We start from the raw sequence: 115,343 nt of genomic DNA, 5'->3' as shown, positions 1-115,343 counted from the left end.
CAGCCGTTTGATGCGCTGATATTGGGTATGGGAGAAGACGGTCACACGGCTTCGTTGTTCCCTTGCTCTGAGCAAATTAAAGATGGGCTGAATCTGTCTAGCGGTATGGTTTGTATTGCCGTCCAGCCGCAAACTGCACCGCATCAGCGGATATCGTTGACACTGCCAGCGCTATTGAATAGTCGCAATATCTTCCTACATTTGACCGGCGAGAAGAAAAAAGCCGTTCTTGAAGATGCCATTGCCAACGCGACCGAAATCGAAAAACCCATTACTGCCGTTATTAATCACGCAGATGTAACGCTAATGTGGGCACCTTAGGAGAAGTGTATGAATTCTCAAATTGCTGAAATTACGCAACGAATTATTGAACGCAGTACAAAAACCCGTAAAGCGTATTTAGATAAAATTGATAAAGCACGCCGTGCAGGGCCACATCGTGGTGTGTTGTCTTGTGGTAATTTGGCTCACGGCTTTGCGGCTTGTGGTACGGAAGATAAGTCTGATCTGCGTTCCATGACGAAAGCAAATATTGCCATTATCTCTTCCTATAACGACATGTTATCGGCCCATCAACCTTATGAAGCTTATCCTGCAATTCTTAAAGAAGCTATTCGTGAAGTAGGCAGTGTTGCCCAGTTTGCCGGTGGCGTACCAGCTATGTGTGACGGTGTTACACAGGGTAATCCTGGTATGGATCTTAGCCTGATGAGCCGTGATGTCATTGCCCAAGCTACCGCTGTAGGCTTGTCACACAATATGTTTGACGGCGCATTGATGCTGGGTATTTGCGATAAAATCGTACCGGGTTTATTGATGGGATCATTGGCGTTTGGTCATTTACCCACGGTATTTATACCCGCTGGCCCTATGCCTTCAGGCTTGCCGAATAAAGAAAAGGCACGGGTTCGACAAGAATTCGCGCAAGGAAAACTTGGCCGAGATGCACTGTTAGAAGCTGAATCCCAGTCCTATCATTCTGCCGGTACTTGTACATTCTACGGTACTGCAAACTCCAACCAGTTGGTTGTTGAAACCATGGGGTTACACTTGCCCGGTTCTTCGTTTGTGAATCCAGGCACGCCGTTACGAGATGCTTTAACCCGTGCCGCAGCGGTACAGGCCACCCGATTAACGGATTTAAGCGACAATTACTCGCCAATAGGTCACATTGTTGATGAAAAAGCCATTGTCAATGGCATTGTCGCGTTGCTTGCAACCGGTGGGTCAACGAACCATACCATGCACTTAGTTGCCGTTGCTCGCGCTGCAGGCATCATTATCAACTGGGATGATTTCTCTGACATTTCTAACGCAGTGCCGTTGCTGACCCGTATTTACCCTAATGGCTCAGCCGATATCAATCACTTTGTGGCTGCTGGCGGTATGGCGCTGCTGTTTAAGCAACTTTTAGATGCTGGTTTGATCCACAACGACGTGAAGACGATTTGTGGCGATGGCTTGGACCGTTATACCAAAGAGCCTATCTTAAACGATGGCGAGCTTGAATGGCGAGATGGGCCTGTCAAATCCCATGACAAAGAAGTCATCGCAACGGTAGACGAACCGTTCAAACCTGATGGCGGCGTGTGTGTATTAAAAGGTAATTTAGGCCGTGGCGTAATGAAAACCTCAGCGTTACGCTCTCCAGTTTGTCACATTAAAGCGCCGGCTGTGGTATTTGAAGACCAATTCGAATTAGATGCCTCCTTTAAATCAGGTGAACTGGATAAAGACTGTATCATCGTAGTGCGATTCCAAGGGCCTTCAGCCATTGGTATGCCAGAACTTCATCGTCTCACTCCGCCATTAGGGGTACTTCAGGACCGCGGCTTTAATGTGGCGCTAGTGACTGACGGTAGAATGTCTGGCGCCTCTGGTAAGGTGCCGGCCGCTATCCATGTCACACCAGAAGCCTATAAAGGCGGTTTGTTAGCGAAAGTACAATCTGGCGACATGATCGAGTTAAACACGGTTTCCGGCGAACTCACACTGTTGGTTGACGAAGAAACCCTATCGGCACGCTCGCCTGCTGAGGCTAACCTTACTCATCATCAAATCGGTATGGGACGGGAAATGTTCTCAGGCTTTAGAGCCATCCTTTCTGGCGCGGAAGAAGGGGCATGTTCGTTGTTTGCTGATCAGGAGCAAGCGCTATGACCCAAAGGTTTGTCGCCGATGTCGGCGGCACCAACATTCGGTTGGCGAGAGTAACGGAAAAGGGCGTTGATAATATTATCAAATATCAATGTCGGGATTTCGCCAGTCTTGATGTGGCCATAAAGCAATATTTCACCGATTTACCTCAATATACCTTCAGCCAAGGTTGTATTGCCATTGCCTGTCCGGTTTTAGGTGATGAGGTTGTGATGACAAATCATAGCTGGGCATTTTCCCAACGTGCCCTAAAAAAGCAGCTTAATTTGTCCCATTTATTTGTTATCAACGATTTTACCGCTGTTGCCCATTCTTTACCGGTACTTGATAGCACACAGGTGATACAAATTGGTGAAGGCACCCCGGTGGAAAATGGCAATATTGCTGTTTTTGGCCCAGGTACGGGCTTAGGGGTAGAGCATATCACCATGACCTCCTCGGGTTGGCAAACACTAGATGGCGAAGGTGGTCATGTAGATTTTGCTCCGGTTGATGAGGTGGATGTGGTGATTTGGCGCTACTTGCAATCTCAGTTCGCCAGAGCGTCGGCGGAAGAAGTGATGTCTGGTCGGGGAATACTAAATATATACCGCGCACTCGCGACGGATGCTAACGCAACGGTGCGTTTTAGCGATCCGGCGGACATTACCGAAAACGCCATGCAAGGACAGTGTGATATTTGCGTGCGCACTGTGTCTCAGTTTTGTCGGATTATGGGCAGTTTTGCCGGTAATCTAGCACTGAATATGGCAACCACCGGCGGCGTTTTCATCGGCGGCGGCATTGCGCTGCGCTTTGCCGATTATCTTAAATCCAGCGACTTTCGCCAGCGATTCGAAGATAAAGGACAAATGAGCCATTACGTTAAGCCTATTCCTACGTACCTTATTGCTGAACCTGATCATGGATTATTAGGTGCGTCTGCATATTTGAAACAACATACTGCGAGTTAATTATGACAACGAATTGGAAATATTCACCGGCGGACATTTTTGCAGCTGGCCCTGTGGTCCCGGTTTTAGTAATCAAAGATGTGGAAAAAGCGGTACCACTAGCAAAAGCATTGATGGCGGGCGGGATCAAAGTATTGGAAGTGACCCTTCGTACTGCGGTTGCCTTGGAAGTCATTAAAAAAATCGCAGATGAAGTCCCTGATGCTATTGTCGGCGCAGGCACAGTAACTAACGCCCAGCAACTTAAACAAGTGGTTGAAGCGGGAGCGAAATTTGCGATTAGTCCTGGTTTAACAGCTCCTCTGTTGAAAGCAGGTGCAGAAGGAAACATACCATTAATTCCTGGTATATCTTCGATTTCTGATCTAATGACAGCGAAAGATGCGGGTTATGATCATCTTAAGTTTTTTCCAGCTGAAGCCTCAGGTGGTGTGAAGGCAATTAAATCTATCGGCGGTCCGTTCCCTGATGTGGCTTTTTGCCCAACAGGGGGAATTGGCCCAGGTAATTATAACGATTATTTGAGCTTACCGAATGTACGTTGCGTGGGTGGTTCATGGTTAGCGCCAGACGACGCCATTGCCAACGATGACTGGGATGCCATTACCCAACTGGCTAAAGATGCATGCGCAGGTGCAAAGTTAGCATAAATTACATGGGTAAAGCGCCAAGCTAGATTGTAAAACCGCGTTCACTTAACGCGGTTTTTTTTGCATAAAATATCGGTAGGCTATTCGATTATTTTCTTTTTGTGCGAAATTTAACCCCAGTTGAATTAACCTAGGATCCTGGACATATTGTAACCCCTGCTTTAACACCGAAAGCGCATCGTCAGTACGCTGAATATTATCCAGTGCTAATGCGTAGAGATACCAGTTTTGCGCATTATTAGGCGCAAGCTTGGCTGCCTTTTCAAACGCCGTCACAGCTTTTGTCTTTTGTTGTTGTCGAATTAAAAACAGACCATAACTGTAATGGAGTAAAGGGTTGTCAGGCAACAGTGTTAACCCCTGTTGTAATACGGCTTGCTCTTTTTCTAACTGGTGTTGTGCTCGGTAAATTTCCGCCAAATTGATATAACTGGCTGCAAAATAGGGGTCAATACGTAGACTTTGCTGAAGCAAGGCTACTGCCTGCTTATTGTTTCCTTGCTGGAAATGTAGCAAGCTTTGGTTGAGGTTGCCCTCGCCACGCCACTGATTGACTGCATTTGCTTGGTAGAGTTCCTTTAACGCAGAAAGGTAGGCCTCATCTTTTAATCTAAGTCCCACAAGGTGAGTAGCCGCGGCCACCCGTATCGCCCGGTATTTGTCTTTCAACAGCAAATGATAGCTTTTTAGTCGCTCTGTGGGGGGAAGTAATTGCCCTATTTGTGCTACCGCGAGTCGAATAAGTGGCTCGGGATGGGTAATTAGAGCGGCAACCTCTTGATCATCTAAGGCTTGTACCACCTGAGGCAAGTAGGTGATCACTGTGGCCCGTTTTATGACAGGTAAATCTTGTGCGCTGATAAGCGTAAATACCTGTTTTTTTGTTAACTTAACGCCGTCCATTAATGCCATGTAGCCCTTTTCATTTACGCTGGCAGGGCGTTGACGGACTGGATGCCATTGGTTAATGGCGTTATCGGCCCACCCATTGGTTTTCTCGGCGTGGCAATTTAAACAGGCGTTGGGACTACCGGTTTGTTGACTGCTTTGAGGGTGGGGGACGCTAAAACTATGATCTCGACGTGCATCTACGCCCATGAAGGTAGTCTGTGGCATATGACAATTCACGCATTGGCCTGCCGCGCTATCTAGCGGATGATGGGTGTGCGCAGTGGTTTGATAGGCGGCAGGTGCATGGCACTGCAGACATAACCCATTACCTTCAACTTTTACCTTCATAGTGTGGGGGTTGTGGCAATCGAGACAATTCACGCCAGCTGCAAACATTTTACTTTGCAAAAATGAGCCGTAGACATACACCTCTTCTTTAATCTGACCATCCGCATGATAAAGAGGAGGGGTAAGAAATGTAGGGCTAAACTGGTCTAAAAAGGCGCTGTTAGGGTCAATACCGTCACCTAGCGGAGAGCGAAGTGAGTGACAACCAAAACAGGTCTCCATAAAAGCATTGTCTCGTGGTGGACCCTGCCAATGGGCAATGTTTTCCCCGTTCGACCTAAGCCATTGTCCAAGGGCTTTTTGATCATGCTTGCTTATTAGCGAAGGGGATGTTGATTTTGTTTGTGACCCATGGGCGGACATATCACCATGGCAAGATTGACAAGACACATTGATTTGAGAAAAGTGAGTATCAAATTGATTGGTACTGCTACTGAAGTTTCTTTTTAGCCCTGAAGAATGACAATCGGCACACATGCCATTCCAATTTTGTAGTGGTTGCTGCCAATGTAGACGATCGGCCTTTTGAATATCTTCATCAGGGTGTAAGGGATACCATTTTTGTCCGCCTTCTGTGTCAGGACGGGCGTCCCATGCGAAGGGAAATACCTGTAGTTTGCCATTATTTCCCGGCACCAAATACTCTTGTAATGGATAGTGGCCAAAGACGTACTTTACGGTATAACGCGTGGTTGTGGTGCCTTCAGTAAAATCAATAGTGAAGGTATCGTTTTGTTTTTGAAAGTGGGCGGTCTGACTAAAATGGCTAACGGTAACATCGTCGAAATTTGCCAACACCGTAGCCGGGCTCGCTTGGGCCATGGCCTTGCCGTGATCGGATGCTTGCCATTGTTGAACGATGTCATTATGACAGGACTGGCAGGTTTTAAATTCTTCACCCTTTGCAGAAAGTGATGACGTTAAAAGTAGCAGCAACAGAGCAAAATGACGTGTACACAGAAAGGTGAATAGGCGATATATCAAAAGGATACTTCCATGTGGCTGGTAATTTATAAAAATTGGCGCGCCACACTTGTAAATATTATGTTACTTCATGATACCGAGTATTCGCCCCGTTGTTAAGTGCCGCTTATCCCATCATGAAGTGATTGAAGGGGAAGGACGAAACGACTGTGTAAGATGTCGTTAAAGCCCAGCCACAATTTGTGTCATTAAATGATCTTGCCCTGGCGCTAAAGTAATGCCGTTGGTAATGGCTGTTTCTACGCACAACATATGCTTAAAGCCAAAGGCATCCATGTCAGCTATAGATGCGGCGCCTTGCCACGGATTCCAGACCACCATGGAATCATTCCCCATAGAGGTTACCCGTGTTAGGGGGATATTATTGTCTGCAATGGTTACATCCGGTGATGGATGCTGATGAATACGATCGGTTTCGCCTTCAATGATATAGTGAGTAGGAGAGGGCTTTACTGCCCAGCTTTCTAGCTTGTCTTTGTAGTCGCCTTCTATACCCATTATGGAGGTTTGAGTGATATCAGGTACAGCAAAGTAGGTGTGAAGCGCGCCATTAAACGTGAAGGGAACCACGCCGCTATTTTGCGTGCGTAGTGTAACGGACAACTGTTTACCTACCAAAATATCGTAACTGACTGTGCAGTCGTATTCGAAGCCTTCGCCACGGCTATACGAGGGGCTAAGTACAATACGGGTGCCTGCCTCGGTCTCTTCGGTAAGTTGTATTTGCCATACTTGGGTGCGCAGAAAACCGTGGGAAGGCAACGTGCCTTTCTCTTCACCGTGATCGTCGGAAAACCACGGCCAACAGATGGGGATACCACCGCGAATCGGGCGTTCACCATTTAAATAGGCATGGGGGCTAAGCCATAACCGATTTTGATTGTCGGTTTTAGGAGTAAACGATAGTACATGGGCGCCATACAAACTGATACGGCTTGAGGCAAAGGCATTTTCCACATTAAGAAATGTAATTCCCGCCGATTCTTCCACGGTGATAGTGGCTGGCAAACTCATGATATGTCTCCTTGACAAAAAATCTCTTCGCTTTTCATTGTGCATGGAAAAGAAAAAAGGTGCGATAACTAATCGCACCTTTTCGTTGTTTAAGCGACCATGGCGGACTACTTAGAAATGTGCTCGACGAGATCCAATACCTTATTGGAATAACCCCATTCGTTATCATACCAAGAAACCACTTTAACGAAGGTATCGGTAAGTGCTATCCCTGCGCCTGCATCGAATATGGAGGTGCGCGCGTCGCCAAGAAAATCGTTAGAAACCACCGCTTCTTCGGTGTAACCCAAGATACCTTTAAGATCACCTTCAGAAGCGCTTTTCATTGCTTCGCAAATGGCTTCATAGCTAGCAGGTTTGGCTAGGTTAACGGTTAGATCCACAACAGAAACGTTAGGTGTAGGCACGCGGAACGCCATACCGGTTAATTTTCCGTTAAGTTCAGGAATCACTTTGCCCACAGCTTTTGCTGCCCCGGTGGAAGAAGGAATGATGTTTTGGCCTGCACCACGACCGCCACGCCAGTCTTTATGGGACGGCCCATCTACTGTACGTTGCGTGGCCGTTGTGGCGTGTACGGTAGTCATTAACCCGTCGACAATGCCGAATGTATCATTCAATACTTTAGCAACGGGGGCTAAACAGTTGGTGGTACAAGATGCATTAGAAACAATGCTTTCATCGTTATAGTCTGTGTGGTTAACGCCCATCACGAACATTGGCGTGTCATCTTTCGATGGCGCAGACATTACCACTTTCTTAGCGCCAGCTTCGATGTGCGCCGATGCTGTTTCTTTAGTTAAGAATAAACCGGTGCTTTCAACTACCACGTCGACATTGACATCACCCCAAGCCAAATCGGCAGGATTTTTTTCTGATGTAATACGGATAGCTTGTCCATTAACCACTAACTGGTTGTTGTCAATGGCAATGTCACCGTCAAATTTACCGTGCGTAGAATCATACTTCAGCATATAGGCGATGTAGTCAGTGTCGAGTAAGTCATTAATTGCAACAACTTCTAAATCATCACGCTGCTGTGCTGCGCGCATTACTAAACGACCGATGCGTCCAAAACCATTGATACCGATGCGTATTGTCATGTCATACCTCTAAAATTTGGTACTGGTGAAAAAAAATTACGTAAAGTATGGATCAAATTGGCATAATTGGCAAAGTAAAAAGCCAATAATGTTGCAAAATTACAATATTAAGCTATGTCATGCTTATCGGTTTCTACTACTACCTTTTTGGCCGAAAATGGTCAAAAATACCCTGTTGACTTGAATGACTGGAACAATTCCACCATAGTCATCCCTAGCAAACAGGAAAAGAAACTATGACAACTTCCGCCCTACAACAACTACTTGAAATGCGAGGGATCGAAACCCACTACCTTGACGCCTGGGGTAAACCCGAGACGATTTCTGAATCAAGCCAGGTTAAATTGCTTAATGCGCTTGGTTACGACACTAGCAGCGATTCTGCCATTGAAAACCAACTTCATGAAGAAGCCAGAAAAATCTGGCAGACGCCACTAAACCCTGTACAGGTTTTACGCCAAGCTGATGCTTTGCCATTTTTGATACGGTTACCCATTGAATTGGTAACTGATACTTATACTGTAGTCCTGTCCACGGAAGATGGACAGGCGTTTAACTACACTTTTACGCCAGTGGACGAAAGTTTGATCAATGTGGGGCATTTTCAGGATGGTGAGTTCCATGAATATGGGGTAACGATGCCTCAATCCGTTCCCCTTGGTTATCACCAACTCACTTTATATGTAGAGGATGATGACGAAGCGCTCGCTACCATGCGACTCATTGTGGCGCCCCAAGCTTGTTATACGCCTGAAGATATCGCGGCTGGCAAAAAGGTGTGGGGGTTAAGTGTTCAATTGTATTGCTTACGCTCCCATAACAACTGGGGCATGGGGGATTTCTCTGATCTTATCGAACTGGTGAAAAAAGCTGGGGAAACCGGCGCAGACTTTATCGGTTTAAACCCGATCCACGCCCTGTATCCGGCTAACCCTGAAGCCTGTAGTCCTTACGGGCCGTCCTCACGCCGCTGGTTGAATTTTCTGTATCTTGATGTCACTGCCATGCCTTGTTTTGACGATTTAGCAGTGCAAAAATTGGTTAATACATCAGAGTTTCAACAACGTATACAGGCTGCCCGTGATGCAGATTTTGTAAATTACACAGAAGTTGCGGCGATAAAAATCGCGGCCTTAAGTGCGTTGTTTGATGTGTACTACGAAAAATACCTGACCACAGACACAAGCCAGAATGAAAGGTTCACGGCCTTTGTGGAAGCGGGAGGAGAAAGCCTTAATATGTTAGCGGTATATGACACCATGCAGGAGTTTTTATCGCAAAACGATGAACCATCATGGGGCTGGCCGGTTTTTCCTACTGCATTTAACGAATATCATAAGGATGATGTTGCCTCATTCGAGAAAAAACATAAAAAGCGGGTGACTTTTTACCTGTTTTTACAATGGCAAGCGGCTTTGCAATTAGAGGCGGCCAGTGTCGCGGCTAAAGAAGCCGGAATGGCGATTGGGCTATATCGCGATCTCGCAGTAGGAGTAAGTGAAGGAAGTGCGGAGATATGGGGAAACAAAGACTTATACTGTATTGATGCGTCAGTAGGAGCGCCACCTGATGTTTTAGGCCCCCTTGGTCAAAACTGGGGACTACCTCCCATGGATCCGGTTAAACTGTACGAACAGGGTTATCAACCCATTATTGATTTGTTTTCCTCAAACATGGCCGGTGGTGGCGCGCTGCGCATCGATCATGTCATGGCACTATTACGTTTGTGGTGGGTACCCAAAGACACGGACGCTAAAGAAGGCGGCTATGTATACTATCCGGTAGACGATTTGCTAGGGATCCTCGCGTTAGAAAGTCATCGCCATCAAAGTTTAGTTATTGGCGAAGATTTAGGTACAGTGCCGGAAGAAATTCGCGCAAAATTGGCCGAAAATGGCATTTATTCCTATCGCGTGTTTTTCTTTGAGCAGGCACCGGATGGTGGCTTTTATTCTCCCGCTGATTACCCAGTGCAGTCCATGTCTACGCTTACCACCCACGACATGCCAACCTTAACGGGTTTTTGGCATTGTTTAGATCTGGAATTGGGCAAGCAATTAGGCTTGTATCCCACCGATGCTATACTTCAACGGCTATATGGTGAAAGACACCATGATAAACAGGCAATTTTGGACTCTTTACATGGTCATCATTCTATTAGCGATAATATCAGTAGGGATGTTAATTATACGGGCATGAGTACCGAATTAAATCATGGGATGCAGTTACATATGGCCCAGGGAGCGAGCGCGTTACTTAGCCTGCAATTGGAAGACTGGTTGCAAATGGATAAGCCTGTTAATGTACCTGGGACGTTTAATGAATATCCTAACTGGCGTAGAAAATTATCCCAACCGCTAGAAGCGCTATTTGAAAATCGGGACATCACTGCATTGGCGACTAACTTAACAGCGTCGAGAAAACGGGCCAGTACCGATTAGCGGCCGCGCCACCGCAGCGAGAAACCCAAACCCGTTTGCTGTGCATCGGGTTTTTAGGAGTACCACATGGTAGTAGAACAACAGCTAGCACATGCACGCTGTGCACAACCGTTTTCCATCCTTGGCCCTAAACAGACGGCAAAAGGACTCAAGATCGCTGTTTATATCCCTGATGCTGTGTCTGTTACAGTGCAAGGGCTAGGAAAAACAAAAAATCTTGGTCGATTAACATTAAGCCAAGAGCCTCATCTATTTAGCGGCGTTATTAAGGGATTGTCTTCTACGCAACGTTATCAGCTCACGGTAGCCACAAGCAGTGACGAGTATACGGTGATTGACCCGTACCAGTTTCAGCAGGAGGCCTATCACAGTGTCCATTTCATCGACCGCGAACCGGATAATTTATATCGTCAGGCTGGGGCACAACTCGTCGAGATAGACGGTGTGTCGTGCACCCATTTTACTGTCTATGCGCCTAATGCATCTGCCGTGTCGGTAATCGGCGATTTCAATCGATGGGACGGACGGTGTCATCCCATGCAACAAACCGATTTGGGCTTTTGGGTGTTAATTATCCCCGCTATAGGCGAGGGCGAACGGTATAAATATCAAATTAAGGATGCATGGGGAAATGACTTACCCCATAAGGCCGATCCTCTCGGCTTTGCTGCAGAGCAATACCCATCTCATGCTTCGAAAGTGTTCAATCATGGTAACTATCAGTGGCAAGATAGCCGCTGGATGGTGCAACGCCAGAGCGATAAATACAGCCAACCCATGAGTATTTATGAAGTGCATCTTGGATCCTGGCGCCGTCCGAATGACACGTCGCAACAACGTTATCTTAGTTATCGTGAATTAACCGAAACCTTAATTCCTTATGTCAAAGAAATGGGTTATACCCACTTAGAATTGCTGCCGGTTTCTGAATTTCCCTTTGATGGTTCTTGGGGCTATCAGCCCGTAGGACTGTTCGCGCCAACGAGCCGTTTTGGCTCTCCCGATGAATTTAAGTACTTTGTCGACTGCTGTCATCAGGCGGATATTGGCGTAATCATCGATTGGGTACCAGCGCATTTTCCTGAAGATGCCCATGGTTTGGCCCGTTTCGACGGAAGCCACGTATACGAATATGATGATCCGCGCCGGGGTTGGCACCCAGATTGGAACTCGTGTATCTATGATTTCGGTAAAGATACGGTTCGCCAATTTTTAGTAGCCAATGCATTATTTTGGTTAGATAAATTCCATATCGATGGACTCCGTGTAGACGCCGTAGCGTCCATGCTCTACCTCGATTATTCCCGTAATGAGGGAGAGTGGGTTCCCAATGTGGATGGTGGCAATGAAAATTACGAAGCCATTAGTTTACTGAAGTGGATGAACGAAGAAGTATACCGACACTTTCCGGGTGCTATGACCATTGCCGAAGAGTCCACGTCTTTTCCACAGGTGTCAAAGCCAGTATACCAAGGGGGGTTGGGTTTCGGTTTTAAATGGAACATGGGCTGGATGCACGACACCTTGCATTACATCAGTAAAGATCCCGCTTACCGCAAATATCATCATGGTGAAATTACCTTCAGTATGGTTTACGCCTTTGATGAAAACTTTGTATTACCGATTTCCCATGATGAGGTGGTTCATGGCAAGGGGAGTCTCATAGGTAAAATGCCGGGAGATGAATGGCAACAAGCGGCTAATCTGCGTTGTTATGCGGCATTTATGTACGCTCATCCGGGCAAAAAGCTCAACTTTATGGGCAATGAGATAGGCCAGTTTAAAGAATGGGATCACGATAGTCAGATTGATTGGTCATTGCTAAATTACGATAAACATAAAGCGATACAGACGCTCTATCGAGATTTAAATCATCTTTATCGCTCAGTGCCGGCACTGTATGAACAAGACCATCACCATGAAGGGTTTAGTTGGATTGATCACAACTATGCAGAGTTAAGTGTGTTGTCTTTCGTGAGAAAAGCGAAAAAGAACAAACAGCAGGTTATCGTGGTATGTAATTTCACACCCACTCCACACAATCGCTTTCGGGTAGGAGTGGAGAAGAGGGGAGAATATTCTCTTATCCTCAACACAGATGACAGCAAATACTGGGGGAGCGGGTACCCAATGCTTACGCAGGCAACCGCTGAGAGCGTACCGTGGAATGATAAACCCTTTTCCATTGAAATTGCGCTTCCCCCGTTATCTACCGTGTATTGGATTGGCATATAGGAGCGACTTCAATCGTGCAGCATGATTTAATCAATACTTGGCCGCTAGAAAAGGGGACACCGTCGCCTTTAGGGGCTGCGCTTAACGCCAACGGATGTAATTTTGCAGTTTATTGTCCTGATGCCCAAGCGGTGATCCTCTGTCTTTACCAAAGTGACACTGAAGAGCCCCAGGTTGAGCTATTACTTACCGCTAAAACCGGTGATATTTGGCATGGGTTTGTACCCGATATCAAAGAAGGGCAACTCTACGGGTACCGGGTGGAACGCAAAGAGGGATTGTTGCATATTAGTGTGGCCGATAAACTGCTCATTGACCCATATGCACAAAAGCTGAGTCGCCCTTTACACTGGAATGCACGGCAGTATGAAAACGACTCTCACTTTATGATCCCCAAAGCCGTGGTGGTGGCCCCATCGCCTCCTTGTGAGCATAACAAGCCCCATTACCAGCCCCACGAACGAATTATTTATGAGGCCCACGTAAAAGGGCTGACAAAGTTACACCCAGAGATCCCTGAAGACGATAGGGGCACCTATGTGGGCGCGGCCCATGAAGCCGTAATTGCTCATCTATTGGAACTTGGCGTTACCACTGTACAGTTTATGCCTATCGCCGCTTACATGGCAGAACCGTATATTACAGAAAAAGGGTTAACCAATTATTGGGGCTATAACCCAGTTAATTTTTTTGCGCCCGAGCCTCGCTATGCAAAAGCGGATGCTTTGACCGAGGTCAAGTCCTTGGTGCAGGCTTATCATGATGCAGGGTTAGAAGTCATAATCGATGTGGTCTTTAACCATACCGCAGAAGGGGGCGATGGCGGTCCGGTTTTGTCATTTAAAGGGTTTTGTCCTCATCAGGCCTATTTACTTGAGCAAGCGCCATCAGGAAAACTGGTATATAGCAATCATTCTGGGTGTGGAAATACGGTAAATACTGCTCAGCCAATGATGATGACCATGATCATGGATGCCATGCGGCACTGGATCACAGCGATAGGTGTAGATGGTTTTCGTTTTGATTTGGCGGTTAGTTTAGGTCGAGATCCTCAGCATTTTTCTGCCCAGTCTGGTTTGCTGCGCGCCATTAGCCAAGATCCGGTGTTAAAAAATGTCATTTTAATTGCCGAACCGTGGGACATTGGTCCTGGGGGATATCAGTTAGGCGCGTTTCCCGTGCCATGGTTGGAAACCAGCGACCGTTACCGCGATACGGTGCGGGCATATTGGCGCGGCGATCATGCCTTTACCGCAGAATTTGCTACACGGTTGATGGGGTCAACGGACATCTTTCACAAAGGGGTCAGGCCCATTACAACGTCGGTGAATAATATTACCTACCATGATGGATTTACCCTGCATGATCTAGTGAGTTATGCCGAGCGACATAATGAAAAAAATGGTGAAAATAACCGCGATGGACATGGGCATAATCTGTCGGCCAATTACGGTATAGAAGGGGAAACCCAAGACGACTATATTTTGGCGTTACGGGAGAAGCAAAAGCGCAATATGTTTGTAACCTTGTTATTTTCCCAAGGCACACCGCATATTCTTGGCGGTGACGAACTTAGCCGAACCCAACAGGGTAACAATAACGCTTACTGCCAAGATAACCCTATTAGCTGGTTTGACTGGACGTTAAACAAACGGCAAACGGATTTTTTGCATTTTTGCCAATATATTATTGAATTGCGCAAAAACAGTCCCTTGTTATCCCACCTACAAATGGAAGATGACACCTTTCAATTGGATATTAATGTTTCTGCTATCCGCTGGTACAAACCCGACGGTCAGGATAAAGAGTCTGAAGATTGGCAGTCGCCCAACAGTCAGACATTTGGCGTGGAAATTCGGGGAGTAGCGCAAGATGAAGGGGAAACGGAACATTGGTTTTTATGCTTCAATGCTAGCGATCAAGACCGACGATTTAATTTGCCAAGCCTTTCCCCCCGGGGAGCGTGGAAACTCATTGTGGATACCCGCTATGAATCACTAAAAGCGCAACCTGAAATTTGCATCCAACGGGTCTTTTTACAAGCTGCCAAAAGCGTGGTGATGTTTAAATTTACCCAATGTTTAGCTTAACGAGGTTTACCGTTGGTTAGCAGACAAGCAAATAGTGGGATTTATTAAACAAATCGTTGAAAAAACACCACATGTATAGTGTTAGGAATAAAGACGGGTGGTATCATCCGCAGCCATCTGTAACGTAAGGTGACATCAATGTATAAAGAAGATGGAAAGCAAGCTGAATCCAAGTGTGATATCGGCTTTATCGGATTAGGTGTAATGGGCGCTAACCTAACCCTTAATTTGGTGGATCATGGCTATCGGGTAGCCTGTTTTGATCTTGACCAAGCTAAGGTCGATGGCATTATCGAAAAGGACGTCGAAGAACGCGGAGAGCAGCCGGCTCGGGTCGAAGGCTGTAGTTCGTACACAGAACTGCTCAGCAAGTTAACCTCTCCTCGCATGATCATGCTTTCTGTGCCAGCTGGGGCACCGGTAGATCACGTTTGTTCACATCTTATTGATGCTGGTATTCAAGCTGATGATATTGTGGTCGATACGGGGAACAGTTTATGGACTGACTCTGTAGAGCGAGAAGAGCAATATAAAAGCAAGTTTATCTTTTTCTCTACAGCCGTGTCAGGAGGAGAAGTCGGCGCTCGATTCGGCCCTTCTTTGATGCCATCTGGCAATCCTTATGCGTGGACACGTATCGAGCCTGTACTTAAAGCCATCGCAGCAAAAGTTGACGCTAACACCGGCTTACCCATTGAATCTTTTACCCCCGGCAAACCGGTTTTAGAGGGTGAACCTTGCGCTACCTATATTGGTCCTGTAGGCGCAGGCCATTATGTGAAAATGGTACACAATGGCATTGAATACGCTGATATGCAGTTGATTTGTGAAACCTACCAGATAATGCGTACAGCGTTGACCATGTCACCGGCGGAAATTGCCGCCATCTTTAGACGCTGGAATGCAGGTAAACTCAATAGTTATTTAATAGAAATCAGTGCAGAAGTTCTGGAACAGATGGATCCTGAAACCGGTATGCCGTTGGTGGATGTCATTCTTGATAAAGCAGGACAAAAAGGCACGGGCCTGTGGACAGCGGTGAGTGCGTTGCAGGTGGGAAGCCCGGCGCAAACAATTACCTCGGCGGTGTTTGCCAGAAGTATTTCTAGTTTAAAAGACGAGCGCGTAGCGGCAAGTAAAGTGTTACAAGGCCCTGAAGTTAAAGCCCTGTCTGATGCAGAAAAGCAAACTACTATTGATCAGCTAGAGCATGCTTTATATTGCTCTAAAATCTGTGCTTACGCCCAAGGCTTTCAACTTATGGCCGTAGCATCAAAAGAGCATCAATGGGAACTGGATTTTGGTGGTATTGCCCGTATTTGGCGTGCTGGTTGTATTATTCGTGCCGTCTTTTTGCAGTCCATTGCCAAAGCTTACGAAAATAATGAAGAATTGGACAACTTGTTACTTGATCCTTTTTTCTCCCAACAGATTACCCAATACCAGTCAGACTGGCGTCAATCGTTGGCCCAGGCGACGTTAGCGGGGATCCCTTGTCCAGCAATGATGTCTGCGCTCAGCTACTATGATGCTTATCGTACCGCTGTATTACCGGCAAATCTGTTGCAAGGACAGCGAGATTATTTTGGCGCACATACTTATCAGCGTGTTGACAAACCGGCGGGTAAGAAATTCCACCTTGATTGGAGCGACCCTCAAAGGCCGCAAATAGCGACGAAAAAATAAAAGGTGCACAATGGGTAACTTTGCAGATACAGATTGGAAAGCTTCTTTATCGGATGAAGAATATCGAGTCACGCGCCGTGCGGGTACGGAGTCGCCATTCTCAGGCGCTTTGCTCAATGAGCGACGGAACGGAGAGTATCTGTGCAAATGTTGCGGGTGTGTGTTGTTCACCTCAGATGCAAAATTTGATGCGGGATGTGGTTGGCCCGCTTTTGATGCCCAAACCGCTCACAACAATGTGGGTTATCGGGAAGACAATACCTTTGGCATGAAGCGGGTGGAGATATATTGCAAATCCTGTGATGCCCATCTTGGTCATGTTTTTAATGATGGTCCCACAGATACCGGACAACGGTATTGTGTGAATTCCCTGTCTATGTCGTTTAAAGATGACGATAATGAGATCACCCCAGGGTAGGGATAAGAGTTTCACATCTGGTTAAAAAATAAACACCACGAGGCTAGCCCGTGGTGTTTTTTTATGGGCGTTTACCGTGTTTACCCACAATCTTCCTCTATTTTGTGAAAGTTGCTTACAAAGTGGGTAAACAGGTCGTCGTCGTCAAAATAGAGAAAGAAACCTTGCTGAATGAAAATCTTCTCACTGTCTAGTTCTCTGCAAGCGCCTAGTTTTCGTTAACGCGAACAGGGCATCATCTGCGTTATCTTCTTAAATCATCCCTGTCTGGTACCGTGCGTAAGTGAGAACAAGGCTTGGAAGTTGCGCATTTCTACCCCCTTTGTTGGAAAATTACTAAAGAATGTCATGCTTTGCCATGAAAGTGGCTAAAAATGAAATTTTTCAACAGTTTGGCCTTCATCCTCCCTTTACATAGAATGGGGCGGTCCATGCAGAACGCACGTTTTCTTAACTCGTGTACCCTACACATTTTTAATGACTGCGTGGTTGAACAAAAACTTTTAGTCGACGAAGGCAAAGGCATGAATCAACAGTTTGAACAGGAATTGCAAGATAGCTGGCAGGAACGTCAGGAGTACGCCGAGATGATGCTGCCATTAATAGGCAAGCTTTATCGTAATCATTCGGTAGAAATCTCAGTTTATGGACGCTCTCTTCTTGGGGCCAGTGTTATTGACATAGTGAAAGCGCACCGCAAGGTACGTTTGCATGAGGGAATAAAACTTCGCCTGCGTGAAAGCTACCCAATTCTAGAAGCCCTGACGACCATGTCACTTGCGCCGACGCAAATAGACATCGGCAAATTGGCCTTTGATTTTCATTACGGAAGCGCCGTAGATAAAACCGATTTGACGGCTTATTTACGTGAAACCTTAGCCTCGGTGGTGGACAAAGATGACGGTCAAGCACCGCAAGACGTGGTGCTTTATGGGTTCGGTCGTATTGGTCGGTTACTCGCTCGTCTTATGATCGAGCGACAAGGCAAAGCCAATAAATTACGTTTACGGGCGGTGGTAGTACGTGGCGGTAAAGACGGCGATCTGGAAAAACGCGCCAGCCTATTAAGACGGGATTCAGTTCATGGCCCGTTCAACGGCAGTATCACTGTGGATCACGAACGACAAGCAATAAAAGCAAACGGATCTTATATTCAAGTCATCTATGCTAACAGTCCTGATGAAGTAGACTATACCCAGTATGGTATTGATAACGCTATTATTGTTGATAATACCGGTATGTGGCGAGACACCGAAGGCTTGGGTTTACACCTTAAAGCAAAGGGTGCCAGCAAAGCTTTGCTGACAGCCCCTGGTAAAGGTGAGATCAAGAACGTGGTGTATGGCGTTAACAATGATGACATTCTACCTAGTGATACCATTCTTTCTGCCGCTAGTTGTACCACCAATGCCATCACTCCGGTCTTAAAGGCGTTGGATGAAGAGTACGGTATTGAGTCGGGCCATGTTGAGACAGTACATAGCTTTACCAATGATCAAAACCTTATCGACAACTACCATAAAGCAGACCGCCGGGGGCGTAGTGCACCGCTTAACATGGTGATCACCGAAACTGGCGCGGCTAAAGCTGTGGCAAAAGCGTACCCTAAATTAGCGGGTAAACTGACGGGGAATGCCATACGGGTACCAACGCCTAACGTTTCCTTAGCTATCCTTAATTTAAATTTAGCGAAAGGTACTGACAAGTTGGCCGTGAATGAATTTTTGCGTGATACCGCGCTGTTTTCATCCTTGCAACATCAAATTGATTACACCGCCAGCAAAGAAATTGTTTCTACTGATTTAGTGGGTTCGCGAGCAGCCAGTGTGGTGGATTCTCAGGCGACCATTGTTGCCGATAATCGCCTTACCTTGTACGTTTGGTACGATAACGAATTTGGCTACAGTTGCCAGGTTATGCGAGTCGTCCGTGATATGGCAGGGATCACGTTCCCAACGTTACCTGCATAGCAATTTTATCGCAGGCGTTTTCCCGGTGCAGGTCTCTGCACCGGATTTTTCGTTTTATGTATGTTTCTCATCCACTTGATCCCCCCTGTCATCGGTAAACATGGTATTTCTGCTCTGGTCTATGATAAATTACACGGCAAAAATACATAAGGCACGGCAGAAAAATGCATATATCGAGTCAGTTCGACAGCGGCAACATTACTGTTATCGACGCGACCTCTCCTGACAATATTACCCTGAGTATCAACAAAGATAATCAGTCAGATTTTTATCAGTGGTTCCATTTTCGCTTGTATGGCGACGCTTTCACCACCTATCAAATTACCCTCACTGATTTAGCTAAATCCGCCTACCCACAAGGCTGGGAAGAGTATAATGTTCTTGCATCATATGACCGCAAAACCTGGTTTCGTGTTGCCAGTACCTTTGATGGCGATAATTTGCGTTTTGCATTAACCCTTGAACAGCCTGCGGTGTACTTTGCATACTTTATTCCCTATAGCTATGAGCGCCATTTAGATCTCATCGGTGATGCGCAAATGTCATTGCTATGTGAGCACCATTTATTGGGGCAGACATTAGATGGTCGCGATCTCAATATGTTGGTGATTGGTGAGCCATTACCCGAAAAGAAAAAAATCTGGATCACCGCACGCCAGCATCCTGGCGAGACCATGGCACAATGGTGTGCTGAAGGTTTACTGTATCGGTTGTTAGATGAAGAAGACGGATTAGCCCGGCAGTTACTCGATGACGCAGTGTTTTATATTATTCCTAATATGAATCCTGATGGGGCAGCCCGAGGTCATCTGCGCACCAATGCAGTGGGAACAAATCTTAATCGTGAATGGGCGGCGCCAAGTGCAGAAAAAAGCCCAGAAGTGTTGTATGTTCTTAATGCGATGAAAGAGATTGGCGTGGATATGTACCTTGATCTCCATGGTGACGAAGCCTTACCGTACAATTTCGTGGCTGGCAGTGAAGGCATTCCTGGTTATGATGAGCGATTAAAACAATTAGAAGAAACGTTTAAAGCGGCATTGCTTAATGCAACGCCAGAATTTCAAGATCAATATGGCTATCCGAAGGACAAGCCTAACCAAGCAAATCTAACGGTGGCGTCTAATGCCGTAGGTCACCAGTTTGCTTGTTTGGCTTATACCCTTGAGATGCCGTTTAAAGATAATAAAAATCTACCCGATCCGGTGTACGGCTGGTCTGTTCAGCGTTGTCGCCAGCTCGGTGAGGATTTACTGATTGCCGTTCGTGCTGTAGTGTCATCACTACGCTAAAAACAAGATAAAATAACAACAATATGTTGAGGGGATTGGAGTTTGGAAGGCTTATATAATTTTCTGGTGTCACTTGATGGCATGCTAGGGGGAGCGGGGTGGTTTCCGTTCGTGTTACTTGGAGTGGGTTTATTTTTTACTGTTTATCTTAAATTTCCACAAATCCGTTTTTTCAAACATGCGTGGTTGGTGGTAACGGGGAAATACGATAAAGAAGGGGAAGAAGGAGATACGACCCATTTTAGAGCCTTAACCACCGCGTTATCGGGTACCGTAGGAACGGGTAATATCAGTGGTGTGGCATTCGCAATCTTTCTTGGTGGTCCCGCCGCTTTGTTCTGGATGTGGGCCACCGCGTTTTTGGGGATGACCACCAAATTTGTCGAAGTGACCTTGTCGCATAAGTACCGTGTCAAAACGGAAGATGGCACCATGGCTGGTGGCCCCATGTATTACATGGATCGCCGGTTAAACATGAAATGGTTGGCCGTGGCCTTTGCCATTGCAACGGTGATCAGTTCTTTTGGTACGGGTAACCTGCCGCAAAGTAACGGTATTGCCCAAAGTCTTGAAGCTACTTTTGGTATCGATCCTATTATTGTCGGTAGTGTTTTAGGTATTTTACTGGCTTTGGTTATCTTAGGCGGTATCCAACGTATTGCCGCGTTCACAGCCAAAGTCGTGCCCATCATGGCCATTATTTATCTGATTGGCGCACTGGCGGTAATCTTTGCCAATATCGAAAATATCGGGCCATCGTTTGCTGCGGTTATTGGCGATGCATTTTCCGGTTCTGCGGCAGCAGGCGGCTTCTTAGGGGCGTCGTTAGCCTATGCGTTTAACCGCGGTGTTAACCGAGGTTTATTTTCAAATGAAGCCGGTCAGGGGTCTGCACCTATTGCTCACGCAGCCGCCAAAACCAGCGAACCTGCGTCTGAGGGCATGGTGTCGTTACTCGAACCTTTCATTGATACCATTCTTATCTGTACGGTAACCGGGCTAGTGATATTGTCTTCTGGGGTATGGAAAGAAAAGCATGAAAATGTTTTTGACCGTTCAGATATGTATTTTGTCCAAGGTCAATTCGATGACACCAACAGTACCGATAGAGACGCACTGTACAAATATTTAAATGGTTTTAGTGACAGTGACGTTGTGCCCTATACCGGTTCAGTGTCGGTGGTCAACGGGACGGCGGTAAGTAAAGGGTTTACCTTAATTAACTCCCGCTCCGTTGCCGAAGATGTGTCCTATTCTCTTAGTGGAGAGGATCCCTTTACCGGTACGTTACAGATCAAAGATGGTAAGCCGGTTAAAGATAATCTGGTGATTGAAGGTAAGTCGTTGGTGCATTCAGCGGCACTTACTACCATTGCTTTTAATCGCGGTTATTTTGGCAATTATGGACAATATATTGTTTCTATCGGTTTAATGCTATTTGCGTTCTCAACGGCAATTGCGTGGTCTTATTATGGTGATAGAGCGATGACCTACTTATTAGGTCCCCGCTCAGTGATGCCGTATCGCGTTATCTATGTTGCTGGGTTCGTCTGGGCATCGTTTAGCGATACTACGCTAGTGTGGGCGTTATCCGCTGTGGCTATCGTGGTTATGACACTACCGAATCTGTTTGGTATAGTCATGCTCAGTAAAGAAATGAAACAAACCGTGAATGAATACTGGGAAAAAGTCCGCAACGAAAAGTAGTGGGCAGGGCTTGACGGACAAGTCACGTCGAGCCTTTAAAAGGACACTGATGTGTCCTTTTTTATTATTTAATCCATGGTCTTGAATGATCACTCGAACAACAGGAGCCACAATGGCACTTACTGATTGTCCAGCATGTAATAAGAAAATCTCTGATAAATCACAAGAATGTCCTCATTGTCAGTTCAAGGTTGGCGATGCGTCATCAGAGGATATATTGCGTAAGCAAAATTTAAATATGTATAAAAAGAAACACCGCATTCAGAACCATTCGTTGCTAGCGGTACTGCTTTTTGTCACCGGTTTTGGTTTTATGTATTGGGGCGGCACCCAGCCTGGTGAGTTGCAACATAACCTCGCTATTATCGCCACGGTAATCGGCTTTTTGTGGTATGTTGTCAACCGAGTCAGACTTGTCATTATTAAACGATTTTCATCATGAATATAGATGCGTTATTAGCGGCGATGACACCAACGGTTTATGCCCGTTTGCGTCAAGCAGTAGAAACGGGAAAATGGCCCGACGGTACAGTGCTGTCTGAAGAACAGCGAGAAAGCTCTATGCAGGCTGTTTTACTTTATCAGTCCAAAATCGAGAAGTCCTCTGAGCACATGACCGTAAATGATAAAGGTGAGATTGTGCATAAGAGTAAAAGAGAGTTCCGCGAAGCATTGAATCCGGAACAGGACACTAACAGTATAGCCCGGTTTAAACAGGATGATATTTAGTCGTATATTTTCCCCTGCGTATTCACATCGTGATCCGCAAAAGCGTATTTTAGCCATTGCTAACCTATCTCCGGATAAAGGCAACGAAAAATCGGTATTACACGAGTTGGCGTTTAATGACGAAAGTGCGTCAGTGAGTATCGCCGCGTTAGAAAAGCTCGATTCCTTTGCGCTATGGTTAAAAATGTCGCAAATAGCCAAAGATGCCCAATTGCGTCGTAAAGCGAATCAGTATGTAGAAAATGCATTATTGAATAACCATAACGATCAAATTCCACTCCATGAGCTGAGTGAATATTTGGTAAAACAAGCGCCGGTGGAACTGGTTAGAAAAATTCTACAAAGCCCGGTGGCAAAAAGTCTCGCCGATGACGTTATTCTTACCTTGCTAGAAAAGGCGGCGAAGGGGGACTTTACGCAACAATACTTTGTTAATTTCGCTTCTCCCGCAATACAAGCTCATATTATAGCCAATGAGTCCGACGAAGCTGTGCTGAATCGGTTACTTAAAAAAACCAATGAGGCAGGGGTAAAAACACAGCTGGAAAACCGCTTGGTTGAATTAAAGCTGAAAAAAGAAAAGCCCATTGAAGTGGAAAAAGACACCACCTTGTTGTTGTCTAAATTACAGGCGGTAACCAGTAAACTTGACTATCAAGATGTCGCTGCACGTATTGCCGAATATGAAGCTCAATTTAACCTGTTGCAACAAGATTTCCCTGTCTTGTCAGCGGATAAAAAGCTTGCCTTTGAAGAAAAATATCATCGCTTGATGCAGAAAGCCCATGGCCATTGTGATCAAGTAAAAGAAAAATGGGACGCTCAGCAAGCCAAACAACGGCTGCATGCCCAGTACAGCGAAGCTCAACAAAAATGCCAAAGCGCGCAGGAAAAAGTGTCTTGGTTGTATCAAGAACGCCTGTGCGAGGCAACATTGGCTGAGGTTGAAGGGATCAACGACCAGGTACGTGAACTTGAAGATCATTTACCTCAATTTGAAACCTCGGTGAGTGCTCAACACTACACGACGTTAAAGACCGCCATTTTAGCACTGGCTTCTCGCCTTGAGCGGTTCTCAGCCCAGCAACAAATTGGTAAGCGTGTGCACCATTTCTTGGTTGAAGCGGAAGCATTAGGTGCAAAAATTGAAGCCAATGCCGAGGCTGATATTGTCCAGGCCTTCACTTCAATAAAACAGCAATGGCGTAACGATACATCGCTGCTTGATACCTTGCCTACGGATTGGAAAAAGCGCTGGAATCGGGTGGAAAAGCAAGTTAAAAGCCTTAATCATGCAACGGATGCCAAACGGGAACAGTCGCTAAAAGCTTGTCGTCGACTCCTGTCCATTATCACCAGTTTGCTTGATAAGGGGCGTTTTCGTAGCGCAATGGGGCGTTTTCGCGACTTAGAAAGCCTGTATAACGAAATGGATGAGGTGGGCCAAGGAAAACTCGAGCGTCGATTTGCGCAAATCAAAGACGACATTTCCCATCTTGAAGGTTGGCAGAGCTATTTGGCGGCGCCGCGCAAACCTGCACTGCTTAACCAGGCGCAAACCCTAGCGGCAGAACCCGCCGCTGATATCGCCCAACGAAGTGAAACAATTAAGTTGCTGCGTCAGCAATGGCAGTCCCTTTCTGCGGGGATGGATAAAGATGAACAAGACGTGGCTTTCGATGAGGCACTTGAACAAGCATTTGCACCTTGCCGAGCCTTTTATGCTGAGCAGGAAAAAGTACGTGAACAAAACGTACGTCATCGGGAAGCCCTTATTGCAACGCTCGGTTCGTTAGATACTGAGGTTGATGATCTTGGTGCCCTGGCCAAGCAAGTCGAAAAATTGAAAGTGCAGTGGCGAGATGCCGGGGCGGTGGATAAAAGCCAGTACGAGGAACTTAAAATCCAATGGTTAAATACATTAACGCCAATACAAGAATGCATTAACCAATGGTATGGGAAAAACCGGGAACAAAAACAAGCTATCATTAAACAGGCAAAAGCGTTATTAGAAAACCAGGATAGCGAAGACAAAGGCACCCAAGCGAAACAATTGCAGCAAGCCTGGAAAAAGATTGGCAATGCAGGGCGACGCTATGAAACAAAACTATGGCAGGTGTTTAAAGAAACCAATGATGCCATATTTGACGGTTTAAAGTCTCGCCGACAAGCCGAACAGCAACAAGATGATGAACAGGTTCAGGCACTTATAGCCAAGCTTGATGCGATTGAGGTAAATAATAACGCCATGGATGTGGAAACGGTGATCTTAGACGTTGTCACGAAAATGGAAGCCTTGCCCAAAGCAAAACGTTCAGGATTAGAAAAACGCATCGCTAAACTGCGATTGGCGGTTGCTAATGGCAAGGAAAACCAAAAGCAAGCGAGTAAACAACAACAACTTTCCCAGTTGCAGCAACTTATCAGCGCATGGGTAGACAACAATGAGGTTGAGTCTATATCGCAATGGCGGGAAATAGGCAAAAACTGGCAGCAAATCATTCGCGTCGGTAAACCGGATGAAAATCGAACACGAAGTTGGTATGCAACTGTGTTAGAAATTCTTACTGGTTTACCTAGCCCACAAGCTGAAGCGGGTAGCAGGCAGCAGGTACAACTGGCCATGTTAAGCGATAAAATGGAACGTGGCGAGGCGCTAACTCTATCTGAAGGCTTATCCGCGTGGTTAGCCTATGGCCAACCTTCCCAAGATGAGGTTGCTCGGCTGAATGTGGTTTTAGATGAAGTGAAGTCGCAACCGGCTCTGTTAGTGGCATTACACTGATGCAAGTGCAAATTGAATATGTGTTTCCTTCCGAACCGGTGGCATACCGTTTTCTTAATACGGTAAAGTATTTTGATGCCGAAGATATTCGGGTGAAACGGGGGCGAAGTGCAAGTCATGTTGTTATCCGCTATCGGTATGCCAATAGCGGTTTTGATGACACCGCAGCTCGCCTAGATGATCTTGCCCGAGAGATGTACGGCGAAGAATGTCGTTAAATGTATCGAGGCGCCCTTAGTCCACACTAAGTGTCGCCTGATAACCGGCATATTTTCTAATGTTAATAACTCGGTCATCATCGAGTAACAAATATTGCCCTTTAATACCCAACAAACGACCGCTAAATGAAGGGGTTTTGTCTAAGTTTATCGACTTAACTTTTTCAGGGTACTGGAGTACAGGAAACGTGATATCAACGGGGCGGCTATCCACGAACGATACGGCATCCTCCCCTTGGGACGCTTGGAGCTGGGCAAGAGGCGCCGCGATGTCGTCTAGCAGTGCCTTTTTCACACTCAGTAAATCTTGCTCCTCAGGCTTGCCTTTTAACATGGTGCGCCAGTTTGTTTTATCACCAATATGCGCCTTACAGAGCATTTCTACCTGTCCACTGGTAAGGCGATCTTTCACCTTTAAAAATATTAATGCTTGGGTTGCTCCCTGATCCATCCACCGACTAGATACTGTCTCACTGATGTGACGGGTGATACCGATTTTTAAGTTACCGGTATTGGCCAAATACACATAATGTTCACTAAAACAGTATTTTTCTCCCCATTCTGGCTCTCTGCATGTGCCTTCGTGGTAATGACACTTTTCCGGCTTGATGATACAACTATCGCATTGGGCAAGGGTGATAAGGCAGCGGTAGCAATAACCTTGGTTAAAACTCTTGTTGGTTTTTTTGTCGCAATGTACACACCGAATTTCACCTAACGCGGTGACGGTAATGGTGTGACCAATAAGTTCGTTCATGTGAACGAGTTCATTACCTAGCGGTAAGTGATACTGGACTAGGTGAGTATCATCTGCACTCACCTGCATTTTACGTAATTCGCCTGTTCGTTCTGTCATAGTGGTGTTGTTTTCCTAAGCGCTTAGTTCGCCGCGCAAATTTGATATGAGTTGGGTTTTTAATTCATCAATACTCAGTGATTGACTTAACAGGTAGTGTAATTTGGCTAACGCCGCTTCAGGGGTCATATCGCGACCAGACAAGACACCGGCTTCTTTTAAATTGTTGCCGGTGGCATAGCCGCCCATGTTCACTCTTCCCCGTAGGCATTGAGTACAGTTGAGTACCACAATATCCCGTTGTTCTGCGTATTTCAGTTGGGCCAGAAGGGCGCTTTGTTGCGGGGCGTTACCCACGCCATAGCTTAGTAAAATAAGCGCGTTAACTGGTTGCTGTAACGTATTTTTAATAACTTCTGGTGCAATACCCGGATAAAGACTGACTAATCCGATGGGTTGGGACGTTACTGTGGCGACGGTTAGCGGCAGATTGCTGGAAAGCGCGAGTTCTCCAGCGCGCAAACGAATGTTGATTCCCGCTTCCAGCAATGGGGGAAAGTTAGGGGAATCAAAGGCGTTAAAGCCGTCTGCATCCACTTTGCGACTGCGGTTCCCTCGCAGTAAGCGATTGTTAAAAAATAAACTGACTTCGGCGATGGGATAGTTAGCCGCCACGTATAAGGCATTTAATAGGTTTACCTGACCATCAGAGCGTAATTCTGCGAGGGGAATTTGAGATCCCGTCACTATCACTGGCTTTGACAAGTTCTCAAGCATAAAGCTTAACGCTGACGCCGTGTACGCCATGGTGTCTGTGCCATGAAGAATAATAAAGCCGTCATACTTATTGTAGTTTTGTGCAATGTCATTGGCAATCAGTTGCCAATGAGAAGGTGCCATATCGGAAGAATCGATAAGATCGTCATATTCATGAAGGGTGAAATTAGGCATCTCGGCGCGATGAAATTCAGGCATCTTAGCCAGTGTATCCCCAAGAAAGCCAGGCGCGGGCACATACCCTTGAGTTGAAGGTTTCATGCCAATGGTACCACCTGTATAGGCGATATAAATATGCTTTTTCATGAGGGCTCCTTTTTGCGCCGTATTGTAACAGCCTGGTGACGCAAGTCATCCACAAGGAGATTAATACCGAGGGCGTTATCTTATTTTATGGAGACGTGGACGTAGAGAGAAGAAAAAACGGGTTGATAACTAGCCCTGTTTGGCTGGCTATCAACCCGTTAGAGGTATCATTGACTGGATTTATTTAACTTCTTTACCGGCAGCTTGTTGATCAGCATGATAGCTTGATCTCACCATAGGTCCGCATGCGGCATGAACAAAGCCGATGTCTTTTGCGTAGTCGCCAAGGGCATCAAATTCGTCAGGATGTACATAGCGTTTTACTGGGTAGTGGTGACGAGAAGGTTGTAAATACTGGCCTAAGGTCAACATATCTACCCCATGTGCACGTAAATCACGCAGAACCCCTTGGATCTCTTCGTTTTCTTCACCCATGCCCATCATCAAACCCGATTTTGTTTTGACCTCAGGATGCTGAGCTTTGAATTTTTTAAGCAGATCTAATGACCATTGGTAGTTGGCGCCTGGACGACATTCTCGATACAAGCGAGGAATGGTTTCAAGGTTATGGTTAAACACATCAGGCACCCCTTGTTTGAATATTTCTAATGCCCGGTCCATGCGGCCACGGAAGTCTGGCACCAAGACTTCAATTGTCGTACTTGGGCTATGTTCTCGAATGGCGTTAATACAATCGACAAAATGCTGAGCGCCACCATCTCGCAAATCGTCACGATCCACAGAGGTGATAACCACATAGTTAAGCTTCATTTCAGCGATGGTACGGGCCAGTTTTTCCGGCTCTTCAGCACTTGGGGGTAAAGGTTTACCGTGAGCGACATCACAAAACGGACAGCGTCGGGTACAAATATCGCCTAAAATCATGAACGTCGCGGTGCCATGATTAAAGCATTCAGCAAGGTTCGGACATGAAGCTTCTTCACATACCGAGTGTAATTTATTTTTCCGTAAGGTCTGCTTTATAGAATCGATACGATCCGTTGTTCGTGGTAACTTAATTTTTATCCACGATGGCTTGCGCAACATTTCGGCTTTCTCTGTCGGAACAATGGTGACAGGAATATGTTTTACTTTTTCATCATCCCGGAGTTTTATTCCGGCTTTAGGACGTGCGTTACTCATCAAAACCTTCTTTATAAATAGACTGCTCAATGCTCAGATTTTTTAGCAGTTGATGCGTGAGAGCAGGGCCCGTTTCAGATAGGGATTCAGGGCCGTGCAGACGTGATGTATCGGTCATTTCTAACCCGGCATAACCACAAGGGTTAATTCGAGAAAAAGGCGTGAGATCCATATTAACATTTAATGCCAAACCATGAAATGAGCAGCCACGACGTATTCGTAATCCTAAGGAACAAATTTTTTGTTCATTCACGTAAACCCCTGGCGCATCTTTTTTAGGGTAGGCGTCAATATCATACTCTGCCAGTAAGGCAACCACGGCATCTTCCATGGCGCTAACAAGTTGGCGTACGCCAATTTTACGGCGTCGAATGTCCAGCATCAAATAAATAACCTGTTGCCCTGGACCGTGATAGGTGACTTGGCCGCCGCGGTCCACATTGACAATGGGGATGTCTCCTGCCATCAGAATATGTTCTGCTTTACCGGCCTGACCTTGGGTAAACACCGGATCATGTTCCACTAACCATATTTCATCTGTGGTTGCAGACGTACGGTTGTCGGTAAATGACTGCATACGTTGCCACACCGGAGAATAAGCTTGGCGATGGAGTTGCCGTACTATTACCGTATTGTGTAACACGTCCACTATAGGACTACCCGAACCAATTCCAGTTTCGCCAGTTCTTTGTATATGGTTTCCATATGGGTCTTGCTAGTAACACGTACGCTAACCGACACCGAGTGGTAATTACCCTTGGTGCTAGGCTTTACTGTAGGCGAGTAATCACCTGGCGCGTGTTCTTGCAGACAGCCAATGACGTGAGAGGGTAAATCGTCATGGGCAATGCCCATTACCTTGAACGTTTGAAAACAGGGAAAATCCAGTAACTCATCAAACCGGGTATCCATGGAGATATCCTTACATGTAGCTAAACAAAACGGCCAGATTATAACAATCTGGCCGTTTCTGAACTAGTGAAATATGTTGGCTTTATTCATCCCAGCCTAATTGCAGCATGAGGTAATCGACGATGCGGTCGAAAAATCCGCCTTCATTGACTTCCTGGAGGGCAACGAGTGGGTATTGAGCCACGTCGCTACCATCGAGCTGGAGATATAAGGTGCCAACAACTTGGCCTTTGGCAAGTGGAGCTTCAAGCTTTTTATCTAATTCAAAGTTAGCTTCAAGTTTACCGGCTTGCCCTCTTGGAATAGTAATGGGGGTAGATTGATTAATTCCAAGATCTACGGTTTCTCTATCACCCATGTAAATGCGGTGAGAAACAAAGCTGTCGCCGGCTTTGTAGGGAGTGACCGTTTCGTAGAAACGAAAACCGTAGCGCAACAGCTTTTTGTTTTCTTCTTTACGGGCGCGCTCGCTGTCGGTACCCATAACCACGGAAATTAAACGCATATCACCTTGTTTTGCCGAGGTGATCAGGCTGTATCCCGCATCGGAAGTGTGACCGGTTTTGATACCATCCACGTTCAGGCTTTGATCCCATAGTAAGCTATTACGGTTATATTGCTTGATGCCGTTATAGGTAAATTCTTTCTCGCCGTAAATAGCATAAATGTCGGGGGTTTCGGCCACTAACGCTTGGGCCAATTTCGCCATGTCACGAGGCGTGACGTAATGGTCTGGATCATGTAAACCATGGCTATTTACAAAGTGAGAAGACGTCATACCTAACGCTTGTGCGTGGGCATTCATCATACTGGCAAAAGCGCTTTCAGAGCCAGCAATATGTTCGGCCATGGCGACGCAGGCATCGTTACCAGATTGAATGATGATCCCCTTGATAAGGTCTTCAACTTTAACTTGTGTACCCACTTCGATAAACATCTTCGAGGAATCGGGGAAATTCTTGGCCCACGCATTTTCCGAGATGGTGACCATGTCGTCCATGCTGATGTTACCGGCTTCAAGTTCTTTACCAATGACATAGGAGGTCATCATTTTAGTTAAACTGGCAGGGGGCAATTGCATGTCAGCATTTTTTTCAGCAATGACCTGGCCGGTTTCGTTATCCATCAGCACAAAACCTTCGGCTGCAACGCTTGGAGCAGGGGGAATAACAACGTTGGCTCGAGCCGGTGCCAAGCTGATAATAAACAGCGATAAAATAAGGGATAGCAAGACGGACGGATTAGCGCACTTTATATTTTTATACATGGGAGTATTGGTACCGTATTTTTTAAAACAAACTAGAAGGAATTTTAACGTAAGCCCTCGTGTTGGACTAGGTTTTATCGCAAAAGTTTAGCGTAAATGTCAGTATGAATTGTTATTTCCTCGTCAGTCCCGCGATGTGACCCGATGAATGCCCGTTTTTGCGAGTATTCATAAGTTTTCACGGATTTGATAAGCGCCGGGATAGCCATTTTTCTTTAAGTCTTCTAACAATAGTTGCACTTTAAACTTATCTCTTAATGGCCCTAAACGTAATTTATAAATATTATCGATAAGGGGAGTGATGGCAGGAACGTTATACAGATTCGACAATAAGGTCGATACTGACTGGGCACGGGTTTCATCACTGACGGCCGCCACCTGAATATAAATATCTTCAGCGCTAGCAGTAGTGTCAGCATCCGGTGTTTGCGGCGTTAACCCCGCGTATTGCTGATAAGAAACCGTGGGGCCGTTACCCACAGTAACCTGATTATTTTCATCGAAATAGATCACTTCTAATTTGACTTTAGTCGTGCCATTTTGATGGTAGCCCAGCTTTTTTGCCGCGGCGTAAGATAAATCAATAATGCGATTATCGTGAAAGGGGCCGCGGTCATTAACCCGAACGATGGCGGTTTTGCCATTTTCTAAATTGGTGACTTTTACGTAGCTTGGTAAAGGTAGCGTTTTATGGGCTGCTGTCATGGCGAACATGTCATAGGTTTCGCCGTTAGAAGTCAGGTGACCGTGAAATTTTTGTCCATACCATGAAGCGAACCCCGTTGCTTCGTATCCTTTGCCTGTTTGCAGGGGGAAATAACGTTTCCCTAGTACCTCGTAGGGTCTGCTGTTGAAGGCTTTATAGGGTTCATACTTAGGTTCGGCGTTGGTATAGGTTGGTTCGTCATAAACAAACGTAGGCGCAGAGTCGCTATGCTGGGCGTAGCGACTACTAGACTGACAACCTGTCAGCATGAATGCAGTAATTAAGCAAAACCAAAATTGTGTGCGCATTTATCGGGATAAAAATCGTTTTTGTGTGCCGATTGCCATAAGAATGCCAAACCCTGCCATCAAAGTCACCATGGATGTACCACCAAAACTTACTAAAGGAAGGGGAACCCCTACCACTGGCAGTAATCCTGAAACCATTCCCATGTTAACAAACACATAAACAAAGAAGGTGAGGGTGATGGAACCGGCTAGCAGTTTACTGTAGGCATCTTGTGCCCGGTTCGCAATAATAAGACCGCGAATAATGATAAACAGATAAATACTGAGTAAACCCAATACACCGATGAGCCCAAATTCTTCGCTAAATACGGCGAATATGAAGTCGGTGTGACGTTCGGGTAGAAATTCAAGTTGGGACTGGGTGCCTTGTAGCCAACCTTTGCCTTCCAGTCCACCAGAGCCAATGGCAATTTTCGACTGGATGATGTGATAACCTGAACCAAGGGGATCGGATTCTGGATTTAAAAAAGTGGTGACCCGTTGTTTTTGGTAGTCCTGCATTAAGAAAAACCACATGATCGGCGCAAAGGCGCCAGCCATAGTGGTTAAAAGTGCAATAAGACGCCAACTCATACCGGCAAGAAAAATAGCAAAAATCCCTGAACTGGCAATCAATAATGAGGTACCTAAATCAGGTTGTTTGGCAATCAATACAGTGGGTACCATGACCAGCAAAAAGCCACCCACAATCTGGATTAAACGAGGGGGAAGGGGAAACTTACTAATGTACCAAGCGACCATCATAGGTACCGCCAGTTTCATTAATTCAGACGGCTGGAAACGAACAAATTTAAGATCTAACCAGCGCTGAGCCCCTTTGCCTACGTCACCAAAAAGCAATACAGCAATCAGCATTAATAAGCCAACGATATAAGCATAGGTAGAGAGTCGTCGATACGCCATTGGAGGCACTTGTGCCATAAACAGCATGACCCCCATGGCGATAACTAAACGGGTGGCTTGTCTTTCCATTTGTAGAGGATCTTGGCCTGAAGCTGAATAAAGGGTATATAACCCTACTGTCATCAGTACCAGTAGACCCAGCAGCAACCATCCATCAACATGAAAACGTTGCCAAAACGTGGTTTGATTTTGGTTCAGTGTGGTGCGTTTCACGGTGTACCTGCGGTTGCGTTGTCATTGCTTTCATCGGTTTTCGGTTGCATAAAATCATGATCGCGAAAATAAAAATCCATCACCTGACGGGCCACAGGGGCGGCATTACTGCTACCACCACCAGCGTTCTCTACCACAACGGTAACCGACACTTCTGGATCATCAAACGGTGCAAATGCCACAAACATGGCGTTATCACGTAAATGCTCTGAAACATTGTCGGCATCGTAAGATTCATTTTGCCCCACAGAGAAAAGCTGGGCTGTGCCAGATTTGCCGCCAGATTGATAGGGAGCATCAGAAAAAGAATGCCGACCGGTGCCTTCATCGCCATGATTCACATTATGCATGGCCCCTAACATGAGATCCCAGTTTGCATCATCGACCACCGAGATAGGGCGCATGGTTTTAGGCGGCGAGATGCTCTCCTCGCCTTGCTTGTTTTTTACTCCACGAATAATCTGCGGAACATAGCGTTCGCCATGATTAATAAGCGTATTAATGGCCTGATTTAATTGGATAGGGGTTGCCGTCCAATAGCTTTGTCCAATGCCAACCGGAATGGTATCGCCGATGTACCAGGGTTGATTAAAACGGGCGCGTTTCCAGCCTCGGCTAGGCATATTGGCCGACGACTCTTCGTATAAATCAATACCGGTGTAATCACCAAAGCCAAATTGGGTCATGGCATCACTGATTTTATCAATACCCAGTTTATAGGCGAGGTCGTAATAGAAGGTGTCGCAGGACACGGTAACAGCCCGCACCACATTTACTTTACCATGGCCCCACTTTTTCCAGTCACGCCAAACGTGACTGACATTGGGTAATTTGTATCGTCCAGTATCATTGATGGTTGTTTCCGGCGTAATAACACCGTCTTCGAGGCCTACTACGCCTAGTAACGGCTTGATGGTTGACGCCGGAGGGTATTGGCCTTGAGTTGCACGGTTAATCAATGGCCGGTCGGTGGAATTTAATAACGCAGAATAATTTTTTCGACTTATGCCGTGAACAAATAAATTAGGATCATAACTTGGGCTTGAAAACAACGCTAACACTCCGCCAGTTTTCGGGGAGGTAATAACAACCGTGCCCCGTTTGCCGTTTAACGATTGCTTTGCCGCCAGTTGTAAGGGTAAATCGATATTTAATACAATATCTTTACCTGGTACGGGGGGATCAATACTCAATGTACGAATAATACGCCCTTGACTATTAACTTCGACTTGCTGATAACCCACTTGGCCATGTAGTTCTTCTTCATGGTATTTTTCGATACCTAGTTTGCCGATATCGTATGTGGCGGCATAGTTGGCTTCCTGGCCAGCTTCCACTAGCTTTTGCAGATCTTTCTTATTAATTTTAGCAACATAGCCAAGCACGTGGGTTAAGGTATCGCCATAAGGATAGTAGCGAGAAAGTCGCGCTTCGATGGAAACCCCATGAAACCGGTGTTGTTGGGCTGAAAAACGGGCAACTTCTTCTTCGGTAAGGGATGTACGCAAAGCAATGGGTTTAAAGCGGCGTTGACCTCGGTACGTGCGAAGAAAGTTTTCCTTTTCTTCCTCTGTGATCCCCATCAGCCGAGAAAGCTCGGCGAGGGTGTCGTCTAAGTTATCAACCTCTTCTGGCACCACTTCTAAACTAAATACGGGGCGATTTTCTGCCAAGATGGTGCCATTTCTGTCGTATATAAGGCCCCGATTAGGTGCGATGGGAACGACTTTTATTCGGTTACCGTTAGATCGGGTTTGATAGACATCGTGTTGCTTTACTTGCAACATATAAAGGTTGCTTACGACGATCCCCAGCATGACAAGTACAATGAGCAATGAGATAGCTGCCCGCCGGGCAAAGAGATTGGATTCCGCGCTATGATCGCGAATAGTTTGTCTTTTACGTCCCATTGCTATTCTCGGTGATACGGATGATTTTGTGTCACCGACCAAGCACGATATAAGCTTTCAGCTACCACGATACGAACCAAGGGATGGGGAAGGGTAAGCGGAGAGAGGGACCAGCGTTGTTCTGATGCTTTGATGCAAGCAGGGGCTAAGCCTTCGGGCCCACCAATGAGTAAACTCACATCTCTGCCGTCCATCTTCCAGGTGTCGAGCTGTTTGGCAAGTTGGGGGGTTGTCCAAGGTTTGCCTGTGACTTCCAAAGTAACGATGCGGTGGTTTTTGGGCACCGCCGCAAGCATGGCATCGCCTTCTTTTTGAAGAATACGGGGTATGTCAGCATTCTTACCCCGCTTACCTGCTGAAATTTCGACGAAACTGACGGGTAAGTCCGCGGGAAATCGGCGCGTAAATTCTTCTACGCCCCGCGTAACCCAATCTGGCATTTTTGTGCCCACAGCGACTATTTGTATTTTCACCGTATTACAACATCCCGGTACATTATGAACGTGAAGGGCTTAAACGAGGGCGTACAAACATTTTAACGTGATTTTTTGCGCAAACGTTTGAACTTACTCGCCCCACAATTTCTCAAGTTGATAAAAGTCGCGGGTTTCATCCTGCATTACATGCACAATAATATCGCCTAAATCTACCAACACCCATTCACCTGTCTCTTTGCCTTCCATATTAAGAGGTGCGTGACCGGCTTGTTTCATTTCTACCTGTAGGTTCTCCGCAATGGCCACCACATGGCGCTTGGAATTACCTGAACAAATGATCATGGTGTCGGTAATGGTCGATTTTCCCTTAACATCAAGTTCGATTACGTCTCGGGCTTTTAAATCATCAATTTTGTCCAAGACAAATTGTTTGAACTGTTTACTGTCCAAAAGTTCTCCTTAAAATTACAAAAAAATTGCGTTACCGCTTAACTATAGCGAATTGTAACGCAATCTGTCTAAAGTACGTTAGTTAAGGTCTTCAATAACCGGGATGGTATTAACGGGCACCCCCATAAATAGCATGCAAAGATGGGCAAGTTTAATAAAAGGGTGAACAACCACATTCTGTTTAAATGCCAAGTCAGCGCGTTCAATATGACCTCGGATTGCCTTTAAGGCTTCAGGGGTTAATCGCCCAAGGGCTGCCTGATAAACAGATTGCCGATTTTTCCAAATTCCCATGCGCATCCAATTTATGGGCTCATGATTTAATTGCAAAGACTGTAATTTGGTCAGCGTTTGCCATTCTCGAATGAATGCCCAAATCACGATATTAGGTTCTAAACCTTCACTCTCTAGGCGATAGAGCATTTTTATACATCGGGACTGTTCGCCAGCAAGCATGACATCGATTAACTGAAAAATGTTGAACCGTGACTGGTCTACCATGGCAGCTTCGACTTGATCTGACGACAGCCTTTGATTTGGATAAATTAATGCCAGCTTTTCAATTTCTTGTTTGGCTGCAAGCAAGTTGCCCTCACACATATCTGCAAGCATTTTAACGCAGGTGGGATCGCTTTGAAGGCCATATTTATTCAGCGTTTGTTGGATCCAATTCGACAATTGCTTGTCTTCTAACGGGTAGCAAAGTGAATGTACGCCAATGGCATCTAAGGCTTTAAACCACTTACTGCGCTGCACATCTTTTCCAATCCGCGGACCATGAATCAACAACAGTAAATCATCACTCAGTGATGACGCCACGGTTTGTAGCACCTGGCTACCTTCTTTACCTGGCTTGCCGGTGGGCAGCTCTAATTCAATGAGTTGCTGAGATGAAAAGAGGGATAGGGCTTGGGTGGCTTCAACGAGTTGGTGCCAGTTAAATGTGTTATCGGCAACCAATACGGTACGTTCAGTAAACCCGGCGTCTTTTGCTTTAAGGCGCAGGGCATCTATCATCTCAAATTTTTGTTGAGGTTCGTCTCCAAACAACAAATAGCAAGGTTTGAGTTGACGGGATAATTCCTGTTCGAACCGGTTTGGATACACTTGCATGGTTAATTATAACTCAGGGGTAGACTGAGAAGCTTGTGTGGTCAAACGTCGAATGATTTTATCCGCGGCCTCATCACGCATTTCGCTAAGTACTAACTCGAGTTCTCGAGATTTGGCTAGCACCTGTTCAGGATCGTCTTGATAATCCCTTAATACTTCAAAATACGCTTTGATAGGCGCCTTATCGGGGAAGGTTACCGTGTAACCGACCCCATAGATAAGTTCGTATTCTGCTACCTGGCCGGAAGCAAAGAGCGACAATAAACGGCGCTCTAATTGTTCCGGTTGAATGTCAATATGTACCGATGTGTCAGGAGACGGACTGTCCGCAATGCTGCCACCTTGAATGTTATATACCTTAAGTCGCTTTTTAAGCGCTCGGGCTAACGGCGAGTGCGCTTGGGCCGAGGACATTGCCACATAATTTACAGAGGGCGGTAAGGCTTGGTTACCGCGCAAATGAAAACCACAACTTGTCAAAGACAAGAGGGTGGCGATGAAACATAAACGTATCAGTGGCTTATACATATTAGTTAGCTACTATATTAACCAGCTTACCTGGCACAACAATTACCTTACGGATTTGTTTGCCTTCGATAAACTGTTGTACATTGGGTTGCGCTAAGGCGTCAGCTTCAACGGCCTCTTTGGCAGCGTCGGCAGGCACCGTCATTTTGGCACGAACTTTACCGTTTACTTGCACAACAATGAGTTTTTCCGCTTCTACCATGGCATTTTTATCAGCAACTGGCCATGGCGCTTGCTCGATGGTAGTGCTGTGTCCCAGTTTAAGCCAAAGATGATGACAAATATGAGGCGTGATAGGGTTTAGCAACCGTAACATCGCTTCGATGGCCTCGCGCATCACTTCATGATCTGAGGCCGAGTCCTGCGGGGCTTTTTGTAAGTGGTTTAACAGTTCCATCACCGCTGCCACGGCGGTGTTAAATGTTTGCCGGCGACCAAGATCGTCGGTGACTTTAGCAATGGTTTTATGCACCTCACGACGCAAAGCCTGCTGCTGTTTGTTCAAACTACTAGCATCAACGGCCAGTGGCGAGCCAGACACTTGAATATGTTCGTTAACCAACTTCCAAATACGTTTTAAGAAGCGATTCGCTCCTTCAACGCCGGAATCTACCCATTCGAGGGTTTGTTCTGGTGGTGCTGCAAACATGGTAAACAATCGCACCGTATCTGCCCCGTACAGATCAATCACGGCCTGAGGATCGATACCATTGTTTTTAGACTTGGACATTTTCGTCATGCCGCCGTGTTGTACAGGCGTGCCGTCTTTAGTTAACCAAGCTTTGATGATGCGACCTTTTTCGTCTTTCTCGGTAGACACATTCAGCGGCGAGTACCAGGTTTTTTTGCCTGATTCGTCTTCGCTGTAATAAGAGTCTGCCAATACCATACCTTGGCACAACAACCGTTTAAAAGGTTCATCCGAGTTCACTAAACCTTCATCACGCAATAATTTATGGAAGAAGCGCGAGTACAAAAGGTGCAAAATAGCGTGTTCGATACCACCAATGTATTGGTCTACGGGCAACCAGTAGTTCGCTTGGGTAGGATCAAGCATTGCCGTATCATTTTGTGCACAGGCATAACGGGCGTAATACCAGGAAGATTCCATGAAGGTGTCAAAGGTATCGGTTTCCCGGAAGGCGGTTTGTCCTTCATAGCTGGCTTTAGACCACTCAGGATCCGCTTTTATGGGCGAGATAACACCGTCCATTTCCACATCTTCGGGTAACACAACGGGAAGCTCATTTTCAGGCACGGGTACCGACTCACCATTCTCAAGATTCAGAATGGGGATAGGTGCACCCCAGTAACGTTGACGGCTTACCCCCCAGTCGCGCAGACGATAATTGACTTTTTTACTGCCGCATCCTTTATTGATGAGTTCATCAGCGATGGCGTTAAAGGCATCATCAAAAGACAGGCCATTAAAATTGCCTGAGTTTATTAAACTACCTTTTTCGGTGAAAGCGGCTTGGGTAAGATCGCAAGGCTCATCACTTTTACTGCTCGGCGCAATCACCTGTTTTATTGATAGGCCATATTTGGTGGCAAACTCCCAATCACGTTGGTCATGACCGGGAACCGCCATAACGGCTCCTGAGCCGTAATCCATCAGTACAAAATTGGCTACCCAAACGGGGACTTCTTCACCCGTTAACGGGTGAATGGCTGTTAGGCCCGTATCACAGCCTTTTTTCTCCATGGTTGCCAGTTCAGCTTCGGCTACCTTGGTATTTTTACATTCTTCAATGAAAGCCGCCAATTCTGGGTTATTGGTTGCGGCAAATTCAGCAATGGGGTGTTGTGCTGCTACACCTACATAGGTAACACCAAAAAAGGTGTCGGGACGGGTAGTGTATACAGTCAGTGAATTAACCTCGCCGGCAGGGGTAGACAGGTTAAAGGTGATTTCCACACCTTCAGAACGCCCAATCCAGTTTGCTTGCATGGCGCGGACTTGATCTGGCCAGTCATCCAATTGCTCTAAATCTTGGAGCAATTCGTCGGCATAGTCGGTGATTTTGATAAACCACTGGGGAATTTCTTTTTGTTCGACTAAGGCACCTGAACGCCAACCACGTCCGTCAATTACTTGTTCATTGGCCAAAACCGTTTGGTCTACAGGATCCCAATTCACCGTTGAGTTTTTCTTGTAAACAAGGCCTTTTTCGTACAACCGAGTGAAAAACCATTGTTCCCAGCGGTAATAGTCGGGTTTACAGGTAGCCACTTCTCGATCCCAATCGTAACCAAAACCTAGTGACTTAAGCTGACCTTTCATGTAATCGATATTAGAATAGGTCCAGTTTGCCGGTGCGGTGTTATTGTTTATTGCTGCATTTTCTGCAGGTAAACCAAAGGCATCCCAACCCATAGGTTGTAGGACGTTTTTGCCCTGCATACGCTGAAAACGGCTAATGACATCACCAATGGTGTAGTTTCTAACGTGCCCCATATGGAGTCGGCCACTGGGATAGGGAAACATGGAAAGACAATAGAATTTGTCCTTCTCTTCGTCTTCTACCGCTTTGAATGATTGATTTGCATCCCAGTATTGCTGGACATTTTGTTCTATTTCTTTGGGGTTGTACTGATTTTCGGCCATTGTAAATAAGGCTTCCGCGTTAATATTGATGACTTCGTGATAAGCCGCATAGAATACCCCACCGGCCCACATTGTCACAATAGCAGCGCGACTTTTTTATCTTCGTATGCTGAGTTTTTAGGCGCTTTTGGCCGTATTTTTTACAAACGGGTGTGATGGCCCGTGGATAGCACCCTGTTTTAAGGTAATTTAAGGGTATCCGACGGAGCAAAAATCCGCTTTTACGATGGCTGAAAGGTTTGACAGCGGCCGGTAATTCGCGTTTCATTTACAAAAAATGGGTTTTCAGGAAGTTATGACCGTTAGAGGTACAATCACCCCCCTTAATGCGAAGGCGCTTTCACCGGGCCTAAATCGCAGGCAGATTAACCAAGCATTAAAAGACAGTGAAGCCATGTCGGTGGCATTCATTGGTCAAGAGCGAGCGCGTGAAGCCCTCGCTTTTGGCTTGGGCGTAGACACAAAAGGCTACAACCTATATGTGATGGGCGAGCCCTCCACGGGACGCTTTAGTTTGGTCAAAGATTTTATCGAACGCCAAATAGCCACATTACCGCCCCCCGAGGACTGGGTTTATTTAAATAATTTTGATGAAGAGCGCGAACCCGTGGTGTTGCGAATGGCACCTGGTGAAGGCCGTGAACTGGTTAAAGACATCAGTGGGCTAATCGATGATTTGCTCGATACATTTCCTGCTGCATTTGACAACCCAGGATATCAACGTAAAAAATCCGCCATCAAAAAAGCATTTGAAAAACGCTACGATGAAGCCATCGACAGTGTCGAGCGTTATGCCCAAGCCCATGAAGTCGCGTTGTATGACGAGTCTAATGCCATTTCATTTGCCCCCATTGTGAACGGGAAGCCAATTACGGACGACGAATTTGCGGCGTTAGATGCAGATAAACGGCAGTACTTTTACGACCTTATTGATGATTTAGAAAACCGTCTTAGCGAAAGTTTGCTGGGGTTGCCTGCCTGGAAAAGAGCCTGCTCTGAAAAAATTCGCCAGCTTGACAAAGACACTGCCGAATTAGGCATAAAGCCGCTACTGAAAAATTTAGAACATAAATATGCTAACCAATTAGGGGTGCTTAAAACCCTGCGTAAAATGCGCACCCATTTGGTTGAAACGATTGTGTCGCTGCTAGCAGAAGAAAACAAAGACGAGAAGCCAGATGACATCGACCGGCGTCTCTATTTGGAAGAACAATATTTACCTAATGTGTTGGTGGGCCACTTATTAGAAGACAGCGCGCCTGTGGTGTATGAAGCAAACCCGACATATCAAAATTTATTTGGCAAAATTGAATACACCAATATTCATGGCAGCGTGTATACCAACTACCGCATGATCCGCCCCGGTGCTTTGCATAAAGCAAACGGTGGCTATTTATTGTTAGACGCTGACCAGGTTATTGAACAACCCTTTGTATGGGAAGCGTTGAAATTGGCCATAAAATCCGGTTCATTAAAAATGGATCTCCCGCAACAGGATGTGGGAATGGTGAATGCGATAACGTTAAATCCGCAACCTGTGGATTTAAAAGTAAAGGTCATTTTGCTGGGTAGTCGAGATTTGTATTATACGCTGCAAGATTACGACGACGAATTTGATGAATTATTTAGGGTTCTGGTGGATTTTGACTATGAAATCCCGGTAACTCGACAATCAACATTTGATTTTGTTGGCAAGGTAAGACACCAAGTAGAAGCCGCAGGCTTATCCGGTATTGCACCAAAAGCGATGTACCGGCTAGTCGAATATTCGTTAAGAATGGCGGAGCACCAAGAAAAATTATCAGCTCATTTTGCCCAGGTAATAGAGTTGATTCATGAGGCCCGCTATTTTGCGTTTCAGCAAAAGTCGTCCCAACTTGAATTGGCACATATCGAAACAGCCCTTAACGCCAAAAAGCGCCGTACCGGGCGAGTAAGCCATGCATTACTTAATGATATCAAAGAAGGTCATGTACTGATTGCCACCGAAGGAAAGGCCGTGGGCAAGGTCAATGGCCTTACCGTGCTTGAAGTAGGCGGCACGGCTTTTGGTACACCGGCAAGGATCACCGCAACGGTGTACGCCGGTGCCAATGGGGTGGTGGATATCGAGCGTGAAGTCGAGTTAGGTCAGCCTATCCATTCTAAAGGGGTGATGTTATTAACGGGGTATCTGGGCAATAAATATGCCCAGCATTTTCCGTTAACCTTGTCGGCCAATATTGCCCTTGAACAATCTTACGGACACATTGATGGCGACAGCGCATCCCTCGCCGAATTAATAGCGCTAATCTCGTCGTTAACGGAGATCCCCGCCACCCAGTCGTTGGCTGTAACAGGCTCGATTAACCAATATGGTGAAGTTCAAGCGGTGGGGGGGGTAAATGAAAAAATCGAGGGCTTTTTCGATTTATGCCAGCACCGAGGCCTTAACGGTGAACAAGGTGTGGTGATCCCCAAATCCAATGCCATTAATTTGGTGTTAGATAAAGGGGTTGTAGATGCGGTTAAAAAAGGCTTGTTTCATATTTATACCGTGGAAACCGTCGATGAAGCCGTGTGTTTAGTGTTACAAAAAGAAGCGGGAGAAATGTCTACCCGTGGCCGTTATCAAAAAAATACAGTGAACTACCATGCGGTAAACCGGTTGTACAACATCGCCTTGATGGTAAATGGGGGAGACGATGATTAATTTTGGCAATAACAATAAGGTTATAAATTTATGAGAGTAACGCGTAACTTTGCGGCGGCAGTAGGAATACTTACAATGTGCCTCAGTGGGAAAGGGTTTGCTAGTACACCGGTGTTGACGTTACAAGAGGCTAATCGCTTAGTGGCAATGCCTTTACACTGTGCGCAAGAAGAGTATCCCAATAAATTAAATCAAGTATTAGATGATGCCTCGTATTTGAAAAGTCCGAAAGCATTACACCCTGCATTTTATGGCTGTTTCGATTGGCATTCTAGTGTTCACGGTCATTGGATGATGGTATCTCTATTGCGCCATTTTCCTGAGTTAGCAAACAGTGACGAAATTCGCCAGAAGCTAAAACAAAACCTTACTGCACAGAATATCCAAGGGGAAATAGCGTATTTTTCTATGCCTCACAGTGGGACTTTTGAACGCACTTATGGCTGGGCTTGGCTGCTTAAATTAGCCGAGGAATTGGATAAATGGGATGATCCCTTGGCGAAAGAATTGGCGCAAAACCTACAGCCATTAACGGCACTTATCGTTACTAAATATTCTGAGTTCCTACCAAAATTAGTGTACCCCAATAGAACGGGCGAGCATCCGAATACCGCTTTTGCTTTGTCCATGGCTTATGATTTTGCCCTTCAAACTGACAATCAACCTTTTGCTGATTTATTATCGAATAGAGCAAAACATTGGTATGGAGATGATAAATCATGCCCGTTAAGCTGGGAGCCAAATGGATTTGATTTTTTATCCCCATGCTTTGAAGAATTGGACGTGATGCGCAAGGTTTTGGCGCCAGCGGAATTTACCACATGGGCGGATAATTTCTTGCCGGGCTTGTCACAAAAGGGGTTTGAGCTTACGCCAGCAAAAGTGAGCGACCGAACCGACGGAAAGCTGATACATTTGGATGGTTTGAATTTTAGCCGTGGCTGGGTGCTCTATGGTTTGATAAGTGAATTTCCTGAGCGATATGGTCACTTACAATCCATCGCCGATACCCATGTGACTTACTCTTTGCCGGCTATTGTGGATGGCAACTATGAAGGCACTCATTGGCTAGGTAGTTTTGCGGTGTATGCGTTACAGCATGCAGCCCTTACCCAGCCTTAATCTATCAGTAGAAACCATGCCGTCGATAATGCCTACCTTGATAGGGTAAATCGGCGGCACATTGGTATCCACAAGGAATTACTTCGGGGGCATTCTTAGCCCGCCATCAAGACGGATCGTCTCTCCATTAAGATAACTGTTCTTCCAAATGTGGGTGACCAGTGCAGCAAATTCATCCGGTAAACCTAAACGCTGAGGGAAGGGCACGTTACTGCTAAGACCGTCCTGTACGGCCTGTGGCATTGCCAACAATAAAGGTGTTCCCATTACGCCCGGTGCCACGGTGTTAACACGAATTCCTAAGGGCGCGAGGTCGCGGGCCATGGGGAGGGTCATACCGATAATGCCAGCCTTGCTGGCCGCATAGGCGGTTTGGCCTATTTGTCCTTCATACCCTGCAATTGACGCGGTGTTAATAATAACGCCCCGTTCCCCCTGGTTATTTGGTGATTGGATTGCCATTATTTCTGCGGCTAATCGACTCACATTGAATGTGCCCAGCAGATTAATATCGATGGTTTGGCGGTATTTATCTAACGGGGCAGCTTGACCTCCCTTGTCTAAAGTGCGCATGGCGGGCGCAATGCCGGCGCAATTTAAGCAAAGGCCTAACTGACCAAAGGTGTTTTGAGCGCCTTGCAGTGCATGTTTAACGTCGCCCTCATTGGTCACGTCCACTTTGAAGAAACGGGCTTTATCGCTGTCTAACGCGACAATACATTGATTGCCTTGTTCTTCACTGATATCCAGCAAAGCCACATTTACGCCCCGTGCAAGTAAATAACGGGCTGTGGCATAACCGAGGCCTGACGCACCGCCGGTGATAACGGCGGTTGAGAGAATTGGATCCATGTGCTTATTCCTATTACCTTTACGTTAACGTAAGTGTAACCGGACAGTCTCAATTGACAAGACTTTGCCAATTGGAAGACTTAAAAAGGATCTATTGCTTTGGCAACTGTATTTTACGTTCTTCGGTAGGGCGGTAAATCACAAGCATATGGCCAATCACCTGGACTTTGACGGCATTGGTCTCACGAACGATGGCGTCCATGATCAATACTTTTTCTTCTTTGTCGTCGGTAGGCACCTTAACTTTTATTAATTCATGATGATTAAGCGCGTTGTCGATCTCGGCTACAACCCCTTCTGTGAGGCCGTTTGCGCCAAGTTGCACAACGGGTTTAATGGCGTGGGCGAGGCCCTTTAAAAATTGCTTTTGTTTATTTGAAAGTTTCATTTATCCGTATTTCTTACAATTAAAATAACGTTATACCTTGAAATAACGTATTCTAACGCCATCTTCGAAACAATCCTAATGACAATGTGTTGGAATGACAAAAAAGAAACATTCAGCCAGTTCTAAACGCTGGTTAAAAGAACATTTTGATGACCATTACGTCCAGCAAGCACAAAAGCAAGGCTGGCGGTCTCGTGCGGTTTTTAAGTTGGAAGAAATTCAAACGAAAGACCGTCTGATTAAACCTGGCATGACTGTGGTGGATCTTGGCGCCGCGCCTGGCGGCTGGTCTCAACTCGCTTCTCAACTAGTTGGCGATAAAGGGCAGGTCATCGCGTGCGATATTCTTGCCATGGATCCCATCGTCGGCGTTGACTTTTTACAAGGGGATTTCCGTGATGAAGCGGTTCTGGAAACTTTATTGAACAGAATCGACGGAAAAACCGTAGACGTTGTGCTGTCCGATATGGCGCCAAACATGAGTGGTAACAACTCAGTGGATCAAAACCGGTCTATGTATTTGTGTGAGTTGGCCTTAGATATGTGTCATCAAGTGCTGAAACCTAAGGGAAGTTTTGTTATCAAAGTTTTTCAGGGGGAAGGATTTGATGAGTACTTTAGAGCATTGCGCAGCGCGTTTAGCAGTATAAAAACCCGCAAGCCGGATTCGTCACGGGCGCGATCTCGGGAAGTGTATTTGGTGGCTACCGGGTACAAAGTGTAGTACGCTGTAATGTGACGAAGTATGGAATGCATTTCGTACGGAATTAAAAGAGTGCAAACAGTTTAATAGAGATTGTCTGCTTCCCGTGGAATGGAAAGGCAAATTGTTGTCATCGAATCCCGGATTTTCCGGTTTTATTAGAGGTTAGTAGCTTGAGCGATATGGCAAAAAATTTAATCTTATGGTTAGTTATCGCCGTTGTGTTGATGTCGGTTTTCCAGAGTTTTTCTCCGGGTGAATCCACGCGTACGCAGACGGACTATACAACATTCCTGAAAGAAGCAAATCAGGGTAACGTGCGTGAAGTGCGCATCGACAGTGATGCCCGCGAAATACGCGGTACTCGACGGAACGGGGAGTCTTTTGTGACGTACATTCCCTATTTCGATGATCAACTGATTTCTGATTTAGTTAAAAAAGACGTGCGTATCTTAGGTGAACCCCCTGAGAAACCCTCCATTCTTACGTCTATCTTTATTTCATGGTTCCCCATGCTGCTACTTATTGCGGTTTGGATTTTCTTTATGCGTCAAATGCAGGGCGGCGGTGGCCGTGGTGCTATGTCGTTTGGGAAAAGTAAAGCCCGGTTATTGGGTGAAGACCAAATTAAAACCACTTTTGCTGACGTTGCAGGCTGTGACGAAGCAAAAGAGGATGTCTCTGAACTAGTTGATTTCTTGCGTGACCCGTCAAAATTCCAGAAATTGGGCGGCAAGATTCCAAAAGGCGTACTAATGGTAGGCCCTCCTGGTACGGGTAAAACCCTACTGGCTAAGGCTATTGCTGGGGAAGCAAAGGTACCATTTTTCACCATTTCAGGGTCTGATTTTGTAGAGATGTTTGTGGGCGTGGGTGCATCCCGGGTTCGTGACATGTTCGAACAAGCGAAAAAAGCCGCTCCGTGTATCATCTTTATTGATGAAATCGACGCGGTTGGCCGCCAACGTGGCGCCGGTTTAGGTGGCGGTCACGACGAGCGCGAGCAAACCCTTAACCAGATGTTGGTTGAGATGGATGGCTTTGAAGGTCATGAAGGCATCATTGTTATTGCCGCGACCAACCGTCCAGATGTGCTTGACCCTGCCTTGTTACGCCCAGGTCGTTTCGATCGCCAAGTGGTTGTTGGTTTACCCGATATCCGCGGTCGCGAGCAAATATTGAAAGTGCATATGCGTAAGGTACCGATTGCCGATAACGTAGAAGCGTCAGTGATTGCCCGTGGTACACCTGGATTTTCCGGTGCTGACCTAGCTAACTTAGTAAACGAAGCGGCGTTATTTGCTGCACGAGCTAATAAGCGTCTTGTGGCAATGGAAGAGTTTGATAAAGCAAAAGACAAGATCATGATGGGCGCTGAGCGTAAATCTATGGTGATGTCTGAAGATGAAAAAGCCATGACGGCTTATCATGAAGCCGGCCACGCCATTGTGGGCCGAATGGTGCCAGAGCACGATCCGGTTTATAAAGTGTCGATCATTCCGCGAGGCCGAGCCCTAGGTGTGACTATGTATCTACCCGAGCAAGACAGGGTAAGTCATTCTAAGCAGCACCTTGAAAGCATGATTTCGAGTCTGTTTGGTGGTCGTATTGCCGAGCAAATTATCTTTGGCGACGACAAAGTCACCACCGGCGCATCTAATGACATTGAGCGCGCAACGGAGATTGCTCGTAAAATGGTTACCCAGTGGGGACTTTCCAGTAAGATGGGCCCAATGTTGTACGCAGAAGATGAAGGTGAAGTCTTCTTGGGTAAATCCATGTCGAAAGCGTCAAATATGTCTGATGACACAGCCCGCGCTATTGATGCTGAAATAAAGGCAATCATCGACAGTAATTACGACCGCGCGCACAATATTCTTGAAGAAAACATCGACATCCTTCACACCATGAAAGATGCGTTGATGAAATACGAGACCATTGATGCCAAGCAAATCGATGATTTAATGGCAAGACGGGAAGTACGTCCACCGGCAGATTGGGATGACCGAGCGCCGAAAGGTGACGACAATCCTCCAGGCGGTAAGCCGAGTCGCGAAGGGGAAATCAAAGACGATGGCGTCGATAAGCCATCCGTAGGTAAGCCAGGCGACCTGCCAAGTTAACACAAAAAATAAACGCCAGCTTAAGCTGGCGTTTTTAATCCTGCTTCTATCACTCAATCGTTATCAACAATGACAGATATACGTTATGCACTTTAAACATACTGAAGTAGATCTTTTGACTTCCCATGTAATGGGTATACTCAACGTAACGCCAGACTCCTTCTCTGATGGGGGCCGGTATAACTCGGTGGAAAAGGCATTAGATAAAGCCAAGCAAATGGTAGAGGCCGGTGCCACCTTTATTGATATTGGCGGTGAATCAACCCGTCCTGGCGCACCTGCAATTACTGAACAAGAAGAGTTAGATCGGGTTATCCCTGTGGTTGAACGCCTTTCTAACACTTTAGAATGTGTGTTGTCCGTTGATACCAGTAATCCGGTTGTGATGACGCAAGCGGTATCCGCCGGCGTTGGGCTCATTAACGATGTCCGTGCGTTGCAAGTGCCTGGGGCGTTAGAAGCCGCCGCTAAGGCTCAAGTCCCCGTGTGTCTTATGCACATGAAAGGTGAGCCGACTACCATGCAGGCCGCGCCGTCTTATGAAGATGTGGCAGATGATGTCATCAATTTTCTGCTGGCGAGGGTAGATGCGTGTAAACAAGCTGGCATCGATGACGATAAAATTTTATTAGATCCTGGTTTTGGTTTTGGTAAAACCCTCGATCATAATTATCAATTATTGGCTGAACTTGGTCGTATCCAACATTTAGGCTATCCACTGCTAGTGGGGATGTCTCGTAAATCGATGATTGGCGCGTTGACGGGTAAGCCAGTAGAACAACGCTTAGCAGGGAGTATTGCATTGGCCACCCTTGGTGCCCATATGGGGGCCAAAATCATTCGCGTACACGACGTGGATGAAACCGTGGATGCAATAAAAATTGTGACAAAAATTCAACAAATAAAAGAAACAATTCAAGGAGCCTGAAATGGGTCAGCGCAAATTTTTTGGTACAGACGGTATTCGGGGTAAAGTGGGCGAAAGTGCCATCCATCCCGAATTTGTGACCAAACTGGGCTGGGCTGCCGGAAAAGTTCTGGCAGGTCATGGTACGAATAAGGTACTGATTGGTAAAGATACACGTATTTCAGGTTATATGCTGGAGTCGGCGTTAGAGGCTGGTTTATCTGCAGCTGGCATTAATATAGGGCTGCTCGGTCCCATGCCAACCCCCGCTATTGCTTATTTAACTAAGACTTTCCGTTCTGAGGCGGGCATTGTTATCTCTGCGTCTCACAACCCGTATTACGACAACGGTATCAAGTTTTTTTCTGCCGATGGGTATAAATTAGATGACGATATCGAATTGGCAATTGAGTCCATGCTCGAAGAGCCGATGACTTGTGTTGCCTCTAATAAATTAGGTAAAGCAACGCGCATTACCGATGCTGCAGGCCGCTATATTGAATTTTGTAAAGGCTCATTTCCTTCTGATTTGTCGCTAAAAGGCATGAAAATCGTGGTTGATTGTGCCCACGGGGCGACTTATCACATCGCGCCTAATGTTTTGTCAGAGCTAGGGGCAGATGTGATTGAAATTGGTACTTCTCCTGATGGCCTAAACATCAACGATAAAGTGGGTGCCACGGCTATGAAGGCCACGGTGGATAAAGTAAAAGAAACCGGCGCTGATATGGGTTTCGCTTTAGACGGTGATGGTGACCGGATTATGCTTGTTGACCATCTGGGGAATGTCCTCGATGGGGATCAGATCTTGTACATCGTTGCTCGGGACGCGCTAAAATCTGGACGTTTATCCGGTGGTGTAGTGGGTACCTTAATGAGTAATCTCGGCTTAGAAGTAGGGCTGAGTAAATTGGGCATACCTTTTGCGAGAAGTGCGGTGGGCGACCGTTATGTGATGGAACTGTTACAGCAAAAAGGCTGGGCAATTGGTGGTGAAAACAGTGGCCATATTTTAAACTTAAATATTGCATCTACTGGTGATGGTATTGTTGCTGGATTACAGGTCATCACTGCCATGTTACGCGCGGGTATGAACCTTCACGAACTGAGCGGCGGTTTTGAGGTTTTCCCACAGACGCTGATCAACGTTCGTTATGATGACAGTGCAGGCAACCCACTTGAAAGCGAAGACGTAAAAATGGCTGCTAAAGAAGCAGAGACCTCATTAGGTAAAACTGGGCGAGTATTGCTACGTAAGAGTGGTACTGAACCGCTTATTCGCGTTATGGTAGAGACTGATGACGAAATGCATTCACTAAAATGGGCCGAATTTATCGCCGATGCTGTACGTAAAGTGGCCAATTAGTTGATTCGTTTAAAATAAAGCAATTAGGGGGCTTGTATATTATGACCGGAATCGTTAATATCACGCCCGCTTCAGTACAGGGTTAAGACTGACGTGAATACAGCAAAAAGAAATTACCTCGTAGCAGGTAACTGGAAAATGAATGGAAGCCGTTCTTTAGTTAACGAATTTGTCGACGCTTTTAACGGTGTTAATTTCGATAATGTTGATGTAGCGCTGTGTCCACCTTCTCTATTTATTTCTGCGTTTAGCGAAAGCAATATAGCGTTGGGTGCACAGGATGTTAGCCATTGTGAAAATGGTGCGCATACCGGTGATTTATCGGTCAGCATGTTAAATGAATTTGGCTGTAAATACTGCATTGTTGGTCACTCTGAACGTCGAGAAGATCACGGTGAATCAAGCCGTACTGTCGCTGAAAAAGCCCAAAAAGTTCTCGATGGGGGGTTAGTACCCATCATCTGTTGTGGTGAACCACTATCAGTAAGAGAAAGCGGCAAAGTAAATGAATTTGTAGAATCTCAGTTGCAAGAGATTTTCGATGTCATTGATAGCAAAGAGTTAGTGAATGCGGTTATTGCTTACGAGCCTATATGGGCTATTGGTACAGGTAAGACGGCATCGCCACAAGAAGCTCAAGACATTCACGAATTTATTCGCAGTTATATTGCAACAAAGGATGCTTCACTCGCAGCTAAGATACAAATTCTGTATGGCGGTAGTGTGAAGCCAGATAATGCCAAAGAGTTATTTGCTCAACCCGATATCGACGGTGGATTGATAGGCGGAGCAAGTCTTAAGGCGAAAGATTTTATTTCAATTTGCCAAGCGGCATCTTGACGAGGTTATTATGTTATACGAAGTGCTTTTAGTCTCTTACCTAATTGTTGCAATCGGGCTCATTGGTTTTGTATTAATCCAACAGGGTAAGGGTGCCAACATGGGCGCGTCGTTTGGTGGCGGTGGCTCTAACACTGTATTCGGTTCCAGTGGTTCAGGAAACTTCATGACAAAAACAACAGCAACCCTTGCTACTTTGTTTTTCGTTTTAAGTTTGTTTCTTGGAAATATTACTGCGAATAAAGAAAAAGCCGTAGACGAATGGCAGGAACTTGAAGTTCCAGTAGAACAGCAATCAGCGCCGACGGACAGCGATGTGCCGATGACAGACGTACCGGCGGCTCAGGAAAGTGATGTACCTGTTGAGCAATCTCAAGAGCAGCAGGACAGCATTCCTAACTAAACAGTTTTTGCGGAAGTGGTGGAATTGGTAGACACGCCATCTTGAGGGGGTGGTGACTTCGGTCGTGCGGGTTCAAGTCCCGCTTTCCGCACCAAATAAAAAAAGGCTGCAACTTACAGGTTGCAGCCTTTTTTGTTGGGTTTAAAAAGTACAAAGCGCTCGGTAGCGAACTCCAAGGTAGTGAGCTTCCTTTTTTGCCCACGATGAAATAAAAACTCATATGTAGGTATATAAACCAGCAAGTTTGCATCATAATTGCTTTACTATAAGGGAACCGACTAAAAAGGAGAAAGTTATGGATATCTTACGCATTATTTTGTCAATTTTACTGCCGCCACTGGGTGTATTCTTACAAGTGGGGATTGGCGTTCAATTCTGGATCAATATTGTGCTGACCCTGTTAGGTTATATTCCAGGTATTGTCCACGCGGTGTATATTATTGCCACGCGCTAAGACAAGCGAATGGCCGTCTTATAGGCGGCCATAAGTTTTCTTTTATTCCTCTCATCGCTAGCGTGCTCTAACGCTAACTGATACATATTCGCGGCTTGCTTGTTTAATACCACGGTGTACTCTGAAGACACCTGATGTTGAATTTTATCAATGCAATAAAGCAAGTGCGTCATTACCGCTGCATGCTGTGCGCCGGCTTCACTGATTTCACAAAACCCTTTATCCACAATGCTCGCGAAACTGGCGGTTCGTCTTAAGATCCATATATTCGATGTGGTATGAACCAGCGCTGACGGCGGAAAACGCTTTTTGGCCAAATGAATGCATGCCGACGTTAGTCTGTCTGCACTCGTTCGCGCAGTTTCAGGATCGTTTATCCCAGGAGACAGTGCCCGAAGGGCAATATCAACGAGTTGAGAAAGAGAGAACTCCGGATCTTGTATGGCACTTCTTTGTGTGCCTAAAAAAATGTGCCGTTGGTAAGATGCAAATGCTTTTTGCGTAATAGGATGAAGGCTATGAATCGTCATCACCTTATCGTTTAATGCAACGTAATCACCGCCCCGCACATGAATTTCGACGCCAGTCACATAGGTTTGTGGAAACCGCATTAACCCTTCGTAATCAATAGCGTTTATATAGCCACTTTGGGTAGGGGGCACCACGGTGGTATACGGGCCCGTTTTGATCAGGTCGGGACTGATAGCTGTGACATCATCATTACTTTTGTGAGCAGGAAAAAGGCTATTGATATGGAAAATAGCCGATTGATAACAACGCTCGATAATCTTATCGGCCTGAATGAAGGTGGCGATGTGATGGATAAAATAGATAAGCAACAAAGTATCTATTATTCCAAACATCAATACTGTTAGCGCATACACCGATGCGACCAAAATACTGGTTTCTTCTACGCCTAAGCGGTGAATAGCCAATAAACAAAACACAAAGGTTGACGTTAAAGCACCCAGTACACATTGGGTTCCCCGATCATCCATAAAGGTTTGAATTAACCGTGGCCCAAATTGTTTCGATGCCATTGTGAGAGAGACCAAGGTCATGGAAAACGCGATACTGGTTGCGGTAATAGTGGCAGAGGCCACCGTTGTGGTTAATTGCGCTGCAGATTGGGCTGTGATTGTCCATCCCCAAAGCGGGGCCGTGGTATTTGGCTGTATCAGCGGGACAATAAGGTATAACACACTGCCCAGTAATAACGCGGGGATGATCATGCAGGCAGGAATAAACCAGTAGCTTACCCGTAGTTTTTCCCAATAGGTACGCACCATGGTGCCTAGTGTAATGAGCAGTTTATTCATTCGTTACCTTGCTAAAATAGGGTTCATTACCCTGTTGTTACAACCATTGGTTTGTCTTACGTGTAAAGACGCGGGCTAATCTGGCGAGGTTAATACCTGCAAGTTCTTCTTCGATACGATAAAGCGAATTTCGCTGGCATGGCGAATTTCACCATCTACCGCATAGGGGGTCTCTTGGGCTAGTGAAAGGGTAATCGAGCGTGCTTGTTGGTGACAAATACGTTCAGATGCTTGTTTGGTTTGTTTATCTGCTAGGACCAATTCTGCCAATGACAGTAATTGGTTATCTTCTTCGTCTTGTGGAAGTAACCACGTAATATCAGCTTTGCCATCGGTAATATCTGGTTGTTCTCCCCCTTGGGCCAAGGCCGTCGTTAATGGGGCCGCATTAGCAATAACGAAACTTGGCGTGGTTATTTCCTGTTCTTGTTGCTCGTCGTCAAAGCGTACGCGAAGATCCATGACCTCATTGGCTGAAATGGCCTTCCATAATCCACGTAAGTAAGCGAACTGTCCGCCTTCGTTTTTTTCGTTGCGATCTGCCGCCGCTATCATTTGCTGTTCAAAGCCGAGGGCTGCCACCATCAATACCAGTTCGTCGTTACAGGAGGCGGTATCCATGATGGTGGTATGTCCGTTAATGATAATATCGCATGCAGTTTGGATGGGAATGATTCTGCTAAGGTAACCATGCAAAACTTGGCTAAGGGCATTGGCGGTGCCTAATGGAATTACCCCCAGGGTGGTTTTCGTATTAACACAAACACTGGCCACTTCGGTTACGGTGCCGTCTCCGCCACAGGCAACCAGCACATCTGCGCCGTCGTTGAGGGCCTCTAGGCCACGTTGCTTGGCATCAATATCAATGGTGGTTTCTAACACGGTGACCCGAAAATGAGGGTTGAGTAATGACAGGATCAAGGGCTTCTCTTGTTTCCATTTTCCGCCCCCTGCCACAGGGTTAGCAATAATCGCTAAGGATTGGGTGAATTTTATGTGACCACCTTGTTTTATCTTGGTTAGCGCGGCGAGTTGTTTTTTGTTGAGCCTAGCGGTACTGCGGATTTGCTGTATTTGGCCCATGGCATCATCAATGGAAAGCTGAGGATTTTTCGCTAACAAATATGCGGCTACAATTAGAACGGAACGACCTCTACCAAGGGCGCAATGAACGACGACCTTTCTGTCATCCTTTATTTGTTGCGCAATCCAATTAATGGCGGTATTGAGTTGTTCGGTGGTGGGGCTAGTATGATCAAGTACCGGAATATTAAGATAATGACAGTCCATGAATTGAGCAGACCAATCCAGTCCGTCGAACTCGGCGGTTACATCGAGGATAGCGGTGACACCTTGTTGCTTTAGTGTCTCTACATCATTATTGGATAACCGACATGCAAGAAATAGATCGGTTTCGATGCGCTGAATGGCAGGGACTTCATCGTGTTTACGTGCCCACGCGTTATAAGCGCCTGTGCCGAGTAAAAAAGGAATAAATAGCCAGCGAATATAAAAGGGAATGGTACCGTCTTCCCGTTTTCTAAACAGGCTGGGGTAATTAAAAATGTAGGCAAAAGAAACTGCGCTAAGAGAAAAAAATATCCAGCCGAAAATCACTTTTAACGGCCAATAGGGGATAAACCAGGTGGCGAAAGCGGCAATAACAGCGCCAATCAGGTAATACTTGACCATTTTCATACTTATCTCTCCATGTTATTCGGCTGTTTTCTTGAACCAAGTAATGAATACGCCGTACCTATTAATGCAATACGGTTTATATGGAAACTGGATTGCTTCGTTTTAGATAAAATTGTGCAAAGAGACAAACATCATGGACCAAGGGTGGAAAGGTAAGTTAGTGAATTTTGTCTGGTTTCAGACGATCTGGTTTTGCGCAATCGTGTTTGAAAATCAGTTTTTGTGGTTAATGCTCTTTCTTATCGTAGGATACATCGCCGTTTTGCCCTGTCGTTTACAAAGTGTGATTTTTGGTGTGGCGATTGGACTGTATGGTGTACTCGTAGACGGTACCTTAGCTGCCCTCGGTTTCTATCAGTTTTCAGCGGAAGTTAGCGCGCTGATCCCCTTGTGGTTGGTGGTGCTGTGGGTGGCGTTCGGCTATATGCTGCGGATCAGTTTAACTTACTTGCGAGACAGATATTTGTTAGCCGCATTCCTTGGGGCGGTGTCAGGGCCTTTAAGCTACTTCGCCGCCGCAAAATTAGGGGCGGTTACCTTTCTTTTTCCCACGGCGATGACGTTAGTCGTCATCGCCTTCATCTGGGCGTTTACCGTACCACTTTGGTTATACATTGATGTTTGGCAACAAAAACGATTTGCACCAATTCAATACAATTAAATGCGGGGACAGTTATGACATCAACGGTATTGATCACCGGAGGAAACAGAGGCATAGGTCTAGAGATTGTGCGCGGGTTTGCCAAGGAAGGGTGCAAGGTGCTTTTAGGATGCAGAAATGAAGACGATGGCTTGGCAGCGAAAAAAGACATTGTAGGTGCTGACATTCAAGTTATCGAGTTAAACCTGAATAACGAACAGCAAATTATTGAAAGTGTGACAAGGGCACAAGCTATTTATGGCGATATCGATATTTTGGTCAACAACGCGGGGTTCTTAGAAGATAATGATTGGCAGAATGTGGAGCTTGAAGAGATTAAGCGAGCCATGCAAGTGCACGTTTATGGGCCTTTATGTCTAATTCAGCAAGTATTACCTGCTATGGTTGAAAAAAACTATGGGCGAATTGTGAATCTTTCTTCGGGCTATGGGTCCTTCGAACAGGGCATAAATGGGCCAACCGCCTATTCTGTGAGTAAAGCGGCTCTAAACGCCCTTACCGTTAACATTGCCAATAGTGTGGATGCCGCCAACGTAAAAATTAATAGCATGACGCCAGGCTGGGTACATACGCGCTTAGGAGGAAAGGATGCGCCCCGAACGCCGGAAGAAGGGGCAAAGACAGCGGTTTGGCTAGGGCTTTTAGAAGACGATGGTCCAACTGGCAAGTTTTTTCGCGACCAAGACGAGATTTCTTGGTAACTGGCGCAGCTACTCATACTGTTACTTTGGGATGGGCTATGGGGAACGCCCCATAGCGAACCGAGTTTTATTGTATGGCTTCTATTACTTTACTGCTATTGGCCGATAGTGCATCGCGCACTGAGGTGACGGATTGCTCTCGTTTCAGGTTTACCACAAGGGCAAATTTGCCACGTCGAATCGCTGAACGTACGGTCTGGACGATTTCGTCACGATCGGGACGTAAGCCAATTAACCCTGCCACAAATAGTCCGATAAACAAGCCAGGACTGATTAACGCGATGTAGGTGAACATAGGGTTATTTTGTGTGAGGGCAGGGCCAAAATTGACGAGGATAAAAGCGAAGATTAATCCGGTAATTATACCCGCCGCCCCTAAAATCAGGTGGGAGTGCCATAGTCGCTTACCAATTTTCTCACTGGCCTTTTCAAGTTTCGCATTAAAGCCTTCGTCCTTAGGATGAATAAGGGTTAGTTGCTGTGGTGACAGGTCAGTTTGGGACTGCAGTGTTTGTATTCCCATTGCAACTTGCTGTTGATCGTCAAATATGGCCGCTATTTGGGTATTTTTAGCCCCAACAATGGCATCAACATTCGGTGTAGTTAGATCACTCATAGATCACCCGTTTAATAAGCCCGAGAAGTTAAATCTAACAAAGAAGCCGTTTACGCACCTTTACCCTAACTCCACGGGGATAAGAAAAAATTTGTGTTATTACACATCACTAATGTCAAGTGAATACAAATTCTATACCGAATAAATATGTTGTTGATTTGTATATGTTTTGCCATAAATTTGGCCATATTCAAAACAGCGCATAGGCTATTTAATGAAGTATTTTCTAGTGTTATGAAAAATTTTCTCACTTTCACTGTGCTGTTTTGGGCGTCTTAAATAAAGCGGAGATGCTTGGAATACCGACTGTTGCTAACTCGTACAACTGTGCCATGAGGAGTTAGGGCGGCTTTGCCAACGCCTGATACCGCTTAAATTACCTTCACCCGAAGTCATTTTACTTAAACGAAATTTGAATACCTTGTGTAGTTATTGCATGAAGTCGACCGCGCTAAATTAAGCCCGATAGGATAAATAACGATCTTTTTTCTTTCTGCAATCGTAGGTTACACGAATGATTGTGCGTGAATACCGTACACAGTTAGATTCATGTGTAACTATTCAGGCGTTCAAAAACTTTAATCAAAAGTATTATAAAGTCGAGATTTAGTCTATTTTCACTTTGAGAGTTGTTTTTTTAACTAATTGAATAATATCTTTTTAATTTGTGTTTTCCCAAGGTGAGTGGGATTCAGCGTGGAATGTAAAGAAAATCCATCTGAGATACCGTAAACACACGTTTCCACAAACCCGCCTTGATAATTAAGATTAGATACTGATATAATTAGAACTCAAATTAATAGAGTGAAAATAAAAGGCGCACATAAGCGCCTTTTATTTATGTTTTAGAAAAGTGGGAGCGCATTAGTTTTTATGCAATTTGAAGCATATATATCGTTAGGCATTTATTTCATTGCCATGTTGGGCATAGGGCTTTTTGCCTATCGTCAGTCGACCAGTGATATCTCAGGATACATTCTTGGTGGACGCCAAGTCAGTCCACAGGTAACTGCGTTGTCTGCAGGGGCGTCAGACATGAGTGGATGGATGCTGATGGGGTTGCCCGGTGCCATGTTCGTTTCTGGTTTTGATGCGCTTTATATCGCCATTGGACTGGTTGTCGGTGCGTTAGCGAACTATCTACTAGTGGCACCAAAATTACGGGTTTACACCGAAGTCGCTGACGATTCGCTTACCGTTCCGGAGTTTTTTGCCAAACGTTTCGGTCAGTCAAACGCCACCGTAAGAATGGTGTCGGCTGCAATTATTGTTTTATTTTTTACCTTGTACACATCCGCTGGATTAGTGGCAGGGGGTAAGTTATTTGAAAGCGCGTTTAATGTTGAGTACCAATGGGGCCTTATCATTACGCTAGCGGTGGTGGTGTCATATACGCTGTTAGGCGGTTTTCTGGCCGTTAGCATGACGGATTTTGTGCAGGGGTGCATTATGTTTGTCGCCCTTGTATTGGTGCCGTTAGTTGCATTTAGCGAGTTCGATAGCGTTAGCCAGATGACTGGCGCTGCGTATACGTCGATACCGAGTTTGCCGGAATCGTGGAAAACGGTATCAGCCATTGGCCTTATCTCTAGCCTTTCTTGGGGCTTAGGGTATTTCGGACAACCGCACATTATTGTTCGGTTTATGGCGATACGGTCTGTTAAATCTATTTCCACCGCGCGCAATATTGGCATGTCGTGGATGACAGTGACGATTATTGGCGCATTAGCGACCGGATTTGTAGGCATCGCTTATGCCAACCAGTTTGGTTTGAGCGTGGAAGATCCTGAGACCATATTTATCGTGTTTTCTCAGTTGTTATTTCATCCGTTAGTCAGCGGATTTTTGATGGCCGCTATTTTAGCCGCCATTATGAGCACCATTTCGTCCCAATTATTGGTGTCGGCGAGTTCATTAACCGAAGACATTTATCGCGTAATGTCTAAAAAGAATAATGATGGACAGTCCACTGTGAATATTGGCCGGTTAGGCGTTGGTGGGGTCGCGTTAGCGGCGTTGGCTCTGGCCTGGGACTCGTCAAATACAATTTTATCGCTGGTAAGTAACGCATGGGCAGGATTTGGCGCTGCGTTTGGGCCGTTAGTTTTGGCTTGTCTGTACAAAAAGGATCTTACTCATAATGCCGCGTTGGCAGGCATTATTAGCGGTGCAGCAACAGTTTTATTTTGGATTTATGCGCCTGTTCTAGCGGACGGCGAGACACTCAGTAGTGTCGTTTATGAAATTATTCCCGGCTTCATAGTCAGTTCTATGACCTTGTGGCTTGTCTCGGCATGCAGCCAGGCGCCATCGTCTGAAGTTCAGGCGATGTTTAGCGAAACGAACCGGGAACTTGCGAATCAACAATCTTAAGGTGAATTTAAGTATGAACAAAAATTGGAAACGCATCGTGGTTAAAGTTGGGAGTGCTCTTATTTCCCCTAACCGCAAAGGATGCAGTAGCCATTATCTTCTTAGTATCGCGCAGTTTATCGTGAAATGTCGCGCCATGGGCACTCAGGTTGTGCTTGTTTCCTCAGGTTCAGTGGCCGCGGGAGCTCACCAGTTCCCCGACTGTGAGCGTTCTGACATCACTATTAAAAAAGCCATGGCCGCTGCCGGCCAAACAGAAATGATTGCAACTTGGGATCGATTATTTGATTTTCCCTCGGCGCAAATTCTGCTGACTCACGCTGATCTCCGTGATAGAGAGCGCTATGTGAGTATTCGTGATACCACGTTTAGTTTACTTGAGCACAATATACTGCCCATTATTAACGAAAACGACACCGTAACGACGGATAAATTGAAAGTTGGCGACAACGATAATCTGTCAGCCATGGTGGCATCTGCGGCAGACGCCGATGCATTAATTATTTGTTCTGATGTGGATGGGCTTTATGATAAAAACCCCCATACTCATGATGACGCAACCTTATTATCTAAGGTTGATAATATTGATGCTGATATTTATGCCATGGCGGGCGGCGCAGTCAAAGGCGGTGTAGGAACCGGCGGCATGCGTACGAAAATTGAAGCGGCAGAAAAAGCGGTTTCTCATGGTATCGATACATATATTATTAACGGTTTTACTGAATTGTCATTTAATATGTTACTTAATGGCAAAAATCCAGGAACCCATTTTACTGCTTATGAAAAACCCATGGCGGAAAATGAACACTGGATGCGGCACACAACCCGCGCTCAGGGCGAAGTCATTGTTGAAAATGAGTTTGCGCCTGCATTGTGTGACAACGCAGAGTCATTGACCAGTAAAGAGATTTTGGACGTTAAAGGCGAGTTCTCAGTGGGTGATACCATTATTGTCAGAAAAGACGATGGCACCAAACTGGTAAAAGCACGCTCTAATTACAGCAGTTGCTTATTGAACTTTATTGCCAATCAAGAAGATGATGATTTTGCCTCTGAGTTTGAAGAAAAAACGGGGCCGATTATTTCGAAAAAGAATTTAGCTAACCTGGAGAAAGAATGAGTTTAATTACATCCTTAGCAAAAAACGCAAAGCAAGCCGCACGAACCCTTGCCGTACTGGACGAATCTGCCAAAGACGCGGTGCTCAAAGACATGGCGGCAGCGATTCGTAACAGCAAGGACGCAATTAAGCAGGTAAACGAAAAAGAAGTGGCCCGGGCCAAAGAGGCTCAGCTTGACGCTGCCATGATTGACCGTTTAATTCTGGACGACGCGCGCATTGAAGCCATGGCTGAAGGCATTGAAGTGATCATTGATTTGGATGATCCGGTGGGTAAAGAACGTGTTATCGGTACCCGTCCTAATGGTATCGAAATCAAAAAGATGCGTATTCCATTAGGTTTGGTATGCATGATTTACGAAGCCCGCCCTAACGTCACCGCAGATGCCGGCGCATTGTGCTTTAAATCAGGCAATGCGGTTATCCTAAGAGGCGGTAAAGAAGCCTTAGACACAAGTCTGGCCATTGCCGGGTTGATGCAGGATGTGCTAGAACAACACGATTTGCCTAAGGCGCTTATTAGTGTGGTTCCTGATCCCGACCGGGCATTGATGCAGGAATTAATGGAGCAGCGAGATTCAATCGATGTGATTATTCCTCGTGGTGGGGAAGGCCTCATCAACTATGTTACCGATAATTCTAAAGTGCCGGTTATCCAGCACTTTAAAGGGGTGTGTCATCTATACGTAGACAAGGACGCCGATCTAGACAAAGCACTGGCATTATTACTTAACGGTAAAACCCAGCGTACTGGGGTGTGTAATGCACTTGAAGGATTACTGGTACACCAGGCGGTTGCCGGTGATTTCTTACCCCAAGTCGCCAAAGCGTTGGCAGAACATGATGTACGCATCCATGTGAACGAAGCAGGGGCCAGTTACTTCACAAATCCAGATGTGATTGGTGAAGAGGGCTACGGCGAAGAGTACTTGGGTCTAGAAATCGCAATCCGTGTGGTTGATGATTTCGACGCTGCCTTGTCTCATATTGCCGATTTCGGTAGTAACCATACTGAGGTTATTTGCACCGAGAACGCGCAGTCAGCACAAATGTTCCAGCGCGCCGTTGATGCCTCTGTAGTAATGGTAAACGCATCATCCCGTTTCTCTGACGGTAGTCAATTAGGGCTTGGTGCTGAAATTGGTATTGCCACCACTAAGTTGCATGCCTACGGTCCTATGGGACTGGAGTCGTTGACCGCTGAGAAGTACCTTGTGAATGGTACAGGCCAAGTGCGTGATTAGATTCAATTTGTTCATCGGTTAGCATTGTGAAATGTAAGCCGAATTGAGATACTAGAAAACCGAGCGCCTTGCTCGGTTTTTTTTCAACTCAAGAGTTACCCAAACATGATGACAGATGTCGGCGTCGACTTGACGCTTGTGTGGCAAGATATCGGTGATTTTATCCAGACCAATAAACTGGTGGCCTCCGCCATCATGGTGATTAGCTTTTTGGCGGTTAAAAGACTGCTTTTACGGTTGCTCAAAAGACGTAGTAAGAAAACCGGCGAAGATAGACGTCATTCCATCAATATTATCGAGCAACTGGGTAATGCCATATTACTCATTTTGTTGATGATGCTGTGGGCCTCTGAGATCCAAAGCTTGGCCATTTCAATTGCCGCATTTATGGTTGCCATCGTGCTTGCTACCCGGGAGTTTATTCAATGCTTTATGGGCTTTATTTATTATCTTGGCGCGCGACCATTTCGTGTGGGCGACTGGATCCAAATGAATAATGTGCAAGGGGAAGTGGTGGAAATGGATTGGGCAAAAACCGCGTTGTTGGAAGTGGATCCCGAGTCCTATAATTACACCGGTAAACACTTGTACATCCCAAATAGTCAACTTGTAACCCAAGCGGTAAGAAACTTAAATTTTCTAAGACGTTACACGTTGCATTCATTCAAACTGGTATTAGAACCTGAGACCAACCCTTATGCCTTGCTTCCCGAATTCAGGGAACGCACGTTGGCCCACTGTGAACATTTTCGCGAAGTTGCCGATAGGTACAAAAGCCTTATCGAGCGGCACATGGATGCTGAATTTATTGATATAGACCCGGATATCGCCATAGAAACCAATCAATTTGCGAAATTGCGTATTACCATCTCGCTATTTTGTCCCATTGAAGAAGCCCATGAATTGCAGCAGAAAATCTCTCAGGATTGGATGGAATTGTGGCATGAAAAGATCATCAGCGAAGAAAATATCCGCGCCAAAAAACCCTTTAAAGATCGGTAAAAGGTTATGTTTTCACCCAATGCCGTTGTTGGGAAAAGTGGCTACTTAAAAACGCCATTTGGTCGGCCAAAATTCGACGGTTCATTAAGTAAAACCGTTCGTAAATATTAGGCCTGAAGGGCACGGCAAGCAGGGGCATGTTAGCTTCTTCTGGGGTGCGAGCCCCTTTAGCATGGTTGCAGCGCGCGCAGGCAGTCGCCACATTAGTCCACCTGTCTTTTCCTCCACGGGAACGAGGAATGATGTGGTCGCGGGTTAATAGCGACGGACGAAAGGTTTGCCCGCAATATAGGCAAAGATGATTGTCTCGACGAAACAAATAGCGATTATTCAACGCTATTTTGCCGTTCAAATCGGTTACCTTACCGTCGCAGGCGATAATACTGGAAAGGGTAAGTCGGCTTTGATTACCCTGATGATCCCAACCTCCATGCAAGGTTAAGGAACGCTGTCCCAATTCAAATAATACCTTTTGTTGACAGTAAAGCCTTGCGGCTTCTTCTGGTAAAATCCACTCTTGGGGCATGCCTGCTTTGTTTAGTCTGAGCACGAGCATAGCGGATATCTCCTGAATAATGACAGATACAGCTTACTGTTTATTATTGCAATATGATGAAAAAACAGCCAAATGCCAAGTTAATAATTTATTTCACTACACACAAAGCCCTAATGTTGGTAAATAATGAAAATGTGCTGTGTATTTCATAATGGCAATACTTGGCGTTCGCGGCTATACTATGCGCCGCGTTTAAAAGCGAAATATATATTAAAGAAAAAGGACAAATAGTGACTCCTATTACTCATTCATTTCAGTATGGACAGCATACTGTTACTTTAGAAACGGGCGTAATCGCTCGTCAGGCAACGGCCGCAGTTATCGCTAGCATGGATGACACATCCGTGATGGTTACCGTAGTTGGTAAAAAAGACGCAAAAGCTGATCAGGATTTTTTCCCGTTAACGGTTAATTATCAGGAAAAGGCTTATGCCGCAGGTAAAATTCCAGGTGGTTTTTTCAAGCGTGAAGGACGTCCTTCAGAAGGCGAAACCCTTATCGCGCGACTTATTGACCGCCCAATTCGTCCGTTATTCCCAGAAGGGTTTTTTAACGAAGTACAAATTGTCGTAACTGTACTTTCAGCAAACCCAGAAATACCCACTGATGTTATTTCATTGATTGGTACTTCTGCGGCATTAGCGATCTCTGGTATTCCATTCAATGGCCCAGTTGGTGCAGCCCGTGTTGGTTACACTGATGGCGAATATATTCTAAATACCCGCAATTCAGAACAAGCAGAAAGCCAATTAGATTTAGTGGTTGCGGGTACTGAAAGTGCGGTATTGATGGTTGAATCTGAAGCCAGTATTTTGCCAGAAGATGTCATGCTTGGTGCAGTAATGTACGGCCATGAGCAATCTCAGGCTGTGGTTAATGCTGTAAAAGCGTTTGCCGCAGAAGTGGCAACCCCAGCATGGGATTGGAAACCACAAGCAGAAAACACAGAGCTTAAAGCAAAAGTAAAAGCGTTAGCCGAAGCCGGTATGACAGAGGCGTATCAAATCTCTGACAAACTGGCACGTAAAGATGCGGTTACTGCGGTTACTGAACAAGCATTGGCAAAAATCTTAGAAGAAAATCCAGAGCAAGATGCTAAAGAAGCGTCTGATCTTCTTCATGATCTAGAAAGTGATGTTGTACGTTCACGGATCTTAGATGGCAAGCCACGTATTGATGGTCGTGACCCTGCGATGATTCGTGCTCTTGATGTATCGACTGGCGTATTACCTCGTACTCACGGTTCTGCTGTGTTTACCCGTGGTGAAACCCAAGCATTGGTTGTTGCGACCTTAGGTACAGAACGTGATGCGCAAATGATTGACGAGCTTCAAGGTAAGCGCGACAGCAAATTCATGTTGCATTATAACTTCCCTCCGTATTGTGTGGGTGAAACGGGCTTTATCGGTTCACCTAAGCGTCGTGAAATTGGTCACGGTCGTTTAGCAAAACGTGGTATTCAAGCTGTAATGCCTTCTGATGAAGATTTCCCGTATGTAGTACGTGTGGTTTCTGAAATCACCGAGTCTAACGGTTCATCGTCTATGGCGTCTGTATGTGGTACCTCGTTGGCGTTAATGGATGCGGGTGTACCAATCAAAGCCTCTGTAGCGGGTATCGCTATGGGATTGGTGAAGAGCGATGAAAACTTTGTTGTTCTTTCTGATATCTTAGGTGATGAAGATCACTTGGGTGATATGGACTTTAAAGTAGCGGGTACCACTGACGGTATCACAGCGTTACAAATGGATATCAAAATCGAAGGTATCACCAAAGAAATTATGCAAATTGCGCTTAAGCAAGCCAAAGAAGCCCGTTTGCATATTCTTAAAGTGATGGATGAAGCCATTACCGGTCACCGTGAAGAATTGAGCGAATTTGCGCCACGTATCTATACTATGAAAATCGATCAGGACAAGATCCGCGATGTGATTGGTAAAGGTGGTGCGATGATTCGTCAAATCACAGAAGAATCGGATACTAATATCGAAATCGAAGATGACGGAACCATCAAGATTTTCGCTACCGAGCGTGCGAAAGCCGATATTGCTATTAGCAAAATTGAGCAAGTAACTGCTGAAATTGAAGTGGGTAAAACCTATAACGGTAAAATTACTCGTATCGTTGATTTTGGTGCCTTTGTGGAAGTATTACCGGGTAAAGAAGGCCTGGTACACATTTCTCAGATTGCCCATGAACGTGTTAACAAAGTAACTGATTACCTTAAAGAAGGTGAAATGGTTGACGTTAAAGTAATGGAAATCGACCGCCAAAATCGTGTGCGTTTAAGCATTAAAGAATTGCTTGAAAAACCTGCACCAAAAGAAGATAAAGGAGAGTAAGGATCCTATTTAGGATGTAATACTCTGTTTATTTACCATTGTAAAAAGGCGCATTAGCGCCTTTTTTGTTGGAGAAAACGAATGACCGAAGACACCCAAACTCGTATTGAAGCTGCAGCGTTTAGGCGTTTGCTTGAACATTTAGATAACAACAAACAGGTGCAAAACATCGACTTGATGATCTTGGCAGATTTCTGTCGTAACTGTCTGGCCAAATGGTACAGTGCAGCGGCGGCGGATGAAGGCGAGCATATTGACTATGACGCAGCCAGAGAAATCATTTATAAAATGCCTTACAGTGAGTGGAAAGAACACCATCAGGCACCGGCTACGCAAGCCCAATTAGATGCCATGGCCGCGAAGAAAAAAGCCTAATGTAATTAGGCTTTATCTGTTGTGCCATCATGGCGAAGACGAAAAGCGTGGGGAAGTAAGTCTCCGACGGTGTGTTTTTCAATATGACCTTTGGCAGTGACCATGTATACGGGTGTGGCGTCTTCGGCAAACTCGGCCAGTTTTTGTCGACACCCGCCACAAGGAAAACATAGTTCCTCGTTGGGACTGGCAATGACCACGGCTTTTATTATTTTAGTGCCGTCAGTTACCATGCTGCCTATGGCCGTGGCTTCGGCGCATTGTCCTAGGGGATAGGCTGCATTTTCTACGTTACACCCTGAAAAAATACGATCATCTTGTGTAAGTACGGCAGCCCCTACCTGAAAGCCAGAGTAGGGGGCATGGGCATTTTTTTGCGCATTTTGAGCTGAATTAATAAGTTGTGTTATTATTTTACTTTCCATTACATCTCTCTGGTGGGTTTAGGCTTTACTTTTTAAACCAAATCAGCGAAGGTGGCAGTCATCGCTACCTGTCCAAGTGGACAGTGCCTTTTCTTGCCAACTATTTCATAGCGAGTGATATCATTTTTAACATGCGAAACTTCATTAGTCTCACTTTTTTTTCTCTCATTTCAGTTTCAATTGTAGGATGCGCAAGTACTCCTCAGGTGGAACAAAAAGCGGAAATGGGTAACTTACTACTTGCCGAACCTGCGCCGGTAAATCCTCGCTCGCAAATGGCCATTGCCCGTTACAATCAAGTGTTAACCAATGGCTCCATACCCGATGAAGACAGGGCAGAATTATTGTATCAACGGGGGATGTTATACGACAGTGTAGGGCTGGCCGGCCTGGCTCAATTCGATTATACCCAGGCATTGCAACTTAAGCCCGATATGGCGGAAGTTTATAATTCCATTGGTATTCATTTTGTTCAGCAAATGAACTTCATTCAGGCATATGAAGCATTTGATTCTACTTTGGATATTGACTCGGACTACGATTTTGCGTTTTTGAATCGAGGCATCGCATTGTACTATGGCGGACGGGCAGATTTAGCCGTAGCTGATCTTTCCACCTTCCAAACCAAGGATGAATCTGATCCTTTCCGTGTACTGTGGACCTACTTTGCGAAAGCAGACATTGATGAAGTTGATGCACAGGCGTATTTACTGTCAGTGAAACCCACCCTCAATAGCGACCATTGGGCCGTGAAACTGGTGGATTTATTCTTAGGTACTGCTTCGGAGAACGATTTGCTTAACTCCCTTATTGAAGGGGTGTCTAGCCAATCGGCACTGACAGACCGTCTGTGTGAAGCCTACTTTTATTTAGGTAAATATCACAGTGCTCTTGGCAATAAAGGTATTGCATCAAACTATTTCAAATTAGCGCTCAGCACCAACGTGTATGATTACATCGAGCATCGCTATGCACGAATAGAGCTCAATAGATTAAGAACTCCGTCCGGCGACGAGCAATAATCCTATCCTATGCGAGGATTATTCGTTGCGCTGCTAGCGCTTTTGCTAGTTGGTTCGGATTCAGGGCGGTACATCCCGCAACTGTTACGCAATGCGGGTAGTGCTGATGATCCTGCGCCCTTACTGTGGCTAGCAGCTCAAAAAGGCAGTCAGCAAGCCCAAGATAGATTAGTGGCATTTGCGTCGATAACACAGTCCGAATACTGGTTAAATAAATTGGTTTCTTTGGATAATGCTGATGCGGCTTGGGCACTGTATAAGTCCACCGATGCGGCCATGTCAGACAAAAAATTAATGCGTCTTGCAGCCATTGGTAATGTACCAGAAGCACAAATGCAATATGCCTTCACAACTGACGACCCCGTAGAAAGAGAGAAATGGCTTAAGCGTTCTGCCGAACAGGGATACTTGCCGGGTCAAGCTGCGTTAGCCGATTGGTATTTATTAAACGGTGCTGCTGAAAAAGCCTTACCTTGGTTTCGTGTCACTGCGAATGATTACCCTCAAAGTGCCTTTCAATACGGTCGTATGTTGTGGGACGAAGGTAAGAAAGACGCCGCAAGAAAGTGGATTTCTCAAGCTGCTGATGCCGGTCTTGATATCGCCCAAAAAGTTCAGCATGTACTTTCATCATACACTCAGTATAAGGCCACTAGTGTGCCTGCTATATCCCGTAATAACGCCCAGTGTCATCAAAAAATTGGCGTGTTTGCATCTAGCTTAGCCACCTTGGTAAAAGCCGATGAGTTGGTCACCAATTACGAAAAAGATCGGCGTTTACAATCTCTTCCCATGTGTATTGATCGTCCAGTTTGGTTAACGCCAGACAGCTTAAAATGTGACGCTGAAAATAATGGTGCAGGGCGGCTAGATTGTGACGTACGTCCCTTGGCCACCGCGGTGAGAAAGCGTGGGCTAACCCATGCCGTGGTGGTGGGTGAACTAGGCAAGGCTAATGTAAACAATGGGGTGATGTTTCTAGATCTTACTGATGCCTATTCGGTATTTGTGCACGAATTAGCGCATTTTGCGGGTTTCGTCGATGAGTATGCTTTGGGCAAGGAAGCAGCAAAACGTTATTGCGGTGCGCCAGAAGCGCCAAACCTTATTTTCGATGGCAAGATTAGTTATGCCCCGTTGTCTACCTTACAAAATTGGCAAACCCTGCAGCCTGGGGTTGGGATCTGGCCTGCGCAAACTTGTGCCCGTAGTGAAATAAGAGCGTATAAACCGTCAGGACATATCACCTTTCTTGAACACCACGACAGTGGCGATATTCCCCCTATTTATCTTGCACTGTGGCGACAACAACTGGCAGATCCCAAAACCCAAAGGCCGGTTTTTATGAATCTATTTCAAGCCTTTCAAAAAGCAGGGCAAACCACAAAAGCGAAAGAATGGTTAACCCGTTACGAAGCATTTCGCGACGCACAAGGCGTCGCTTCATCCTCATATCTTTTTAATTAACCCGGTAGCTGGCCTTATCTTTTTTCTAAATCTGGTTTTAGCTGATCAACCCACATCGCGGTAGCGCCACATATGGCCACGGGCATAACAATAAAGTTAACCAGCGGGATCAACGAAAAAAGGCTAACGCCCACGCCAAAAGAAAAACACTTGCCTTTATGCATTTCTAAATGAGAACGCATGGTTTTAAACGGTACCTTATGATTATCGTAAGGGTAATCACAATATTGTATGGCCATCATCCACGCATTGAACATAAACCACAGTACCTGACCGATAACGGGGATAAGTAAAAACAAGACAAGGAAAAAGAGGGCGCGGGGTACATACCAGGCAAATTTGGAAAATTCACGCCCTAACATACGCGGGACATCTTTGAGTAGTGACATCAGGCTTTCATCGCCAATTTCCTGGCCAGTTAAATGTCGTTCAAGTTTCTCTGATAAAATGCCATTAAATGGCGCGGCTATCCAATTAGCTAAGGTGCCGAAGATAAGGGCAAATACCAGCAATACCGTGATAACGGCGAGGGGCCACAAAAAGAAACTCAGTACCCTCTTAAGCCAGTCGAGCCATGCGGGTATCAGTGACATTAACCAGTCAATTCCCAGGGCTATTTCGCCATAGAGAAAATAGAATGCGACAGAAAACAGCAGAATATTCACTGCTAAGGGAATAAAAACAAACCGTTTTATGCCTTTGATTGTAATGAGACTAAATCCTGACAGGAAATAACTCAGGCCAGATTTACTTTGCATTAGTGCTCCACGATGCTGTATACAAAAAGGACAAATTTAGATGGCAATGCCCCAAAATGATAAGGGGAGAGTTTACCATACTGTGAAAGTATACTTTGAGTGAACCTGTTGATGAAAACACAATTGTTACACTGTGTGAGTTTTGGTAGAGTCGTGGCAATAATCATGGCCATTTTTTAGCGCTGACATCTGTGGTAAATAAAAATAACTCTAAACGCCTCCACGCTTTTCCATTGGATCGCCTTTTTGCTGTGGCAATAAAGCCGAGGTCAGTGCCATGCGTTTAAAATCCATTAAGCTGGCGGGCTTTAAATCGTTTGTGGATCCCACCACCATTCCTTTTGTGGGTGAGATGACCGCCGTTGTGGGCCCTAATGGCTGCGGAAAATCTAACGTTATTGACGCTGTACGTTGGGTGCTAGGGGAAAGTTCGGCTAAAAACCTTCGTGGTGATGCCATGACTGATGTGATTTTCAATGGCTCCTCTGCCCGCAAACCAGTGGGTCAGTGCAGTGTAGAGCTTATTTTTGATAATACGTCGGGGCGCATTGGTGGCGAGTTTGCTAATTACGCAGAATTGTCAGTAAAACGCTTGGTTACCCGAGACGCCCAATCCTTTTATTACCTCAATGGAACCAAATGCCGGCGCCGGGATGTCACGGATTTGTTTTTAGGCACGGGATTAGGCCCGCGTAGCTACGCCATCATCGAACAAGGAATGATTTCCCGTTTAATTGAATCTAAACCTCAGGAACTACGGGTTTTCATCGAGGAAGCGGCGGGGATCTCTAAATACAAAGAAAGACGCCGGGAAACCGAAAATCGTATTCGTCATACCCAAGATAACCTTGAACGATTAGACGATGTAAGAGGTGAGCTTGGTCGTCAGCTTGAAAAATTGCAGCGCCAAGCGGTAGCGGCCCAGCGCTACAAAGAACTTAAAGCCCGAGAGCGACAATTAAAAAGCGAATTGTCGGTGATCCGCTACCTGAAGCACAGTGGCAAAATAACCCAACTGGAAAATGATCGGGCGCAAATTCAACACGAAATAGACGAATTAGTATCCCAGCAGCGAGGGGATGAAGCCGGCATCGAAAAGTACCGAAGCCAAGGGCAAAGTTGTAAATTATTGCTCGAAGATTTGCAGCAACAGTTGTTTTCTGTGTCCAATCAAATCACCCGGTTGGAACAAGATGCGTTACATAGCCAGCAACGTGAAAAGCAACTGACAAAAGAACTCGATGATCTGTCAGCTCGAAAAGCCCTTCTTCTAACGTCATTGGAAGAAGGCAACAAGGCGCTAGCAGGTGCGCAGAATAAACTTGCCACTGTCGAACCCCAATTAGCGATCCAAGAAGCCGCCTTAGAACAAGCGTATGAGCACAATGAGCATGCGGAAAACACCCTAAGAGCGTTTACTCATCAGCGCCGGGAACAAGAGCGACAATATCTTGGCCTTAAGCAACAAGTACAACACCTGCACAGTAAAATACAATCGGTGACGCAAATGCAACTGCGTACCACTGAGCGGTTAAGTGAATTACGACAAGAGGCGGGCGAAAGCCATATAGAGACGTTAAAGCAGCAATGTACAGCGCTTTTAGACGAGATAGCCATGGCTGCTGAAAAAGTCGCCATCACAGAAGATGAATTGGCCTTGGCTGAAGACGCGGTGGTATCACTGCGGGAAAAATACAATGTCGCCGATGCAGGGTATTCCCAAAAACAGCGAGAATTACAGCAGGCCGAGTCTAAACACGCAGCGCTGATGGCGTTGCAGGAAGATGCCGAAACCGAAGCCGCTACCTTACCTGAAGGCGTGATGGCATTTTGGCAGGCGATAAAAGTTAAACCTGGCTTTGAACCCTTGTTCGAACACCTAACCTATTGGTTATTAAACCCTGTGGTGGCAAAAGAATATTCACTGGAAACCTTGGTGGCCTCAAGGGAATATCTTCCAACAGGGCGGCGTATATTGCCCATGTCAGACAATAAGGCACCCACCGAAGGTTCGGTGGCCGCCTGTCTCGACGGTGATTTTATTCCCACTTTTTTAAACCGCATCTTGGTAGCCGAAGATGTAAAACAGGCCCAGCAACTATTGCAACGTAATCCAACCTGTTTTGCTGTGATAACCGAAACGGGTGAATGGATAAGTGAAGCGGGTTTTATACAAGGAATGGCGACACAAAATAGTGATGGCGCCATTGCTCGTTTAGCTAAAATTGCCCAGCTTGACACCCATATCGGCCAATTAAGTGATGAGGTTCAGCGGCTTCGAGAACAACGTGAAGAAGCATCTGAACGTGTTAATCAAGCAAAATTGCGCCGTGATAATGCCCGTCAACAACGTATGCAGGTAATTAATAATAAAGATAAATTGTCCCATCAACATGGGCTACTACAACAGCAATGGGATGCCGCCGAAGCCCGTCGTCGTAAGCTAGACAGCGAAATTGAAAAATACCAACAACAATTAGCCGACGAGGATGCGCAACTTTCGCTGACTTCAGCCCAGTTAGAAGAACAGGAAGAGGCCCTGATGTATGCCGAAGAAGCAGAACAAGAAAGTGCCTCCACCCGTGAATCCTTAGATGCCAACGTTAAGCACAGCCGGCACACCATCGATCAACACAAATCCAGGGTGCATGAATTACAGTTAACTTTGCAACAACAGCAAAGCCAGCTAGCTATGTACCAACAACAGGTTACGCGTAACCAAGAGCAGCTAGCCGATTACGAACAGCGAATTAGTGATTTAAATAAAGAAAAGCAAACACTTAGCCAACCAAAGGCGTTAAGCGAAGCGCAGTTGCAGGCTTTGCTGCTTGAGCGAGAAGCGCTAGAAGAAAAACGGCTGACTAACCAAGCTAAGTTAACCGAAATTGACGCATTACTTAGCGAAGCCCAGAAGGGGCAACAAGGCATTCTTGGTCAAATTCAACAACGCCAAGGGAAAATAGATAGCCTAAATATTGAGATAGAAGGGACGAAAGTAAGAGCCGCTTCGGTTCTTGAACAATTAACGGAAACTGGGCAAACCCTCAAAGCATTGCTTCCTACGCTCGAAGAAGGGGCGGATGAACAACGCTGGCAGCAAACGCTAGAAAAGACTACCGCAGCCATCAGTCGATTAGGGGCGGTGAATTTGGCCGCAGTGGAAGAGTACGACACGCAGGCAGAACGAAAAGCCCACCTTGATACACAATTTACTGATCTCACCGATGCCCTTGATACGTTACAAGGAGCAATTCGAAAAATTGATAAAGAAACCCGTCAACGTTTTGCTAACACCTTCGAGAAGGTGAACGAGGGATTAAAAACACTGTTTCCGAAAGTTTTCGGTGGAGGCTCAGCCTATTTAGCGCTTACCGATGACGATTTACTGGAAACCGGCGTCACCATCATGGCACGGCCACCGGGCAAGAAAAATAGTACAATTCACCTGTTAAGCGGTGGAGAAAAAGCCTTAACCGCTTTATCATTGGTGTTTGCGATTTTTAGGCTGAATCCTGCGCCATTTTGTTTACTTGACGAAGTGGATGCGCCGCTGGATGATGCAAACGTGGGACGTTTCTGTAATCTGGTGTCAGAAATGTCTGATTCGGTACAATTTATTTATATCACCCACAATAAAATAGCGATGGAAATGGCAACCCACCTAACTGGCGTAACAATGGCAGAACCGGGTGTATCACGAATGGTTGCAGTGGATGTGGATGAGGCCATGGCCTTCGTAGAAGCATAACAAAGGGCGAAAAAACAAAATGGATGAGCTACGACTATCACTCCTTATTTTAGGTACGTGTTTTATTCTTGCAGTGTTGGCACACGGGATTTGGAAAATACGCAAATCCAGCCAATCCGGTAAAAAACAACGTATAGAGCCTCGGGATTGGGAACAACAGGTGGCAACGCAAGATGACGACGAGTCCCATGACGATTATGATGATCTTGGTTTAGGTAAAGTACGAGTGGTGTCGTCCGCTGCCAGCCCCGTCAGCGCTGATGAAGCTAACAGTGATGCCGAGGATCAAGACGTGCATGCTGATAGCCAAGGGCAAAGTGACAATACGCATTCGTCGATGGATGACGATGAGACGCTAGTGACACCTGCGCCAGAGCCAGAACCGGTGAAATTATATGGTTCGGTGATCACCAACCCTAAACCCCATTTACAAGCTTCTCGGGGCACAACCGAAGACGTCCATGGTAGCGAGCCAATTCCAAAACCCCCTGAATTTTTAATTAAAAAAGAAGATCGCACAACATCTGCCGCTGATGACGATGGATTTAGCTTAGATAGTCCTGAAGTTAGCACCAGTGGTACGGATACCCCGACATCAAAAGAAACCCGTAAGACAAAGAAACGCAGTACGATAAAACGTCGTCAAGAACCTAAAATTGGCGACGATCAAATGAATATTAACTTTGATGACTCAACCTCCAAAGCACCAGTGAGCCCTTCGTCGTCCGCTTCTGCAAACCATGCAGAGCAAGAGCAGGAAGTGTTGGTTATCAACGTCAAAGCCCAAGACGATGCCCCTATATCCGGTGCTTCACTGTTACCCTTGTTACTTACTTTAGGCTTTAAGTTCGGCGATCAGGATATATTTCACCGCCATGTAAATTCCAATGGCAAAGGACCGGTTTTATTCAGTTTAGCCAATATGTTTAAACCGGGTGTTTTCGATATTGATAACCTTGAAAATTTTTCCACCCAAGGCGTATCTTTATTTATGATCCTACCTATCGAAGGCGATGCGCATCAGGTCTTTAACATGATGCACAACGCGGCCCGTAAAATAGCAGACGAATTTAACGGTAGCATTCTCGATGGCCGCCGCAGTGTATTGACCAAGCAAGGTCTACAACAATACATGGAAAAAATCCGCGAGTTTGAGCGCAAAAGAATGATTGCCCGTCATTAATCCTTTATCGCCGTCAATTGACGGCTGCCACATTGTTTAGAGAAATTTATGTCGTCAGAGAACTCATCTGTTACCGACCGTATTGCGTTTTTGCGCGATACGATCAGCGAGTACAACTATCAATATTATGTTCAGGATTCTCCCAGTGTACCGGACGCCGAATACGACCGTTTATTCAAGGAATTACAACAGTTAGAGGCTGATTATCCCGCATTACGTTCTGCCGACTCGCCAACACAAAAAGTAGGCGGTCAGCCGTTATCTGCATTTACTCAAGTGACCCACGACGTGCCAATGTTGTCGCTGGACAATGCCTTTGATGAAGCCGCTATGTTTGCCTTTGAAAAGCGGGTAACAGACAGACTAAAAGACACCCGCCCCTTAATGTATAGTTGTGAGCCCAAATTAGACGGGCTGGCGGTAAGTATTTTATATGAAAACGGTGTGTTGGTGCGCGCGGCCACCCGTGGCGATGGCCAAGTAGGGGAAAATATTACCCAGAACGTCAAGACCATTGGCAATGTCCCTTTGCGGTTGCGAGGCGATGATTTGCCAGAGCGAATTGAGGTGCGCGGTGAAGTGTTTATGCCAAAAGCAGGCTTTGCTGCCCTGAATGAAAAACAAAAACAAAAAGGCGACAAGGTTTTTGCTAATCCTCGAAATGCTGCTGCGGGCAGTTTACGTCAATTAGATAGCCGCATTACGGCAAAACGTCCACTGATGTTTTACGCCTATTCATTGGGCGTGGTCTACCCAGAAAGCTTTAGTTTGGCAGCAAGTCACAGTGATCGTTTGCATACATTATCACAGTGGGGATTACCCATTTGCCCTGACATTTCCGTGGCTCAGGGGGCTAAGGGTTGCCTCGATTATTATCACCAAATACTCAATGCTCGTGATGATCTGGCTTACGATATCGATGGGGTGGTATTTAAAGTGGATGCGATTGCGTTGCAGCAAGCGCTTGGGTTTGTTGCACGGGCGCCACGGTGGGCCATTGCCCACAAGTTTCCAGCCCAAGAAGAAATTACGCGATTGCTCGATGTTGAATTTCAAGTCGGACGTACCGGCGCGATTACACCGGTAGCGCGTTTAGAGCCCATCTTTGTCGGTGGCGTGACGGTGTCCAATGCCACCTTACACAATCAGGATGAAATTCAACGGCTGGGGGTTCGTATTGGCGATACAGTGGTGGTGCGTCGAGCAGGCGATGTGATCCCCCAAGTTGTCTCTGTTGTGACAGAAAGGCGCCCAGAGGATGCCAAACAGGTGGTTTTTCCTACTCAGTGTCCAATTTGTGGGTCAAAGGTTGAGAAACTTGCCGAAGAAGCCGTAGCACGATGTACTGGCGGTTTGGTGTGTGGTGCCCAGCGCAAACAGGCCTTGAAGCATTTTGCGTCTCGTAAAGCGCTAGATATTGATGGTTTAGGCGATAAATTAGTCGAACAATTGGTGGATGCCGAGTTGGTGAAAAGTCCGGCGGATTTTTTTCATTTAGATCTCAGTGGACTTATTCAATTAGAGCGTATGGCAGAAAAGTCTGCGTCTAATTTACTTAAATCATTGGCACAATCCACAGAAACTACATTTGCACGCTTTTTATATGCATTAGGGATCCGTGAGGTCGGAGAGGCCACCGCCAGCAATTTAGCGTTGCACTTTGGTGATATTGATAGCTTGCAACATGCCAGTATTGAGGCACTCAAAGAGGTCGAAGATGTGGGTGAGATTGTCGCCAATCACATTTTTAATTTCCTCCACGAGCCTCACAACCGTGAAATTATTGATGCCTTGTTGGAAGCCGGCGTGCACTGGCCAACGGTTAAACCTGTTGTGGTGGATGATTTGCCTTTAGAGGGGCAGACCTGCGTGCTAACGGGAACGTTGTCAACAATGGGCCGGGGAGATGCAAAAGCGCTGCTGCAACAACTTGGCGCGAAGGTGACCGGCTCGGTTTCTGCAAAAACGGACTTTCTGGTGGCCGGCGACAAAGCCGGTTCAAAACTCACAAAAGCCCAGTCTTTGGATGTGGATGTATGGGATGAGGATAAACTTATCACCGTGCTGACTGACCACGGCGTATACCCAGGGTAACGACTAAAACGCTATTTTTTAGCCCGTTGTTGACGGGCTTCTTTTCTTGCCCGCCAGGATTTCACCACTGAAAACCGCCATAACCAGTTCAAACCAAAGTAGCCGGTTAAACCCGAAACCACAGAACAAATAGCACATCCCACCAGAAAGGCCGGCCCGATGGTGCTGATACTTTCGATAACCCAATGCCAACTAAATTGCAGTTCAAAATGCTGGGGTTGAGTGCCAAGTACAGTGGTACCAACCTTGTATGCGCCATAGAAAATAGGGGGCATGGTAAAGGGGTTGGTTATCCATACTGTCGCCACTGAAAGAGGGAGGTTAGCACGAAAGGGAATGGCCGTGGCGGCGGACAACCACATTTGAAAAGGCACAGGCCAGAAGGCGAAAAATAAGCCAATTCCAAAAGCGTTTGCGGCTGAGCGGCGATTAAGATGCCATAGGTTAGGTTCATGTAAAACCGTGCCAAAGATCCGTAGCGCTTTGTTGCGTTTGATCGTTTGATGGTCAGGCAAAAATCGACGTATAAATTTTCTTGGCATAAACAGTTAATTTCACATTAAACGAATGAAAACAACAACATGAAGCAGTACTCCATGGCGTATATGAGCGCGTTCTGTGTTACCGCTATATCAGCCAGATGGTGGCCGGAACTTCCAGGCTCTAGTTGGCTTATTATGTCGGCAATAGTCGTTGCTGTCATCCACATCCCTTCGATAAATAAAGTGGTCTGCTCATTGGTACGCCGCTTTGTCTGGAACAGATTGCCAAGGGCGGCTTATCACGTTAAACCCGAACATACTATGTTCGTTTTATGTTTATTTAGCGGGATGCTCTCTGGAATGATTTGGATGGCAAGTGTAGGGCATTGGCACTTAGGTTGGCAACTCCCAGAATCCAAAATTCAACAAGATGTCATACTTACGGGTCGAATTGTCGAAATTCGCCCCTATGAGGCTCATCAACAAGTACTTTTAGCTGTGGATGCGCTCGATGGCGATGCCTTTAATGGTAATGCATGGTTGTATATTGATAATGGGATAGGGCGTTTTCAACTTCATCAAAGGGTACAATTTCAAACTAGGCTAAAACCGGCCAGTACCTTGGTAAACCCCGCCAGCGATAAACGCAGTATGTTGGTCGCTAAACGGATCACCTTAACCGGACAGGTGGTCAAATCTGATGCTAGTCGTTTGCTTTCTCCTGCCCGTAGTTGGCATTATCTGTGGTCACAACGATTAATCCAGTTGGGGTATTCCCGTTATTTAGTGGCATTGTTAACGGGTAATCGTCAGTATTTCCATTTAGAAGACTGGGCACGTTTAAGGGTAACGGGCACCGCCCACTTGTTTTCCATCTCAGGCATGCACGTGGGGATGGTCGCCATGTGGTCTTCACTGTTCTCAGCCCTTTGCGTTGCAGCGATTGTACGACTCAGTCAAACCCATTTTAATCACCTTAATATGCACCCTTTGGTGCTTTTTCTGGCATTAAGTTTAAGTGGGGTTTACGCCACGCTGGCCAATTGGCAAGTTCCTGTTACCCGAGCATGGATAGGACTTGGTCTCCTTTCAGCATTATGGTTAAGCCACCGTCATTGGACCTATTTACAGCGCTATGTGGTAATGGTGTTGCTTTGTATTGTGATATTTCCTTTTAGTGTGTTTGGTTCTAGCTTTTATTTAAGTGCTGGCGCAGTGGCACTGCTTATTTTTATCACTTGGCGATTAAAAAAGCCTACAGAAACCCTGTTGGGGAAGTGCTGGTATGTTGGCAAACTCCAGTTGGCCATGTCGTTAGTGCTCATCCCTATTACCGCCTTGTTTTTCGATAATGCCTCGCTGTTGGTCGCACCGGTTAATCTGTTGGCTATTCCTTGGGTAACACTGCTTGTGCCCGTGGGTTTATGCGGTTTGCTGATATGCGCGGTCTACCGAACCACTAACCCATTACTTGATTGGGCCGATGCAGGCCTTAGCGCACTTATTGAGGTGTTAACGTGGGTCCAACCTTTTATGTTGTCCTACGAAGGGTTACCTTTTTCAGCCAGCAGTATTGGGTGCTTTTTCATCGCCATGATGTTGCTTTGGTTGCCGCCCTTTCCTTATCGATGGCGATGCTGCCTAACCTTATTGTTGCCAACCTTGACCTATGTGGTGCCACCCTCTACGAGAAACTGGCATGTACATATCTTCGATGTAGGGCAGGGTAATGGAATGATAGTGAGCAAAGGTGAGCGGGGCATATTAGTGGATACCGGGCCTTCTTATGAATATAGCGATGCCTACACCCGTATTATAAAGCCAGCGCTGCCTAGATTGGGTATCAACACCCTCGCACGGATCATAATAACCCACGGTGATGACGATCATGCCGGAGGCGTAGCGAGCGCTTTGCAGGAGGGGGTGTCTGTAAACGGTTGGTCACCTGAGTTGTTAACAAATACTAGCGGCTGTACCCAAGGTCAGGGGTTTGCATGGCAAGGCCTGACCTTTCAAATGTATTGGCCCAAAGCCCTTAATCGTACAGATGGTAATGGTTTTTCTTGTGTATTTACTGTATCAGACGGGCACAATACCGTGCTGTTTCCAGGGGACATTCCTAAAGCGGTGGAATATGAATTGTTGTATGCCTCTGCACCTATACAGGCTCAGCTATTGATCGCACCACATCATGGCAGTAGTACGTCATCAAGCCGTGCATTTATCGAGGCGGTAGCGCCTGATTTTACCGTGTTTTCCACCGGCTATTATCATCGATGGCGACTGCCACATGATCAGGTGGTAAAACGCTATGAACAAACAGGCAGCAAACTCATTAACACGGCTAAGCATGGCTACGTGCGCTTTACTTTTGATGGGGCTGAGATTGAGATGTATAGCCAAGGGGCCGGTTGGCATCAACGCTGGTACGACGGCCGTTGGTATCGTCCATCAGGTTACGGGATGCCGGAATAAACTAGGGGTTGGGCACATCAACCGTGGCATCGGCATATTGAATTACCACAATATCAACCCATTTAAGCTTGTTAATGGGAAGAAACTCATTGTTTGTCCTGTGAAGGTGGGAATTTTCTAAATTCCAAGTACAATACTCTCGAGTTCTAAATAAGTGATTATAGTTCATGCAAAAATCCGATCCGAATGCGAGTAATAATCGCCGTTTCTTTAGTTATCTTCGGAAATATAAAGTTGAATTTTTCATCGCCGTTATTGGCATGATTGGGTATTCCGCCCTCGACACCTTCGTTATTTCAAACCTTAAGCCACTCATTGATGATTCTTTGGGTAATGGCGACACCGATTTTCTTCGTATGGCGGCCATTGCCATTGTGCCCTTGTTTATTTTACGGGGTGTGTTTAATTTTATGGGGACTTACACCCTAAATTGGATTGGTGCAAAAGTGGTAATGACCATGCGCCAGCAGTTATTTGAAAAGTATATTCATTTACCGGTGTCGTTTCATGATCAGCAAGCCGTAGGGGCGCTCATCAGTAAGGTCACCTATGACACTGAGCAAGTTGCTAACGCTGCCAGTAAAGCGCTACTGACCCTAGTGAGGGAAGGGGCGTTTGTTATTGGTTTGTTGGTCGTCATGCTTTATCAATCTTGGCAATTGTCGTTAATTTTCTTAATTATTGGTCCTTTGGTCGCCATTATTGTTGCGGTGGTCAGTAAACGTTTTAGAAAAGTCAGCCGTAATATTCAGCAGTCTATGGGCAATGTCACTGCGGCCGTGGAGCAGGCGGTGAAAGGCCATAAAGTGATCTTGATGTTTGGTGGACAAGATTATGAACGGGACCGATTTGCCCGTAAAAATAATCATAACCGTCAGCAAACGATGAAACTGGCGGTGACACAAATTTTAAGTGTGTCTTCGATTCAGGTCATCGCCTCCATTGCCCTTGCTGTGGTTTTATTCATGGCCAGTCTACCGTCCATTATGGCTAGCCTGACGCCGGGCACCTTCATCAGTGTGGTTTTTTATATGGTAATGCTACTTAAACCATTAAAACAATTGACCACGGTGAATAACGAATATCAACGGGGAATGGCGGCCTGCAACAGTATTTTCGCTGTGTTAGATGAAGATATCGAAGTTAACACCGGTGATAAGCAGATCGCACGAGCCAGTGGCCATATTGTGTTTGATGATGTGACATTTACTTACCCGGGCAAAGAGCGCCCTGCGCTTACCCATGTGTCATTTGAGGCGAAGCCGGGCCAAACCATCGCCCTTGTGGGTAAATCTGGCAGTGGTAAGTCGACTATTTCATCGTTAATTACCCGTTTTTATATGCCCCAACAAGGCGTTATTTCACTAGATGGGACTAACATTAACGAGGTCGAGCTGCGTTCGTTGCGTAAGCAATTTGCCACGGTCTCGCAGCACGTGACTTTGTTTAACGATACCATTGCCAACAACATCGCCTACGGCGTGACCGAAAAAGTAAGCAAAGCAGACATTATACAAGCAGCTGAAATGGCCCATGTGACGGAATTTGTGGATATGCTCGACCATGGCCTTGATACTGTCATCGGTGAAAATGGTTTGATGTTGTCCGGTGGTCAACGACAACGAATTGCAATTGCACGGGCAATTTTAGCGCGCGCGCCAGTGCTTATTTTAGATGAAGCAACCTCGGCGTTAGATACCGAATCAGAAAAGCTTATTCAAGATGCGCTTGAGAAGCTGCAACAGTCTTGTACGTCCATAGTGGTGGCCCATCGATTATCAACCATTGAAAAAGCTGACGAGATTATCGTGATCGATCAAGGTCAGATTTTAGAACAAGGTCGACATGATGAATTGCTGGCTAAGCGGGGCCATTATGCTTCATTACATGCCTTGCAATTTGGTGAGCCTGCATAGTCATGCATATAGACAAAATGTGGTACACCAGTGATAAACGGGTATGGTTGCTGTGGCCACTGACCTTGTTGTTCGGCTTGTTAAGTTGTATACGCCGTTGGCTGTATCGAGTGGGTATCAAAAAGCGCCACCAAGGGCCGGCGTTTACTATTGTGGTGGGGAATATTACCGTAGGCGGCAATGGCAAAACCCCAGTGGTGATCGCGTTGGTGGAATACTTTAAAAGCCAGGGTATTGCCGTCGGTGTGCTTAGCCGAGGTTTTGGCGGTAGCCAGACTCACTTTCCTCATCATGTACAAGCTAGCAATCGTCCAGACGAGGTCGGGGATGAGCCTAAACTGATAGCTGCGCGTACTGACGTACCGGTTGTCATCGACCCCAAAAGGGCAAGAGGGGCCGACCATTTAGCTCATGTATTAGGCTGTGATGTGATTGTGTGTGATGACGGATTACAGCACTATGGGTTACACCGAGATGTTGAACTGGTGGTGATGGATAATCGTGGTGTAGGTAATGGCCACCTATTACCAATGGGGCCCCTAAGAGAGGGGCTGTGGCGATTAGATACGGTGCACGGAATCATTATTAACGGCGACAAGTCAGCGCTGTCACCGGCCATCACTCAACGTGCTTGTCCAGTGTATCAAATGGCACTAAAAGGCAATCAGTTCGTTAATCTAAAAAGTGGCGAGCGCGTAGATGTCGGTTATTTTAATGATAAAAAATCCGCCGTAGCGTTAGCTGGAATAGGCAACCCCCAACGGTTTTTTAGCCATTTGTCGTCCATGGGGTTGGTGTTAGATGACACCTTCGTTTTTCCAGACCATCATGTATTTAGTGCTGCTGACATTCCAACTCGTACGGTTTTAATGACTGAGAAAGACGCAGTAAAAGTGGCGCCGCTAGCCCATCATGACTGTTGGTATTTACCGGTTGATGCCCAGCTTCCACCTTCATTTTATACGTTTATCGATACGCGGTTATCCGCTGCTGATATCGCTTTTAAAAAGGATCACCTATGAGCTTTGATATTAAACTGCTAGATGTACTGGCCTGTCCTGTGTGTAAAGGCAAGTTGGTGCTGTCAAAAGATAAAAAGAGTTTGCTGTGTCGGTTTGACCGCCTTAATTTTGCCATTGAAGAAGGGATCCCGGTGCTTATTGAATCTAAAGCGACCACATTGTCGTTGGAAGAACTGGAAGCATCAAGATAATGGCCTTTACCGTGATTATTCCGGCCCGCTATGGCTCATCCCGTTTCCCGGGAAAACCGCTGGCTGATATCCAAGGGCAACCGATGATCACCCACGTGGTTGCCAGAGCGCAAGAAGCTGGCGCCGAGCGCATTATTGTCGCCACCGACGATAAACGAATAGCGTCAGTGGCAGAACACCATGCAGAAGTCGCCCTCACCGCTGCGACACACGAATCTGGTACAGAAAGGTTATCAGAAGTGATTTCTACCTTACATATTGCCGATGATACGGTGGTGGTGAATGTGCAAGGGGATGAGCCTTTTGTGCCGGCTCAGAACATCCGTCAGGTCGCATTGAACTTGGCAAAGGATGATCGCATTGCCATCGCGACGCTAGCAACGCCCATTACCGACATGGAAGAAGTTCTTAACCCAAATGCGGTTAAGGTGGTGGTTAATGCACGAAAAGAAGCGTTATATTTTTCACGTTCCCCCATTCCTTTTCAGCGTGCAACAATGATGACTGACCCCAGCAAAGCTGATCCAAGTTGTTATTTACGTCATATTGGATTGTACGCATACAAAGCCGCTTATGTGTCTCAATACGTTCACTATGCTCCCTCGGCCCTGGAGCATATCGAATCATTAGAGCAACTACGTGCGCTGTGGTATGGCGATATTATTCATGTTGATGAAGCTGTAGCTCCCCCTCCTATCGGTATCGACACCCCGGAAGACTTACAGCGCTTAATATCATCGTCCTGATGCGGGTTTAAATATGGGGCAAGATTTAAAGACTTTTAGCAAGGAGAGGCAAATGAATGTAGTTATCACCGGCGGTAATCGCGGCATTGGCTTGGCGCTAGTGAGCGCGCTTTTGGCCCGTAATTACAATGTCTATGTGACATGTCGAAATAGCTCTGATGCTTTAAACAGTACGAATGCTACGGTGATCTCTGGCGTCGATGTGTCCAAACCGGAAAGTTTAGAAAAAGCGTTACAGCCCCTAAAAGATGTGCCCATAGATTGGCTCATTAATAATGCTGGAGTACTCGGTAACGAATCAATTAGGGACTGGGAACCTGCTACCATCGATTACCAATTTAGGGTGAATGCGCTGGGGCCATTGTTAGTGACACAAATTCTATTATCGAATCTGTCTGAAGGCGGAAAAATTGGTCTAATGACCAGCAGAATGGGCTCGATGACAGACAATGGTTCCGGCGGTTATTACGGCTACCGCATGTCAAAGGCGGCATTAAATGCAGCTGGTGTGTCTTTGGCCCACGATCTTAAAGCAAAAGGCATTGCCGTGGCTTTGCTCCATCCAGGTTTTGTGCAAACAGAGATGGTCAACAATGCAGGTGATATTACACCAGAACAGGCGGCTTCAGGCCTGGTGCAACGGTTAGATGAATTAACCTTGGAAACCACCGGGCAATTTTTCCATAGCAACGGAGACGTCCTGCCTTGGTAAACAGGTTAGTTCAGCAGTTTGGGCTGTGGTGTGTGTTACTTTGTGTGTCCTTACCGAGTTTGGGAAAGGACACTTATCACTGGTCTATTGGTCCTTCATTACCTGCGCCTGTCCAAGAGATTTATCCTACGGTGCACAACGACGCCATTTATGTTGTGGGCGGACTACAAGATCAAAACAGTGAATTTCGGGTGTCAAACGCTGTTTACCGCCTTAAAAAGGGGGCCACAACGTGGGAGACCCTCCCTCCTTTTCCTGTTGCCGCCCATCACGTCATGCTGGTATCAACGGGGGCTCAGTTATGGGCCTTCGGTGGTTTCACTGCCTCTGCGCAAGGTTCTTGGGCTAATTCTGCCCAAGTCTACCTCTTCGATGAAGTCAGCCAGACATGGCATGCACACAGCTCCATGCCAGTTAAATTATCTGAAACCATTGCGGCGGTAATCATGGGCGATGTGCATCTTGCCGGTGGTAGAACCACTAAATCTGATAATTTTTCTTGGCGTCATCACCTCGACTCTGACTGGCATGGCGTATTTGACACCACGGCAGGGATTTGGCAAACAGCTGCGCCCTTGCCCTCAGCAAGAAATAGTGCCTGCAGTGTGGTGATTGCCGGTAAATGGCACGTTATAGGGGGGCGCACAGTAGAACAGGGTAACACCGGGGCACATGATATCTTCGACCCAGTTGAAGATGAGTGGATCGAAGCTAAACCCCTTCCTGTTGCCGCTGGCGGCATCGGTTGTGCTCGCTATGGTGATAGCATCTACGTGTTTGGTGGTGAGTATTTTGCAAAATCAGGTAGTGGTGTCTTTTCTAAAGTCTGGCGCTATGAAATAAAACGAAAACGTTGGCGTGATGTCTCTGTTATGCCCATCCCCCGCCATGGATTAGGTGTGGTGACATTTGATGGCGCTATGTGGTTAATTGGCGGCGCTGGCGAAGCGGGAGCCAATGACACCCGTAATACGGTTAGTAAACTGGTTTTAAATCCATAGATGGCGGGCGTGCTTTTTAGATACACGCCCGGTTTTTTATTTGCTAGGGAGTAACGGATTGCTCTTCTTCTGGGCTTAATACTCCCCAGATATCATGTTCATCGGCATGAATGATTTCGGCCCAAACCCGTTCCCCGGGCGAGACATCAAAGACCCCATTGAGATGGACAACGCCATCGACTTCAGGCGCGTCGGCGTAGGTTCGACCTACCGCGCCTTCGCTATCAACGCTGTCGATTACCACTAGGTATTCTTTGCCAATGCGCTGCTTTAGACGTTGGGCGCTAATTTCACCTTGCACTTCCATAAACCGCGCCAATCGCGCTTGCTTTACGTCTTCGGCAACGGGATCCGGCAATGCGTTAGCCTTGGCACCTTCAACAGGGCTATAGGTAAAGCAACCGACTCTATCTAACTGGGCTTCGCGGATAAAAGTAAGTAGTTCCTCGAATTCTTCATCGGTTTCACCAGGAAAGCCGACAATAAATGTCGAGCGAATGATCAATTCAGGACAGGTTTCCCGCCATGCTTTAATACGCTCGATGGTGCGTTCAGCACTGCCAGGACGTTTCATTAGCTTAAGGATACGTTTATTGGCATGTTGGAAGGGAATATCCAAATAAGGGAGTAGGCGACCTTCGTTCATAAGTGGAATGAGATCATCAACATGGGGGTAGGGATAGACATAGTGTAATCGCACCCACATATCCAACTCGCCCAACTTTTCGCACAATTGCTGCATATGGGCTTTTACCGGTACGCCATTCCAAAACCCTGTACGGTGTTTTATATCCACGCCATAGGCACTGGTGTCTTGAGAAATGACCAGTAGTTCGCTGACGCCGGCATTTTTCAACCGTTGAGCTTCATCTAATATTTCGCCGACAGGCCGGCTGACGAGGTCACCGCGCATGGAAGGAATAATGCAAAACGTACAACGATGATTACAACCTTCTGATATTTTCAGGTAGGCATAGTGCCGTGGTGTCAGTTTAATACCGTGATCGGGAACCAAGTGTTCAAAGGGATTATGCGCCGGCTTAGGTAGATGGCTATGGACTTGCTCTACTACGGTTTCATAGGCATGAGGACCGGTTATTGCCAGCACATTCGGGTGAACTTCACGAATTTCGTCTTCTTTGATCCCAAGACAGCCGGTGACGATGACCTTACCGTTTTCATTTAACGCCTCTCCGATGGTGTCTAAGGATTCTTGTACCGCCGAATCAATAAACCCACAGGTGTTAACGATAACCAGATCTGCATCGTTATAAGTTGGTACTACATCGTAACCTTCTGTTCGTAATTGGGTGAGGATGCGCTCTGAGTCCACCAGGTTTTTCGGGCAGCCTAAGCTGATGAAGCCGATGCGGGCATTGTTGGCTGTCTTTGACTGCGCTGCGGCCTGCCGTGATTGGGCATCGAGTACCTTCACTGGCGTTTCTAATGTGGTGGTGTTATTGGGAATAAATTTTTCTACGGTCATAATGCTTGGAAGTAAAACGTTAATGACGGGATTATATCATTAATGTACCACTGTGCTGCATGTAACTTTTCTAGGTTACTGTTATTATCTTGGTTGATAAATTCTGACACGAAATCCACGGCGTTAAGCAAAGAGAGATGAAATGAATATTTATGTGGTCGGTGAAACAGGTATTGCCCTCGAAAAGATCTTGCCTGTTATGGCAGAATTGAGAACGGCGTTATCCGAAGATGCAATACGCAAACAAATCAGGCGACAAATGGCCGATGGCTATGAAATGCTTGCCGTTGTTGATGCTGGACAAGCCGTGGCCGTATGTGGATTTGTGACCAAAGAAAAATTAGCTTGGGGTAAACATATCTACATTGATGATTTAGTCACGGTGGCCGACGCCCAGAGCAAAGGGGCTGGTCATCTATTGCTTGATACCGTGATCAAGTTAGCTAAAGAGCGGGGATGCGCCTCGGTTCACCTAGATTCTGGGGTACAGCGGTTTGCCGCTCATCGCTTCTATCTTCGTCACAACTTCGATATTACCAGTCATCATTTTGCGCTAAACCTGTAATGGTAAACATGTTGTTGCCACTGCATTGTTACGATCACAAAGGTCGTATTATGCCGCCACGGTGGTTATATACCTTACTTTTGTTGTTATGCACAGATTGGTTGGCGCTGATATTTTCACTCGCGAGTATGGGGCAAACGTCTCAGTTGCTGTCGATTCTGTATCCAGACAAAGCGGTGTTAGGCAGTCGCTTACTGGCAACCTTACCGTTTTTAGTCGTGTTGTTGTTTTTGGGCAATCGTTCTCGATTGTGGAATAAAGGGTGTTATCGATGGCGGTGGGCAATAAAACCCTTGCTTTATGTGGGCATCATAAGCAGCATCGGCGCGCAACTTTCTACCATGGCGCGAGAGTGGTGGGAGTTTCACTGGACCCCAGCCGTTTTTTTGTTGCTCAATGTGGTTTTGTTAGTTAGCGTGGTACGCAGTCGACACCTGTCTTTTATGGTTAAAGACTGGTGTCATCGAGACCAAACCCATTCAGCACTTCACAACGCTACTGACGCTGATGAGACAAGGCTTGGTTAAAGTAGTTGGCAACACTGATGCTACTGTCATTGACTAATCTTTCGTAGCAAATTCCGGCAAATGCATAGGAGCGTTCTCCTACATCAAGAACCACAAAGGGGGCGTCGGGGTTTGACTCATCATAGCGCCACTGGCCGCCTGCCACTTGACGATAACACTCGCCGATGTAAGCGCCGTATATATTACAGATGGTAAATACCGAACTGTCTTCTAGGGCATTATCTTGGTACTTATCTAGAAAAAGCAGCAGGATGTCATCCACTAACGCAATACTCGAGGGTGAAGAGTCTAACTCTACATTAAATTCTTCACTTGCCGTTTTAATCGCATCATTGGCACATTCTGTCATCAGTGTGGATAATTCAGTCTGTTCCATGGGTGACTCCTTATTATTGTTTTACCAATGTTACGCACATCAGCAAATAGGTTAATAACTAAATATTACGCGTTTTCACGACATGTGGATAGTCGATTTACCACTGACGCTGCGGCGAACATGCCAAAGGTGGCGGTGACAGTTACCACGGCACCAAATCCCCCCGCACAATCGAGTTTAGTGCCGCCCTCTAAAGCTGACTTGTTAAAACAGACACTGCCATCAGGTTGAGGATAACGAAGTTGTTCTGTGGAATAAATACATTCCACACCAAAGCGTCGTTTAGGGTTTTTCGTAAAGTTGTAAAAACGACGTAGTTCGCTACGCACCTTGGCGGCAAGAGGATCTTGTATGGTCTTTGCCAGATCGCCTCGGGTAATTAACGTCGGATCTATTTGACCGCCAGCGCCGCCGATGGTCACGATATGTTGTTTGTTGCGCTTACAGCAAGCGATAATGGCGGCCTTGGCCTTTACGCTGTCAGTGGCCTCCACCACACTATCAAACTGGGGGTTGATGTAGTCTCGCACGTTATCCGGGGTAACAAAATCTTCAATAATGGTAACATTACATTGAGGATTAATTTGCTGTACTCGCTCTTTAAGTACGGCGACTTTGGGTTCACCTACCGTGCTATCTAGGGCATGAATTTGACGGTTGATATTCGTGGTACATACATCGTCTAAATCGATAAGGGTGAGGGAGCCTACTCCTGAGCGGGCCAAAGCTTCGGCGCTCCAAGAACCCACACCACCTACGCCAATTACGCAAACATGTGCTTGTTGGAGGCGACTAAGGCCATGTTCTCCGTATAAACGTGTAATACCACCAAAACGTTGTTTTTCACTCATAATAATTTTTAACTGTTACGCCGTGTTTGAATCGAAAAAGATAGCTTGCTTATGGTGGGGTATTCTATCGTAAAACACCCAGCTAGTAAGGGCGACAAAGACAAATATTAGCAATTTCGTTTTTAATTGATTGAACCCGCTTTGGTACTCGCATACTATTTGGTTATTAAAGGAAAACACAATAGCATCAAACAGGAAGGTCAATGAAACCAGTTATATTAGCAGGGGGATCAGGCAGTCGCTTGTGGCCCAAATCTCGCGCTGCATTACCTAAGCAGTTTCTTGCGCTTACTTCAGAACATACCATGTTGCAGGAAACGGTTTCCCGTTTGAATGGAACAGATTGCGAAAACCCTATTTTCATCTGCAACGAAGCTCATCGCTTTTTGGTGGCGGAACAACTACGGGTTGATAACATTTCCCACGATGGCATTTTACTTGAACCGGTAGGACGGAACACGGCCCCGGCCATTGCTTTAGCGGCCTTACATGCAACTAAAAATGGCGAGGACCCGGTATTACTTGTGCTGGCAGCCGATCACCTGATTAAGAACAAACCGGCGTTTCATGAGGCTATTGAAAAAGCCGAATTACTTGCCGAGTCTGGAAGTTTAGTAACATTCGGTATCGTGCCGGACCAGCCCCATACGGGCTACGGGTATATTAAAGCCGGTGATACCAAAGGCGGTGGTTTTGAGGTGGCTGAGTTCGTAGAAAAACCCGATTTACCTACCGCAGAAAAATACGTCAGTTCTGGCAAATATTTTTGGAATAGCGGCATGTTTATGTTCAAGGCCAGTCGCTATATCGAAGAACTCGAGAAATTTAATCCAGAAATTCTTTCTGTATGCCGTAAGGCCATTGAAACAGAAGCCTCTGACCTAGACTTTATTCGCGTTGATGCCGATATTTTTGCACTGTGCCCAGATGATTCCATCGATTATGCCGTTATGGAGCGTACACACAATGCGGCCATGATCCCCTTAAATGCGGATTGGTCTGATGTGGGCAGTTGGTCGTCATTGTGGGAAACATCAGAAAAAGATACCCGGGGTAATGTGGTAGTCGGTGATGCCATTCTTGAAGGCGTGAATAACAGCTATGTCAATGCGGAACAGCGATTAATTGCCGTTATCGGGTTAGACAACGTTGTGGTGGTTGAAACCAAAGACGCCATTATGGTGGCACATAAAGAACAAGTACAAAATATCAAGAAGGTGGTCAATCGGCTTAAAAAAGAAAAGCGGCCAGAGTTTGAATTCCACCGAGAAGTGTTCCGTCCTTGGGGAAGTTATGACGCTATTGATAGCGGCCAACGATTCCAAGTAAAGCGTATTAAAGTGAAGCCGGGCGAAAAGCTTTCAGTACAAATGCATCACCACCGTGCAGAGCACTGGGTGGTCGTAGCAGGTACCGCAAAAGTTACGCTGGGAGAAAACACCGTGCTACTTACTGAAAATGAATCTACCTATATTCCCATCGGAGAGGTCCATTCGTTAGAAAACCCCGGTAAAATAACCTTGGAACTTATCGAAGTGCAGTCGGGTACCTATTTAGGTGAAGACGATATTGTACGTTTTTCTGACCGTTACGGCAGAACTAAAAAAGAGGAAGATAAACAGTGAGCCAGCCCATTAGTTGTTTTAAGGCGTACGATATACGTGGTGAACTGAACATACAGTTAACAGAAGCGGTTGCCTATCGCATTGGCCGTGGTTTTGCTCAAGAACTTAATGCGAAAACTGTGGTGGTTGGAGGCGACGTGCGATTGACCTCAGCACCGCTTAAGCTAGCGTTAGCCGCAGGTCTTATCGACGGAGGGGCGAAGGTTATTGACCTTGGCATGACAGGCACAGAAGAGATTTATTTTGCCACCAAACATCTTGGTGTCGATGGGGGCGTTGAAGTCACCGCCAGCCATAATCCGATTAATTATAATGGTATGAAACTGGTAAAGGCGGGATCGGTTCCCATTAGTGGTGATACTGGACTTAATCGTATCAAGTTGGCAGCCGAAACCTTTAGTGATGACGAAGTTCACACGCGTCTTATGCATTATACCGGTGGTGAAGTGATTAATGATGACGCCTTCTTTGCGGGCCATTGTCACGTAAAAACCGCGGCCTTGATAGCCAGTTCCTGTTACGAACAACAAGATTGTTTATCAGATTATGCTGAACATGTAGTGTCTTATATCGATGTTAATAAATTAAAACCGCTGAAAATTGTGGTGAATGCGGGCAATGGGGCCGCAGGTAAGGCCCTTGATGCTATAGAAGCCATTTTTAATAACCAAAATGTGCCCGTTGAATTTATTAAAATACATCATCAACCCGACGGTCAGTTTCCCAATGGGATCCCAAACCCTCTACTGGTAGAGAATCGTGCTGATACCGCAGAAGCGGTGAAAAAGCATGGTGCTGATTTTGGTATTGCTTGGGATGGTGATTTTGACCGTTGTTTTCTATTCGATGCAGACGGACGTTTTATCGAAGGTTATTACATCGTGGGCTTATTAGCCCAGGCTTTCATTGATAAGGAACCTGCAGCAAAAATTATCTATGACCCCCGGGTTTTTTGGAATACACAAGACATTATCAAAAAAGCAGGTGGCACCCCTATTATGTGTAAAACCGGCCATGCCTTTATTAAAGAGCGCATGCGCAAAGAAGATGCGGTGTATGGTGGTGAAATGAGTGCCCACCATTATTTTCGAGATTTTGCCTATTGCGACTCAGGAATGATCCCTTGGTTACTCATCGCAGAACTTGTCTCCACCCAGGCAATTCCATTATCTGAAATGGTAGATACCCGTATCAGTGCGTTTCCTTCATCAGGTGAAATAAATAGTGTACTTAACGATGCCGATGCCGCTATCGAGCGGATCAAAGCCAACTATGAAAAGGCTGCCTTAGTGGTGGATAAAACCGATGGCATTGGTTATGAATTTGCCCAATGGCGGTTTAACTTAAGAAAGTCGAATACTGAGCCGGTTGTTCGCTTAAATGTTGAATCAAAAGGTGATGTGGCGTTAATGGAAAATAAAACGGCTGAACTGGTGGCATTAATCCGAGACGAATAAGCTGGATTAATGGATAAAAAAGCCTCTTTTAAAGAGGCTTTTTTTTAGAACAATAAGATAATCATCCAACCGTGACTTAATACCACCACAGTTGTTAGCGCCATCCTTAACGTAATATAACTGACAATTTCTTCTTTGGTGAGCGTTAAGCTTTGTTTATCGTAGAAAAGCACGCCGAGGTAGCATAAAGACAATAACCCTAATACAAAGGGGTGGCCTGCTAGAACCAGGCATAGCCATCCAAGCAACGTCGGTAGCATGGCGATATATAATTGTGCTCCGTACTCCCGCTTTGACAGAGCATCCCACCAGTAGATACCACCGAAAAATGACAATAATACTGCAGAGTACTGGGTAAAATACCGCGCACTTGTAGTCAGTGGTAGCCAATCTAACGAGCCTACCAAGGGGAGTAAGATAAACGGGATCAAGCCCGCAGTACCTAAATAGACAACAGAGTAGGGCATATACGTCTCCAAAAAAAATAGCGCCTTAAGGCGCTATTTTATCATGGATTAATCAATTATTTATCCAGCGGTGTAAATTTACGTTTGCTATGACCGGTATACATCTGACGAGGACGACCAATTTTTTGGCCTTTGTCGCTCATCATTTCGTGCCAGTGTGAAATCCAGCCAACGGTACGAGACAATGCAAAAATACAGGTAAACATGTTGGTAGGAATACCAATTGCTTTAAGGATGATACCAGAATAGAAATCAACGTTCGGGAACAGTTTTTTCTCTGAGAAATAATCATCGCTTAATGCAATACGTTCCAGCTCCATTGCCACGTCAAGAAGGGGATCTTTAACATCCAGCTCTTTTAGTACTTCGTAGCAACTATCACGCATTACCGTCGCGCGGGGATCATAGTTTTTATAAACCCGATGCCCAAAGCCCATGAGACGGAACGGATCGCTTTTATCTTTCGCACGCTCGATAAACTCGGGAATACGATCAACACTGCCAATTTCTTCCAGCATGTTCAGGCACGCTTCGTTTGCGCCACCATGAGCAGGACCCCACAAAGAGGCCACACCTGCTGCGATACACGCATAAGGGTTGGCACCAGAAGATCCGGCTAAACGAACGGTAGACGTTGACGCGTTTTGCTCGTGATCCGCATGCAATGTAAAGATGCGATCCATAGCACGTTCAACTGCAGGGCTGATTTTATATTCTTCAGCTGGCACAGAGAACATCATGTTCAAGAAATTACCGGCGTAGCTTAAATCATTACGTGGATAAACGAATGGTTGGCCGATATTGTACTTATAGCACATGGCTACTAGTGTAGGCATTTTGGCAATAAGACGATGGGCACTGCGAATACGTTGTTCCGGGTTCGAAACATCTAAATCACTGTGATAGAAAGAAGACATCGCGCCTACGGTACCACAAAGCATTGCCATGGGATGCGCGTCGTTACGGAAACCATGGAAGAACATGTTAATTTGTTCGTGAACCATGGTATGACGGGTAATCGTTTCACGGAATTCGTCATATTCTTCGTTCGTTGGCGCTTCACCGTTTAGGAGCATGTAGCACACTTCTAGATAAGATGCGTCACGTGCGAGTTCTTCAATAGGGTAGCCGCGATGAAGCAGTACACCTTTCGCACCGTCGATATAAGTGATGGAAGACTCACATGAGCCTGTGGCCATGAAGCCTGGGTCGAAAGTAAAATACCCATTGGCGCCTAATGAACGTACATCAATTACATCTTGACCTTCGGTGCCGGACAAAATCGGTAATTCGATTTCAATATCACCGGCTTTCAGAATGGCCTTCTGATCTGCCATATATGCTCTCCTCAGAAATGTTTCTTTGGCAACGTTCTCACCACAAATCGGGTGAGTTTGTTGTAAAAAGTGGCGTAGTTTTACTTTATTATGCAGGGGAAAGTCAATTTAATTGCATAATTGTATAATAAATATTCTCATTAATTTTACGTTATATTGGTTAATTACAGTAGGGCACAGCGCGTATTTCTCCTTAAGTATTCAGATTATTTGAATTTTTCATAGTTAACTTTAGTAAAATTTATACGCAATTACACGGCCAGCAAAAACATATCATATAAAAATTGATTACATCTAATTCATCTAACGGTCGCGCGATACCGTTGTGTTATAGTTAACATACGGGTTGCAGGGACACAGATTGTAATTTAACCGTGATCAAACGTGCATTTTATTTTACAAATCGAGATTGTAACGTTGAATTATCACTCCCAAGGAAGGTATAAGACTAAAGTCCTAATACGGTACAAAAAATTGTAATTGTACAATGCGCTGGATATACTCAGCGGTGCTTGATTCAACATCAAATTACAATGTTAACCAGGCAACACATAATTCACAAATTGTTAACAAACTCAATGGACGAGATAATTAACAGGTAAAATAACTGAATTACTTAGTCAGGACATAAAAACAACGGGTAATTCTTATCCCTACGGATCAAACAGGCATAAATTGTGAAAAAGCAAAGACCAGTAAATTTAGACCTCAATACAATTAAATTTCCTCCTTCTGCTGTTTCTTCAATTCTCCATCGCATTACCGGCGTAGCCATGTTTTTCGCACTCTTGTTTGTCATTTGGGCATGGGCAGTTTCTGTTTCATCGCCAGAAGGATTTGCAAACGTGCAAACAATCATGGATGGAGTTATTGGAAAGCTCATTGCTATCGGAACAGCTTCTGCACTCATCTACCACATTCTTGGCGGTATCCGTCACGTAATTATGGATATGGGGCATTGGGAAGAACTTGAGTCAGGAAACAACAGCGCACGAGCCATCATGGCATTGTGGATAGTACTGACCGTCGTACTGGGAGTCGTATTATGGTAACTAACCAGGCAAGTATGAAACGAAATGGTGTTCAGGATTTCGTAACACTTCGCACCACCGCAGCCATTATCACTGCATTTTCTTTGTTCATGGCGTGGTTTTTTATTTCTACAGACGAATTAACCTACTCAGTATGGCACGGTTTATTCTCTGGTCTTGGGATGAAAGTATTCACTTTCGCTACCTTGGTTGCTGTCATGTTTCACGTTCGTGTGGGCCTGTGGCAGGTTTTGACTGATTATGTGAAGTCGCCAGGATTACGCGCTGTTTTACAGTTCGCCCTTAACCTAACTGCTTTCGTTTACGTTGTGGTTGGTTTGTTTGTTTTGTGGGGTATCTAATATGAATAATATGAATTTACCAGTGCATGAATTTGACGCTGTTGTTATTGGTGCTGGTGGCGCGGGAATGCGCGCGGCACTGCAGATCTCTGAGTCAGGTAAATCCTGCGCCTTATTATCAAAAGTTTTTCCTACCCGCTCTCATACTGTTTCTGCTCAGGGCGGTATTACAGTAGCGCTGGGTAATTCCCATGAAGATAACTGGGAATGGCACATGTATGACACCGTTAAAGGGTCTGATTACATCGGTGACCAAGATGCCATCGAGTATATGTGTAAAACTGGGCCTGAAGCCATTATCGAAATGGAAAATATGGGGCTGCCTTTTTCCCGTTTTGAAAACGGAAAAGTGTATCAGCGTCCTTTCGGTGGCCAATCAAGAAATTTTGGTGGTGAACAAGCCGCACGAACAGCGGCAGCGGCTGACCGTACAGGTCATGCATTGTTACACCTCCTTTATCAGCAGAATGTAAAAAACAAAACCAAAGTTTTTTCTGAATGGTACGCTTTAGATTTGGTGAAAAACCAAGATGGTGATGTAGTCGGCTGTACAGCAATCGATATTGAAACCGGTGAAGTGGTTTACTTCAAATCACGGGCAGTAGTACTTGCCACAGGTGGCGCAGGACGTATATTCGCTTCAACCACCAATGCTCACATTAACACCGGTGACGGTGTAGGCATGGCATTACGAGCTGGCGTATCAGTTCAGGATATGGAAATGTGGCAATTCCACCCAACGGGTATCGCGGGAGCCGGTACACTGGTTACCGAAGGTTGCCGTGGTGAAGGTGGATATTTGCTTAATAAAGACGGTGAACGTTTTATGGAACGTTACGCGCCGAATGCAAAAGATTTGGCCGGTCGTGACGTTGTCGCCCGTTCCATGATGACTGAGATTCGTGAAGGTCGTGGTTGTGAAGGTCCTTGGGGCACACACATTAAATTGAAACTAGACCACTTAGGTAAAGATGTATTGGAATCACGGTTACCCGGTATCCTTGAATTATCCAGAACATTTGCGCACGTTGATCCAGTTAAAGAACCTATTCCGGTAATTCCAACTTGTCACTATATGATGGGTGGTATTCCTACCAATGTTGATGGCCAATGTCTTACTGTTGACGAAACAGGTAAAGAAACAGTAGTTAACGGTTTGTTTGCCTGTGGTGAGATTGCTTGCGTATCGGTACACGGTGCCAACCGTCTTGGTGGTAACTCATTGCTTGACCTAGTGGTATTTGGTCGTGCAACTGGCTTACATCTTGGTGAAAAGCTTGCCGAAATGGAGCCTTCTCGCGATGCGTCAGACTCTGATCTTGACCTTGCAATGGCACGTTTCAATCGTTGGGAAACTTCAGAAAAAGGCAAAGGCGAAGATCCGGTGCAAATTAAGAAAGACATGCAAGAATGCATGCAGCTTAATTTCTCCGTATTCCGCGAAGGTGATGCTATGGCCGAAGGTCTTTCTCAGCTTAAAGAAATCAGAGAACGCCTTAAACATGCACGTCTTGATGATAAGAGTTCAGATTTTAACACTCAGCGTATCGAGTGTTTAGAACTGGATAACCTTATGGAGACAGCATACAGTACCGCCGTTGCTGCAAATTATCGTACAGAGAGCCGTGGCGCACACAGCCGCTTTGACTTCCCTGATCGTGATGATGAAAACTGGTTATGTCACACCATTTATAACCCAGAAACAGAATCGATGATCAAACGTGATGTCAATATGGCGCCGAAATTACGGGAAGCATTCCCGCCTAAAGTGCGTTCGTACTAAGAGAGGCAAGTATCATGCAATTAAGTTTTTCAATTTATCGTTACAACCCAGAGGTTGATGACGCGCCAAGAATGCAGGATTACTCCCTGGAAGTTGAAGAAGGGCGTGACATGATGGTACTGGATGCACTGCTGCAATTAAAAGAGCAGGATCCGTCGCTGTCATTCCGTCGCTCATGCCGTGAAGGTGTGTGTGGTTCCGATGGCGTGAACATGAATGGTAAAAACGGTTTGGCGTGTATTACGCCACTGTCAGCCTTAGGAAAAGGTAAAATTACGGTCAGACCACTACCGGGATTACCCGTAGTAAGAGATTTAGTGGTTGATATGACGCAGTTTTATACCCAGTATGAAAAGGTAAAACCGTTTCTTATTAACGATAGCAAGCAGCCGCCAGCAAGAGAGCACCTTCAATCTCCAGAAGAACGTGCTAAGTTAGATGGCCTGTATGAATGTATACTGTGTGCATGTTGTTCAACATCATGCCCGTCGTTCTGGTGGAACCCGGATAAATTTATCGGTCCAGCAGGCTTGTTACATGCATATCGTTTTCTAGTGGATAGCCGTGATACAGCTACCGACGAACGTCTTGGCGACCTAGATGATGCATTCAGCGTCTTCCGTTGTCATGGCATCATGAACTGTGTCAGTGTATGTCCTAAAGGTTTGAACCCAACGAAAGCCATCGGCCAAATTAAGTCGATGTTGCTCCAGCGGGCTGTTTAGTACCAAAATCTGACGCTTATCTAAGTTCAGATTGATTTTTCTAAATGGCCATCCGTGTGGGATGGCTATTTTTTTATATATACGGGATAAACGGTTGGTTCTTATGAAAATAACCGCCATAATATAACACCGTGTTTAAAGTTATTCCTAAACGTAGCAAGGCACTATAATGCATGAAAGCGTGATGAAAGCGTGGTGGGATTCTTCGCATATGGCGGGCTCAAATGCTGCCTATGTGGAAGAGTTGTATGAAATGTACCTCGATAACCCACAAAACGTCTCTGAAACCTGGCGACAGGTTTTTGATACCCTACCTAAAGTTGAAGGCGTAGAGTTAGAAAGTAATCATACGTCTATTCGTAACCAATTCAGGCAGTTAGCTGCCCTCGGACCCACAGCGCGTATGTCTTCGTCGGCGTCAAAAGAAGGCTCAGCGCCTTCTGACGAAAGACAAGTCAAGGTGCTACAGCTGATTAATGCTTACCGGTTCCGTGGTCATCAAAATGCTAATCTTGATCCCTTAGGACTTTGGAAACAGCCTAAAGTCCGTGATCTAGAATTATCTCACCACAGCCTCTCTGAAGCTGACTTCGATACCACATTTAACGTCGGCTCCTACGCCATTGGTCAAGACACCATGTCGTTGGGTGAGTTGTACAAATCGTTAAATCGTACGTATTGCGGGTCGTTGGGTGCAGAATACATGCACATCACCGACACCGAACAGAAACGATGGTTACAGCAACGCATCGAATCCTGTGAAGCCAGACCGCAAATCAGCAAAGAGCAGAAAGTCGCTATCTTAAAAGGACTCACTGCCGCTGATGGTATGGAAAAATACATCGGCGCCAAGTTCCCTGGCGCAAAGCGTTTCTCATTGGAAGGGGGCGATGCCCTAATACCCATGTTGAAAGGGCTGATTACCGATGCAGGTTCTGCCGGCACTAAAGAAGTCGTTGTGGGCATGGCTCACCGCGGACGCTTAAATGTCTTGGTTAACGTGTTAGGTAAAAATCCATCAGTTTTATTTGATGAATTTGCTGGCAAACATGACAACACCCTAGGTTCCGGTGATGTCAAGTACCACGCTGGCTTCTCGTCTGACTTTGCTACGCCAGGCGGCAATGTTCACTTAGCATTAGCGTTTAACCCGTCCCATTTAGAAATCGTTAACCCTGTTGTGATGGGGTCGGTACGTGCTCGTATCGATCGTCGTAATGATGACTTTTCTAAAGTGCTACCTATTACCATTCATGGTGATTCGGCTATTGCTGGACAAGGTGTGGTACAAGAAACCTTCAATATGTCTCAAACTCGCGGTTTCGCCGTGGGTGGTACAGTACGTATTGTTATTAATAATCAGGTTGGCTTTACCACGTCAAAAACCGAAGATACGCGATCTACTCAGTATTGTACTGATATCGCTAAAATGGTGCAGGCACCAATCTTCCACGTTAATTCCGACGATCCTGAAGCGGTCATGTTTGTGACCAAGCTGGCGTTAGATTATCGCAATAAATTTAAAAAAGACGTTGTCATTGATTTGGTTTGTTATCGTCGTCATGGTCACAATGAATCTGATGAACCTAACGCCACACAACCTTTGATGTATCAAAAAATCAAAAAGCATCCTGTTCCTCGTCAAATCTACGCGGATCAGTTAATGGCTGAAGGCTCTCTTGAGACAAGGGATGCAGAGAAAATGCTTGAGGATTATCGAGCAGCTTTAGATCACGGTGCATGTGTAGTAGAAGAGTGGCGTCCAATGACTGAACATTCAGTGGATTGGACTCCTCATATTGGTCATGATTGGGATGCGCCTTACGACGGCAGCTTGTCTGTTGAGAAACTAAAGTCATTGGGTGAAGCGTTAACCAGTTACCCAGAAGATTTTAAACTCCATTCTCGGGTAAATAAGGTTTATCAAGATCGTAAAGCCATGGCAGCTGGGGAAAAGCTCCTCGACTGGGGGATGGCAGAAAACCTAGCCTATGCGTCTATTGTTGATGATGGCAGTAACATTCGTATGACCGGCCAGGATTCTGGGCGCGGAACTTTCTTCCATCGTCACGCCGTACTGCACAATCAAAACGATGCTGGTACGTTTATGCCATTGCAAAATATCCGTGATGGGCAAGGGGAAATCGAAATTTACGATTCCGTCTTGTCAGAAGAAGCGGTAATGGCGTTTGAATATGGTTATGCCACTGCAGAGCCCAGTTGTTTAACCATTTGGGAAGCGCAGTTTGGTGATTTCGCTAACGGCGCCCAGGTTGTATTTGATCAATTCTTAAGTTCAGGGGAAGCCAAGTGGGGCCGTTTGTGCGGTTTGACTGTGTTGCTTCCTCATGGCTACGAAGGTCAGGGACCTGAGCATAGCTCAGCGAGACTAGAGCGTTTCTTACAATCATGTGCTGATCATAACTGGCAAGTTTGTGTGCCTTCAACGCCGGCTCAGGTGTTTAATATGATTCGCCGTCAGGTTGTGCGCCCTATGCGTAAACCACTCATTGTTATGTCACCTAAATCACTCTTACGTCATCCTTTGGCAGTATCTTCTTTAGAAGAACTGGCTGAAGGTGTGTTTAAGAATGTGATTGGTGAAGTAGACGATCTTGATCCTGCGAAGGTAGAGCGCGTCGTTATGTGTTCAGGTAAAGTTTATTACGACTTGCTTGACCAACGACGGAAAAACGAACAAACCAACGTAGCAATCATCAGATTAGAGCAACTCTATCCGTTCCCTCAGGAAGAGTGTGCGAAGATCGTTGCACAGTATAGCCATGTAAAAGACTGGGTGTGGTGTCAGGAAGAACCTCAAAATCAAGGGGCCTGGTACAGCAGTCAGCATCATTTCTGGCAGGCCATCCCAGATGGCGCAAAACTCACTTATGCAGGGCGTGAAGCCTCGGCTTCTCCTGCAGTAGGCTACTTATCCGTTCACAACCAGCAACAAAAAACTCTGGTTGAAAACGCACTCACGATTAAATAAGGAACAGTAATGACCATTGAGATAAAAGTTCCGGTCTTGCCCGAATCAGTTGCCGATGCCTCCATTGCAACTTGGCATGTTAAAGCCGGTGACACTGTAAAACGCGATCAAAACCTCGTTGATATTGAAACTGATAAGGTTGTGTTAGAAGTTGTCGCGCCTGCAGATGGCGTAATCGGTGAGATTCTGAATGAAGAAGGGGCCACTGTTCTAGGTGAGCAAGTCATTGCTAAATTAGAAGAAGGTGCCGCTTCAGCTAAGCAAGAAGCTGCCCCTGCTAGCGATAAAAAGGCCGATGCTCCTGCAGCAAAAGAAGACAGCAAACCAGCTCCAAGCGGTAAAACCAGTGATGTTAAAGTGCCGGTATTACCTGAATCAGTCGCTGACGCTACAATTGCCACTTGGCATGTGGGTGTGGGTGAAGCCGTTAGTCGTGATCAAAACTTAGTTGATATCGAAACGGATAAAGTTGTACTTGAAGTTGTTGCCCCAGCAGACGGTTCTTTGTCTGAAATTCTGGCTCAAGAAGGCGAAACAGTGACAGCTGAAGCTGTGATTGCTAAATTTGTAGAAGGTGCGGGTGCAAGTGCGCCAGCATCTGCGTCTGCTGATGACGGTGATGACGCCGAAGACAGCGATGCGCTTAGTCCATCTGTTCGTCGCTTGTTAGCGGAGAAAGGGGTAGATGCGGCGAAGGTGAAAGGCACAGGTAAAAACGGTCGCATCACCAAAGAAGACGTTGAGCAATACCTTAAGAGCGGCAGCAGTCAAGCAACGCCAAAAGCGGCAGCAACACCTGCTGCTGCTAGCTTACCTGCCGGTGAGCGCACAGAGAAACGTGTTCCTATGACCCGTCTTCGTAAAACCATTGCGAACCGGTTATTAGAAGCGAAAAACTCCACCGCCATGTTGACCACGTTTAACGAAGTTAACATGAAACCTATCATGGAATTGCGTAAGCAGTATCAAGAAAGCTTCGAAAAGCGTCACGGTATTCGCTTAGGCTTCATGTCTTTCTATGTTAAAGCGGTGACCGAAGCATTAAAACGTTTCCCTGAAGTAAATGCTTCTATTGATGGTGACGATATTTGCTATCATAATTACTTTGATATCTCTATCGCTGTGTCTACACCACGTGGTCTGGTAACACCTGTACTTAAGGATACCGACAACTTGGGTATGGCCGGGGTAGAGAAAGGCATAAAAGAACTGGCACTTAAAGGCCGTGATGGTAAATTATCCATGGCGGAACTGCAGGGTGGTAACTTCACTATCACAAATGGTGGTGTATTTGGTTCTTTGATGTCTACGCCAATTATTAATCCGCCACAAAGTGCTATTCTTGGTATGCATAAAATCCAAGATCGCCCAATGGCAGTTAATGGTAAAGTGGAAATACTTCCTATGATGTACCTGGCCCTGTCTTATGACCACCGCATTGTGGATGGTAAAGAGTCAGTTGGCTTCTTGGTTACAGTGAAGGAAATGCTGGAAGATCCCACACGTTTATTATTAGACGTTTAATTCTTCCCAATAATCAGTGCAGATAGGTTAGCCAATAGACTGACTTATCTGACATCAAGCCGGTAATAGCGATATATTACCGGCTTAATTAATCAAGTCGTGGAAGCGGCTTTTGTCTTACTAAAAATCGGATAGAAACACCATGAATTTGCATGAATACCAAGGTAAGCAGCTATTCAAAGAATATGGCTTACCTGTTTCTGAAGGATACGCATCAGATACACCAGAAGGGGCTGTTGAAGCGGCCGACCGTATCGGCGGTGACGAATGGGTTGTTAAATGTCAGGTCCATGCTGGCGGTCGCGGTAAAGCGGGCGGCGTTAAACTTGTCAAAGATAAAGAAGACATTCGCGCTTTTGCAGAAAAGTGGCTTGGCAAAAACTTGGTGACATTCCAAACGGATGAAAAAGGTCAGCCAGTTAGTAAAGTGCTTGTAGAAACTTGCACAGACATTGCCAACGAACTGTATTTAGGTGCTGTTGTAGACCGTGGTACACGCCGCGTTGTTTTCATGGCTTCCACAGAAGGCGGTGTTGAAATTGAAACCGTTGCTGAAGAAACGCCAGAAAAAATCCTTAAAGCTGAAATCGATCCTATCGTTGGCCCTCAGCCTTATCAAGCCCGTGAAATGGCCTTTAAACTAGGTCTAGAAGGGGTTCAGGTTAAGCAGTTCACTAAGATCTTCCTTGGCCTAGCCAAGATGTTTGAAGACCTAGACCTTGCATTGATTGAAATTAACCCACTGGTAATCAAAGCAGACGGTGATTTACATTGTCTTGATGCCAAATTGGGTGTTGACGGAAACGCGTTATACCGTCAGAAAAAAGTAAAAGAAATGCACGATCCTTCTCAGGAAGATGCCCGTGAAGCTCACGCAGCCCAATACGAACTTAACTACGTAGCCCTAGACGGCAACGTTGGTTGCATGGTTAATGGTGCTGGTCTTGCAATGGGAACAATGGATATTGTTAACTTGCACGGCGGAAAGCCAGCTAACTTCCTTGATGTTGGTGGCGGCGCAACGAAAGAACGTGTTGCAGAAGCCTTTAAAATCATTTTGTCTGACAGCAATGTAAAAGCTGTTTTAGTTAATATCTTCGGTGGTATCGTCCGTTGTGACATGATTGCTGAAGGTATTATTGGCGCAGTAAAAGAAGTCGGCGTAGAAGTGCCGGTTGTTGTGCGTCTAGAAGGTACCAATGCTGAACTTGGCCGTGATGTTTTAGCGAACTCTGGTCTTGATATCATTGCTGCTGAATCGCTAACGGATGCCGCACAAAAAGTTGTTGCTGCAGCGGAGGGCAAATAATGTCTGTTTTAATTAACAAAGATACAAAAGTAATTTGCCAGGGTTTTACTGGCGGACAGGGTACATTTCACTCTGAACAGGCTATTGCTTATGGTACGCAAATGGTTGGCGGTGTTACGCCAGGCAAAGGCGGCACCGAGCACTTAGGTCTGCCGGTTTTTAACACCGTTCGTGAAGCGGTGGAAGCTACTGGCGCGACAGCGTCTGTTATTTATGTACCAGCACCTTTCTGTAAAGATTCAATCGTTGAAGCCGCTGATGCCGGCATCGAGTTGATTGTTTGTATCACAGAAGGTATTCCTACTCTTGATATGCTTTACGTAAAAGAATACGTAAATGCGAAAGGCGTACGTATGATCGGTCCTAACTGCCCAGGTGTTATCACTCCGGGCGAGTGTAAGATTGGTATCATGCCTGGTCATATCCATAAGCCAGGTAAAGTGGGTATTGTTTCTCGCTCTGGTACATTGACCTATGAAGCGGTTAAGCAAACTACTGATGAAGGCTTTGGACAGTCTACTTGTGTTGGTATTGGTGGTGATCCTATCCCAGGTTCAAACTTCATCGATATTTTGACCATGTTCCAAGATGATCCCCAAACAGAAGCCATCGTGATGATTGGTGAAATTGGTGGTACTGCAGAAGAAGAAGCGGCTGCATTCATCAAAGAAAACGTGACCAAGCCTGTCGTATCTTACATTGCCGGTGTAACTGCACCTCCAGGTAAGCGTATGGGTCATGCCGGTGCGATTATCGCTGGCGGTAAAGGTACTGCTGATGACAAATTTGCTGCCTTAGAAGCTGCAGGTGTTAAAACTGTACGTTCATTAGCCGATATTGGCAAAGCATTGCGTGAAGCCACAGGTTGGTAAGCACAGTGTGTTTGATAAAAAAACCCGCATTTTAGCGGGTTTTTTTGTGCTTGGCGCTTTCAAAGTTAGCCATAGGCTTTGCTTACATAGTGTTGGCATAATTTTTTCTTGCCAATAACGTAACAAGAAGAGCCGATAGGGTAGTGAATGGTTTTTTTGATTACCTTGATAGGTTTTTTCTAACATCTATTCCTTGTTTATTAAGCTATTTTTAGTATCTAGGCGGGCGTAACGCGAAAACGAAAAGTTGGTGGTGAACCTAATCAATTAGGTAATGGAGGCCGTGATGAAATCAGCGTTGGTGGTTGAAGGTGGTGCAATGAGGGGCATTTTTGCAGCAGGGGTGTTGGATAAATTTATGGAGGCCAATTATTTCCCTTTCGATTTTGGTATTGGTGTTTCTGCCGGTGCGACGAATCTATCTACCTACGTTACCCGTGCCCATGGCTTAAGCAGAACCATTATTACTGAGTTTGCAACCCGCCGTGAATTCTATAGCCCTTTACGCTTTGTTCAGGGGGGCCACATGACTGATGTACATTGGTTATGGCATCATGCGAAAAAGAATCTGTCTTTACCTGTGCCTAATGCAAAAAGTGCCTTTCCTTTATATGTGGGGATCACGAATGCCGATACTGGCCAGTGTGAATACCATGTCGCTAATACGGATAATATCGATGGGTTAATGGTGGCCTCCTGCGCTATACCTACTGCTTACAGAGACCAACCCATCATAAATAATCAGCGTTACGTCGATGGTGGTGTAGCTGATGCCATACCGGTGAAAAAAGCGTATCAGTTAGGGGCGCGCCGAATAACCGTTATTTTGTCCCAACCTCGTGGTTTTATTAAACCCCCAATGAAGTCAATCTGGTTACTAGAAAGGCTGTACGGCCATCAACCTGCATTATTAGATACCATGATCAATCGTTATGAATCCTACAATGGGGCGCTTGATTTTATTGCAAACCCACCAGAGGATTGTGACGTCACTGTGATTGCACCGAGTCGCAGCTTTTGTGTAAAACGTTTGACAATGAATAAGGCAAAGTTGTTAAAAGGTTATGCCCAAGGGCGCCGGATGGCTAGACGCGCGTTACTTGCTAATGTCGCCTAAAAACGAATTATATTGGTATCAATTAAAGGCTTTTGCGATACTTTCGCTATTTTTTATCGAGGTTAGTATAAATGGCGTCAAATCACCCTTTTAGTATTGGGCTGCTAAATCCTAAAAACCCTACAAACGTCGCGTCTGTTCTTCGGGCTGCGGGTTGTTATCAAGCAAGCAGCGTATTTTACACAGGCCAACGTTATGGTTATGCAAAAGCGTTCAATGCAGACACCCAAGGCATGCACAAGGTGATCCCCAATGTGGGTGTTCCTGATTTGCAACAGGTAAAGCCTAAGGGAGCAAAAGCGGTAATCGTGGAACTCGTAGAAGGTGCCCAACCTCTGCCACATTATCAGCATCCAGATAACGCTTTCTACATTTTTGGTCCTGAAGATGGATCAGTAAGCGATGATGTGTTGGCGTGGGCAGATGATGTGGTCTATATCCCCACTAAAGGGTGTATGAACTTAGCTGCAACGGTTAATGTGGTTTTATATGACCGGTTAGCAAAAAGTGACTTTGAAGCCAGCGACGAGAAAATTCGGGCATCTAGGGATAAAAACAACCGAACACGGGTTCTACACAAACCCCATGATTAGCGTGTCTTACACTAAACGGGCTGGGGTTTGTAACTTATTGGCAACGATCTGATGGGTATAAGATTATAAAACTGTCAGTATTTTTTACGATCTTATGATCCAAAAAACTTACGTGCATTGAGATTGATTTTTATCTCACTTTATTGCAAATAAATTTTCAACTTTCTACTTTATCTCCATATCATCATCTAGACTAAAGAGTATTAATCTTTAGTCTATAAAAACTCTTCAAAAACAATGCGTTGAATAGAAATCGTGCAATCTTTACGTTACTAGCTATTAACTAGGCCTCTCGGGGCTGCAAATGTTAACGTGAGGTTTCATTCCCTAAAATAATAAAATTTTCCTTTTATTTGTGAAAGTGGTCTAAAAATTGATACCAATTACCTACAAAAGTGAAAATCTACATAAGATTCGCACAATCTATTCATTGTAAGCGTGTAGTTTCGTTTTGAGTTTTGAAGTAATTTTGTTCCCTAGACTTAATTTTTGTCGCAGCGTGGCGGTGTGTATTGCACAATTTTCGCCCGTTTTTAGGGTGGCAGCCAGGAAGACTCAGTAATTAAAATAAAAATATCGCTTAAAAATCGTTGGGAGTCAGAGTGAAACGTCGCTTGTTAAACGCTTTTAGAAAAGTGCATCAAGTACCGGGTGTCAAACAGATGGTGAAGCCTCTTATCAGGCGTAAAATGAACAAAGCCATCGATGAAGCAGCCAGTCACTTTTTCGAACACTTTACTCTTGTTGTTGCTACCGAAGAGAAAGATCAAATCACGTGTTTCAAGACACGCCATCAAGTTTATTGTGAAGAGATGGGATTTGAAGAAGTTCGTCAGACGAAGATGGAATATGATGAGTTTGATGAGTACGCCATTAGTTGCTATATCAAACATAAAGCCACGGGGGATTGTGCCGGTACAATACGTGTCGTTATGCCTCAACACAGTGGTCAACTCTTACCTGTAGAGCAGAACTGTCCTGATGCCATTCGTATGGATGAGAACAGCCCCACAAGGTTTGCACGACATTCTGTGTGTGAAATTTCCCGTCTAGCTATCCCTAAGCGATTCCGTCGGCGGCAATCCGATATGAAGTTATCACCGGTTACCGGAAAGTCCCTCGGTAAGAATATTAGAAAGGCAAACAATAACCGAAATTACCCCTACCTAACCCTCGCGCTGTATTTCTTTGCCGCGACTATATGTGTGCTGCGGGATGTGGAAAACGTGTACGTGATGATGGAACCTAAACTCGCCAGAAGCTTGCGTATGTTAGGGATAGAGTTTAACCAAATAAGTCATGTTATTGAGTATCATGGCGAACGGGCTGCATATCGCTTATCACCCGAAGAATTTTTACAGCAAATTTCCCCGTCTCTACATCGCTTTTATCATAAAATCACCAAAGAACTCGAAGGTATTCCAAGTTTTGGTACCATTCACAAACCCAAACCTTCTCCCCTTACTGTCAAGCAGCAAAAAACTCGGGCGGCCTAAATTAGCGCGTCGGTAGCAAACATGACTTTATTGCATGTTTGCTCCTTTTTCCTGTGATTTCCCCCCATTATTGACTTTTTATATGTGTCAGTATTTTTTACACGTGATGCTTTACCGTGGTGCGATAGGAAAGGGAGCCTTACGGGCTTTTAAAATCGGCGGAGAACTACCTTCTATTTTGGTGCGCCCATATCGCGGTTAATCCACTGGATGCGGTAAAATTGAGCGGCTAGTAACTGGGGGGGTAATTAATCGTAGTGAGCACACCGACGACAGGGTATAATCGAATCCTTCCATTGCAAACAACATAAGATAAGGGGTAAGGGCGAATGGCGGAGACGGACAACCATCCGACCAATTTTATTCGGCAAATTATTGAAAAAGATTTGGCAGCAGGTGTGCACGATACAATCAAGACACGCTTTCCTCCCGAACCAAACGGTTTTCTACACATCGGCCATGCAAAATCAATTTGTTTGAATTTCGGTGTCGCCGCCGATTATCAGGGCACCTGTAATCTGCGCTTTGACGATACCAATCCGGTAAAAGAAGACATCGCGTATGTCAATGCAATCAAAGAAGATGTGAACTGGCTCGGTTTTCAATGGGACGGTGATGCACGATATTCTTCAGATTACTTTGAAAAATTACATGGTTATGCCCTCGAACTTATCGACAAAGGGTTAGCTTATGTGGATTTCTCCAGTCAGGACGAAATGAGAGAAATGCGGGGCACGCTTACTCAACCTGGTAAGAATAGTCCTTATCGGGATACAGATGCCGATACCAATCGACGTGAATTCGAAAAAATGACCGCTGGGGAATACGCCGAAGGTCAGTGTAGTTTGCGTGCAAAAATCGATATGGCTTCGCCCTTTATGTGTTTGCGAGACCCAGTTATCTATCGTGTGAAATTTGCTCATCACCATCAAACCGGTGATAAATGGTGTGTTTATCCCATGTATGATTTCACTCATTGTATTTCTGATGCCATTGAGGGAATTACTCACTCTTTATGTACGCTGGAATTCCAAGATAACCGACGTTTGTATGACTGGGTGATTGACAATATCAGTATCGACTGTACTCCCAGACAATATGAATTTTCACGGCTTAATCTTGAGTACACTGTGTTAAGTAAACGTCGACTCATTCAGCTCGTGGAAGAAAACCATGTAGATGGGTGGGATGATCCCCGTATGCCCACCGTGGCAGGATTGCGCCGTCGGGGTTATACCCCAGCTTCAGTACGCGAATTCTGTAAACGTATAGGGGTAACAAAAATGGATAACATGGTGGAAATGGGCATGCTTGAAGCCTGTATCCGCGATGACTTAAATGTAGCCGCGCCCCGGGCGATGGCTGTACTTAACCCCATTAAAGTTGTTATTGAAAATTATCCTGAAGGTCAGGTAGAAACCCTTAACGCCCCTAATCATCCTAATGATGAATCAATGGGCAAGCGTCAGATTACCTTTAGCCGTGAAGTATGGATTGAAGCCGACGATTTTAGAGAGTCTGCAAATAAAAAATTCAAGCGCTTAGTGCTAGATAAAGAAGTAAGATTACGTAATGCTTACGTTGTCAAAGCCGTACGGGTTGATAAAGACGAAGAAGGCAATGTAACCGTCGTATATTGCCAATATGATCCAGACACACTGGGTAAAGATCCGGCAGATGGTCGCAAAGTAAAAGGTGTGATCCATTGGGTTGATGCTATGTCAGGTGAAGATGCAGAGTTTCGTCTTTATGATCGGCTCTTCAATGTACCTAACCCTGGGGCGGAAGAGAATTTTACCGATGTAATTAATCCAGATTCTCTTGTGGTTAAAAAAGGTGTGGTAGAAGCCGGACTGAACGTAAATCCTTCTGCTGGCGGATGGCAGTTTGAGCGCACCGGGTATTTCTGCCTTGATAAAACGGCCTCTAGCGAATGCAAAGTGTTTAATCGCACCGTGGGTCTGCGGGACACATGGGCCAAAATAGGCGACTAAGCCATTGCCTATCAAGCATATAAAAAAGCCGCTTTAGAACGCGGCTTTTTTTATACAAGAAATATTTATTTAGGCTGACAATCTAAGGTTTGCCCGTTAACGGTGGCGCTATCTTTGCCCATCAAATATAAATAGGCGGGCATAATTTGTTGTGGGGTTTTTAGTGTTTGTGGATCTTCTGCGGGGAAGGCACTTGCGCGCATGGCCGTGCGGGTTGCCCCAGGATTAATGCAATTAAAGCGAATCGATTGATTTTCATATTCACAGGCTAACACCTGCATCATACCTTCAGTGGCAAATTTAGATACTGCATAGGTCCCCCAAAATGCGCGTCCTTTACGGCCAACACTAGAACTGGTAAATATCACAGAGGGGTGTTCAGCTTTTAATAACGCCGGCATTAATGCTTGGGTCATTAATGCGGTAGCATTGACGTTAACCTGCATAACCGTTAGCCATTCATCTTCTGGAATATCAGCAAAAACACTTAAGTGACCCAATTGAGAGGCATTGTGAAGAACCCCATCAAGTTGGCCAAACTGGTCGATGATCGTTTGTGTCATGTCTTGATAATGTTTTTTAGTTGCGCCTTTTAAATCTAACGGAATAATCGCAGGCTCACGGCTCCCTTCACTAACTATACTGTCATACACGGCTTCGAGCTTAGATACCGTTCTTCCCAGCAATATACAGGTAGCGCCATGACGCGCATAGGTTTTGGCGGCCTCTGCTCCAATACCATCACCGGCGCCGGTAATGAGAATGGTCTTGTTGTTCAAAAGCGCTGCAGGCGCTTGGTAACTATTGTGCATACAAACAAAAACCTTTTACTAACCGAAAAAAAATCATAATAACAAAAATCTGGCTATTATTAATGACTACCATGCCCTTTGTCGAGTGGCGATAGAAAAGCATCTCGTAACAAATAAATGTACGATTTGTTAACAAAACTTTGCAAAATAATCGCAAACCCCATAATATTGAGCTATATACAACTGGTCATACGAGTTTGCATCCATGCTCATAACTGTCATGCTGACAAGCATAAGTGCGTAAATCCGTGTGAATACAGACAATAACGATAAAGTTAATTTAGGGGGTTTAATGAGAAAACTCATGATTAGTACCAGTGTTGCCCTGGCACTGGGTTTAGCGGGTTGCGGTGGCTCGAACGACACACTGGAAGATATTATTGCTGACACGCCAGTGGAAACAGCTTTTTCTAGAATTGTTTTCGATCCTAGCAATGGCAACCTCAACATTCCTAACGATATCCTGATGTTGCCGGGGGACGATGGCTTTTTCGACTATACATTGAATATCCCCGTTGAGGACGCAAACGATTTTAGTGATCCCATCAATGCGATGAATGTGGTGGATGGTTGGTCCACGCAACAACCGTTCGTCATTGATGTAGAAACCCCTGATGGCGTAGCACTCGATGCGTCAACGTTGTCTGCCGGCGTGCACCTGTATGAAGCAACCCTAGGCCTTGATCAAAGCGATCCTGATTGCGCTACCGCCTCATTGCCTTCATCTGGATGTAAACTGAATGGTGCGCTGCAATATGGTGAAGACTTTGTGCTGTCCTTAGTGGATGATGACACAATTTCAGTGGTGCCATTGAAGCCACTTAAGGCTGCTCAGGGTTATATGTTGGTGGTCACCACCGATTTGAAAGATTCTTCCGGTAAAGCGGTGAAGGGCTCAACTTCTTGGGAACTCGTGCGCCAAGATATCAATACCTTGCCATTAAGTACTGATGATCAATTATTATTACAAACATTGGTTAACACTCTAGTTGATCCAATTATTGACGCTGGGTACGCAAGAGAAGATATTTCTTACGTGTCTGCGTTTACTACGCAAAGTACCGATATTGCACTGAAAACCATCAAGTCGGTCATGGTGGCAGAATATGCTGCCCGAGCTGCAGCCGGTGATCCAAGCGCAGCAGAGTCGCTGCCAGTGGTCTCTATTTTCGATTCCACTGAGGATCCCACAGCCCTTGAAAAACTCTCACTGATTGATGACGACACCTTAACGGGTGCCGTTTCTCTTGGTATCGACAGTTTACCTGATGCATTAAGTGGTTATATTCCCACTATCGAAGCGACCCTCGCTGGGGGCGGGTTTGATAGCCTTAAGTCCTGTTCAGGTTTAGTGGCCACTTATTCTGGGGCACTAGCTGAAAGTTGGGGGGCATTAAACGATTTTGCTGTGGCAATTTCATCAGAAATTTTGGCCGAAACCGGTGCACTGTGTGTGGCAGCCCGTTACGATGGAGGGATCACCTTACCGTATTATCTCAGTGAACCTTCGACAGAAGATCCAACTGCACCTTTAACCACTTTTTGGCAAGCCTCATGTGACAGCGGCATCATACTGGCAAGCTTATCAGATGACGTTCTAGGCAGCGCGGTACCTGGGCCCAATTATACCTTGTGTGACCAAATCGGTTTGGCTGATCTTCGGGTTAATGGCGAAATGATCGATAGCGCGCGGAATATAACGAAGTTTAATCCGCTACCAGAAAGTCGTGTACAAAATTCCTTAAACGTACAGGTTACGGTGCCGGATATTGAAACGGCGGCAGCCCTTGGTTATAGCCTTAGCGAACCGGCGACTGGCTGGCCTGTGGCTATCTTAATGCATGGGATCACCAGTCAAAAAGAAGATATGCTTGCCATTAGTGGCGCTTTATCTGTTGCGGGCATAGCTACGATAGCCATAGATCAGCCGTTACATGGTGAGCGGGGCTATGATGTGGATGGTGACGGCAGTGATGACATCAATGCCACCAATATCAGCGCTACCCATTTTATGAATTTAAGTTCGTTGCCTACGGCAAGAGACAATGTACGTCAAAGTGTGGCTGATTTACTTGGCTTGCGTCTTGGTCTAAATGCCATTGATGATCAAACCGCTCAACAAGTGGCCACTTTTGATATGTCGAAGGTGTATTTTATGGGGGTATCGTTAGGTGCTATTGCCGGCAGTGAATTTGCGTCGTTAACTAACGACTCCATGGATGGCGACCTTGCGGCATTAAATGGGCTTTACACCGTGCAAGCCGCTTCATTAGAGTCACCGGGAGGCGGCTTAGCGCAATTTTTAATTGAATCGCCCTCCTTTGGGCCCCTTATAAAAGGCTTATTGTTATCCCAAGCGTCCGAAGATTTTCAAAGTTTACTGGTGCAACTATACGACACCACAGAGGTGTCTCAATCCCAATTAGTCGAGGCGGTTACCCTCTTTTTAAATAACCTGACTGAAACCCAGTTAGCGTCGGTGGAAAGTGTATTCAACGAATTCGCCTTTGCCGCTCAAACGGTACTCGATGCCGCGGATCCTACCAACTATGCACAGTCCTTAGGTGACAATACCCCGGTTCATATGATGACGGTGGTAGGCGATGGCGGTGAGACTAACTTATCAGATCAGGTGATCCCTGTAACAACGGCGATCCCCTTATCTGGCCAGGCGCCGCTGGCCAATTTAATTGGTCTTGATACGGTAAGTACTACGCAGACAGGCACGGATGTGAGTGGCTGGGTAAGGTTTACCGAGGGCGCCCATGCGTCGAGCCTTAGCCCTACAGCAAGTGCGGCAACGACGGTTGAAATGCAAACCGAGGTGGCGACATATTTCGCGACTGACGCTGCCGTTTTACCGGTGACAAATACTAGCGTTGTGGAAAACTAACGCTCGCTGTGAAAAAAGGCCGGCATTAAGTCGGCCTTTTTTATGTCGGTAACCCTGAATAAATAAGTCTGTCGTAAGCTATAAAAAACACTGGTAAACTATAGCGCTATTTTGACACCTTATGTTTTTCGATTCACATCGCTGATTCGTTTTAACCTTGTTAGTAAACAGGAGAGTAGTTTGGAGTTTTTGTACGAATACGGATTGTTTCTTGCTAAAGCCGTCACGCTTGTGATCGCATTCGTTATTGTGCTTGTGGCCATAATTGGCAGCGCTAGTCGACAACGACCTGGCAAGGGACACCTGGAAATGACGTCGCTCACATCACAACTCAATGATGTTACCCAGTATGCTCGCTCGGTGCTGTTAGATAAAACGGCAATGAAGAAGCTGGCCAAAGAACAGAAAAAAGAAGAGAAAAAACAAAAAGCGCAAAGCAAGCAAAAAGAAGAAGCGTCCCGTTTATTCGTGCTTGATTTTGAAGGTTCTATGGATGCGCACGAAGTCGAACGGTTGCGGGAAGAAATCACCGCGGTGTTGTGTGTAGCAAAAGCCGATGATGAAGTCCTTGTTCGATTAGAAAGCGGTGGCGGTGTGGTACACGGATACGGATTAGCGGCCTCTCAATTACAAAGAATAAAAGAAAAGGGCATTTCATTAACCATTGCGGTAGATAAGGTCGCCGCTAGTGGGGGCTATATGATGGCCTGTGTTGCCGATAAATTACTCTCAGCCCGGTTTGCTTACATCGGCTCGATTGGTGTGTTAGCACAAATACCTAACGTGAATAAGTTATTGAAAAAGCATGATGTAGAATTTGAACAACACACGGCGGGGGATTACAAAAGAACCTTAACCGTGTTTGGCGAAAATACCGATGAAGGGCGCGAAAAGTTTAAGAAAGATTTAGAAAATATCCATGTGCAATTTAAAGATTGGGTACAGTCTCAGCGTCAGTCTTTGGATATTGAAAAAGTGGCCACCGGTGAAGTCTGGTTAGGTAACGAAGCACTGTCTCTAGGTTTGGTAGACGATATCATGACGTCGGATGATTACATTATGTCCAATCATCCAGAACGGGAAATATTTGCAGTTAAATATACCGTTAAGAAAAATGTGGCTGAAAAACTGGGGCTATCTATGGCGTCAGTGGCTGAAAAGTCTGTGATGCGTTTGTTTTCCAAAGCTCGGCATTGGTTCTAAGCCCTGTAACCGTATGGCAAAAGAAACAAAAACTAGCATTCTTAATGCGGCTGAAACCTTATTTGCACAGCAAGGGTATGCGCATACATCTATGCGCACAATAACCACCTATGCTGATGTGAATTTAGCGTCAGTCAATTACCATTTTGGCAGCAAGAAAAATCTCATCCAACAGGTGTTGAAGCGTTATTTTGATATTTTAATGCCTCAATTCGATGAGGTTTTACACCAATTTGAGGTCGAAAAAGGGGCCAAGGGCATAGAATCGCTATTTCTGTCTTTAGTCTCGCCCATGATGACCCTCAGTCAGGTGCGCCCAAATGGCACCGAATTATTTGTTCAGCTTCTTGGGCGGGGGTATACCGAAACCCAAGGGCATTTGCGCCGATTTATTATGACAAGCTACGGTGCCACTGTGGCCAACCTCATTGCCACTATCCGTCGCTGTTTACCTGACGTGAATGAAGATGAATTGTTTTGGCGTATGCACTTTGCTTTAGGTAGCTTTGTGTTTTCCATGGCCTCAAGTGAGGCTCTCACCGAAATCGCCCAAGCCGATTTTGATGAACAAGTGGATATAAAAGCGGTGATCATGCATATGGTGCCCTTTGTGTCTTACGGTATAGCCGGACCAAAATAACCCCCCGATGCATTGTAAGTAAAACCGTCTAAAGGAGAAATAATGGCTGTTACTCGCCAGCAGTTGATGGCATGTCTTGATGAACTGCTTCAACCCCATCAACTTAACGATTATTGCCCCAATGGTCTTCAAGTAGAAGGTACAGACACCATTAAACAC

General features: G+C 45.7%; 99 protein-coding genes and 1 tRNA gene (2 of these 100 cut by a window edge). 66 read left to right on the top strand and 34 right to left on the bottom strand.

Translation table 11 applies throughout. The features are described 5' to 3' along the window. The 4 genes in view from pgl to KO501_RS02300 are tightly spaced (at most 9 nt apart) and all read left to right on the top strand, a layout consistent with a single transcriptional unit that may run on beyond the window. Positions 1-321, top strand: partial view of a 6-phosphogluconolactonase gene (pgl, locus tag KO501_RS02315; RefSeq protein ID WP_216028025.1) — the 3' end only. Its footprint begins 372 nt before the window's first position; 321 of the gene's 693 nt are visible here — the last part of the coding sequence; the start codon falls outside the window, past its left edge; the stop codon is at positions 319-321. Positions 322-330: 9 nt separating this feature from the next. Further along, positions 331-2,160 (top strand): phosphogluconate dehydratase, encoded by a 1,830-nt coding sequence (gene edd, locus KO501_RS02310; RefSeq protein ID WP_216028024.1) that lies wholly within the window; start codon positions 331-333, stop codon positions 2,158-2,160. After that, entirely contained in the window at positions 2,157-3,110 is a 954-nt protein-coding gene (locus tag KO501_RS02305; RefSeq protein WP_216028023.1) for a glucokinase, read from the top strand. Before edd ends, KO501_RS02305 begins: the two co-directional genes overlap by 4 nt. 2 nt (positions 3,111-3,112) lie before the next feature. Then, positions 3,113-3,760 carry a bifunctional 4-hydroxy-2-oxoglutarate aldolase/2-dehydro-3-deoxy-phosphogluconate aldolase gene (locus tag KO501_RS02300; protein ID WP_216028022.1) on the top strand — a complete coding sequence of 216 codons (648 nt, stop codon included), beginning with the start codon at positions 3,113-3,115 and terminating at the stop codon, positions 3,758-3,760. Between the two features lie 45 nt (positions 3,761-3,805). On the opposite strand, the gene KO501_RS02295 is transcribed toward KO501_RS02300, so the two are convergent. The 3 genes from KO501_RS02295 to gap form a co-directional block, all read right to left on the bottom strand. Further along, a complete protein-coding gene (locus tag KO501_RS02295; protein WP_216028021.1) occupies positions 3,806-5,983 on the bottom strand; it encodes a tetratricopeptide repeat protein in 2,178 nt (725 codons plus the stop codon). A gap of 162 nt (positions 5,984-6,145) precedes the next feature. Then, the gene (locus KO501_RS02290; RefSeq protein WP_216028020.1) at positions 6,146-6,997 is read right to left on the bottom strand and encodes a D-hexose-6-phosphate mutarotase; all 852 of its coding nucleotides are present in this window, start codon (positions 6,995-6,997) and stop codon (positions 6,146-6,148) included. Between the two features lie 107 nt (positions 6,998-7,104). Continuing rightward, positions 7,105-8,100: a type I glyceraldehyde-3-phosphate dehydrogenase gene (gap, locus tag KO501_RS02285; RefSeq protein WP_216028019.1), complete on the bottom strand. Its 996-nt coding sequence runs from the start codon at positions 8,098-8,100 to the stop codon at positions 7,105-7,107. Between the two features lie 236 nt (positions 8,101-8,336). Between gap and malQ the strand changes: the two genes are divergently transcribed. The 12 genes from malQ (at position 8,337) to KO501_RS02225 (ending at position 25,671) form a co-directional block, all read left to right on the top strand. After that, positions 8,337-10,541, top strand: coding sequence for a 4-alpha-glucanotransferase (gene malQ / locus KO501_RS02280; RefSeq protein ID WP_216028018.1), 2,205 nt, complete (start codon positions 8,337-8,339; stop codon positions 10,539-10,541). A 66-nt stretch (positions 10,542-10,607) separates the two neighbouring features. Next, a complete protein-coding gene (gene glgB / locus KO501_RS02275; RefSeq protein ID WP_216028017.1) occupies positions 10,608-12,776 on the top strand; it encodes a 1,4-alpha-glucan branching protein GlgB in 2,169 nt (722 codons plus the stop codon). A gap of 14 nt (positions 12,777-12,790) precedes the next feature. Beyond that, positions 12,791-14,866 carry a glycogen debranching protein GlgX gene (gene glgX, locus KO501_RS02270; protein ID WP_354667796.1) on the top strand — a complete coding sequence of 692 codons (2,076 nt, stop codon included), beginning with the start codon at positions 12,791-12,793 and terminating at the stop codon, positions 14,864-14,866. Positions 14,867-15,004: 138 nt separating this feature from the next. Beyond that, positions 15,005-16,552, top strand: coding sequence for an NADP-dependent phosphogluconate dehydrogenase (gndA, locus tag KO501_RS02265; RefSeq protein WP_216028016.1), 1,548 nt, complete (start codon positions 15,005-15,007; stop codon positions 16,550-16,552). 10 nt (positions 16,553-16,562) lie between these two features. After that, positions 16,563-16,970 (top strand): peptide-methionine (R)-S-oxide reductase MsrB, encoded by a 408-nt coding sequence (gene msrB, locus KO501_RS02260; protein WP_216028015.1) that lies wholly within the window; start codon positions 16,563-16,565, stop codon positions 16,968-16,970. 524 nt (positions 16,971-17,494) lie between these two features. Further along, positions 17,495-18,940, top strand: coding sequence for a glyceraldehyde-3-phosphate dehydrogenase (locus KO501_RS02255; protein ID WP_216028187.1), 1,446 nt, complete (start codon positions 17,495-17,497; stop codon positions 18,938-18,940). A gap of 164 nt (positions 18,941-19,104) precedes the next feature. Continuing rightward, positions 19,105-20,232, top strand: a complete 1,128-nt coding sequence (locus tag KO501_RS02250) for a M14-type cytosolic carboxypeptidase (RefSeq protein WP_216028014.1) — start codon at positions 19,105-19,107, stop codon at positions 20,230-20,232. Positions 20,233-20,274: 42 nt separating this feature from the next. Continuing rightward, positions 20,275-21,939, top strand: coding sequence for an AGCS family amino acid carrier protein (locus KO501_RS02245; RefSeq protein ID WP_216028013.1), 1,665 nt, complete (start codon positions 20,275-20,277; stop codon positions 21,937-21,939). A 112-nt stretch (positions 21,940-22,051) separates the two neighbouring features. Further along, positions 22,052-22,381: a hypothetical protein gene (locus KO501_RS02240; protein WP_216028012.1), complete on the top strand. Its 330-nt coding sequence runs from the start codon at positions 22,052-22,054 to the stop codon at positions 22,379-22,381. Further along, entirely contained in the window at positions 22,378-22,668 is a 291-nt protein-coding gene (locus KO501_RS02235) for a DUF1315 family protein (RefSeq protein WP_216028011.1), read from the top strand. The genes KO501_RS02240 and KO501_RS02235 overlap by 4 nt, the downstream gene beginning before the upstream one ends. Beyond that, entirely contained in the window at positions 22,658-25,453 is a 2,796-nt protein-coding gene (locus KO501_RS02230) for a DUF349 domain-containing protein (protein ID WP_216028010.1), read from the top strand. Before KO501_RS02235 ends, KO501_RS02230 begins: the two co-directional genes overlap by 11 nt. Then, complete coding sequence (locus KO501_RS02225; protein WP_216028009.1) at positions 25,453-25,671, top strand: hypothetical protein; 219 nt, start codon at positions 25,453-25,455, stop codon at positions 25,669-25,671. Before KO501_RS02230 ends, KO501_RS02225 begins: the two co-directional genes overlap by 1 nt. Before the next feature lie 16 nt (positions 25,672-25,687). Here KO501_RS02225 and KO501_RS02220 read toward each other — a convergent pair whose 3' ends face one another. The 14 genes from KO501_RS02220 to leuS form a co-directional block, all read right to left on the bottom strand. After that, positions 25,688-26,527: a DUF2797 domain-containing protein gene (locus KO501_RS02220; protein ID WP_216028008.1), complete on the bottom strand. Its 840-nt coding sequence runs from the start codon at positions 26,525-26,527 to the stop codon at positions 25,688-25,690. A 15-nt stretch (positions 26,528-26,542) separates the two neighbouring features. Then, positions 26,543-27,550 carry an asparaginase gene (gene ansA / locus KO501_RS02215; protein ID WP_216028007.1) on the bottom strand — a complete coding sequence of 336 codons (1,008 nt, stop codon included), beginning with the start codon at positions 27,548-27,550 and terminating at the stop codon, positions 26,543-26,545. Positions 27,551-27,730: 180 nt separating this feature from the next. Further along, entirely contained in the window at positions 27,731-28,693 is a 963-nt protein-coding gene (lipA, locus tag KO501_RS02210; protein ID WP_216028006.1) for a lipoyl synthase, read from the bottom strand. After that, positions 28,686-29,342: a lipoyl(octanoyl) transferase LipB gene (gene lipB, locus KO501_RS02205; RefSeq protein WP_216028005.1), complete on the bottom strand. Its 657-nt coding sequence runs from the start codon at positions 29,340-29,342 to the stop codon at positions 28,686-28,688. Before lipB ends, lipA begins: the two co-directional genes overlap by 8 nt. Next, on the bottom strand, positions 29,342-29,605 hold the full coding sequence (ybeD, locus tag KO501_RS02200; protein WP_216028004.1) for a DUF493 family protein YbeD: 264 nt from the start codon (positions 29,603-29,605) through the stop codon (positions 29,342-29,344). The genes lipB and ybeD overlap by 1 nt, the downstream gene beginning before the upstream one ends. Before the next feature lie 82 nt (positions 29,606-29,687). Beyond that, entirely contained in the window at positions 29,688-30,872 is a 1,185-nt protein-coding gene (locus KO501_RS02195) for a D-alanyl-D-alanine carboxypeptidase family protein (protein WP_216028003.1), read from the bottom strand. A gap of 168 nt (positions 30,873-31,040) precedes the next feature. Next, a complete protein-coding gene (locus tag KO501_RS02190) occupies positions 31,041-31,886 on the bottom strand; it encodes a septal ring lytic transglycosylase RlpA family protein (RefSeq protein ID WP_216028002.1) in 846 nt (281 codons plus the stop codon). Beyond that, positions 31,887-33,002: a rod shape-determining protein RodA gene (rodA, locus tag KO501_RS02185; RefSeq protein ID WP_216028001.1), complete on the bottom strand. Its 1,116-nt coding sequence runs from the start codon at positions 33,000-33,002 to the stop codon at positions 31,887-31,889. Continuing rightward, entirely contained in the window at positions 32,999-34,912 is a 1,914-nt protein-coding gene (gene mrdA / locus KO501_RS02180) for a penicillin-binding protein 2 (protein WP_216028000.1), read from the bottom strand. The genes rodA and mrdA overlap by 4 nt, the downstream gene beginning before the upstream one ends. A 2-nt stretch (positions 34,913-34,914) precedes the next feature. Then, entirely contained in the window at positions 34,915-35,385 is a 471-nt protein-coding gene (gene rlmH, locus KO501_RS02175; protein ID WP_216027999.1) for a 23S rRNA (pseudouridine(1915)-N(3))-methyltransferase RlmH, read from the bottom strand. Positions 35,386-35,478: 93 nt separating this feature from the next. Beyond that, positions 35,479-35,799 carry a ribosome silencing factor gene (gene rsfS, locus KO501_RS02170; RefSeq protein ID WP_216027998.1) on the bottom strand — a complete coding sequence of 107 codons (321 nt, stop codon included), beginning with the start codon at positions 35,797-35,799 and terminating at the stop codon, positions 35,479-35,481. A gap of 78 nt (positions 35,800-35,877) precedes the next feature. After that, complete coding sequence (gene holA / locus KO501_RS02165; RefSeq protein WP_216027997.1) at positions 35,878-36,912, bottom strand: DNA polymerase III subunit delta; 1,035 nt, start codon at positions 36,910-36,912, stop codon at positions 35,878-35,880. Between the two features lie 6 nt (positions 36,913-36,918). Continuing rightward, positions 36,919-37,440, bottom strand: a complete 522-nt coding sequence (gene lptE, locus KO501_RS02160; protein WP_216027996.1) for an LPS assembly lipoprotein LptE — start codon at positions 37,438-37,440, stop codon at positions 36,919-36,921. Between the two features lies 1 nt (position 37,441). Continuing rightward, complete coding sequence (gene leuS, locus KO501_RS02155) at positions 37,442-40,048, bottom strand: leucine--tRNA ligase (protein ID WP_216028186.1); 2,607 nt, start codon at positions 40,046-40,048, stop codon at positions 37,442-37,444. Between the two features lie 295 nt (positions 40,049-40,343). Between leuS and KO501_RS02150 the strand changes: the two genes are divergently transcribed. Both KO501_RS02150 and KO501_RS02145 read left to right on the top strand, forming a co-directional pair. Continuing rightward, positions 40,344-42,740, top strand: a complete 2,397-nt coding sequence (locus KO501_RS02150; RefSeq protein ID WP_216027995.1) for an AAA family ATPase — start codon at positions 40,344-40,346, stop codon at positions 42,738-42,740. 75 nt (positions 42,741-42,815) lie between these two features. Then, entirely contained in the window at positions 42,816-43,862 is a 1,047-nt protein-coding gene (locus KO501_RS02145; RefSeq protein ID WP_216027994.1) for a DUF2891 domain-containing protein, read from the top strand. Positions 43,863-43,940: 78 nt separating this feature from the next. On the opposite strand, the gene KO501_RS02140 is transcribed toward KO501_RS02145, so the two are convergent. Beyond that, positions 43,941-44,714, bottom strand: coding sequence for a 3-hydroxyacyl-CoA dehydrogenase (locus KO501_RS02140; RefSeq protein WP_216027993.1), 774 nt, complete (start codon positions 44,712-44,714; stop codon positions 43,941-43,943). 91 nt (positions 44,715-44,805) lie between these two features. After that, a complete protein-coding gene (gene yhbY / locus KO501_RS02135; protein ID WP_216027992.1) occupies positions 44,806-45,102 on the bottom strand; it encodes a ribosome assembly RNA-binding protein YhbY in 297 nt (98 codons plus the stop codon). Between the two features lie 94 nt (positions 45,103-45,196). Here yhbY and rlmE point away from each other — a divergent pair, with 94 nt between their 5' ends. The 8 genes from rlmE (at position 45,197) to KO501_RS02095 (ending at position 51,898) form a co-directional block, all read left to right on the top strand. Beyond that, complete coding sequence (rlmE, locus tag KO501_RS02130) at positions 45,197-45,826, top strand: 23S rRNA (uridine(2552)-2'-O)-methyltransferase RlmE (protein WP_216027991.1); 630 nt, start codon at positions 45,197-45,199, stop codon at positions 45,824-45,826. A 152-nt stretch (positions 45,827-45,978) separates the two neighbouring features. Further along, entirely contained in the window at positions 45,979-47,928 is a 1,950-nt protein-coding gene (ftsH, locus tag KO501_RS02125; RefSeq protein WP_216027990.1) for an ATP-dependent zinc metalloprotease FtsH, read from the top strand. 85 nt (positions 47,929-48,013) lie between these two features. Next, positions 48,014-48,856, top strand: a complete 843-nt coding sequence (folP, locus tag KO501_RS02120; RefSeq protein ID WP_216027989.1) for a dihydropteroate synthase — start codon at positions 48,014-48,016, stop codon at positions 48,854-48,856. A 1-nt stretch (position 48,857) separates the two neighbouring features. Then, complete coding sequence (glmM, locus tag KO501_RS02115) at positions 48,858-50,201, top strand: phosphoglucosamine mutase (protein WP_216027988.1); 1,344 nt, start codon at positions 48,858-48,860, stop codon at positions 50,199-50,201. Positions 50,202-50,294: 93 nt separating this feature from the next. After that, positions 50,295-51,041, top strand: coding sequence for a triose-phosphate isomerase (gene tpiA, locus KO501_RS02110; RefSeq protein WP_216027987.1), 747 nt, complete (start codon positions 50,295-50,297; stop codon positions 51,039-51,041). Between the two features lie 10 nt (positions 51,042-51,051). Next, positions 51,052-51,444: a preprotein translocase subunit SecG gene (secG, locus tag KO501_RS02105; RefSeq protein WP_216027986.1), complete on the top strand. Its 393-nt coding sequence runs from the start codon at positions 51,052-51,054 to the stop codon at positions 51,442-51,444. Between the two features lie 9 nt (positions 51,445-51,453). Then, a tRNA-Leu gene (locus KO501_RS02100) sits at positions 51,454-51,538 on the top strand. Between the two features lie 201 nt (positions 51,539-51,739). Then, positions 51,740-51,898: a YqaE/Pmp3 family membrane protein gene (locus KO501_RS02095; protein ID WP_216027985.1), complete on the top strand. Its 159-nt coding sequence runs from the start codon at positions 51,740-51,742 to the stop codon at positions 51,896-51,898. Here the strand turns inward: KO501_RS02095 and KO501_RS02090 are convergent. Both KO501_RS02090 and KO501_RS02085 read right to left on the bottom strand, forming a co-directional pair. Then, positions 51,895-53,217: a DUF2254 domain-containing protein gene (locus KO501_RS02090; RefSeq protein WP_216027984.1), complete on the bottom strand. Its 1,323-nt coding sequence runs from the start codon at positions 53,215-53,217 to the stop codon at positions 51,895-51,897. The genes KO501_RS02095 and KO501_RS02090 overlap by 4 nt on opposite strands. A gap of 75 nt (positions 53,218-53,292) precedes the next feature. Further along, the gene (locus KO501_RS02085) at positions 53,293-54,915 is read right to left on the bottom strand and encodes a diacylglycerol kinase family protein (protein WP_216027983.1); all 1,623 of its coding nucleotides are present in this window, start codon (positions 54,913-54,915) and stop codon (positions 53,293-53,295) included. Positions 54,916-55,048: 133 nt separating this feature from the next. Here KO501_RS02085 and KO501_RS02080 point away from each other — a divergent pair, with 133 nt between their 5' ends. Together KO501_RS02080 and KO501_RS02075 are read left to right on the top strand one after the other, a co-directional pair. After that, a complete protein-coding gene (locus KO501_RS02080; protein WP_216027982.1) occupies positions 55,049-55,576 on the top strand; it encodes a DUF2878 domain-containing protein in 528 nt (175 codons plus the stop codon). 14 nt (positions 55,577-55,590) lie between these two features. After that, positions 55,591-56,277 (top strand): SDR family NAD(P)-dependent oxidoreductase, encoded by a 687-nt coding sequence (locus tag KO501_RS02075; protein ID WP_216027981.1) that lies wholly within the window; start codon positions 55,591-55,593, stop codon positions 56,275-56,277. 67 nt (positions 56,278-56,344) lie between these two features. On the opposite strand, the gene KO501_RS02070 is transcribed toward KO501_RS02075, so the two are convergent. Next, a complete protein-coding gene (locus tag KO501_RS02070; protein WP_216027980.1) occupies positions 56,345-56,893 on the bottom strand; it encodes a hypothetical protein in 549 nt (182 codons plus the stop codon). An 873-nt stretch (positions 56,894-57,766) separates the two neighbouring features. Between KO501_RS02070 and putP the strand changes: the two genes are divergently transcribed. The 4 genes from putP (at position 57,767) to KO501_RS02050 (ending at position 62,632) form a co-directional block, all read left to right on the top strand. Then, positions 57,767-59,266, top strand: a complete 1,500-nt coding sequence (gene putP, locus KO501_RS02065; protein WP_216027979.1) for a sodium/proline symporter PutP — start codon at positions 57,767-57,769, stop codon at positions 59,264-59,266. Positions 59,267-59,279: 13 nt separating this feature from the next. Further along, a complete protein-coding gene (proB, locus tag KO501_RS02060; RefSeq protein ID WP_216027978.1) occupies positions 59,280-60,386 on the top strand; it encodes a glutamate 5-kinase in 1,107 nt (368 codons plus the stop codon). After that, positions 60,383-61,630, top strand: a complete 1,248-nt coding sequence (locus tag KO501_RS02055) for a glutamate-5-semialdehyde dehydrogenase (protein WP_216027977.1) — start codon at positions 60,383-60,385, stop codon at positions 61,628-61,630. Before proB ends, KO501_RS02055 begins: the two co-directional genes overlap by 4 nt. Before the next feature lie 105 nt (positions 61,631-61,735). Continuing rightward, positions 61,736-62,632, top strand: a complete 897-nt coding sequence (locus KO501_RS02050) for a mechanosensitive ion channel family protein (RefSeq protein WP_252728058.1) — start codon at positions 61,736-61,738, stop codon at positions 62,630-62,632. A gap of 4 nt (positions 62,633-62,636) precedes the next feature. On the opposite strand, the gene KO501_RS02045 is transcribed toward KO501_RS02050, so the two are convergent. After that, complete coding sequence (locus KO501_RS02045; protein WP_216027976.1) at positions 62,637-63,188, bottom strand: HNH endonuclease; 552 nt, start codon at positions 63,186-63,188, stop codon at positions 62,637-62,639. A gap of 230 nt (positions 63,189-63,418) precedes the next feature. Here KO501_RS02045 and pnp point away from each other — a divergent pair, with 230 nt between their 5' ends. Both pnp and KO501_RS02035 read left to right on the top strand, forming a co-directional pair. Further along, positions 63,419-65,530, top strand: coding sequence for a polyribonucleotide nucleotidyltransferase (gene pnp / locus KO501_RS02040; RefSeq protein ID WP_216027975.1), 2,112 nt, complete (start codon positions 63,419-63,421; stop codon positions 65,528-65,530). 81 nt (positions 65,531-65,611) lie between these two features. Next, a complete protein-coding gene (locus tag KO501_RS02035) occupies positions 65,612-65,905 on the top strand; it encodes a DUF1244 domain-containing protein (protein WP_216027974.1) in 294 nt (97 codons plus the stop codon). A 5-nt stretch (positions 65,906-65,910) separates the two neighbouring features. Here KO501_RS02035 and cdd read toward each other — a convergent pair whose 3' ends face one another. Then, entirely contained in the window at positions 65,911-66,330 is a 420-nt protein-coding gene (gene cdd, locus KO501_RS02030) for a cytidine deaminase (RefSeq protein WP_216027973.1), read from the bottom strand. A 131-nt stretch (positions 66,331-66,461) separates the two neighbouring features. On the opposite strand from cdd, the gene nlpI reads away from it, so the two are divergent. Continuing rightward, positions 66,462-67,352 (top strand): lipoprotein NlpI, encoded by an 891-nt coding sequence (gene nlpI, locus KO501_RS02025; protein WP_216027972.1) that lies wholly within the window; start codon positions 66,462-66,464, stop codon positions 67,350-67,352. 9 nt (positions 67,353-67,361) lie between these two features. Next, complete coding sequence (locus KO501_RS02020) at positions 67,362-68,819, top strand: sel1 repeat family protein (protein WP_216027971.1); 1,458 nt, start codon at positions 67,362-67,364, stop codon at positions 68,817-68,819. Between the two features lie 14 nt (positions 68,820-68,833). Here KO501_RS02020 and cysZ read toward each other — a convergent pair whose 3' ends face one another. Further along, a complete protein-coding gene (cysZ, locus tag KO501_RS02015; protein WP_216027970.1) occupies positions 68,834-69,577 on the bottom strand; it encodes a sulfate transporter CysZ in 744 nt (247 codons plus the stop codon). Between the two features lie 277 nt (positions 69,578-69,854). Between cysZ and smc the strand changes: the two genes are divergently transcribed. Genes smc through ligA form a run of 3 tightly spaced genes read left to right on the top strand, consistent with a single transcriptional unit; the run spans position 69,855 to position 76,602 of the window. Continuing rightward, on the top strand, positions 69,855-73,325 hold the full coding sequence (gene smc, locus KO501_RS02010) for a chromosome segregation protein SMC (protein WP_216027969.1): 3,471 nt from the start codon (positions 69,855-69,857) through the stop codon (positions 73,323-73,325). A 19-nt stretch (positions 73,326-73,344) separates the two neighbouring features. Beyond that, positions 73,345-74,508, top strand: a complete 1,164-nt coding sequence (gene zipA, locus KO501_RS02005) for a cell division protein ZipA (protein WP_216027968.1) — start codon at positions 73,345-73,347, stop codon at positions 74,506-74,508. Positions 74,509-74,556: 48 nt separating this feature from the next. Then, positions 74,557-76,602: an NAD-dependent DNA ligase LigA gene (gene ligA / locus KO501_RS02000; RefSeq protein WP_216027967.1), complete on the top strand. Its 2,046-nt coding sequence runs from the start codon at positions 74,557-74,559 to the stop codon at positions 76,600-76,602. An 11-nt stretch (positions 76,603-76,613) separates the two neighbouring features. Here ligA and KO501_RS01995 read toward each other — a convergent pair whose 3' ends face one another. Next, complete coding sequence (locus KO501_RS01995) at positions 76,614-77,144, bottom strand: DUF2062 domain-containing protein (RefSeq protein WP_216027966.1); 531 nt, start codon at positions 77,142-77,144, stop codon at positions 76,614-76,616. A gap of 17 nt (positions 77,145-77,161) precedes the next feature. Next, complete coding sequence (locus tag KO501_RS01990) at positions 77,162-77,305, bottom strand: hypothetical protein (RefSeq protein WP_216027965.1); 144 nt, start codon at positions 77,303-77,305, stop codon at positions 77,162-77,164. A 148-nt stretch (positions 77,306-77,453) separates the two neighbouring features. Between KO501_RS01990 and KO501_RS01985 the strand changes: the two genes are divergently transcribed. Next, a complete protein-coding gene (locus KO501_RS01985) occupies positions 77,454-79,559 on the top strand; it encodes a DNA internalization-related competence protein ComEC/Rec2 (RefSeq protein WP_216027964.1) in 2,106 nt (701 codons plus the stop codon). A gap of 1 nt (position 79,560) precedes the next feature. On the opposite strand, the gene KO501_RS01980 is transcribed toward KO501_RS01985, so the two are convergent. Beyond that, entirely contained in the window at positions 79,561-79,728 is a 168-nt protein-coding gene (locus tag KO501_RS01980; protein WP_216027963.1) for a hypothetical protein, read from the bottom strand. Here KO501_RS01980 and msbA point away from each other — a divergent pair. The 6 genes from msbA to KO501_RS01950 are packed head-to-tail and all read left to right on the top strand — an operon-like array spanning position 79,727 to position 85,147. Then, positions 79,727-81,475 carry a lipid A export permease/ATP-binding protein MsbA gene (gene msbA / locus KO501_RS01975; RefSeq protein ID WP_216027962.1) on the top strand — a complete coding sequence of 583 codons (1,749 nt, stop codon included), beginning with the start codon at positions 79,727-79,729 and terminating at the stop codon, positions 81,473-81,475. The genes KO501_RS01980 and msbA overlap by 2 nt on opposite strands. 2 nt (positions 81,476-81,477) lie before the next feature. Then, positions 81,478-82,497, top strand: coding sequence for a tetraacyldisaccharide 4'-kinase (lpxK, locus tag KO501_RS01970; RefSeq protein WP_216027961.1), 1,020 nt, complete (start codon positions 81,478-81,480; stop codon positions 82,495-82,497). Then, positions 82,494-82,688 (top strand): Trm112 family protein, encoded by a 195-nt coding sequence (locus KO501_RS01965; RefSeq protein WP_216027960.1) that lies wholly within the window; start codon positions 82,494-82,496, stop codon positions 82,686-82,688. The genes lpxK and KO501_RS01965 overlap by 4 nt, the downstream gene beginning before the upstream one ends. Next, complete coding sequence (kdsB, locus tag KO501_RS01960) at positions 82,688-83,434, top strand: 3-deoxy-manno-octulosonate cytidylyltransferase (RefSeq protein WP_216027959.1); 747 nt, start codon at positions 82,688-82,690, stop codon at positions 83,432-83,434. The genes KO501_RS01965 and kdsB overlap by 1 nt, the downstream gene beginning before the upstream one ends. A gap of 52 nt (positions 83,435-83,486) precedes the next feature. Further along, complete coding sequence (locus KO501_RS01955; protein WP_216027958.1) at positions 83,487-84,146, top strand: SDR family oxidoreductase; 660 nt, start codon at positions 83,487-83,489, stop codon at positions 84,144-84,146. Then, positions 84,140-85,147 carry a kelch repeat-containing protein gene (locus KO501_RS01950; RefSeq protein ID WP_216027957.1) on the top strand — a complete coding sequence of 336 codons (1,008 nt, stop codon included), beginning with the start codon at positions 84,140-84,142 and terminating at the stop codon, positions 85,145-85,147. The genes KO501_RS01955 and KO501_RS01950 overlap by 7 nt, the downstream gene beginning before the upstream one ends. Positions 85,148-85,190: 43 nt before the next feature. On the opposite strand, the gene rimO is transcribed toward KO501_RS01950, so the two are convergent. After that, positions 85,191-86,633, bottom strand: a complete 1,443-nt coding sequence (gene rimO, locus KO501_RS01945; protein ID WP_216027956.1) for a 30S ribosomal protein S12 methylthiotransferase RimO — start codon at positions 86,631-86,633, stop codon at positions 85,191-85,193. A 142-nt stretch (positions 86,634-86,775) separates the two neighbouring features. Here rimO and KO501_RS01940 point away from each other — a divergent pair, with 142 nt between their 5' ends. Together KO501_RS01940 and KO501_RS01935 are read left to right on the top strand one after the other, a co-directional pair. Next, positions 86,776-87,198: a GNAT family N-acetyltransferase gene (locus KO501_RS01940; RefSeq protein ID WP_216027955.1), complete on the top strand. Its 423-nt coding sequence runs from the start codon at positions 86,776-86,778 to the stop codon at positions 87,196-87,198. An 8-nt stretch (positions 87,199-87,206) separates the two neighbouring features. Continuing rightward, a complete protein-coding gene (locus KO501_RS01935; protein ID WP_216027954.1) occupies positions 87,207-87,725 on the top strand; it encodes a DUF2919 family protein in 519 nt (172 codons plus the stop codon). Here KO501_RS01935 and KO501_RS01930 read toward each other — a convergent pair. Next, positions 87,694-88,101: a hypothetical protein gene (locus KO501_RS01930; RefSeq protein WP_216027953.1), complete on the bottom strand. Its 408-nt coding sequence runs from the start codon at positions 88,099-88,101 to the stop codon at positions 87,694-87,696. The genes KO501_RS01935 and KO501_RS01930 overlap by 32 nt on opposite strands. Positions 88,102-88,166: 65 nt before the next feature. Then, complete coding sequence (gene tcdA, locus KO501_RS01925; protein ID WP_216027952.1) at positions 88,167-88,952, bottom strand: tRNA cyclic N6-threonylcarbamoyladenosine(37) synthase TcdA; 786 nt, start codon at positions 88,950-88,952, stop codon at positions 88,167-88,169. Between the two features lie 203 nt (positions 88,953-89,155). Between tcdA and KO501_RS01920 the strand changes: the two genes are divergently transcribed. Continuing rightward, positions 89,156-90,577, top strand: coding sequence for a mannose-1-phosphate guanylyltransferase/mannose-6-phosphate isomerase (locus KO501_RS01920; protein WP_216027951.1), 1,422 nt, complete (start codon positions 89,156-89,158; stop codon positions 90,575-90,577). Then, positions 90,574-92,034 carry a phosphomannomutase CpsG gene (locus KO501_RS01915; RefSeq protein WP_216027950.1) on the top strand — a complete coding sequence of 487 codons (1,461 nt, stop codon included), beginning with the start codon at positions 90,574-90,576 and terminating at the stop codon, positions 92,032-92,034. The genes KO501_RS01920 and KO501_RS01915 overlap by 4 nt, the downstream gene beginning before the upstream one ends. 44 nt (positions 92,035-92,078) lie before the next feature. Here the strand turns inward: KO501_RS01915 and KO501_RS01910 are convergent, their stop codons facing one another. After that, complete coding sequence (locus tag KO501_RS01910; protein WP_216027949.1) at positions 92,079-92,501, bottom strand: DUF3429 domain-containing protein; 423 nt, start codon at positions 92,499-92,501, stop codon at positions 92,079-92,081. Between the two features lie 56 nt (positions 92,502-92,557). Next, a complete protein-coding gene (gene gltA, locus KO501_RS01905; protein ID WP_216027948.1) occupies positions 92,558-93,838 on the bottom strand; it encodes a citrate synthase in 1,281 nt (426 codons plus the stop codon). 677 nt (positions 93,839-94,515) lie between these two features. Here gltA and sdhC point away from each other — a divergent pair. From sdhC to glnS, 12 genes are all read left to right on the top strand, one after another. Then, the gene (sdhC, locus tag KO501_RS01900) at positions 94,516-94,890 is read left to right on the top strand and encodes a succinate dehydrogenase, cytochrome b556 subunit (RefSeq protein WP_216027947.1); all 375 of its coding nucleotides are present in this window, start codon (positions 94,516-94,518) and stop codon (positions 94,888-94,890) included. Continuing rightward, positions 94,884-95,231: a succinate dehydrogenase, hydrophobic membrane anchor protein gene (gene sdhD / locus KO501_RS01895; protein WP_216027946.1), complete on the top strand. Its 348-nt coding sequence runs from the start codon at positions 94,884-94,886 to the stop codon at positions 95,229-95,231. The genes sdhC and sdhD overlap by 7 nt, the downstream gene beginning before the upstream one ends. Before the next feature lie 10 nt (positions 95,232-95,241). Then, positions 95,242-97,014 carry a succinate dehydrogenase flavoprotein subunit gene (gene sdhA, locus KO501_RS01890; RefSeq protein WP_216028184.1) on the top strand — a complete coding sequence of 591 codons (1,773 nt, stop codon included), beginning with the start codon at positions 95,242-95,244 and terminating at the stop codon, positions 97,012-97,014. 14 nt (positions 97,015-97,028) lie between these two features. Further along, positions 97,029-97,739: a succinate dehydrogenase iron-sulfur subunit gene (locus KO501_RS01885; protein WP_216027945.1), complete on the top strand. Its 711-nt coding sequence runs from the start codon at positions 97,029-97,031 to the stop codon at positions 97,737-97,739. 169 nt (positions 97,740-97,908) lie between these two features. Next, positions 97,909-100,731 (top strand): 2-oxoglutarate dehydrogenase E1 component, encoded by a 2,823-nt coding sequence (locus KO501_RS01880; protein ID WP_216027944.1) that lies wholly within the window; start codon positions 97,909-97,911, stop codon positions 100,729-100,731. Between the two features lie 9 nt (positions 100,732-100,740). Next, positions 100,741-102,255, top strand: coding sequence for a 2-oxoglutarate dehydrogenase complex dihydrolipoyllysine-residue succinyltransferase (gene odhB / locus KO501_RS01875; protein ID WP_216027943.1), 1,515 nt, complete (start codon positions 100,741-100,743; stop codon positions 102,253-102,255). A gap of 142 nt (positions 102,256-102,397) precedes the next feature. Beyond that, complete coding sequence (gene sucC / locus KO501_RS01870; RefSeq protein WP_216027942.1) at positions 102,398-103,564, top strand: ADP-forming succinate--CoA ligase subunit beta; 1,167 nt, start codon at positions 102,398-102,400, stop codon at positions 103,562-103,564. Continuing rightward, complete coding sequence (gene sucD, locus KO501_RS01865) at positions 103,564-104,436, top strand: succinate--CoA ligase subunit alpha (RefSeq protein ID WP_216027941.1); 873 nt, start codon at positions 103,564-103,566, stop codon at positions 104,434-104,436. Before sucC ends, sucD begins: the two co-directional genes overlap by 1 nt. A 286-nt stretch (positions 104,437-104,722) precedes the next feature. Beyond that, a complete protein-coding gene (locus KO501_RS01860) occupies positions 104,723-105,553 on the top strand; it encodes a patatin family protein (RefSeq protein WP_216027940.1) in 831 nt (276 codons plus the stop codon). Positions 105,554-105,624: 71 nt separating this feature from the next. Beyond that, a complete protein-coding gene (locus KO501_RS01855) occupies positions 105,625-106,146 on the top strand; it encodes an RNA methyltransferase (RefSeq protein ID WP_216027939.1) in 522 nt (173 codons plus the stop codon). 602 nt (positions 106,147-106,748) lie between these two features. Then, entirely contained in the window at positions 106,749-107,642 is an 894-nt protein-coding gene (locus KO501_RS01850; protein WP_216027938.1) for a PEP-CTERM/exosortase system-associated acyltransferase, read from the top strand. A gap of 329 nt (positions 107,643-107,971) precedes the next feature. Beyond that, a complete protein-coding gene (glnS, locus tag KO501_RS01845) occupies positions 107,972-109,636 on the top strand; it encodes a glutamine--tRNA ligase (protein WP_216027937.1) in 1,665 nt (554 codons plus the stop codon). A gap of 65 nt (positions 109,637-109,701) precedes the next feature. Here the strand turns inward: glnS and KO501_RS01840 are convergent, their stop codons facing one another. After that, positions 109,702-110,448, bottom strand: a complete 747-nt coding sequence (locus tag KO501_RS01840) for a YciK family oxidoreductase (RefSeq protein ID WP_216027936.1) — start codon at positions 110,446-110,448, stop codon at positions 109,702-109,704. Between the two features lie 292 nt (positions 110,449-110,740). Between KO501_RS01840 and KO501_RS01835 the strand changes: the two genes are divergently transcribed. The 4 genes from KO501_RS01835 to KO501_RS01820 form a co-directional block, all read left to right on the top strand. After that, positions 110,741-113,341 (top strand): VolA/Pla-1 family phospholipase, encoded by a 2,601-nt coding sequence (locus KO501_RS01835; RefSeq protein WP_216027935.1) that lies wholly within the window; start codon positions 110,741-110,743, stop codon positions 113,339-113,341. Positions 113,342-113,521: 180 nt separating this feature from the next. Next, entirely contained in the window at positions 113,522-114,544 is a 1,023-nt protein-coding gene (sohB, locus tag KO501_RS01830) for a protease SohB (protein ID WP_216027934.1), read from the top strand. 13 nt (positions 114,545-114,557) lie between these two features. Beyond that, positions 114,558-115,184, top strand: a complete 627-nt coding sequence (locus KO501_RS01825) for a TetR/AcrR family transcriptional regulator (RefSeq protein ID WP_216027933.1) — start codon at positions 114,558-114,560, stop codon at positions 115,182-115,184. A gap of 42 nt (positions 115,185-115,226) precedes the next feature. Then, positions 115,227-115,343, top strand: the 5' portion of a protein-coding gene (locus KO501_RS01820) for a Nif3-like dinuclear metal center hexameric protein (protein ID WP_216027932.1). Its footprint extends 645 nt past the window's final position; 117 of the gene's 762 nt are visible here — the first part of the coding sequence; its start codon is at positions 115,227-115,229; its stop codon lies off the right edge, out of view.

The sequence above is a fragment of the Alteromonas sp. C1M14 genome (genome assembly GCF_018860965.1).
Classification (GTDB): Bacteria; Pseudomonadota; Gammaproteobacteria; order Enterobacterales; family Alteromonadaceae; genus Alteromonas.
This window is presented reverse-complemented; position numbering and strand designations above follow the sequence as displayed.

What these genes read in the sequence shown, in the direction of transcription:
- tcdA (WP_216027952.1), bottom strand. Translation starts at nt 88,952, where the DNA reads ATGAGTGAAAAACAACGTTTTGGTGGTATTACACGTTTATACGGAGAA.
- KO501_RS02195 (WP_216028003.1), bottom strand. Translation starts at nt 30,872, where the DNA reads ATGTATAAAAATATAAAGTGCGCTAATCCGTCCGTCTTGCTATCCCTT.
- glmM (WP_216027988.1), top strand. Translation starts at nt 48,858, where the DNA reads ATGGGTCAGCGCAAATTTTTTGGTACAGACGGTATTCGGGGTAAAGTG.
- putP (WP_216027979.1), top strand. Translation starts at nt 57,767, where the DNA reads ATGCAATTTGAAGCATATATATCGTTAGGCATTTATTTCATTGCCATG.
- lipA (WP_216028006.1), bottom strand. Translation starts at nt 28,693, where the DNA reads ATGAGTAACGCACGTCCTAAAGCCGGAATAAAACTCCGGGATGATGAA.
- KO501_RS01980 (WP_216027963.1), bottom strand. Translation starts at nt 79,728, where the DNA reads ATGAACTATAATCACTTATTTAGAACTCGAGAGTATTGTACTTGGAAT.
- KO501_RS02150 (WP_216027995.1), top strand. Translation starts at nt 40,344, where the DNA reads ATGACCGTTAGAGGTACAATCACCCCCCTTAATGCGAAGGCGCTTTCA.
- sucC (WP_216027942.1), top strand. Translation starts at nt 102,398, where the DNA reads ATGAATTTGCATGAATACCAAGGTAAGCAGCTATTCAAAGAATATGGC.
- mrdA (WP_216028000.1), bottom strand. Translation starts at nt 34,912, where the DNA reads ATGGGACGTAAAAGACAAACTATTCGCGATCATAGCGCGGAATCCAAT.
- KO501_RS02300 (WP_216028022.1), top strand. Translation starts at nt 3,113, where the DNA reads ATGACAACGAATTGGAAATATTCACCGGCGGACATTTTTGCAGCTGGC.
- KO501_RS02035 (WP_216027974.1), top strand. Translation starts at nt 65,612, where the DNA reads ATGACCGAAGACACCCAAACTCGTATTGAAGCTGCAGCGTTTAGGCGT.
- KO501_RS02235 (WP_216028011.1), top strand. Translation starts at nt 22,378, where the DNA reads ATGAATATAGATGCGTTATTAGCGGCGATGACACCAACGGTTTATGCC.
- KO501_RS01835 (WP_216027935.1), top strand. Translation starts at nt 110,741, where the DNA reads ATGAGAAAACTCATGATTAGTACCAGTGTTGCCCTGGCACTGGGTTTA.
- KO501_RS01930 (WP_216027953.1), bottom strand. Translation starts at nt 88,101, where the DNA reads ATGGAACAGACTGAATTATCCACACTGATGACAGAATGTGCCAATGAT.
- KO501_RS02255 (WP_216028187.1), top strand. Translation starts at nt 17,495, where the DNA reads ATGAATCAACAGTTTGAACAGGAATTGCAAGATAGCTGGCAGGAACGT.
- edd (WP_216028024.1), top strand. Translation starts at nt 331, where the DNA reads ATGAATTCTCAAATTGCTGAAATTACGCAACGAATTATTGAACGCAGT.
- KO501_RS01825 (WP_216027933.1), top strand. Translation starts at nt 114,558, where the DNA reads ATGGCAAAAGAAACAAAAACTAGCATTCTTAATGCGGCTGAAACCTTA.
- KO501_RS01940 (WP_216027955.1), top strand. Translation starts at nt 86,776, where the DNA reads ATGAATATTTATGTGGTCGGTGAAACAGGTATTGCCCTCGAAAAGATC.
- leuS (WP_216028186.1), bottom strand. Translation starts at nt 40,048, where the DNA reads ATGGCCGAAAATCAGTACAACCCCAAAGAAATAGAACAAAATGTCCAG.
- KO501_RS01855 (WP_216027939.1), top strand. Translation starts at nt 105,625, where the DNA reads ATGGCGTCAAATCACCCTTTTAGTATTGGGCTGCTAAATCCTAAAAAC.
- msrB (WP_216028015.1), top strand. Translation starts at nt 16,563, where the DNA reads ATGGGTAACTTTGCAGATACAGATTGGAAAGCTTCTTTATCGGATGAA.
- KO501_RS02045 (WP_216027976.1), bottom strand. Translation starts at nt 63,188, where the DNA reads ATGCTCGTGCTCAGACTAAACAAAGCAGGCATGCCCCAAGAGTGGATT.
- smc (WP_216027969.1), top strand. Translation starts at nt 69,855, where the DNA reads ATGCGTTTAAAATCCATTAAGCTGGCGGGCTTTAAATCGTTTGTGGAT.
- KO501_RS02050 (WP_252728058.1), top strand. Translation starts at nt 61,736, where the DNA reads ATGATGACAGATGTCGGCGTCGACTTGACGCTTGTGTGGCAAGATATC.
- gndA (WP_216028016.1), top strand. Translation starts at nt 15,005, where the DNA reads ATGTATAAAGAAGATGGAAAGCAAGCTGAATCCAAGTGTGATATCGGC.
- KO501_RS01880 (WP_216027944.1), top strand. Translation starts at nt 97,909, where the DNA reads ATGCATGAAAGCGTGATGAAAGCGTGGTGGGATTCTTCGCATATGGCG.
- sdhD (WP_216027946.1), top strand. Translation starts at nt 94,884, where the DNA reads ATGGTAACTAACCAGGCAAGTATGAAACGAAATGGTGTTCAGGATTTC.
- KO501_RS02070 (WP_216027980.1), bottom strand. Translation starts at nt 56,893, where the DNA reads ATGAGTGATCTAACTACACCGAATGTTGATGCCATTGTTGGGGCTAAA.
- cdd (WP_216027973.1), bottom strand. Translation starts at nt 66,330, where the DNA reads ATGGAAAGTAAAATAATAACACAACTTATTAATTCAGCTCAAAATGCG.
- KO501_RS01935 (WP_216027954.1), top strand. Translation starts at nt 87,207, where the DNA reads ATGTTGTTGCCACTGCATTGTTACGATCACAAAGGTCGTATTATGCCG.
- gltA (WP_216027948.1), bottom strand. Translation starts at nt 93,838, where the DNA reads ATGGCAGATCAGAAGGCCATTCTGAAAGCCGGTGATATTGAAATCGAA.
- KO501_RS02095 (WP_216027985.1), top strand. Translation starts at nt 51,740, where the DNA reads ATGGATATCTTACGCATTATTTTGTCAATTTTACTGCCGCCACTGGGT.
- ligA (WP_216027967.1), top strand. Translation starts at nt 74,557, where the DNA reads ATGTCGTCAGAGAACTCATCTGTTACCGACCGTATTGCGTTTTTGCGC.
- cysZ (WP_216027970.1), bottom strand. Translation starts at nt 69,577, where the DNA reads ATGCAAAGTAAATCTGGCCTGAGTTATTTCCTGTCAGGATTTAGTCTC.
- KO501_RS01860 (WP_216027940.1), top strand. Translation starts at nt 104,723, where the DNA reads ATGAAATCAGCGTTGGTGGTTGAAGGTGGTGCAATGAGGGGCATTTTT.
- KO501_RS02250 (WP_216028014.1), top strand. Translation starts at nt 19,105, where the DNA reads ATGCATATATCGAGTCAGTTCGACAGCGGCAACATTACTGTTATCGAC.
- KO501_RS02190 (WP_216028002.1), bottom strand. Translation starts at nt 31,886, where the DNA reads ATGCGCACACAATTTTGGTTTTGCTTAATTACTGCATTCATGCTGACA.
- KO501_RS02220 (WP_216028008.1), bottom strand. Translation starts at nt 26,527, where the DNA reads ATGACAGAACGAACAGGCGAATTACGTAAAATGCAGGTGAGTGCAGAT.
- nlpI (WP_216027972.1), top strand. Translation starts at nt 66,462, where the DNA reads ATGCGAAACTTCATTAGTCTCACTTTTTTTTCTCTCATTTCAGTTTCA.
- KO501_RS01965 (WP_216027960.1), top strand. Translation starts at nt 82,494, where the DNA reads ATGAGCTTTGATATTAAACTGCTAGATGTACTGGCCTGTCCTGTGTGT.
- gap (WP_216028019.1), bottom strand. Translation starts at nt 8,100, where the DNA reads ATGACAATACGCATCGGTATCAATGGTTTTGGACGCATCGGTCGTTTA.
- folP (WP_216027989.1), top strand. Translation starts at nt 48,014, where the DNA reads ATGCACTTTAAACATACTGAAGTAGATCTTTTGACTTCCCATGTAATG.
- lpxK (WP_216027961.1), top strand. Translation starts at nt 81,478, where the DNA reads ATGCATATAGACAAAATGTGGTACACCAGTGATAAACGGGTATGGTTG.
- ybeD (WP_216028004.1), bottom strand. Translation starts at nt 29,605, where the DNA reads ATGGATACCCGGTTTGATGAGTTACTGGATTTTCCCTGTTTTCAAACG.
- KO501_RS01840 (WP_216027936.1), bottom strand. Translation starts at nt 110,448, where the DNA reads ATGCACAATAGTTACCAAGCGCCTGCAGCGCTTTTGAACAACAAGACC.
- glgB (WP_216028017.1), top strand. Translation starts at nt 10,608, where the DNA reads ATGGTAGTAGAACAACAGCTAGCACATGCACGCTGTGCACAACCGTTT.
- KO501_RS02020 (WP_216027971.1), top strand. Translation starts at nt 67,362, where the DNA reads ATGCGAGGATTATTCGTTGCGCTGCTAGCGCTTTTGCTAGTTGGTTCG.
- KO501_RS02290 (WP_216028020.1), bottom strand. Translation starts at nt 6,997, where the DNA reads ATGAGTTTGCCAGCCACTATCACCGTGGAAGAATCGGCGGGAATTACA.
- secG (WP_216027986.1), top strand. Translation starts at nt 51,052, where the DNA reads ATGTTATACGAAGTGCTTTTAGTCTCTTACCTAATTGTTGCAATCGGG.
- KO501_RS02090 (WP_216027984.1), bottom strand. Translation starts at nt 53,217, where the DNA reads ATGAATAAACTGCTCATTACACTAGGCACCATGGTGCGTACCTATTGG.
- KO501_RS02075 (WP_216027981.1), top strand. Translation starts at nt 55,591, where the DNA reads ATGACATCAACGGTATTGATCACCGGAGGAAACAGAGGCATAGGTCTA.
- KO501_RS01990 (WP_216027965.1), bottom strand. Translation starts at nt 77,305, where the DNA reads ATGACAGCAACGACTATTGCCGACATAATAAGCCAACTAGAGCCTGGA.
- KO501_RS02140 (WP_216027993.1), bottom strand. Translation starts at nt 44,714, where the DNA reads ATGGATCCAATTCTCTCAACCGCCGTTATCACCGGCGGTGCGTCAGGC.
- KO501_RS01955 (WP_216027958.1), top strand. Translation starts at nt 83,487, where the DNA reads ATGAATGTAGTTATCACCGGCGGTAATCGCGGCATTGGCTTGGCGCTA.
- sucD (WP_216027941.1), top strand. Translation starts at nt 103,564, where the DNA reads ATGTCTGTTTTAATTAACAAAGATACAAAAGTAATTTGCCAGGGTTTT.
- KO501_RS01910 (WP_216027949.1), bottom strand. Translation starts at nt 92,501, where the DNA reads ATGCCCTACTCTGTTGTCTATTTAGGTACTGCGGGCTTGATCCCGTTT.
- kdsB (WP_216027959.1), top strand. Translation starts at nt 82,688, where the DNA reads ATGGCCTTTACCGTGATTATTCCGGCCCGCTATGGCTCATCCCGTTTC.
- KO501_RS02085 (WP_216027983.1), bottom strand. Translation starts at nt 54,915, where the DNA reads ATGAAAATGGTCAAGTATTACCTGATTGGCGCTGTTATTGCCGCTTTC.
- glnS (WP_216027937.1), top strand. Translation starts at nt 107,972, where the DNA reads ATGGCGGAGACGGACAACCATCCGACCAATTTTATTCGGCAAATTATT.
- zipA (WP_216027968.1), top strand. Translation starts at nt 73,345, where the DNA reads ATGGATGAGCTACGACTATCACTCCTTATTTTAGGTACGTGTTTTATT.
- KO501_RS01920 (WP_216027951.1), top strand. Translation starts at nt 89,156, where the DNA reads ATGAAACCAGTTATATTAGCAGGGGGATCAGGCAGTCGCTTGTGGCCC.
- proB (WP_216027978.1), top strand. Translation starts at nt 59,280, where the DNA reads ATGAACAAAAATTGGAAACGCATCGTGGTTAAAGTTGGGAGTGCTCTT.
- KO501_RS02225 (WP_216028009.1), top strand. Translation starts at nt 25,453, where the DNA reads ATGCAAGTGCAAATTGAATATGTGTTTCCTTCCGAACCGGTGGCATAC.
- rlmE (WP_216027991.1), top strand. Translation starts at nt 45,197, where the DNA reads ATGACAAAAAAGAAACATTCAGCCAGTTCTAAACGCTGGTTAAAAGAA.
- KO501_RS02240 (WP_216028012.1), top strand. Translation starts at nt 22,052, where the DNA reads ATGGCACTTACTGATTGTCCAGCATGTAATAAGAAAATCTCTGATAAA.
- msbA (WP_216027962.1), top strand. Translation starts at nt 79,727, where the DNA reads ATGCAAAAATCCGATCCGAATGCGAGTAATAATCGCCGTTTCTTTAGT.
- KO501_RS02055 (WP_216027977.1), top strand. Translation starts at nt 60,383, where the DNA reads ATGAGTTTAATTACATCCTTAGCAAAAAACGCAAAGCAAGCCGCACGA.
- sdhA (WP_216028184.1), top strand. Translation starts at nt 95,242, where the DNA reads ATGAATTTACCAGTGCATGAATTTGACGCTGTTGTTATTGGTGCTGGT.
- KO501_RS01985 (WP_216027964.1), top strand. Translation starts at nt 77,454, where the DNA reads ATGGCAAGTGTAGGGCATTGGCACTTAGGTTGGCAACTCCCAGAATCC.
- yhbY (WP_216027992.1), bottom strand. Translation starts at nt 45,102, where the DNA reads ATGAAACTTTCAAATAAACAAAAGCAATTTTTAAAGGGCCTCGCCCAC.
- odhB (WP_216027943.1), top strand. Translation starts at nt 100,741, where the DNA reads ATGACCATTGAGATAAAAGTTCCGGTCTTGCCCGAATCAGTTGCCGAT.
- KO501_RS02145 (WP_216027994.1), top strand. Translation starts at nt 42,816, where the DNA reads ATGTGCCTCAGTGGGAAAGGGTTTGCTAGTACACCGGTGTTGACGTTA.
- KO501_RS01885 (WP_216027945.1), top strand. Translation starts at nt 97,029, where the DNA reads ATGCAATTAAGTTTTTCAATTTATCGTTACAACCCAGAGGTTGATGAC.
- holA (WP_216027997.1), bottom strand. Translation starts at nt 36,912, where the DNA reads ATGCAAGTGTATCCAAACCGGTTCGAACAGGAATTATCCCGTCAACTC.
- KO501_RS02080 (WP_216027982.1), top strand. Translation starts at nt 55,049, where the DNA reads ATGGACCAAGGGTGGAAAGGTAAGTTAGTGAATTTTGTCTGGTTTCAG.
- malQ (WP_216028018.1), top strand. Translation starts at nt 8,337, where the DNA reads ATGACAACTTCCGCCCTACAACAACTACTTGAAATGCGAGGGATCGAA.
- KO501_RS02230 (WP_216028010.1), top strand. Translation starts at nt 22,658, where the DNA reads ATGATATTTAGTCGTATATTTTCCCCTGCGTATTCACATCGTGATCCG.
- KO501_RS02305 (WP_216028023.1), top strand. Translation starts at nt 2,157, where the DNA reads ATGACCCAAAGGTTTGTCGCCGATGTCGGCGGCACCAACATTCGGTTG.
- ansA (WP_216028007.1), bottom strand. Translation starts at nt 27,550, where the DNA reads ATGAAAAAGCATATTTATATCGCCTATACAGGTGGTACCATTGGCATG.
- KO501_RS01995 (WP_216027966.1), bottom strand. Translation starts at nt 77,144, where the DNA reads ATGCCAAGAAAATTTATACGTCGATTTTTGCCTGACCATCAAACGATC.
- rimO (WP_216027956.1), bottom strand. Translation starts at nt 86,633, where the DNA reads ATGACCGTAGAAAAATTTATTCCCAATAACACCACCACATTAGAAACG.
- lptE (WP_216027996.1), bottom strand. Translation starts at nt 37,440, where the DNA reads ATGTATAAGCCACTGATACGTTTATGTTTCATCGCCACCCTCTTGTCT.